Source organism: Rhodanobacter umsongensis (assembly GCF_042654965.1).
Taxonomy (GTDB): domain Bacteria; phylum Pseudomonadota; class Gammaproteobacteria; order Xanthomonadales; family Rhodanobacteraceae; genus Rhodanobacter; species Rhodanobacter umsongensis.
This window is the reverse complement of sequence record NZ_JBHSMK010000008.1, coordinates 56522-168878: the sequence shown is the minus strand read 5'-3', so window position 1 is coordinate 168878 and position 112357 is coordinate 56522. Positions and strand designations below refer to the sequence as shown.

Annotated in this window: 102 protein-coding genes, 2 tRNA genes, 1 other RNA gene and 1 riboswitch (1 of these 106 only partly in view); of the genes, 58 read left to right on the top strand and 47 right to left on the bottom strand. The window is 66.5% G+C overall.

Features of this window, described 5'->3' with window-relative positions; translation table 11 throughout:
* Positions 1 to 503: right-handed parallel beta-helix repeat-containing protein (locus ACFPME_RS12680; RefSeq protein WP_377305843.1), on the top strand; the 503-nt coding region annotated here is incomplete at its 5' end.
* Between the two features lie 224 nt (positions 504 to 727).
* Here ACFPME_RS12680 and ACFPME_RS12675 read toward each other — a convergent pair.
* Positions 728 to 1882: an MraY family glycosyltransferase gene (locus tag ACFPME_RS12675; RefSeq protein ID WP_377305841.1), complete on the bottom strand. Its 1155-nt coding sequence runs from the start codon at positions 1880 to 1882 to the stop codon at positions 728 to 730.
* 676 nt (positions 1883 to 2558) lie between these two features.
* Between ACFPME_RS12675 and ACFPME_RS12670 the strand changes: the two genes are divergently transcribed.
* The 4 genes from ACFPME_RS12670 (at position 2559) to ACFPME_RS12655 (ending at position 5816) form a co-directional block, all read left to right on the top strand.
* Positions 2559 to 3155, top strand: a complete 597-nt coding sequence (locus ACFPME_RS12670; RefSeq protein WP_377305855.1) for an anthranilate synthase component II — start codon at positions 2559 to 2561, stop codon at positions 3153 to 3155.
* Positions 3152 to 4225, top strand: coding sequence for an anthranilate phosphoribosyltransferase (gene trpD / locus ACFPME_RS12665; protein ID WP_377305839.1), 1074 nt, complete (start codon positions 3152 to 3154; stop codon positions 4223 to 4225). Before ACFPME_RS12670 ends, trpD begins: the two co-directional genes overlap by 4 nt.
* A gap of 86 nt (positions 4226 to 4311) precedes the next feature.
* On the top strand, positions 4312 to 5106 hold the full coding sequence (gene trpC / locus ACFPME_RS12660) for an indole-3-glycerol phosphate synthase TrpC (protein ID WP_377305837.1): 795 nt from the start codon (positions 4312 to 4314) through the stop codon (positions 5104 to 5106).
* 2 nt (positions 5107 to 5108) lie between these two features.
* Positions 5109 to 5816: an HAD family hydrolase gene (locus ACFPME_RS12655; protein WP_377305853.1), complete on the top strand. Its 708-nt coding sequence runs from the start codon at positions 5109 to 5111 to the stop codon at positions 5814 to 5816.
* Between the two features lie 68 nt (positions 5817 to 5884).
* On the opposite strand, the gene ACFPME_RS12650 is transcribed toward ACFPME_RS12655, so the two are convergent.
* Both ACFPME_RS12650 and crp read right to left on the bottom strand, forming a co-directional pair.
* Positions 5885 to 6628, bottom strand: coding sequence for a sulfite exporter TauE/SafE family protein (locus tag ACFPME_RS12650; RefSeq protein WP_377305835.1), 744 nt, complete (start codon positions 6626 to 6628; stop codon positions 5885 to 5887).
* 112 nt (positions 6629 to 6740) lie between these two features.
* Positions 6741 to 7355, bottom strand: coding sequence for a cAMP-activated global transcriptional regulator CRP (gene crp / locus ACFPME_RS12645; protein ID WP_377305832.1), 615 nt, complete (start codon positions 7353 to 7355; stop codon positions 6741 to 6743).
* Between the two features lie 371 nt (positions 7356 to 7726).
* Between crp and speD the strand changes: the two genes are divergently transcribed.
* Positions 7727 to 8512 carry an adenosylmethionine decarboxylase gene (gene speD, locus ACFPME_RS12640; RefSeq protein WP_113723501.1) on the top strand — a complete coding sequence of 262 codons (786 nt, stop codon included), beginning with the start codon at positions 7727 to 7729 and terminating at the stop codon, positions 8510 to 8512.
* A gap of 51 nt (positions 8513 to 8563) precedes the next feature.
* Here speD and coq7 read toward each other — a convergent pair whose 3' ends face one another.
* Both coq7 and ACFPME_RS12630 read right to left on the bottom strand, forming a co-directional pair.
* Positions 8564 to 9205, bottom strand: coding sequence for a 2-polyprenyl-3-methyl-6-methoxy-1,4-benzoquinone monooxygenase (gene coq7 / locus ACFPME_RS12635; protein WP_377305829.1), 642 nt, complete (start codon positions 9203 to 9205; stop codon positions 8564 to 8566).
* Between the two features lie 13 nt (positions 9206 to 9218).
* The gene (locus tag ACFPME_RS12630) at positions 9219 to 10409 is read right to left on the bottom strand and encodes a (Fe-S)-binding protein (RefSeq protein WP_377305827.1); all 1191 of its coding nucleotides are present in this window, start codon (positions 10407 to 10409) and stop codon (positions 9219 to 9221) included.
* 160 nt (positions 10410 to 10569) lie between these two features.
* Between ACFPME_RS12630 and rplM the strand changes: the two genes are divergently transcribed.
* The 4 genes from rplM (at position 10570) to ACFPME_RS12610 (ending at position 13823) form a co-directional block, all read left to right on the top strand.
* The gene (rplM, locus tag ACFPME_RS12625; protein WP_149364958.1) at positions 10570 to 10998 is read left to right on the top strand and encodes a 50S ribosomal protein L13; all 429 of its coding nucleotides are present in this window, start codon (positions 10570 to 10572) and stop codon (positions 10996 to 10998) included.
* Between the two features lie 9 nt (positions 10999 to 11007).
* Positions 11008 to 11400 carry a 30S ribosomal protein S9 gene (gene rpsI / locus ACFPME_RS12620; protein WP_113723497.1) on the top strand — a complete coding sequence of 131 codons (393 nt, stop codon included), beginning with the start codon at positions 11008 to 11010 and terminating at the stop codon, positions 11398 to 11400.
* A gap of 68 nt (positions 11401 to 11468) precedes the next feature.
* Positions 11469 to 11542: transfer RNA gene (locus tag ACFPME_RS12615), tRNA-Gln, on the top strand.
* A gap of 373 nt (positions 11543 to 11915) precedes the next feature.
* Entirely contained in the window at positions 11916 to 13823 is a 1908-nt protein-coding gene (locus ACFPME_RS12610; protein WP_377305823.1) for a chloride channel protein, read from the top strand.
* 18 nt (positions 13824 to 13841) lie between these two features.
* Here ACFPME_RS12610 and rpiA read toward each other — a convergent pair whose 3' ends face one another.
* The 6 genes from rpiA to ACFPME_RS12580 all read right to left on the bottom strand — a co-directional run bounded on the left by rpiA (position 13842) and on the right by ACFPME_RS12580 (position 16606).
* Positions 13842 to 14483 (bottom strand): ribose-5-phosphate isomerase RpiA, encoded by a 642-nt coding sequence (gene rpiA / locus ACFPME_RS12605; RefSeq protein ID WP_377305821.1) that lies wholly within the window; start codon positions 14481 to 14483, stop codon positions 13842 to 13844.
* Between the two features lie 74 nt (positions 14484 to 14557).
* Positions 14558 to 15025, bottom strand: a complete 468-nt coding sequence (locus ACFPME_RS12600) for an EVE domain-containing protein (protein ID WP_377305819.1) — start codon at positions 15023 to 15025, stop codon at positions 14558 to 14560.
* On the bottom strand, positions 15022 to 15627 hold the full coding sequence (locus ACFPME_RS12595; protein WP_377305817.1) for a 5-formyltetrahydrofolate cyclo-ligase: 606 nt from the start codon (positions 15625 to 15627) through the stop codon (positions 15022 to 15024). The genes ACFPME_RS12600 and ACFPME_RS12595 overlap by 4 nt, the downstream gene beginning before the upstream one ends.
* A gap of 133 nt (positions 15628 to 15760) precedes the next feature.
* Positions 15761 to 15948: non-coding RNA, 6S RNA (gene ssrS, locus ACFPME_RS12590), on the bottom strand.
* A 101-nt stretch (positions 15949 to 16049) separates the two neighbouring features.
* Positions 16050 to 16358 carry a cell division protein ZapA gene (locus ACFPME_RS12585; RefSeq protein WP_377305815.1) on the bottom strand — a complete coding sequence of 103 codons (309 nt, stop codon included), beginning with the start codon at positions 16356 to 16358 and terminating at the stop codon, positions 16050 to 16052.
* 8 nt (positions 16359 to 16366) lie between these two features.
* Entirely contained in the window at positions 16367 to 16606 is a 240-nt protein-coding gene (locus tag ACFPME_RS12580) for a TIGR02449 family protein (RefSeq protein ID WP_377305813.1), read from the bottom strand.
* Positions 16607 to 16718: 112 nt separating this feature from the next.
* On the opposite strand from ACFPME_RS12580, the gene ACFPME_RS12575 reads away from it, so the two are divergent.
* The gene (locus tag ACFPME_RS12575; RefSeq protein WP_377305811.1) at positions 16719 to 17282 is read left to right on the top strand and encodes a UPF0149 family protein; all 564 of its coding nucleotides are present in this window, start codon (positions 16719 to 16721) and stop codon (positions 17280 to 17282) included.
* Complete coding sequence (locus tag ACFPME_RS12570) at positions 17282 to 18631, top strand: aminopeptidase P N-terminal domain-containing protein (protein WP_377305851.1); 1350 nt, start codon at positions 17282 to 17284, stop codon at positions 18629 to 18631. Before ACFPME_RS12575 ends, ACFPME_RS12570 begins: the two co-directional genes overlap by 1 nt.
* Here ACFPME_RS12570 and cydX read toward each other — a convergent pair.
* The 10 genes from cydX to rph form a co-directional block, all read right to left on the bottom strand.
* Entirely contained in the window at positions 18628 to 18768 is a 141-nt protein-coding gene (cydX, locus tag ACFPME_RS12565) for a cytochrome bd-I oxidase subunit CydX (RefSeq protein ID WP_377305808.1), read from the bottom strand. The genes ACFPME_RS12570 and cydX overlap by 4 nt on opposite strands.
* Before the next feature lie 15 nt (positions 18769 to 18783).
* Positions 18784 to 19914 carry a cytochrome d ubiquinol oxidase subunit II gene (cydB, locus tag ACFPME_RS12560; protein WP_377305805.1) on the bottom strand — a complete coding sequence of 377 codons (1131 nt, stop codon included), beginning with the start codon at positions 19912 to 19914 and terminating at the stop codon, positions 18784 to 18786.
* 10 nt (positions 19915 to 19924) lie between these two features.
* Positions 19925 to 21496: a cytochrome ubiquinol oxidase subunit I gene (locus tag ACFPME_RS12555; protein ID WP_377305803.1), complete on the bottom strand. Its 1572-nt coding sequence runs from the start codon at positions 21494 to 21496 to the stop codon at positions 19925 to 19927.
* Positions 21493 to 21723, bottom strand: coding sequence for a cytochrome oxidase putative small subunit CydP (cydP, locus tag ACFPME_RS12550; protein ID WP_377305801.1), 231 nt, complete (start codon positions 21721 to 21723; stop codon positions 21493 to 21495). The genes ACFPME_RS12555 and cydP overlap by 4 nt, the downstream gene beginning before the upstream one ends.
* 93 nt (positions 21724 to 21816) lie before the next feature.
* Positions 21817 to 23133 (bottom strand): Xaa-Pro dipeptidase, encoded by a 1317-nt coding sequence (pepQ, locus tag ACFPME_RS12545; protein ID WP_377305799.1) that lies wholly within the window; start codon positions 23131 to 23133, stop codon positions 21817 to 21819.
* A gap of 164 nt (positions 23134 to 23297) precedes the next feature.
* On the bottom strand, positions 23298 to 23645 hold the full coding sequence (locus ACFPME_RS12540; RefSeq protein ID WP_377305797.1) for a PilZ domain-containing protein: 348 nt from the start codon (positions 23643 to 23645) through the stop codon (positions 23298 to 23300).
* Positions 23642 to 25924 carry a DUF1631 family protein gene (locus ACFPME_RS12535; protein WP_377305795.1) on the bottom strand — a complete coding sequence of 761 codons (2283 nt, stop codon included), beginning with the start codon at positions 25922 to 25924 and terminating at the stop codon, positions 23642 to 23644. The genes ACFPME_RS12540 and ACFPME_RS12535 overlap by 4 nt, the downstream gene beginning before the upstream one ends.
* 89 nt (positions 25925 to 26013) lie before the next feature.
* Positions 26014 to 27180 (bottom strand): radical SAM family heme chaperone HemW, encoded by a 1167-nt coding sequence (hemW, locus tag ACFPME_RS12530; RefSeq protein ID WP_377305793.1) that lies wholly within the window; start codon positions 27178 to 27180, stop codon positions 26014 to 26016.
* Positions 27177 to 27779 (bottom strand): RdgB/HAM1 family non-canonical purine NTP pyrophosphatase, encoded by a 603-nt coding sequence (rdgB, locus tag ACFPME_RS12525; protein ID WP_377305791.1) that lies wholly within the window; start codon positions 27777 to 27779, stop codon positions 27177 to 27179. Before rdgB ends, hemW begins: the two co-directional genes overlap by 4 nt.
* Positions 27780 to 27783: 4 nt before the next feature.
* Positions 27784 to 28515 (bottom strand): ribonuclease PH, encoded by a 732-nt coding sequence (rph, locus tag ACFPME_RS12520; protein WP_377305789.1) that lies wholly within the window; start codon positions 28513 to 28515, stop codon positions 27784 to 27786.
* Positions 28516 to 28591: 76 nt separating this feature from the next.
* Here rph and ACFPME_RS12515 point away from each other — a divergent pair, with 76 nt between their 5' ends.
* The 7 genes from ACFPME_RS12515 to ACFPME_RS12485 all read left to right on the top strand — a co-directional run bounded on the left by ACFPME_RS12515 (position 28592) and on the right by ACFPME_RS12485 (position 33820).
* Positions 28592 to 29455 carry a YicC/YloC family endoribonuclease gene (locus ACFPME_RS12515; RefSeq protein WP_377305786.1) on the top strand — a complete coding sequence of 288 codons (864 nt, stop codon included), beginning with the start codon at positions 28592 to 28594 and terminating at the stop codon, positions 29453 to 29455.
* Between the two features lie 114 nt (positions 29456 to 29569).
* Entirely contained in the window at positions 29570 to 30193 is a 624-nt protein-coding gene (gene gmk, locus ACFPME_RS12510) for a guanylate kinase (RefSeq protein ID WP_377305784.1), read from the top strand.
* Between the two features lie 81 nt (positions 30194 to 30274).
* Complete coding sequence (locus ACFPME_RS12505) at positions 30275 to 31111, top strand: ABC transporter ATP-binding protein (protein WP_377305782.1); 837 nt, start codon at positions 30275 to 30277, stop codon at positions 31109 to 31111.
* Positions 31108 to 31884 (top strand): lipid asymmetry maintenance ABC transporter permease subunit MlaE, encoded by a 777-nt coding sequence (mlaE, locus tag ACFPME_RS12500; protein WP_377305780.1) that lies wholly within the window; start codon positions 31108 to 31110, stop codon positions 31882 to 31884. Before ACFPME_RS12505 ends, mlaE begins: the two co-directional genes overlap by 4 nt.
* Before the next feature lie 55 nt (positions 31885 to 31939).
* The gene (gene mlaD / locus ACFPME_RS12495; protein WP_377305778.1) at positions 31940 to 32812 is read left to right on the top strand and encodes an outer membrane lipid asymmetry maintenance protein MlaD; all 873 of its coding nucleotides are present in this window, start codon (positions 31940 to 31942) and stop codon (positions 32810 to 32812) included.
* Positions 32813 to 32837: 25 nt separating this feature from the next.
* Positions 32838 to 33515, top strand: coding sequence for an MlaC/ttg2D family ABC transporter substrate-binding protein (locus ACFPME_RS12490; RefSeq protein ID WP_377305776.1), 678 nt, complete (start codon positions 32838 to 32840; stop codon positions 33513 to 33515).
* Between the two features lie 5 nt (positions 33516 to 33520).
* Entirely contained in the window at positions 33521 to 33820 is a 300-nt protein-coding gene (locus ACFPME_RS12485) for an STAS domain-containing protein (RefSeq protein WP_377305774.1), read from the top strand.
* Between the two features lie 76 nt (positions 33821 to 33896).
* Here ACFPME_RS12485 and ACFPME_RS12480 read toward each other — a convergent pair whose 3' ends face one another.
* Complete coding sequence (locus tag ACFPME_RS12480; protein WP_377305772.1) at positions 33897 to 34727, bottom strand: MlaA family lipoprotein; 831 nt, start codon at positions 34725 to 34727, stop codon at positions 33897 to 33899.
* 197 nt (positions 34728 to 34924) lie between these two features.
* Here ACFPME_RS12480 and rpoZ point away from each other — a divergent pair, with 197 nt between their 5' ends.
* From rpoZ to ACFPME_RS12445, 7 genes are all read left to right on the top strand, one after another.
* Positions 34925 to 35215: a DNA-directed RNA polymerase subunit omega gene (gene rpoZ / locus ACFPME_RS12475; RefSeq protein WP_007509529.1), complete on the top strand. Its 291-nt coding sequence runs from the start codon at positions 34925 to 34927 to the stop codon at positions 35213 to 35215.
* A gap of 126 nt (positions 35216 to 35341) precedes the next feature.
* Positions 35342 to 37510 (top strand): RelA/SpoT family protein, encoded by a 2169-nt coding sequence (locus ACFPME_RS12470; RefSeq protein ID WP_377305769.1) that lies wholly within the window; start codon positions 35342 to 35344, stop codon positions 37508 to 37510.
* Between the two features lie 126 nt (positions 37511 to 37636).
* Positions 37637 to 38020: a RidA family protein gene (locus ACFPME_RS12465; RefSeq protein WP_377305767.1), complete on the top strand. Its 384-nt coding sequence runs from the start codon at positions 37637 to 37639 to the stop codon at positions 38018 to 38020.
* A gap of 96 nt (positions 38021 to 38116) precedes the next feature.
* A complete protein-coding gene (gene recG / locus ACFPME_RS12460; RefSeq protein WP_377305764.1) occupies positions 38117 to 40231 on the top strand; it encodes an ATP-dependent DNA helicase RecG in 2115 nt (704 codons plus the stop codon).
* Positions 40232 to 40351: 120 nt separating this feature from the next.
* Complete coding sequence (locus tag ACFPME_RS12455; protein ID WP_377305762.1) at positions 40352 to 41287, top strand: nucleoside hydrolase; 936 nt, start codon at positions 40352 to 40354, stop codon at positions 41285 to 41287.
* Between the two features lie 104 nt (positions 41288 to 41391).
* Positions 41392 to 41646 (top strand): type B 50S ribosomal protein L31, encoded by a 255-nt coding sequence (locus ACFPME_RS12450; protein WP_377305760.1) that lies wholly within the window; start codon positions 41392 to 41394, stop codon positions 41644 to 41646.
* 266 nt (positions 41647 to 41912) lie between these two features.
* On the top strand, positions 41913 to 43208 hold the full coding sequence (locus ACFPME_RS12445) for a citrate synthase (protein ID WP_377305758.1): 1296 nt from the start codon (positions 41913 to 41915) through the stop codon (positions 43206 to 43208).
* A gap of 70 nt (positions 43209 to 43278) precedes the next feature.
* Here ACFPME_RS12445 and ACFPME_RS12440 read toward each other — a convergent pair whose 3' ends face one another.
* Both ACFPME_RS12440 and ACFPME_RS12435 read right to left on the bottom strand, forming a co-directional pair.
* Positions 43279 to 43950 (bottom strand): hypothetical protein, encoded by a 672-nt coding sequence (locus ACFPME_RS12440; RefSeq protein ID WP_377305756.1) that lies wholly within the window; start codon positions 43948 to 43950, stop codon positions 43279 to 43281.
* A gap of 65 nt (positions 43951 to 44015) precedes the next feature.
* The gene (locus ACFPME_RS12435) at positions 44016 to 46541 is read right to left on the bottom strand and encodes a penicillin-binding protein 1A (RefSeq protein ID WP_377305754.1); all 2526 of its coding nucleotides are present in this window, start codon (positions 46539 to 46541) and stop codon (positions 44016 to 44018) included.
* Positions 46542 to 46793: 252 nt separating this feature from the next.
* Here ACFPME_RS12435 and ACFPME_RS12430 point away from each other — a divergent pair, with 252 nt between their 5' ends.
* The 11 genes from ACFPME_RS12430 (at position 46794) to ACFPME_RS12380 (ending at position 59651) form a co-directional block, all read left to right on the top strand.
* A complete protein-coding gene (locus tag ACFPME_RS12430) occupies positions 46794 to 47852 on the top strand; it encodes a pilus assembly protein PilM (protein ID WP_377305752.1) in 1059 nt (352 codons plus the stop codon).
* Positions 47852 to 48592 (top strand): PilN domain-containing protein, encoded by a 741-nt coding sequence (locus ACFPME_RS12425; protein ID WP_377305750.1) that lies wholly within the window; start codon positions 47852 to 47854, stop codon positions 48590 to 48592. The genes ACFPME_RS12430 and ACFPME_RS12425 overlap by 1 nt, the downstream gene beginning before the upstream one ends.
* Complete coding sequence (locus tag ACFPME_RS12420; RefSeq protein WP_377305748.1) at positions 48589 to 49233, top strand: type IV pilus inner membrane component PilO; 645 nt, start codon at positions 48589 to 48591, stop codon at positions 49231 to 49233. Before ACFPME_RS12425 ends, ACFPME_RS12420 begins: the two co-directional genes overlap by 4 nt.
* Positions 49230 to 49772, top strand: a complete 543-nt coding sequence (locus tag ACFPME_RS12415; protein WP_377305746.1) for a pilus assembly protein PilP — start codon at positions 49230 to 49232, stop codon at positions 49770 to 49772. The genes ACFPME_RS12420 and ACFPME_RS12415 overlap by 4 nt, the downstream gene beginning before the upstream one ends.
* Before the next feature lie 55 nt (positions 49773 to 49827).
* The gene (gene pilQ, locus ACFPME_RS12410) at positions 49828 to 51969 is read left to right on the top strand and encodes a type IV pilus secretin PilQ (RefSeq protein ID WP_377305744.1); all 2142 of its coding nucleotides are present in this window, start codon (positions 49828 to 49830) and stop codon (positions 51967 to 51969) included.
* Between the two features lie 689 nt (positions 51970 to 52658).
* On the top strand, positions 52659 to 53654 hold the full coding sequence (locus ACFPME_RS12405) for an AAA family ATPase (RefSeq protein ID WP_377305742.1): 996 nt from the start codon (positions 52659 to 52661) through the stop codon (positions 53652 to 53654).
* Positions 53651 to 54586, top strand: a complete 936-nt coding sequence (locus ACFPME_RS12400) for a DUF58 domain-containing protein (protein ID WP_377305740.1) — start codon at positions 53651 to 53653, stop codon at positions 54584 to 54586. Before ACFPME_RS12405 ends, ACFPME_RS12400 begins: the two co-directional genes overlap by 4 nt.
* Positions 54583 to 55113, top strand: coding sequence for a DUF4381 family protein (locus tag ACFPME_RS12395; RefSeq protein ID WP_377305738.1), 531 nt, complete (start codon positions 54583 to 54585; stop codon positions 55111 to 55113). Before ACFPME_RS12400 ends, ACFPME_RS12395 begins: the two co-directional genes overlap by 4 nt.
* Entirely contained in the window at positions 55106 to 56092 is a 987-nt protein-coding gene (locus ACFPME_RS12390) for a VWA domain-containing protein (RefSeq protein WP_377305736.1), read from the top strand. Before ACFPME_RS12395 ends, ACFPME_RS12390 begins: the two co-directional genes overlap by 8 nt.
* On the top strand, positions 56089 to 57969 hold the full coding sequence (locus tag ACFPME_RS12385; protein ID WP_377305734.1) for a tetratricopeptide repeat protein: 1881 nt from the start codon (positions 56089 to 56091) through the stop codon (positions 57967 to 57969). The genes ACFPME_RS12390 and ACFPME_RS12385 overlap by 4 nt, the downstream gene beginning before the upstream one ends.
* Complete coding sequence (locus ACFPME_RS12380; protein WP_377305732.1) at positions 57966 to 59651, top strand: BatD family protein; 1686 nt, start codon at positions 57966 to 57968, stop codon at positions 59649 to 59651. Before ACFPME_RS12385 ends, ACFPME_RS12380 begins: the two co-directional genes overlap by 4 nt.
* 80 nt (positions 59652 to 59731) lie before the next feature.
* On the opposite strand, the gene ACFPME_RS12375 is transcribed toward ACFPME_RS12380, so the two are convergent.
* Entirely contained in the window at positions 59732 to 60259 is a 528-nt protein-coding gene (locus ACFPME_RS12375; protein ID WP_377305730.1) for an O-acetyl-ADP-ribose deacetylase, read from the bottom strand.
* Between the two features lie 64 nt (positions 60260 to 60323).
* Between ACFPME_RS12375 and ACFPME_RS12370 the strand changes: the two genes are divergently transcribed.
* A complete protein-coding gene (locus tag ACFPME_RS12370; RefSeq protein WP_377305727.1) occupies positions 60324 to 60776 on the top strand; it encodes a MarR family winged helix-turn-helix transcriptional regulator in 453 nt (150 codons plus the stop codon).
* Positions 60777 to 61040: 264 nt separating this feature from the next.
* Positions 61041 to 61445 carry a hypothetical protein gene (locus ACFPME_RS12365; RefSeq protein ID WP_377305725.1) on the top strand — a complete coding sequence of 135 codons (405 nt, stop codon included), beginning with the start codon at positions 61041 to 61043 and terminating at the stop codon, positions 61443 to 61445.
* A 65-nt stretch (positions 61446 to 61510) separates the two neighbouring features.
* Here ACFPME_RS12365 and ACFPME_RS12360 read toward each other — a convergent pair whose 3' ends face one another.
* The 3 genes from ACFPME_RS12360 to ACFPME_RS12350 all read right to left on the bottom strand — a co-directional run bounded on the left by ACFPME_RS12360 (position 61511) and on the right by ACFPME_RS12350 (position 64279).
* Positions 61511 to 62947 (bottom strand): M20/M25/M40 family metallo-hydrolase, encoded by a 1437-nt coding sequence (locus tag ACFPME_RS12360; protein WP_377305723.1) that lies wholly within the window; start codon positions 62945 to 62947, stop codon positions 61511 to 61513.
* Positions 62948 to 63083: 136 nt separating this feature from the next.
* Positions 63084 to 63497 carry a large-conductance mechanosensitive channel protein MscL gene (gene mscL, locus ACFPME_RS12355; protein WP_377305721.1) on the bottom strand — a complete coding sequence of 138 codons (414 nt, stop codon included), beginning with the start codon at positions 63495 to 63497 and terminating at the stop codon, positions 63084 to 63086.
* Positions 63498 to 63592: 95 nt separating this feature from the next.
* Complete coding sequence (locus ACFPME_RS12350) at positions 63593 to 64279, bottom strand: fumarylacetoacetate hydrolase family protein (RefSeq protein WP_377305719.1); 687 nt, start codon at positions 64277 to 64279, stop codon at positions 63593 to 63595.
* 221 nt (positions 64280 to 64500) lie between these two features.
* On the opposite strand from ACFPME_RS12350, the gene ACFPME_RS12345 reads away from it, so the two are divergent.
* From ACFPME_RS12345 to ACFPME_RS12330, 4 genes are all read left to right on the top strand, one after another.
* A complete protein-coding gene (locus ACFPME_RS12345; RefSeq protein WP_377305717.1) occupies positions 64501 to 65736 on the top strand; it encodes an efflux RND transporter periplasmic adaptor subunit in 1236 nt (411 codons plus the stop codon).
* A 75-nt stretch (positions 65737 to 65811) separates the two neighbouring features.
* Entirely contained in the window at positions 65812 to 66498 is a 687-nt protein-coding gene (locus ACFPME_RS12340) for an ABC transporter ATP-binding protein (RefSeq protein WP_377305715.1), read from the top strand.
* Between the two features lie 10 nt (positions 66499 to 66508).
* Positions 66509 to 67675 carry an ABC transporter permease gene (locus tag ACFPME_RS12335; protein ID WP_377305712.1) on the top strand — a complete coding sequence of 389 codons (1167 nt, stop codon included), beginning with the start codon at positions 66509 to 66511 and terminating at the stop codon, positions 67673 to 67675.
* A gap of 11 nt (positions 67676 to 67686) precedes the next feature.
* Positions 67687 to 68961 carry an ABC transporter permease gene (locus ACFPME_RS12330; RefSeq protein ID WP_377305710.1) on the top strand — a complete coding sequence of 425 codons (1275 nt, stop codon included), beginning with the start codon at positions 67687 to 67689 and terminating at the stop codon, positions 68959 to 68961.
* Positions 68962 to 69003: 42 nt separating this feature from the next.
* On the opposite strand, the gene ACFPME_RS12325 is transcribed toward ACFPME_RS12330, so the two are convergent.
* The 3 genes from ACFPME_RS12325 to ACFPME_RS12315 all read right to left on the bottom strand — a co-directional run bounded on the left by ACFPME_RS12325 (position 69004) and on the right by ACFPME_RS12315 (position 71861).
* Positions 69004 to 70416: a short-chain fatty acid transporter gene (locus tag ACFPME_RS12325; RefSeq protein ID WP_377305708.1), complete on the bottom strand. Its 1413-nt coding sequence runs from the start codon at positions 70414 to 70416 to the stop codon at positions 69004 to 69006.
* A gap of 167 nt (positions 70417 to 70583) precedes the next feature.
* Positions 70584 to 71516 (bottom strand): drug/metabolite exporter YedA, encoded by a 933-nt coding sequence (gene yedA / locus ACFPME_RS12320; protein ID WP_377305706.1) that lies wholly within the window; start codon positions 71514 to 71516, stop codon positions 70584 to 70586.
* A 69-nt stretch (positions 71517 to 71585) separates the two neighbouring features.
* The gene (locus ACFPME_RS12315; RefSeq protein ID WP_377305704.1) at positions 71586 to 71861 is read right to left on the bottom strand and encodes a hypothetical protein; all 276 of its coding nucleotides are present in this window, start codon (positions 71859 to 71861) and stop codon (positions 71586 to 71588) included.
* Positions 71862 to 71938: 77 nt separating this feature from the next.
* Here ACFPME_RS12315 and ACFPME_RS12310 point away from each other — a divergent pair, with 77 nt between their 5' ends.
* Entirely contained in the window at positions 71939 to 72301 is a 363-nt protein-coding gene (locus tag ACFPME_RS12310; RefSeq protein ID WP_377305702.1) for a Rieske (2Fe-2S) protein, read from the top strand.
* Positions 72302 to 72307: 6 nt separating this feature from the next.
* On the opposite strand, the gene tviB is transcribed toward ACFPME_RS12310, so the two are convergent.
* The 4 genes from tviB to ACFPME_RS12290 all read right to left on the bottom strand — a co-directional run bounded on the left by tviB (position 72308) and on the right by ACFPME_RS12290 (position 78976).
* A complete protein-coding gene (gene tviB, locus ACFPME_RS12305; protein WP_377305700.1) occupies positions 72308 to 73591 on the bottom strand; it encodes a Vi polysaccharide biosynthesis UDP-N-acetylglucosamine C-6 dehydrogenase TviB in 1284 nt (427 codons plus the stop codon).
* A 91-nt stretch (positions 73592 to 73682) separates the two neighbouring features.
* Positions 73683 to 75500: an SLC13 family permease gene (locus ACFPME_RS12300; protein WP_377305849.1), complete on the bottom strand. Its 1818-nt coding sequence runs from the start codon at positions 75498 to 75500 to the stop codon at positions 73683 to 73685.
* A gap of 432 nt (positions 75501 to 75932) precedes the next feature.
* Positions 75933 to 76649, bottom strand: a complete 717-nt coding sequence (trmB, locus tag ACFPME_RS12295) for a tRNA (guanosine(46)-N7)-methyltransferase TrmB (protein ID WP_377305698.1) — start codon at positions 76647 to 76649, stop codon at positions 75933 to 75935.
* Positions 76650 to 76723: 74 nt separating this feature from the next.
* Positions 76724 to 78976, bottom strand: a complete 2253-nt coding sequence (locus tag ACFPME_RS12290; protein ID WP_377305696.1) for a DUF6600 domain-containing protein — start codon at positions 78974 to 78976, stop codon at positions 76724 to 76726.
* Positions 78977 to 79240: 264 nt separating this feature from the next.
* On the opposite strand from ACFPME_RS12290, the gene ACFPME_RS12285 reads away from it, so the two are divergent.
* The 5 genes from ACFPME_RS12285 (at position 79241) to ACFPME_RS12265 (ending at position 83012) form a co-directional block, all read left to right on the top strand.
* Positions 79241 to 79314, top strand: a tRNA-Gly gene (locus tag ACFPME_RS12285).
* A 33-nt stretch (positions 79315 to 79347) separates the two neighbouring features.
* Positions 79348 to 79815, top strand: a complete 468-nt coding sequence (locus ACFPME_RS12280) for an ATP-dependent zinc protease family protein (protein ID WP_377305694.1) — start codon at positions 79348 to 79350, stop codon at positions 79813 to 79815.
* 10 nt (positions 79816 to 79825) lie between these two features.
* Positions 79826 to 80746, top strand: coding sequence for a 30S ribosomal protein S6--L-glutamate ligase (gene rimK, locus ACFPME_RS12275; RefSeq protein WP_377305691.1), 921 nt, complete (start codon positions 79826 to 79828; stop codon positions 80744 to 80746).
* Between the two features lie 312 nt (positions 80747 to 81058).
* Positions 81059 to 81745 (top strand): response regulator transcription factor, encoded by a 687-nt coding sequence (locus ACFPME_RS12270; RefSeq protein WP_007509416.1) that lies wholly within the window; start codon positions 81059 to 81061, stop codon positions 81743 to 81745.
* Complete coding sequence (locus ACFPME_RS12265; protein ID WP_377305688.1) at positions 81729 to 83012, top strand: sensor histidine kinase; 1284 nt, start codon at positions 81729 to 81731, stop codon at positions 83010 to 83012. Before ACFPME_RS12270 ends, ACFPME_RS12265 begins: the two co-directional genes overlap by 17 nt.
* 111 nt (positions 83013 to 83123) lie before the next feature.
* On the opposite strand, the gene ACFPME_RS12260 is transcribed toward ACFPME_RS12265, so the two are convergent.
* The 3 genes from ACFPME_RS12260 to metF form a co-directional block, all read right to left on the bottom strand.
* Positions 83124 to 84041 carry a branched-chain amino acid transaminase gene (locus ACFPME_RS12260; protein ID WP_377305686.1) on the bottom strand — a complete coding sequence of 306 codons (918 nt, stop codon included), beginning with the start codon at positions 84039 to 84041 and terminating at the stop codon, positions 83124 to 83126.
* Positions 84042 to 84120: 79 nt separating this feature from the next.
* Positions 84121 to 84690, bottom strand: coding sequence for a DUF4124 domain-containing protein (locus ACFPME_RS12255; protein WP_377305684.1), 570 nt, complete (start codon positions 84688 to 84690; stop codon positions 84121 to 84123).
* 25 nt (positions 84691 to 84715) lie between these two features.
* On the bottom strand, positions 84716 to 85540 hold the full coding sequence (gene metF / locus ACFPME_RS12250) for a methylenetetrahydrofolate reductase [NAD(P)H] (RefSeq protein ID WP_377305682.1): 825 nt from the start codon (positions 85538 to 85540) through the stop codon (positions 84716 to 84718).
* A 209-nt stretch (positions 85541 to 85749) separates the two neighbouring features.
* Between metF and ACFPME_RS12245 the strand changes: the two genes are divergently transcribed.
* Positions 85750 to 86304 (top strand): DUF3228 family protein, encoded by a 555-nt coding sequence (locus ACFPME_RS12245; protein WP_377305680.1) that lies wholly within the window; start codon positions 85750 to 85752, stop codon positions 86302 to 86304.
* A 74-nt stretch (positions 86305 to 86378) separates the two neighbouring features.
* Here the strand turns inward: ACFPME_RS12245 and ahcY are convergent, their stop codons facing one another.
* Positions 86379 to 87821 carry an adenosylhomocysteinase gene (gene ahcY / locus ACFPME_RS12240; protein WP_377305678.1) on the bottom strand — a complete coding sequence of 481 codons (1443 nt, stop codon included), beginning with the start codon at positions 87819 to 87821 and terminating at the stop codon, positions 86379 to 86381.
* 37 nt (positions 87822 to 87858) lie between these two features.
* Positions 87859 to 87957, bottom strand: a riboswitch (S-adenosyl-L-homocysteine riboswitch).
* 96 nt (positions 87958 to 88053) lie between these two features.
* Between ahcY and ppc the strand changes: the two genes are divergently transcribed.
* The 7 genes from ppc to ACFPME_RS12205 all read left to right on the top strand — a co-directional run bounded on the left by ppc (position 88054) and on the right by ACFPME_RS12205 (position 101014).
* Positions 88054 to 90759 carry a phosphoenolpyruvate carboxylase gene (gene ppc / locus ACFPME_RS12235; RefSeq protein WP_377305676.1) on the top strand — a complete coding sequence of 902 codons (2706 nt, stop codon included), beginning with the start codon at positions 88054 to 88056 and terminating at the stop codon, positions 90757 to 90759.
* 222 nt (positions 90760 to 90981) lie between these two features.
* Positions 90982 to 92235, top strand: a complete 1254-nt coding sequence (locus ACFPME_RS12230; RefSeq protein ID WP_377305674.1) for an efflux RND transporter periplasmic adaptor subunit — start codon at positions 90982 to 90984, stop codon at positions 92233 to 92235.
* A 198-nt stretch (positions 92236 to 92433) separates the two neighbouring features.
* On the top strand, positions 92434 to 93198 hold the full coding sequence (locus ACFPME_RS12225) for an ABC transporter ATP-binding protein (protein WP_377305672.1): 765 nt from the start codon (positions 92434 to 92436) through the stop codon (positions 93196 to 93198).
* On the top strand, positions 93195 to 95675 hold the full coding sequence (locus ACFPME_RS12220; RefSeq protein ID WP_377305670.1) for an ABC transporter permease: 2481 nt from the start codon (positions 93195 to 93197) through the stop codon (positions 95673 to 95675). Before ACFPME_RS12225 ends, ACFPME_RS12220 begins: the two co-directional genes overlap by 4 nt.
* A 68-nt stretch (positions 95676 to 95743) precedes the next feature.
* A complete protein-coding gene (locus ACFPME_RS12215) occupies positions 95744 to 98188 on the top strand; it encodes an ADOP family duplicated permease (protein ID WP_377305668.1) in 2445 nt (814 codons plus the stop codon).
* Positions 98189 to 98292: 104 nt separating this feature from the next.
* Positions 98293 to 99690 (top strand): sigma-54-dependent transcriptional regulator, encoded by a 1398-nt coding sequence (locus ACFPME_RS12210; protein ID WP_377305666.1) that lies wholly within the window; start codon positions 98293 to 98295, stop codon positions 99688 to 99690.
* On the top strand, positions 99680 to 101014 hold the full coding sequence (locus ACFPME_RS12205; protein ID WP_377305664.1) for a sensor histidine kinase: 1335 nt from the start codon (positions 99680 to 99682) through the stop codon (positions 101012 to 101014). The genes ACFPME_RS12210 and ACFPME_RS12205 overlap by 11 nt, the downstream gene beginning before the upstream one ends.
* On the opposite strand, the gene ACFPME_RS12200 is transcribed toward ACFPME_RS12205, so the two are convergent.
* From ACFPME_RS12200 to dusB, 5 genes are all read right to left on the bottom strand, one after another.
* Positions 100980 to 101279: a GIY-YIG nuclease family protein gene (locus ACFPME_RS12200; protein ID WP_377305662.1), complete on the bottom strand. Its 300-nt coding sequence runs from the start codon at positions 101277 to 101279 to the stop codon at positions 100980 to 100982. The two genes, ACFPME_RS12205 and ACFPME_RS12200, sit on opposite strands and share 35 nt — an antisense overlap.
* A gap of 4 nt (positions 101280 to 101283) precedes the next feature.
* Positions 101284 to 101913, bottom strand: coding sequence for a glutathione S-transferase family protein (locus ACFPME_RS12195; RefSeq protein ID WP_377305659.1), 630 nt, complete (start codon positions 101911 to 101913; stop codon positions 101284 to 101286).
* Positions 101914 to 101966: 53 nt separating this feature from the next.
* Positions 101967 to 103841: an ATP-binding cassette domain-containing protein gene (locus ACFPME_RS12190; RefSeq protein WP_377305657.1), complete on the bottom strand. Its 1875-nt coding sequence runs from the start codon at positions 103839 to 103841 to the stop codon at positions 101967 to 101969.
* 508 nt (positions 103842 to 104349) lie between these two features.
* Positions 104350 to 105549 carry a methionine adenosyltransferase gene (gene metK / locus ACFPME_RS12185; RefSeq protein ID WP_377305655.1) on the bottom strand — a complete coding sequence of 400 codons (1200 nt, stop codon included), beginning with the start codon at positions 105547 to 105549 and terminating at the stop codon, positions 104350 to 104352.
* Positions 105550 to 105717: 168 nt separating this feature from the next.
* Positions 105718 to 106704, bottom strand: a complete 987-nt coding sequence (gene dusB / locus ACFPME_RS12180) for a tRNA dihydrouridine synthase DusB (RefSeq protein WP_377305653.1) — start codon at positions 106702 to 106704, stop codon at positions 105718 to 105720.
* 126 nt (positions 106705 to 106830) lie between these two features.
* On the opposite strand from dusB, the gene ACFPME_RS12175 reads away from it, so the two are divergent.
* Positions 106831 to 108603 (top strand): tetratricopeptide repeat-containing diguanylate cyclase, encoded by a 1773-nt coding sequence (locus ACFPME_RS12175; RefSeq protein WP_377305651.1) that lies wholly within the window; start codon positions 106831 to 106833, stop codon positions 108601 to 108603.
* Between the two features lie 60 nt (positions 108604 to 108663).
* Here the strand turns inward: ACFPME_RS12175 and ACFPME_RS12170 are convergent, their stop codons facing one another.
* From ACFPME_RS12170 to ACFPME_RS12160, 3 genes are all read right to left on the bottom strand, one after another.
* Positions 108664 to 109779: a PepSY-associated TM helix domain-containing protein gene (locus ACFPME_RS12170; RefSeq protein WP_377305649.1), complete on the bottom strand. Its 1116-nt coding sequence runs from the start codon at positions 109777 to 109779 to the stop codon at positions 108664 to 108666.
* Entirely contained in the window at positions 109776 to 111896 is a 2121-nt protein-coding gene (locus ACFPME_RS12165) for a TonB-dependent receptor (protein ID WP_377305647.1), read from the bottom strand. The genes ACFPME_RS12170 and ACFPME_RS12165 overlap by 4 nt, the downstream gene beginning before the upstream one ends.
* A gap of 84 nt (positions 111897 to 111980) precedes the next feature.
* Positions 111981 to 112357, bottom strand: the 3' end of a protein-coding gene (locus ACFPME_RS12160) for a nucleoside permease (protein WP_377305645.1). The gene runs 895 nt beyond the window's last position; the window shows 377 of its 1272 coding nt (coding positions 896–1272); its start codon lies beyond the right edge, outside the window; it ends in the stop codon at positions 111981 to 111983.

Genomic DNA, 112357 nt, shown 5'->3' with positions numbered 1-112357 from the left:
AGGGCCTGTCGTTCGGCCCGGTGGACCGCGTCTATGTGTACAACAGCACATTCAGCAATACGCACGGCACCAAACCGGAGCACGGCATCGACATCGAACCCCAGAGCCAGGGTCTGAGCCGGAACATCCGCATCGAAGCCAGCCGCATGATCGGCAACAACGGCAATGGACTGGAGATGAGCGCCAACGTGAGTGGGGTGGTGGTCAAATGGAGCACGCTCAAAGGCAACCATGGGTATGGCGCGTACATCCGGGCCACCGCCAGCAACGCCTGGATTGCAGGCAACCTGATCACGGAAAATGATTTCGACGGGATTTACCTGACGTCGCCCGCGCATGATGTGAAAATCACCAACAACAAGATCACCTACAACAGCACGCGCTGGTTCGTAACCAACAACAAGTCGATCTACACCCTGACCCGGAGCCCTCGCGATCTGGATATCGACCCACTCGCCCAGAACATCACGTTGTCCGGCAATACGCTTTCCCCGCAACCGTAACCGCCTCGGCGAGCGCGCTCGCCACAATGCTGCGATTGCTTCGCAGCGGCCTTGGGGAGGGTGTGAGACCAATCTAGCCGTCCCGAGCCAACGATCCGCCCCCATGCAGCATTCCCTCGGGATGCTGCATTTTTTTTCCATCGCGCGCGCAGATTCGCGTCGGGCGACTCTCCGTGGACTTGCACGCACGGGCATGGCGGGGCCTCTCTGGCGGCTCGTCTGAACTACGCGTCAGCGACGCGTCGCATATCGCTTCGGCGCCGCTGGTAGTTGCTGTTCTGTGATGCCGATCGGTTGGCGACCCGGCGTTCGATGAAGGTGTACTGCACCGATACGGGTGCGCCGCTCGCGGCACGACCGGATTGCTGCCTCAACCAGACACGCCTGTGCGCAGTTATGTAGATGAGTGTCAGCGCACTGAACGCGAGCAGATTGCTGCCCGCATTGAACATCCGGGTGAACGTGCCCAGATACGCCAGCGCGACGGCCAGCAAGACCAGGGCGGCGAGGGTGGTGCGCGGTGTGAGCCCCGCATTCAGCAAAAGATGGTGGATATGGCCACGGTCCGGCTTGAACGGCGATTTGCCCTCGCGCAGGCGGCGCACCATCACCGCAAGCGTGTCCAGCACCGGCAGCGCCACGCACCACAGCACATCGATGGTCGACAGGTGGGCGGGGTTGTCCTGGCTCAGTTTGATGAGTGTCCACGCCAGCACATAACCCACCATTACGCTGCCGGCATCGCCCAGGAAGATTTTCCTGCCGATCAATCCCAGATTCACGGCCAGATACGGCAGGAGCGCCGAAGCCATCAACAGCGGCAGCGTGATGCTGTGCCAACGCGAAGGGCCTTCGTAGGCGGCGATGGTTGCCACGCTCACCATGGTCAGCGCGCCGGCCAGTCCGTCGATGCCATCCATCATGTTGAACGCATTCAGCAGGCCGATGACCGCGATCAGGGTAAGCGGCACGCCAAAGACGCCCAGTTCCATTTCCACGCCAAACAGATGGCCGAGCGTGTGTATATGCACGCCGGTACATGCCACTACGGTGAGCACCGCGGCGGTCTGAACGAGCAGGCGGGGAAGCACGTCCAGCTCCCGGCGGTCGTCGATGGCGCCGACCAGAACCAGTACCGCCGCCGTCGCCAGGACATAACTGGCGAACGGATGCTCCTGACCTGCGACGAGCACGCCTGCCAGCACGCCGAAGAACGCGCATAGACCACCGATGACAGGAATGTTTCCCACATGCTTCTTGCGTTCGTTGGGCCGGTCGACCAGCCCGAGAACTTCCGCATAGCGGTACAGGAAAGCGATGGCAAATGCCGACGACGCAGCGGCGCTCGCAAGCGAGAGAAGTATTCGGTAAGGCAGCATGGGCAACATTCCTGATCGCTGAAGCAGCCATGGCCCGGGACCGGCACCACGCAGCCAGAGGACCTCACGCACGACAATCCGAGAGGTGATGGATCCCTGTTCCCGCAGCCCCAGCGATCGAGGCTGCGGAGAGACTAGGAAGGCGTCCGTCGATGCAGGGTCAAAAAAGCGTGATCGCGGTGCAGGCAGTCCGGCGCGGCACGAACTCCCGGGTCTGGCGTCCGATGTTTGTTACAGATGAGCGATCGGCGACGGGGGCGAATTGTTCGCCGCGCTGCGACGGCGGGATGACGGAACCAGGCGATGCGCAGGCCACCGCGCTTTCCGGTCACGGCATGCCCGGATCGAAGTCCGCTGGACGGCGCGCCGAAGATTCGAGGTTCGCGCAAGCATGGGATCGACTGGCGTTTAGGCACGCCGCATGGGCGATCAGTTGGAACTGCTACCGCTGTCCGGCACAATGTTGGGGTCGAAAGCGACTGGCTCTGGGGAAACCCTGGCCATCTCCGCTACCGTGGCAGCGGCGCTGGGCAGCCGTCGCTGGTCAGCCGTATTGGCTTGTACTGATCGGATGGTTTCCCGCCAGCGCGCGAATGACGGCGGGCGTTTGAATCCGCTTCAGTGTCGACGACAGCTGTTTTCAGAATTTCCGGTCTCCACCACAGGTCGCGCCGCCATGCTTTTGATGATCGACAACTACGATAGTTTCACCTTCAACCTCGTGCAGTACCTTGGCGAGTTGGGTCAAACGGTGAAGGTTGTGCGCAACGATGCGCTGGACATCGCCGGCATCCGTGCGCTGCGGCCATCGCACATCATGATTTCGCCGGGGCCAGGCACGCCGGATGATTCGGGCATGTCGCTGGATGTGCTGCGCGAACTGGCTGGCGACATTCCGGTGTTCGGTGTATGCCTGGGCCACCAGGCGATCGGCCAGGTGTTTGGCGGCAAGGTGATCCGCGCCAAACAGATCATGCATGGCAAGACCTCAGCTGTGCGGCATCACGGGCAGGGCGTATTCGCCGGTTTGCCGGATCCATTCGAGGCAACCCGCTACCACTCGCTCGTGGTGGAGCAATCGTCGTTGCCGGACTGCCTGGAAGTCACCGCATGGACGGAACACCCGGACGGTTCGATCGACGAGATCATGGGCCTGCGCCACAAGACGCTGGCCGTGGAAGGGGTGCAGTTTCATCCCGAATCGATCCTGACCCAGCACGGCCATGATCTGTTGCGCAACTTCCTCGGCTTGCCGTTGCGGCTGGCGGCATGAGCGCGGGCGTGATCGACAAGGCCGAGCGCGAGATCACGATCACACCGCAGGAAGCCCTGCAGCGCACGATCGAGCATCGCGAGATCTTCCACGACGAGATGATCGCGTTGATGCGCCAGATCATGAACGGCGAGGTGAGCCCGCTGATGACGGCGGCGATCATCACCGGCCTGCGCGTGAAGAAGGAAACCGTGGGCGAGATAACCGGTGCGGCGCGCGTGATGCGCGAGCTGTCGGCCAAGGTCGAGGCACCGCTGCACCCTCACTTTCTCGATATCGTCGGCACCGGTGGCGATGGGGCATCCAGCTTCAATATCTCCACCGCTGCCATGTTCGTGGCGGCGGCGGCCGGAGCGCGCGTGGCCAAGCACGGCGGTCGTAGCGTATCGTCGAAATCCGGCAGCGCCGATGTGCTGGAGGCGCTGGGCGCGTCCATCGATCTTGCACCGGCGCAGGTGGCGCGGTGCATGGTCGAAACCGACATCGGCTTCATGTTCGCGCCGAACCACCATCCGGCGATGAAGGTCGTGGCACCCGTGCGCAAGGAGATGGGCGTACGCACGCTGTTCAACATTCTCGGCCCGCTGACCAATCCGGCCGGTGCGCCGAACATCCTGATGGGCGTGTTCCATCCGGATCTGGTCGGCATCCAGGTGCGCGCGCTGCAGGCGCTCGGTGCGGACCACGCGATGGTGGTGTGGGGGCGCGACGGCATGGACGAAATTTCGTTGGGCGCGGCCACCTTGGTCGGCGAGTTGCGCCATGGCGTGGTGCGTGAGTACGAGATCGAGCCGGAGGATTACGGACTGGCGATGGCGTCAAGCCGCAACCTGCGCGTGGAAAATGCGGAGGAGTCCAAGGCGATGCTGCTGGATGCGTTGCGGGGCCACCGTGGCGTTCCGCATGACATCGTCTGCCTGAACGCCGGTGCGGCGCTGTACGCGGCAGATGTAGCCGATACCATCGCCGATGGCATCGAGCTCGCCCGCGTCACGATTGCCAGCGGTGCCGCGCATGCGAAAATGCAGGCCTTCGTGACAGCCACGCAGCGGCTTGCTGCGCGGGGCTAGATGTGCGGAAAGGTGCGCGCGCCTCGGCGAAGTGGCAGCATCGAAGCCTGGCGCGCGCAAAATGTTCTACAGACCCACGAGACGCCATGACCGACATCCTCAATCGCATTCTTGCCCGCAAGGCGGAAGAGATTGCCGAACGCCAGATCAAGCTGCCGCAGGGCGAGTTGATGGCACGCATCGCGCAGCTGCCGGCGACCCGGGGCTTCGCCGCGGCGATCGAAGCGAAGATCGCCGCCGGCTTGCCTGCGGTGATCGCCGAGGTGAAGAAGGCCAGCCCCAGCAAGGGCGTGATCCGCGCCAACTTCGACCCGGCGGCAATCGCGCGCAGCTACGAGGCGGCCGGCGCGGCTTGTCTGTCGGTGTTGACCGACAGTGATTTCTTTCAGGGCAGCGAGGCCTTTCTGCAGCAAGCCCGGGCGGCCTGTTCGCTGCCGCTGCTGCGCAAGGATTTCATCATCGACCCGTATCAGGTCTATGAAGCCCGCGCGATCGGCGCCGACTGCATCCTGCTGATCGTCGCTGCGCTGGATGACGATGTGCTACGGCAGTTGTCGCTGCTCGCCGCCGAGCTCGGCCTGGACGTGCTGTGCGAAGTGCATGACGAGGAGGAGCTGGAGCGTGCGCTGGCACTGCCGGTGCCCTTGATCGGCGTCAATAACCGCAACCTGCGCAGCTTCGAGACCTCACTGGAAACTTCGCTGGCCCTGCAGGAACTGATCGAGTACGACCGTGTGTTGGTGGCCGAGTCGGGCATTCACACGCCGGAGGATGTGGCACGTCTGCGCGAGGGCGGCATCCAGGCCTTTCTGGTCGGCGAGGCTTTCATGCGCGCCGACGACCCGGGCAGTGAGCTGCGACGGTTGTTCGGCACGCCGTGACCATCGGATGGAAGGAAGCCCCGTCCGCAGTGCCGGTGGCCACCGCGGAGGCGGACGCGTCATCGCCGCGGGTGGTGCTGTTCGATTTCGACGGTGTGCTGATCCAGGGCGATTCGTTCCATCTGTTCATGCGGGAGCGCTACCGGCGTTCGTTCTGGCGCCCCCTGCTGGCCTTGCTGGCCGCGCCGCTGCTGCTGGCGCAGTGGCCATTCTCGCGACAATTGCCGACGCTCTTGCTGGTGCGTATTGCCCTGCTCGGGCTGGGTGAGCGGCGCTACCAGGCGGCTGCGGGCGCGTTCGCCGATGTGCTGGCGCGGCGTCCCCGGCAGTTCTGCCGGGATGGCCTGCAGATGCTGCGCCGACATCAGGCGCAGGGTGATCGGGTGATCGTGGTGACCGGCTGCGAGCACGTCCTGGTCAGCGGCATCCTGGCGCAACTCGGCCTGACCCGACTTGAAATCGTCGCTTCGCAATTGCAGCCCGGTTGGCTGGGGATGCGTCTGCTGCGGCACAACGTCGGCCGTCGCAAGGTGCAGTCACTGGCTGAACTCGGTGTCACTGCCTGGCAGGTGGCCTACGGTGACTCGATGCATGACGTGGCGATGTTGAAGCAGGCGGGTGAGGCGGTGCTGGTGAACGGCACGCCCACGTTGTGCAAGAAGGTCGAGAAGGCGCTGGGTCGCGCGGTCACCCGGGTCGAGTGGTTCTAGCAGGCGCATCCTGCGCGCGAATGTTGTTTTCCACGTGACGGAAAGGCGTTCGCGAACGCGGTGCGTTCCTACCTCAGCATGTGCGCCAGCTGACCCAGGCTGATCAGCACGATCAGGCTGCCGACAGCCGCCATCACGGCGCGCTCGGGCAGATGCCGCACCAGCCACGCGGCGAACGGCGCGGCGATCACGCCACCGGTGAGCAGGCCCAGCACGATCGACCAGTGGCCGATGCCCACATGCCAGGCCAGGGTCGCCGACACGCATGCCGTCACCACGAATTCGGCGGCGTTGACCGAACCGATCGTGCTGCGCACGGCGCCGCCACGGGCGATCAGCGTGCTGGTGGTCAGCGGCCCCCAGCCGCCACCGCCGATCGCATCAAGCAGTCCGGCGAAGAAACCCAGCATGCCGCTGTGCTGCACCTGATGGCGTGTCATCCGCTTGCCGAACGCGCGCAGCAGCACCATGACGCCGAGAATCAGCAGATAGATGTTCACGAACGGCCGGATCGTTTCGCCCGGCACGCTGGCCAGGAAATACGCCCCCAGCACGCCGCCGATCGCACCGGGTATCGCCAGTTGCCAGAACAGTTTCCAGCGGACATTGCCGAACCACGCGTGGGAGGCGCCGGACACGCCGGTGGTGAACACTTCGGCGGTATGCACGGTGGCACTGGCCAGCGCCGGCGGCAGGCCCAGCGCCAGCAGGATCGAATTGGAGATCAGGCCATAGGCCATGCCGAGGGCGCCATCGACGATCTGGGCCAGCAGCCCCACGCCAGCAAAAGTCAGAAACTGCCCGTAGTCCAAGCGCTGCCTCGCAACCGATGGCGAGGAACCATCCTCCGCCGGGGGGCGTAAAAAACCGGTTCAATCGACGCCCGCGACGCCCGCGCGAGGGCGTCATTTCCCGGCGGATGCCTCAGCGGGTGCCGCGCACCACGATGGTCTTGCCGGCAACGTCGATCATCCGCTGTTCCTCCAGCTGCTTCAGGACGCGCCCGACCATCTCGCGCGAGCAGCCAACGATGCGGCTCACTTCCTGGCGCGAAATGCGGATCTGCGTGCCATCCGGATGAGTCATCGAATCCGGCTCCTGGCACAGGTCGAGCAAGGTTCGCGAGATGCGGTTGGTAACGTCCATGAAGGCCATCCGGCTGACCTGGCGCGAAGTGCGCAGCAGACGATTGGTAAGCTGCGAGCCGATCGCGAACAGGATCTTCGGGCACTCTTCGCGCAGCGGGCCTTCCATCAGCTGGAACAACCGCTCGTAGCTGATCTCGGCCATCTCGCACGGGGTGCGCGTGCGCACCATCGACTCGCGTTGCGCCTGTTCGACGAAAAGGCCCATCTCGCCGATGAACTGTCCCCGGCTGATGTAGGCCAGGATTAGCTCGCGGCCTTGTTCGTCCTCGGTGCACACCGCCAGTGAGCCGTCGATCACGTAGTAAAGCGTGTTGGCCGGATCGCCGGGGCGGATGATCGCGGTCTTGCCCGGATAGCGCCGGCGATGACACATCCCCAGGAATCGCTCCATGGCGGCCGGGTCGGGCGCAAAATTGAGCGGCGCCTGCGAGCGTTCAAAAGCTTGTTGGAGCTGATACTTGAGTTGCGCCACGATTACCCCCGACAGATGGCTGGCTGCGACGACTGTCGCCGCAAATGCAGCATGCCCATCCCTAGCCATCCTCGCAATCTTGGCATTATGGCAAACCTTGGCGGCTTGCCGCAGGTTCAATTTCTTTTCTTTTTGCCGCATACTTCGCGGTCTGCCGGATTCGGCGAGTCTGCCGCATGCCGTTCACAAGGGTCGTGCAGGCCTTGCCTGTACTTCACACCATACCGCGGGGACCCTTGTCGCTAACCCGCCTCTACTGCTGACCGAAGCACGGTCATGGAGAGCCGCCCGTGGTCAAACCACTTCCCCGTCTGCGCCTGCAGGGTTTCAACAACCTGACCAAGGCCTTGAGCTTCAACATCTACGACATCTGCTACGCGGTGTCCGAAGAGCAGCGCCGCCGCTACATCGAATATATCGATGAGCAGTATGACGCCGACCGTCTGACCCAGATTCTTACCGACGTGGCCGAGATCATCGGCGCCAACATCCTCAACATCGCACGCCAGGATTACGACCCGCAGGGCGCCTCGGTGACCATGCTGATCTCCGAGGAGCCGGTGGTCGAGAAGCTCGGCCGCGACACCATTTCCGGTGCCGTCGTCGCGCACATGGACAAGAGCCACATCACCGTCCACACCTATCCGGAAACGCATCCGCACAACGGTATCGCCACCTTTCGAGCGGACATCGACGTGGCCACCTGCGGCGTGATCTCGCCGCTGAAGGCGTTGAACTACCTGATCGACAGTTTCGAGTCGGACATCGTCATCGCCGATTACCGCGTGCGCGGCTTCACCCGCGACATCAAGGGCAAGAAGCACTTCATCGACCACAAGATCAACTCGGTGCAGGACTACCTGGCCAAGCACATCCGCCAGAAGTACGAGATGTTCGACGTCAACGTGTATCAGGAAAACATGTTCCACACGAAGATGCACATCAAGGACTTCGACCTCGACACCTATCTGTTCGAAGCGCATGCCGACGACCTCTCGTTCAAGGAGCGCCAGCGCATCGAGCAGCTGTTGCGTCGCGAGATCGAGGAACTCTTCCACGGCCGCAACCTGATGTGACGAAAACCCGCCGAAAGGCGGTTTTTTGCAGGAGCGCGCCCTTGTGCGCTCCTACACGCGGTACGCCACGGTCTTCATGACCATCGAGCCGAGATGCATCAGTTGCGGCAGCGGGAACGGCAGTTCGATGCCGCCGCGTTGCTCAGCCGCCTGCGCGTGACGGATCTCGTCGATCTGCATCTGCATCAGGACTGCGCGCGAGCGTTCATCCTGCACCGGCAGTTTCTCCAGATGCTCGGCCAGATGCGCTTCCACCTGGCGTTCGGTCTCGACCACGAAGCCGAGGCTGACCGGATCGCCGGCCATTGCGGCGACTGCGCCGATCGCATAACTGGCCGCATACCACAATGGGTTGAGCAGGCTGGGGCGGCTGTCCAGCTGTTGCAGTCGTTGCGCGCACCAGGCCAGGTGATCGGTTTCCTCGACGGCGGCATGCAGCAAGTGCTGGCGGTTGTCGAGGTTGCGCGCCAGCGCGGCCTGGCCGAAATACAGCGCCTGCGCGCAGACCTCGCCGGTATGGTTGACCCGCATCAGGCCGGCGGCGTGGCGCCGCTCGGAATCGTCCAGTTCCGCTTCGGACATGCCGGCGGCAGGCGAGGAGCGCTGCGCCTGCGGCGCACCGGCGATCGCCTCCAGCGCGCGTTCGCAGCCGATCAGCAGGCGGTCAAGCGGGCTCAGCGTGCGGATGGTCATGGGTAGTCCTGGCTCAGGGGTGTTGTTCCAGTTGTTGGGCCAGCAGGGTCAGCGGGTGCTGGCTGGGCCAGCGCAGGCCTTGCTGTTCGATACCGGCGTCCAGATGCAGGCGACAGCCGATATTGGACGACAACAGCCGCTGCGGTTCCAGCTCGGCGACTCGTCCCAGCGTCTCGTCACGAAGTTGCGCTGCGCGTCGCGGAAATTCCAGCAGATGGCTGCCGGCTGCGCCACAACAATATGGCGGCCGCGGCAGAGCCAGCACATCAAGCCTTGGTACCCGGCGCAGCAACCGCAGCAGGGCGGCATCGGTGCGCGCCACATTCATCTGCGTGCACGGCAGATGCAGTGCCACTCGTTCCGCCAGCGGACGAAAGCGGAGCTTGGCGGCGTGTTCGGCCAGCAGCTCCACCGGATCGACGACGCTTGCACCGGGCAACGCACGACGCAGGGCGCCGAGACAACCGGGCGTCACCGTAAGCAGATGGGTCGCACCACTCGCGACCCAGCTGCGACGCACCCTGGCCGCCGCCTGTTCTGCAGCGTCGGTGGCGCCGCCATGGAGATCCATCGCTCCGCAACAGAATGTCGGCAGCACGCTGACGTGGAAGCCCACGGCCTGCAACAGGGTAATTGCCGCCTGTTGCGCTTGCGCATCGTCGATACTGGCGACGCAGCCGGGGAACAGGGCGAGTCGCCGCCCGCCATCCGCTGGCTGCTGCCCGGCCCTGGCGCGGGAGGACGGCGTGCCTGCGGGAAGGTTGAGCAGGGCTGCCCGCCATGGCGAATGGTCGGGGAGCCGCCGCGCCAGCGCATTTTTCCAGTGCGACAGGGCAGTCCAGCGACCGATCCGGCGCAGCGCGCGCAGCAGCGCCGGCCGCCTTATCAGCATCAGCAACAAGCGTGGGCGTTGCGGAGAGGTGCCCAGTACGGCACGCGTTTCGATCAGCAGCTCACCGTACTTCACATGGGCAGGGCACACCGTCTCGCAGTTCAGGCAGCCCAGGCAGTGATCCAGGTGCTCGCGCAGAGCTGCCGTGGGTTCGGCGAGCCCGCGCGCCAGCGCCGAGGCGATCGCGATGCGACCTCGCGGCGACTCCGCCTCGTTCCGATCCAGTGCGTAGGTAGGGCACACCGGCAGGCACAACCCGCATTGCACGCAGTGGTCGGCCAGTTCGGCGATGCGCCCGGCAGGCGTGCGCATGGGGGACTTTTCAAGCGGCATGGTCATCATGCTATCATTGCCAGCTCACAGCCCGCCGGTCGGTGGGCTTGCGCCAAGAATGACGGCTCCGCTATCATCTCGCGCCTTTGATCCACCGATTACGCGTACCGCCTCACGGCGGCAGAACAGGTATTCTGAAATGAAAACGTTTAGCGCCAATGCAGACAACGTCAAGCGCGACTGGTTCGTGGTTGACGCCGCGGGCAAGACGCTCGGTCGCCTGTCGACCGAAATCGCCCGCCGCCTGCGCGGCAAGCACAAGCCGGAATACACCCCGCATTGCGATACCGGCGATTATATCGTCGTGATCAACGCGCAGAAGGTGCATGTCACCGGTGCCAAGCTGGACGACAAGAAGTACCACCGCTTCACGGGCTACATCGGCAACCTGAAGACCACCAGCTTGAAAGATCTGCTGGCAACCTACCCGGAGCGCGTCATCGAGATCGCCGTCAAGGGCATGCTGCCGAAGAACCCGCTGGGCCGCGAGATGTATCGCAAGCTCAAGGTCTATGGCGGCGCCGAGCATCCGCATACCGCACAGCAGCCGCAGGCGCTGGAAATCTAAGGAATCATCATGACGATCCAGCAGAACTACGGCACTGGCCGCCGCAAAACCTCCGCCGCCCGCGTGTTCCTGCGCAAGGGCAAGGGCGAGATCGTGGTGAACGGCAAGTCGCTTGAGGCATTTTTCGGCCGCGAGACCTCGTGCATGATCGTGCGCCAGCCGCTCGAACTGACCCAGAACACCGAGAAGTTCGACATCATGGTCACGGTCGCCGGCGGCGGCATCACCGGCCAGGCCGGTGCGATCCGCCTGGGCATCGCCCGCGCACTGATCGAGTACGATGAAACGCTGAAGTCGCCGCTGCGCAAGGCCGGTTTCGTGACCCGCGATGCGCGCGAAGTCGAGCGCAAGAAGGTCGGTCTGCACAAGGCACGTCGCGCCACACAGTTCTCCAAGCGCTGATTTCCCTGCCGGAATCGCGTTTGTCGGTTCGATGCATCCAAGTCAGAGCGCATCGATCCAGCTGTTTTTGGGAGATCGTCTAACGGTAGGACGACAGCCTCTGACGCTGTCTATCTAGGTTCGAATCCTAGTCTCCCAGCCAAACAAAAGAGCCCGCCTTCATGGCGGGCTCTTTTTGTTCGGCCGGGGAGATAAGGGGGCGGAGCAGGTTCGAAAATCGTCTGGAACGATTCTGGACAGCCGAAGCCCGGCCCCGCGCAGTGGGGTTTGGCCATGGATGGGCCAGACAATCCAAGTCTCCCAGCGCCCCGAACTGCGCTACGGCAACAACCCCTGTTCTATCGGGCGACGCGCGACCCTTCGGCATGGCTTCTCGCCGCGCTGAGGGTGAGCGGTTGACGCGACGTTTTTGTGCTCGGCAATTTGCGACGCGGCAACCGCCCTCGCGAGGACTTGCCTCTTCGGTTCCCGGACCCGGCAGCGTAAAATTCCCGCTTTCATTCCGCGATAAACCGATGACCTCCGAAACTCACAAACCGGCGGCGCCGTCGGGTGTGCGCCTGGAAGGCAGCACCGACGCGTTGCCCCTGTCGCCATCGCTCGGCGTGACGCTGGACGCCACCCGCATGCCGCGGCGTTCCACGCTCGTGGATCGCCGTGTACTGCGCATCACCGCCGTGGCGGTGGTGCTGGGCGTGGCCGCGGCGTTCATTGCGCGCATCCTCACTGCGTTGATCGGGTTGGTGACCAACCTGGCGTTCTACGGCCGGATCTCGACGGCATTTTCCTCGCCGGCTGATCATCATCTCGGCGCATGGGTGATCGCGGTGCCGGTGATCGGCGGACTGATCGTGGGGGTGATGGCGCGCTGGGGTTCGCGCGCGATCCGTGGTCACGGTATTCCCGAGGCGATGGAGCAGGTGCTGCTGAACGAGTCGAAGATACCGCCACGAATCACTTTTCTGAAGCCGATATCCTCGGCGATCGCGATCGGCACCGGCGGACCGTTCGGCGCGGAAGGCCCGATCATCGCCACTGGCGGCGCGCTGGGTTCGTTCATCGGCCAGTTGCTGCACGTGACCGGCGCGGAGCGCAAGGTGCTGCTGGCGGCCGGTGCGGCGGCAGGCATGGCCGCGGTATTCGGCTCCCCCGTCGCGGCGGTGGTGCTGGCGATCGAACTGCTGCTGTTCGAACTGCGTCCGCGCTCGTTGATTCCGGTAGCGCTGGCCACCGTGGCGGCCACCGGCGTGCGGTACGCGATGGTGGGGTCGGCGCCAGTGTTCGCGATGCCGACGCTGGCCGCGCCGGGCTTGCTGGCACTGCTCTCCTACGTCGGTATCGGCGCTGTGCTGGGCCTGATCAGCGTGGGCGTGACGCGGCTGGTCTACGGTATCGAGGATGTGTTCGAGAAGCTGCCGATCCACTGGATGTGGTGGCCGGCGATTGGCGGCGTGGCGGTGGGCGTAGTCGGCTATTTCGCCCCGCTGACGTTGGGCGTGGGCTACAGCAACATCGAAGACATCGTGTCCGGCCGGTTGACCTTGCAGGCGCTGGCGTTCCTGTGCGTGATGAAATTCCTGTCGTGGTCGATCGCGTTGGGCAGCGGCACTTCGGGCGGTACGCTGGCACCCTTGTTCACTATTGGCGGCGCACTGGGCGCCCTGCTCGGCCTGGCTATCGCGGCGCTCGCGCCGCAGTTCGGCATCGATCCGCGGATCGCCGCACTGGTGGGCATGGCGGCGATCTTTGCCGGTTCGGCGCGCGCTCTGCTGACGGCCGTGGTGTTTGCCTTCGAGACCACCGGCCAGCCAGCCGGCCTGTTGCCGCTGCTTGGTGGCTGCACGGCGGCCTACCTGATCTCCGCACTGATGATGCGCAACACCATCATGACCGAGAAGATCGCCCGCCGCGGCGTGCGCGTGCCGGCCGAATACGCGGCCGACTATCTTGATCAGGTGGTGGTGCGCGACGCGTGCACGCACGATGTGGTGACCCTGCGCACCACGCAGACGCTGGCCGAGGTGCGCCGCTGGTTCAACGAAGGGCTGCCTGACATGCAGCACCAGGGCTACCCGGTGATCGACGAAGCCGGACACGTGCGTGGTGTGCTGACCCGCCGTACCCTGCTTGACCCGCAGTGGCACTACACGCTGTCGCTGGGTGAGCTGGTGCTGCGCGAGCCGATCGTGGTGAAGGAGAGCCATTCGTTGCGCGAGGCGGCCGACCACATGGTGGCGCAGAACGTCGGCCGCCTGATCGTGGTGGGTGACGAATCCCCGCACGCACTGGTCGGCATCCTTACCCGCGGCGACATTCTCACCGCACATGGCCAGCGCCTGCAGGAGGCGCGTCAGTCAGGGCGCTACCTGCATTTTCGCAAGGGACGCGTGGTGAAGCGCCCGGTCAGGCCGGCTGGCGGCTGAGGCTGGCGGGCCGCGCCGTCACATCTCGCGATCGCCGATCAGCACCACGTCGGCGGGTCGGCGCGCGAACAGGCCGACGGTGACGATGCCGGGCAGCTGGTTGAGCTCGCTTTCCAGCGCGGCCGGGTCAGCGATCTGCCAGCCGTGCACGTCGATGATCCAGTTGCCGTTGTCGGTGACCACGCCGTCGCGCCAGACCGGCTGGCCGCCGCGCTTGGCGATCTCGCGGCCGATCAGGCTGCGCGCCATCGGGATCACCTCGATCGGCACCGGAAATTTGCCGAGCAGCTCGACCCGCTTGCTGGAATCGATGATGCAGACGAACTTCTCGCTGGCTGCGGCGACGATCTTCTCGCGGGTCAGCGCAGCGCCGCCGCCCTTGATCAGACGCTTGTACGGGTCGCATTCGTCGGCGCCATCGACGTAGATCGCCAGCGGGCCGGCGGCGTTGAGATCGAGCACCGGGATGCCGAGTTTCTTCAGCTGTGCAGTGGACTGTTCGGAACTGGACACCGCGCCCTGGATGCGGTCCTTCAGGTCGGCCAGCGCGTCGATGAAGAACGCCACGGTGGAGCCGGTGCCGACGCCGACGATGGCACCATCCTCGACGTAGCGGACCGCGGCTTCGCCGGCGAGTTTCTTTTCGTTTGCTTGGCTCATGCGGCGCATTCCGTGGAGGTGGGTGGTTTCAGGTTTCCCCGCTCACGCGACGACTTCGCGGCAGCGGGCTTCAATCATTCCAGCGCGAGGATATATTTCCACTCGGCGGCCCCCACGGGCATCACCGACAACCGGTTGCCCTTGCGCAGCAGCGGCATGTCCTCCAGCGCACCGTGTCCTTTGAGCTCGTCCAGCGTGATCGTGCGCTTGAGCTTCTTGACGAACTTCACGTCGACCAGCATCCAGCGCGGTTCTTCGCGCTTGCTGGCGGGATCGAAGTACTTGCTCTTGGCGTCGAACTGACTGGGATCCGGATACGCGTCGGACGCGACCTCGGCGATACCGACAATGCCCGGCTCGGCGCAGTTCGAGTGATAGAAGAACACCTTGTCGCCAGGCCGCATGCCATCGCGCATGAAGTTGCGCGCCTGGTAGTTGCGCACGCCGTCCCAAGCTTCCACGCGCCTGCGCCTGAGATCGTCGATCGAGAACGCTTCAGGCTCGGATTTCATCAGCCAATGTCGGATGGGGCGTCCGGTCATGCAGTGGGCTCCCGGTGGCAATCGATCAGCTCGCGATCGGTGGCAATGAAATCAAGCGCAACATCCCAGGATTCCTCATTGACGATTTCCAGTTCCTGGAAATCGTAGGCGATACCGACCAGCAGCGGCTCGGTCGGGCGCACTTGTTCGTTGAGGAAGGCGAAGCTGCGGTCGTAGTAGCCGCCGCCTTGGCCAAGTCGATGGCCGCGACGGTCGAAGCCCAGCAACGGCACGAACACCAGGTCCAGCTGGAACGGCTCGAACAACTCGGCCGGTTCGACCGGTTCCGGGATGCCGTAACGGTTCGGCTCCACGGCATCGCCGGATTGCCACGGCGCGAATCGCAGGTGCTTGTGCTTGCCGAGTACGGGAAGCAGGAACTGCTGGCCGCGCGCAGCCAGCGGCGGAATCACCAGGTTCAGCGGCAGCTCGCCGTGGCTGGCCCAGTAGCCGGCCACGCGGGCGTCGGTCAGGTATTCGGGCAATTGTCCGAGGCTGCGACGCAGGCCTTGCGCGGCGCTCATGCGTTCGGGCGGGGAGAGTGCGCTGCGGCGTTCGGCCAGGTTGCGGCGCAGTTCGCGGCGTTGGGCGGTGGCGTCCACGTGTCGCGCGTCTCCCGTCAAAAGCGCGCCCGGCGGACGTCGCTGCGAGCGAATGGTTGCGGCGTGCCTCGACGCCGCTGAACATCGACGCCCGGTTGCCGCCAGTGAGGGCAGCCGGGCAGGGAATGAAGTGGCGTCAACCGCGATGCCGCTGCCCACCAAACGACCTTGATCCAAGATGGATCAGGTGGGAGGGCTACATTGGTCTCGAGGCTTTCCGCACATGGCGGACATGCACAACAACCGATGTGAAACCGACCCGGGGCCGTATTTAGGAACAAGGCAAATGTAAGAGTGTGCTGGCGCACATCGCAGAAAACGCCGAGACCGATTTTAGGCGCTTGGGCCGCAATGTGCCACTGGGGAGCGACAGTCCGGGTTCATCCGGCGGATGAACCATGGCCGGTACGGTGCCGTACCGTTCAACGCTTCGGCGGATCGCTCTCGAGCGCGGCATCCAGCTTGCTGCGCAGGGCGGCGAGGCCATCGCTGATGCGCTGCTCCTGGCCGTCATGTTGCTTGCGCAAAGTCAGGAACTCATGGGCGACGCTGATGGCGGTAAGCACCGCCAGTCGTTCGAAGCTCGGCGCCTTGGCATTGGCTCGCAGTTCGCGCATCTTGCGATCGAGAAAGCCGGCCGCCTCAAGCAGGCCATCGCGCTCTTCCGGCGCGCAGGCGATCAGGAATTCGCGGTCGATGAGTCGCAGCGCGACGGGTTCACTGCTGGACATGGGATCTGTCAACCGTTGCTTTCAAGCGATTTCAGCCGCTGGATCATCGCCTCGACGCGGCCACGTGCCTGCTCGTTGCGTGCCAGCAAACCCGCGCGCTCGCCGGACAACTGCTCCTGACTGTGGCGCAGGCTGCGGTTTTCTTCGGTGAGCCGACGCACGGTATCGAGCAGCCGATCCAGCTGCTGACCCAGGGCGACCAGTTCCTGGTGGACCGGGTCGGAATGAACGGGATTGGGCGTACTCATGCGCGAAACTATAACAGGCTGCTGGCGGAAATCAGCCGTCGCCGGCAGGGTTTGGTGGGGTGGCCCGATGCCTGCATTAAACTGGCGGTCATTCCTTTGAAGGAGCAGTGGCATGACCACTACCGGGCCCGTGGAACACGACGATATCGACGCGCTGATCATGCGCCTGCGGCTGGGCACCGAGGCGAGCGAACTGCACGGTTCGCTCTGCGGTTACCTGGCCGGCGGCGGCTCGTTGCGCGGCACCTCGGTGCTGGGCGCGCTGCAGCTGGAGGGCGATGGCGTCGACCCGTCACCGGATGATCAGGCGCTGTTGCAACGTCTGGCCGATCAGTGCGAAGCCGAGCTGGCCGATCCCGAACTGGGCTTCGAGCCCTCGCTGCCCGCCGACGATCGCCCGCTGAGCGAGCGCGCCGACGCGATGGTCGACTGGTGCCGCGGATTCCTCGGCGGCTTCGGCCTTGCCGGCACCGCCGCACACGCGCAGTTATCGGAAGAAGCGCAGGAAGTCCTGCGTGACCTCGGCACGGTCGCCGGATCGTCGTTCGATTTCGGCAACGAAACCGAGGATGAGGACGCCTTGATCGAGGTGCAGGAGTTCGTGCGGGTTGCCGCCATGCTGCTGCACACCGAAAGCGCTGCGCACGACCCGTCCGCCAGCGGCACCGTGCATTGATCCCCGACAACGTGTCCGCGCTGGCGGTGCTGGCGATCACTCCGGACGAGTTCGCGCGCCGTCGCCGCCAGCTGATGCAGATGGCCGGCGAAGACGCCGTGCTGCTGGTCGCCGCCGCGCCCGAGCGCATGCGCAACGCCGACGCGGCATGGCCTTACCGACAGGATTCGGATTTCCACTACCTCGCCGGTTTCGCCGAAGCCGACGCGGTGCTCGCGCTTCTGCCTGGCCGCAAGCATGGCGAGGTGGTGCTGTTCTGCCGCGAACACGATCCGGCACGCGCGCGCTGGCACGGTCCGTCGATCGGCACCGAGCGCGCCGTGACCGACTACGGCATGGACGACGCCTTTCCCATCGATGACATCGACGACATCCTGCCGGGCATGATCGAGGGACGCGGCCGCGTGTATTGCCATTTCGGCCGCGAGCCGGAATTCGATGCGCAACTGCTCGGCTGGATGCGCCGCCTGCGCCAGTTGCGCGGCGGCGGCGTGGTGCCCAAGGAGTTCGTGGCGCTCGGCCATCTGCTGCACGATCTGCGGCTGTACAAGTCGCGCGCCGAGCTGAAGCTGATGCGCGCCTCGGCCGCCATCGCGGTCGATGCGCATGTGGCCGCCATGCAGGTCGCCACGCCCGGCCGGCTGGAGTACGAAGTCGAGGCCGAGTTGCTGCGGGTGATGCGCAGCCGCGGTGCGGTGCCGGCCTTCGCGCCGATCATCGCCGGCGGAGCGAACGCGTGCGTGATGCACTACCAGAGCCACCGCGCGCCGCTGCGGGAAGGCGAACTGCTGTTGATCGACGCCGGCGCCGAACTGGACTGCTATGCGTCCGACATCACCCGCACGTTTCCGGTCAACGGTCGCTACAGCCGCGAGCAGCGCGCGCTGTACGAAGTGGTGCTGGCCGCGCAGCTGGCGGCGATCGACGAAGTGCAGCCGGGCCGGCCGTTCGGTGCCGCACACGCGGCAGCCGTGCGTGTGCTGGCCGAAGGCCTGTGCGAACTCGGTTTGCTCAAGGGCGATGCCGACACGGCGATCGCCGACGGCAGCTACCAGCGCTACTTTCCGGCCAAGACCGGCCACTGGCTGGGGCTGGACGTGCACGACGTCGGCGACTACCGGGTCGGCGGCGAATCGCGCCTGCTCGAACCGGACATGGTGCTGACGGTGGAGCCGGGCCTGTACGTGCCGCTGGATGACCGCTCGGTGGCCGAGCGCTGGCGCGGCATCGGCATCCGCATCGAGGACGACGTGGCGGTGACCCGCGACGGCAACGAAGTGCTCAGCGCCGGGGTGCCGCGCGAGCCGGATGTGATCGAGGCGCTGCTGGCCGGACGCTCGGCTGCCTAGATCACTTCGTCCGACAATTCCGAGTCATTGCGCAGCCGGTTCGCCTCGTCGGCAGCGTGCACCTCGTACCACATCGCATTGAGGATCGCGAAGGCACACGCCAGGCCCAGCCCGAGGATCCATGAGAAATACCACATCAGCCCATACTCCCTTCAATAGCCGCCGTGCGCCTTGCGCACCTGCTCCAGCGTGACCCGTCCGCGCATCACCCGATACACCCAGCCGGTGTAGAGGATGACAACCGGCAGCAGCACAAGGGTGACCAGCAGCATCAAGTGCAGCGTGCCGCGACTGGACGAAGCATCCCACACGGTGAGGCTGGAGCGCGGGTCGAGACGGGACGGCAGCAGGAACGGAAACAGCGCGAAGCCGGCCGAGGCGATCGTGCCGCCCACCATCAGGCTGCTGGCGATGAAACCGGCCACGCTGCGCCGGCCGACCAGCGCCTGCACTCCGACCGCCGCGGCCAGCGCCAGCAGCGGCGCCGCCCAGAACCACGGGTACTGCATGTAGCCGGCAAACCAGCTGCTGCCTTGGGCGACCTGCTTGTACAGCGGATTGGAAACGCCCGCAGTCACCACCGGGCCGATGATCGCGTAGCCGGGTATGCCGTAGGCCAGCCATACGCCGGCCAGCACGTACATCACGGCAAACACCAGGGTCGCCCAGCGCGCGATCACCACCGCGCGCGCGGCGATGGCGTGGTCGGCCTTCAGCGCGGCGAAGCAGGCGCCATGCGCCAGCAGCATGCCCAGCGAGACCAGCCCGCACAGCAGCGCGAAGGGATGCAGCAAGTCGATGAAGCCGCCATGCCAGCTCATGCGCAGGTCGTCGTCGAAGCGGAACGGCAGGCCGATGAACAGGTTGCCGAAGGCGATGCCGGCTACCAGCATCACCGCCAGCCCGGAGCCGGTGAGCACCCAGTCCCACAGCGAGGCCCAGCGCGGGTCGTGGACCTTGCCGCGGAAGTTGAAGCCGACCGGGCGCAGGATCAACGCCAGCAGCACCAGCGCGATGGCGAAGTACATGCCGGAAAACGACACCGCGTAAAGCATCGGCCACGCCGCGAACGTGGCGCCGCCGGCGAGGATGAACCAGACCTGGTTGCCTTCCCAGGTCGGCTCGATGCCTTCCAGCAGCACCTTGCGTTCCTCGTTGTCGCGGCCCAGCACCTTGAGCAGGCCGGCGACGCCGAAGTCGAAGCCGTCCATGATCGCGAAGCCGATCAGCAGCGTGCCGAGCAAGGCCCACCAGATCACCCGCAGCGTGGCGTAGTCGAACATGGCGATATCCTCAGTGCTGGCCGGATGGCGTGGCGGCTACCGCCGGGGGCCAGATGCCCAACCCGTCCGGCCCCTTGCGCACGAACTTCAGCATCAGGAACACGTCGATGATCGCCAGCGCGGTGTAGAAAAACACGAAGCCGCCGAGCGACGTCAGCACCTGGCCGGCGCTGACCGACGACACGCCCAGCGCCGTCGGCAGCACACCATCGATCGCCCACGGCTGGCGCCCGTATTCGGCCACGATCCAGCCCAGCTCGATCGCGATCCACGGCAGCGGCAGACTCCACAACGCCAGGCGCAGGTACCAGCGCCGGCTGTCCAGCGTGCGCGTGCTGGCCTTCCAGAACGAGAACGCGAACAGCGCAATGAAATAGAAACCGCAGCCGACCATGATGCGGAACGCCCAGAACAGCACAGGCACGTTCGGGATGGTGCTGTCGGCGGCCTTCTGGATGTCCGCCGGCGTGGCCTGGCGCGGGTCGTCGACGTATTTTTTCAGCAGCAAGGCATAGCCCAGATCCTGGTCGTGCGCGGCCAGCGTGGCCCTGGCCTGCGCATTGTCCTTGTCCTGGCGCAGCATCAGCATCGCGTCGTAGGCCTGGATGCCGTTGCCGATGCGGCCCTTGGCGGCATCCACCAGTTCGGCGATGCCGGGCATCGTTTCGTCGAGCGAACGGGTGCCGATCAGGCCCATCACCCACGGAATCTTCACCGCGAAGTGGGTGGTGCGCTGGCCCACGTCGGGAACGCCGAACAGGGTGAACGCGGCCGGCGCCGGCTCGGTGTGCCACATCGCCTCGATCGCCGCCATCTTCATCTTCTGATTGAGCGACACGGTGTAGCCGGAGGCATCACCCAGCACCACCACCGACAGCGCCGCCGCCAGCCCGAAGCTCGCCGCCACCGTCATCGAGCGCTTGGCGAAATCCACGTTGCGTCCGCGCAGCAGGTACCACGCGCTGATCGACAGCACGAACATCGCACCCAGCACATAGCCGGCGCTCACCGTGTGCACGAATTTTTCCTGCGCCACCGGATTGAAGAACACCTCGGAGAACGAAGTCACTTCCATGCGCATGGTCGCCGGGTTGAACTCCGAACCGACCGGATGCTGCATCCATGCATTCGCGATCAGGATCCACAGCGCCGACAGGCTGGTGCCCAGCGCCAGGAACCACGTCACCAGCAGGTGCTTGATGGGCGATATGCGCTCCCAGCCCATGAAGAACACGCCGACCAGGGTGGCTTCGAGGAAGAACGCCATCAGGCCCTCGATCGCCAGCGGTGCACCGAAGATGTCGCCGACGTAGTGCGAGTAGTACGCCCAGTTCATGCCGAACTGGAACTCCATCGTCACCCCGGTGGCCACGCCCATCGCGAAGTTGATGCCGAACAGCACGCCCCAGAACTGCACCATGCGCTTCCATACTTCACGCCCGGTCATCACGTAGACGCTCTCCATGATGGCCAGCATCCACACCAGCCCCAGCGTCAGCGGCACGAACAGGAAGTGGTACAGCGCGGTCAGCGCGAACTGCAGGCGCGACAGCGTGACGACGTCGGCGTCGATCAGGATCATGGCTGGGCTTCCGGCGGTGCGTGGGCGGTGGGGGCCAGCCGCTGTGCGATCGCATCCGGGCTGACGTCGGGTTTCGGCTGCGGCGCGAACACCACCCACCAGATCAACGCGAGCGCCGCGACCTTCAGCGCGACGATGCCGAACAGCTCAAGCGTCAGCCGCTGCAGCGGCCGTCGCGGTGCGCTGAAGCTTTCGGGTGGAGCGTTGGAGGCCGCGGAGCGGGACATGCGACGGATCCGTGCATTACCTGCCCATCAGCATACGCCGCTGCGGTGTGGTGACGATGTGGACGAATGTCGCAGCACACATCGTACGGCGGCTCAGCTCAGTGCGAACGCATCGCGGGTGAGGTTTTCCGGCGCGTCATCCGTGCACACCACGTCGTCCTCGATGCGGATGCCGCCGTATTGGCGGAATGTGTCGATCTTCGCCCAGTCGATGTCGGCGGCGAACGGCTTGTCGCGCAGTTCGGCCAGCAGCATGTCGATGAAGTACAGGCCGGGTTCGATCGTCACCACCATCCCCGGTTCCAGCACGCGGGTCATGCGCAGGTAGGGGTGGCCGTCCGGGCGCGCGATCGTGCCGCCGCGTTCGCTCTGCTGGAAGCCGGCGACGTCGTGCACCTGCAGGCCGATCGGGTGGCCGAGGCCGTGCGGGAAGAACGCGCTGCTGACGCCGGACTCGACGGCGCTGTCCGCACTCATGCGGATGAAGCCATGCTCGCGCAACACGCCGGCCAGCACGTGATGGGCGTGGATGTGCAGCTCGGGGTAGCTTTGGCCGGCGCGCACTCTCGCCACGAAACCCTGCTGGGCCGCGTCGACGCTGTCGATCAGTGCCTGGAATTCGGCGGCCTGCGGCGCGGCGTAGGTGCGCGTGATGTCGCTGGCGTAGCCGGCCGCGCTGGCGCCGGCGTCGATCAGGAACGAGCGGCTGTGCGCCGGCGGCGTGCGGTCGAAATTCGTGTAGTGCAGCACCGCGCCGTGTTCGTTGAGGCCGACGATGCTGGCGTACGGCAGTTCGGCGTCGATCTGGCGCGCGGCGGCGAGGTAGGCCAGGTGGATGCCGAACTCGCTTTCGCCGGCGCGGAACGCGGCCTCCGCGGCGCGGTGCGCGCGCGTGCCGATGCGGCTGGCCTCGCGCATCAGCGCCAGTTCGTACGGGGTCTTGTACGAGCGGTACCAGTGCAGGTAGTCGAGTACCTGTTGCGGGTTGTTGATTTCCACGCCGTCGATGCCGGGGCAGGCCGGCGCGATCACCGCGCGCTTGCCGGCCGGCAACTGCGCGACGGCTTCCGCTGCGCTGCGCACGATGACGATGTCGAAGTGCTCGACCCAGTAGCCGTGCGGCGCTTCCGGCACCACGTGCCAGTAGTCGTGCGGCTGCACGAACACCAGCTTCGGCTTCGTCCCCGGGGTGTACGCGATCCAGCTGCCCGGCGCGTCGGTCAGCGGCAGCCAGTACTTGAAGTGCGGGCTGACCACGAACGGGTAGTCCTGGTCGTCGAGGAATTTGCGCAGCGGCGCGCCCGCGGCGATCAGCAGGTGGTCGAAGCCGCCCAGCGCGAGAGCCTGGTCGGCGCGTTCGCGCACGGTGGCCAGATGCTGCGGATACGACGAAGCGAGTGAATCGTGCATGGAGACTCCTGTGCGGCGGGCTGCCTGCTGCCGGATGCTCAGCGCGTCGTGATGACGGGGCAGTGTTGCGGGCCGCTTGCGCAGAGCCGGAACAGCCGGTGAGGGTAGAGGAAGGAAGCGGGCCCCCATCATGCCGCGCGGGCGCCGCCGCGGCCAGCGAGGCGTCAGGCCTGGCTCAGCCAGCTGTCCAGCCGCGCGGCATCCGCGTCGGTGATCGCCACGATGCGATAGCCCGCCCAGATCTGCCCCGAGCTGGCGGCCGCTTCGTGCCATTGCTCCTGGATGCCGACTTCGATCGGCTGCGCCTGGGTCAGCAGCCGGCCCGAGCCGGGCAAGGTCATGCTGACCTGATAGATCGCTTCGCTGCGCGGCGCCTGAGCGATGATCAGCAGCATGCCGGTGCTGGAAAGGTTGCCCAGGTGGCCGATCGGTTCGCCGCTGATCGTATCGGTCACAACCGCGTTGATGGTGGCGCGCTTGCGTTCGGCGCGGCGCTGGTTGGGGGTGCTCATCGGCGTGCTGCCTCCGGAGAATGGGGGCGACGTGCCTCGGCCGACATTCGCAGGCTGCCGGTGAGGCTGCGCCAGGCGCGATCGAGCAGGCTCTCCGGTTCGGCCGGTACCTCGCACGCGCGACCGCTTGCCACTTCATGGGCCAGCTGGGCCAGGGTCATTTCCTCGCCGCGCTGGCCGCGCCGGCTGACCAGCAGGCAGCGGCCCGACATGGGCGAATACCAGGCCAGCTTGCGCCGCGCGATCTGCCCGGTGGCCGGCTCGATGAACTCGAACCAGCTGCCGAACGGCACGTGACGCAGGTGTTCCTCGATGCGCCGTTCGCGGGGACTCGGCTCCGGTGCCTGCACTGGCGCGGCATGCGCCGCCGGTTCGTGCTGGACGGACTGCTGTTCGCCCAGGCGCTGATGCTGTTTCAGGCGCAATGCCAGATCGGTGGCGCTGGGCAGTTCCACCGCCGGGTCAGGCTTGCCGGCGCCGAGCAGCCGCTGCGCGACCTGTACCGATTCCTCGGCGTGCATGCCGATCTGCTGCAGGCCGGACTCCACTTCCACCTGCAATTGCAGGCGGTCGTCCACCGGCAGGCGGCCGAGCAACTGGTCGGTGATCGCCAGCTGCGAGCGGAACGCGTCGCTGTCCTCGCCATGCCGCAACAGGGTCAGCGCCAGCACATCGGACCAGGCGCGATCGAGCAGGGCACGCAACAGGCCGCGCGGCGGCGATTGCGCGAACCGTTCGGCCATCAGCTCGCCGGCGCGGTGACGCGCCTGGTCCAGCCGTTCGCGCCCTTGCGCCGCTTCCACGTGACGCCGCTCGGCCGATTGCGCCTTGCGCGTGAGCAGCGCGAGATGATGTTCGATGTCAGCCAGCAAGGTGGTGTAGAGGCCGGCGCTGGGAGCCTCCTGGTTGGCGCGGCTGACCAGTTGTTCGAGCTTGGTCGCCAGCGGGCGGTTGCTCTCGTCGTCGCTGCCGTCGAGCCAGTCGTTCGCCGTGGCGGTCACTGTGTCCAGCAGACGGCGCGCCGGGTGTTCGCGCTTCTCGAAGAAGCCGTGATCGGCCACCGCCATGCGCAGCACCGGCAGTTGCAGGTCGCTGAGCAGGCCATGGGCATTGCCGCCATGCTGCAATTGCTGGCCGACCTGTTCGAACAGCCGGGCAACCAGTTCAACGGTGTCGCCTTGTTCGCCGCTCAGCTGGGTGCGCGGGGCGTCCGCCGGTTTGCCGATGTTGAGCTGGGTCAGCAGTTCCTCGCGCAGCCGCGCGGCGCTGCGCAGTTCGCGGCTGGCATGATCGGTGACCTGGGCCAGATGCTGCTGCAGTGCGCCCAGGGCGAATTGCAGTTCGTCCTCGCTGGCGGCGCGGCCGCTCGGCTGTCCGGTGATGCCGCCCTGGCTGGCGCGCTGTTGCGCCAGCAGGTCGCGCAGCGATTCCAGTACCGCGATCGAACCGCCGTTGCCCGTTGCGGCGCCGGCCGCCGGCTGTGCGGGCTCGACGGCTGCGGCGGCCCCAACGGCTGCAGCGGCCCCGGTGGCGACTTGCGGCGGGCGCTTGCTGAGGCGCCGCGGGATCGGAATGCTGCGCAACTGGGGCAGGATGCCATCGGCCTGCCAGTGCGCATTGATGGCGGCATACAGCGGCCCCAGCGACTGGATCACCGACTGGTCGAAATGCTGCAGCAACAGCAGCTGGTGCTTCAGCGGCAGCGCAAGTTCGGCACTTGCCTGGTGGCATGCCTGCCCCAGTGCATGTGGCCCCAGCGGTAATGCCGGGCCTTCCAGCGGCGGCGCGCCGATCAGTACGGCCATCCGGTAGCCGAGCTCGTACAGCACGCCGCTGTGGCGCACCTCGCCACGGGAGCCCAGTTGCTCCAGCGCCATCGACAGCTCCTGCTCGACCGTGTCCAGCAGCTCCAGCGATTGCCATGGTTTTACATCCGCCGCGCTGGCGGCGGGCTTGCCGGCATCGGTGTCGACCTCGTTGATGGCGGCACGCAAGCGGTCCGTGAAGCGCTGCTCGAACGTGGTGCGATCCTGCAGCACCCGTTGCCGGCTGGCGAAACACTCCTGTTGCTCGCTCGAACGACGGGCCTGTTCGGCCAGCACAAAAAGTTGCCGCTCGAACTCGTCCAGGCAACGCCGCAGCGGCTCGTGCAGTGCCTCCAGGCACAAGGTGCAAGTGGCTTCGAGCAGCCGTTGCGTGCGCGCAGGCCAGCGCGCGCCGCCGGGCCGGGAGCCCTTGAGTGGCGCGGGCGAACGACGTCGATCCTGTCCGACATCCATGCAGAAAACCTGTTGATCCCCCGGAACGGCAAGTCTATGCCGGATGCGAAGGCTATGCCATCGCCGGCTCGGGCGCGCGTTGCAGCGGTTCAATCCAGAAAGCTGGCGATCACGTCGTTGAGGAACCGCTGGCCCAGCGTGGTGGTATGCAGCCGCTGCGGGTCGTCGTGCAGCCAGCCGCGTCGGCGGCCATCAGCCAGGGCCCCGGCGATGCGTTCGGCGGGCAGGCCGGTACGTTCGGCGAACGCGGCCATGGGCACGCCATCGACCAGGCGCAGCGCGTTGAGCATGTATTCGAACGGAAGCTCGGCAGCGGACACCACGCTGTCGCCGCCCACCCGCGCCGTGCCGCCGGGCGTTTCCATGTAGGCGCGCGGATGGCGCGTTTTCCAGCGCCGGTGCACGGTGCCCGTGGCCGCATCGCTGAGCTTGCCGTGGGCGCCGGCACCGATGCCGAGGTAGTCGCCGAACTGCCAGTAGTTGAGGTTGTGCACGCAGCGCCGGCCGGGCTGCGCATAGGCGGAGATCTCGTACTGGCCGTAGCCGGCGGCGGCGAGGCGCGCCTCGCAGGCTTCCTGCATGGCCCAGGCGTGGTCGTCGTCCGGCAGCGGCGGCGGGTTGGCGGCGAACGCGGTGTTCGGCTCAAGCGTGAGCTGGTAGTGCGAGATGTGCGTGGGCGCCAGCGCGACCGCGCGTTCCACGTCGGCCAGCGCGCCATCCAGGGTTTGCTGCGGCAGCGCGTACATCAGGTCCAGGTTGATATTGGTGTAGCCGGCGTCCTGCGCCGACTTCACCGCTGCCTCGGCCTCGCCGGCCGAGTGGATGCGGCCTAGCCGCTTCAGCTTGTCGTCGTCGAAGCTCTGCACGCCGAACGAGATGCGATTGACCCCGGCGGCGAGGTAACCGTCGAAACGGCCGTGTTCAACCGTGCCGGGGTTGGTTTCCAGGGTGATCTCGGCGTCCGCGGCCAGCGGCAGGCGCGTGCGCACGCCGTCGAGCAGGCGCGCGATCAGGTCCGGCGCGAACAGGCTGGGCGTGCCGCCGCCGAAGAAGACGCTGATGACGGGGCGACCCTCGATCGCCCCGGCGAAATCGGCGCGGTCGGCGTCCAGGTCGGCCAGCAGGTGGTCGATGTAATCGGCATACGGCGGCGGCTCGCTGCGCAGCCCGTGCGAGTTGAAGTCGCAGTACGGGCACTTCTTCACGCACCAAGGCATGTGGATGTACAGCGACAGCGGTGGCGCGACGAGGCTCATGCGTGGCGCAGTTCGCGCAGCCGCTCATGCATCAGCGCCAGCGCCTGGCCGCGGTGGCTGAGGCGGTTCTTCAGCGCGTCGTCCATCTCGGCCACACTCTGTTCGTGGCCTTCGGGCAGGAACACCGGGTTGTAGCCGAAGCCGCCGCTGCCGCGGCCTTCGGTGAGGATGCGGCCGTGCCAGCGTGCCTCGGCGATCAGCGGGGCCGGGTCGTCGGCGTGCTGCAGCAGCACCAGCACGCAGATGAAGAATGCACCGCGCTGTGCCGTCGGTACGCCGTCGAGTGTGCGCAGCAGCTTGGCGTTGTTCGCCGCGGCGTCGCCGTGGCCGCCGCTGTAGCGGGCCGAATACAGCCCCGGCGCGCCGTCGAGGTGATCCACGCACAGGCCCGAGTCGTCCCCCAGCGCAGGCAGGCCGCTGGCTTGCGCGGCGTGGCGCGCCTTGAGCAGGGCGTTCTCGACGAAGGTGAGGCCGGTTTCCTCGGCGTCGGCGATGCCCAGGCTGGCCTGGGGCACCACTTCGAGGCCGCTGTCGGCGAGCAGCGCGCCGAATTCCTTCAGCTTGCCGGGATTGCTGCTGGCCAGCACGATGCGCGACACCGGCTCAGCCCTGCGCCAACGCCGCGCGCTGCGCCGCGACGAGTTCGCCGATGCCCTTTTCGGCCAGCGCCAGCAGCGCATCCATTTCGTTGCGGCGGAACGCGTGGCCTTCGGCGGTGCCTTGCACTTCGATGAAACCGCCGCCGTCGTTCATCACCACGTTCATGTCGGTATCGCAGCCGGAGTCCTCGGTGTAGTCCAGATCGAGCACCGGCACGCCTTGGTAGATGCCGACCGACACCGCGGCGACCGCACCGACGATCGGGTTGCGCTTGAGGTTCTCGCGCTTCATCAGCAGGTTCACCGCGTCGACCAGGGCCACGTAGGCGCCGGTGATCGCCGCGGTGCGGGTGCCGCCGTCGGCCTGCAGCACGTCGCAGTCCAGCGTGATCACGCGTTCGCCCAGCGCCTGGCGGTTGACGCAGGCGCGCAGGCTGCGGCCGATCAGCCGCTGGATTTCCATGGTGCGGCCGCCCTGGCCGCCGCGTGCCGCCTCGCGCTGCATGCGGGTGTTGGTGGCGCGCGGGAGCATGCCGTACTCGGCGGTGATCCAGCCCTCGCCCTTGCCGCGCAGCCAGGCCGGCGCGCGATCCTCGATGCTGGCCGTGCACAGCACGCGGGTGTCGCCGAAGCTCACCAGCACCGAACCCTCGGCGTGGCGGGTGTAATGGCGTTGGATGCTGACGGTGCGCAGCTGGTCGCTGGCGCGGCCACTGGGGCGGTTGACGGAATTCATGGGGAGTGGCCGGATTGGGCAAGGTTGGACCGGAGAGTTTACCATTGCGCTCTTTCCCCACGTCCGGAAGGCACTGATGATCCGCAGCATGACGGCTTATGCCAGTGCCGAAACCACCGGCCCCGCCGGCACGCTCAGTTGCGAGCTGCGCACGGTCAATCATCGTTATCTGGAGCTGAGCCCGCGGCTGCCGGACGAGTTGCGCGCTTTCGAATCGCAGCTGCGCGAACGCGTCGCGGCCAAGCTGTCGCGCGGGAAACTCGACCTGACCGTGCGTTTGCGCGGCGGCGAGGCACGCGGCGATTCGCTGCACGTCGACACCGCGCTGCTGTCGCGCCTGTCCGAACTGAACCTGGACCTGACCGCGCTGTTTCCCGGCCTGCAGGTGCAGCTCACCGAACTGCTGCGATTCCCCGGCGTGCTGCAGCAGGCCGAAGTCGATCCGGAAGCGCAGCAGGCCGCGTTGTTCGAGGTGCTCGACCGCGCGCTGGATGCACTCACCGCCACCCGCGAGCGCGAGGGCGAGAAGCTGGGCGGGATCCTGCGCGACAAGCTGGACGCGATCGAACGCGTGGTTGCCGACGTGCGCGGCTGGATGCCGGAGATCCGCGCCGCGCTGCGCACCCGGCTGGAAACACGGCTGGCCGATTTGAAGCAGCCGGTCGAGCCGGGTCGGCTGGAACAGGAACTGGTGCTGCAGATCACCCGCACCGACGTCGACGAGGAACTCGACCGGCTCAGCACGCACATCGGCGAGACGCGCCGCGTGCTGGGCCTGGCCGAGCCGGTCGGGCGCCGGCTGGATTTCCTGATGCAGGAGTTCAACCGCGAGGCGAACACGCTGGGCTCCAAGTCGGTCGACGCGCGCAGCACCAATGCGGCGGTCGAGCTGAAGGTGCTGATCGAACAGATGCGCGAGCAGGTGCAGAACATCGAATGAGCAAGGGCATGCCGATCCCTGCCGCGCGGCGGCCTTCAACGCTTTCCGGCGAGTACCCCCTCATCCCAGTCCTCTCCCCCGGGGGGCGAGGCGACCAACGGGCTGCGCATCTTTATGTCGATTGAAGCAGGCACCTTGTTCGTGGTTGCCGCACCCTCCGGTGCAGGCAAGTCCACCCTGGTCAACGCGCTGCTCGAGCGCGAGCGCGCGATTTCCCTGTCGGTGTCGCACACCACCCGGCCGCCACGGCCGGGCGAGCAGTACGGACGGCATTACTACTTCGTCGAGCGCACCGAATTCGAACGCGAGATCGCCGAGGGCGTCTTTCTCGAGCACGCCGAGGTGCATGGCAATCTGTACGGCACTTCACGGGCCACGGTGCAGGAATTGCTGGCGCAGGGGCGCGACGTGTTGCTGGAGATCGACTGGCAGGGTGCGCAGCAGATCCGCCGCAGCAAGCCCGATTGCGTCGGCATATTCATCCTGCCGCCGTCGCGGGCGGAACTCGAACGGCGCCTGCGCGGCCGCGGTTCGGACAGCGTCGAGGTGATCGAGCGGCGACTGCTCAACTCGCGGGGCGAGATAGCGCATGCCAGCCAGTTCGACTACATCCTGGTCAACGATGTATTCGACGATGCGCTGGCCGATCTGCAGGCGATCGTGCGGGCGGTCCGCCTGCGTAGTGCGCTGCAGTGGCAGCGGCACGAATCGCTGATCAACGAGTTGCTCGCCCCGTAGGGTCGTGCCGATGGGCGATGCTCGCGCATGGCGTTGCTGGCGTGGTTCCATTACCTTGGTTTCCTTTTGTGGTCGCCCTTCATGACTCAACCTGTCCGCCTGCCGCCTGACGATCCCATCCTGGTGCGGATCCGCGGCCTGACCACGGTGCTCAACGGCAAGGTCATCTTCGACGCGCTCGACCTGGATATTCCGCGCGGCAAGATCACCTCGATCATGGGTCCCAGCGGCACCGGCAAGACGACGCTGCTCAAGCACATCACCGGGCAGATGCATGCCGACGCCGGCAGCATCCTGGTCAACGGCGAGGACGTCGCCGGCTTGTCGCGCGAACAGCTCTACAAGATGCGCGAGGGGGTGGGCTACCTGTTTCAGAATTCCGCTCTGCTGACCGATTTCGACGTGTTCGAGAACGTGGCGTTCCCACTGCGCCAGCACACCCGCCTGCCCGAGGTGCTGATCCGCAACCTGGTGCTGATGAAGTTGCAGGCGGTGGGCCTGCGTGGCGCCGCCCGGCTGATGCCGAATGAGCTGTCCGGTGGCATGGCGCGGCGGGTCGCGCTGGCGCGCGCGATCGTGTTCGATCCGATGCTTATCCTCTACGACGAACCTTTCGTGGGGCTCGATCCGGTAGCGCTGAACCAGGTGCTGAAATTGATCCTCACGCTCAATCGCACGCTCGGCATCACCAGCGTGCTGGTGTCGCACGAGCTGGCCGCGGTGGAGCAGATCGCCGATCACGTGATACTGCTGTCCAACGGCAAGGTGGTGGCGCAGGGTGACCCGAAAACCATCGCCAGCGATGGTTCGGCATGGACCCGGCAGTTCTTCGGCGGCGAGGCGGACGGTCCGATTCCATTCCGCTATCCGGCGGGCGACTACGCAACCGAACTGGGTTTTCCCGGGGCCAGGCAATGAACCAGCACGCGTCGCAGGGCAACAACGTGGTCACCCAGTCGCTGACCCAGATCGGCAACTGCGGCCTGTTCCTTCTGACCCTGCTGGCGGCCATTCCGCGCAGCTTCCGCTATGTGCGCGAGACGATCCGCCAGTTGTGGTTCGTCGGCGCGATGAGCCTGACCATCATCATGGTCTGCGGCTTGTTCGTGGGCATGGTGCTGATGCTGCAGCTCTACCACGTGCTGTCGATCTTCGGCGGCACCTCGGCCAGCGGCATGGTGGTGGCGTTGTCGGTGTATCGGGAGCTGGGGCCGGTGGTCACGGCGCTGCTGTTTGCCGGGCGCGCCGGCACCGCGATCACCGCCGAGATCGGCCTGATGCGCGCCACCGACCAGATTTCCGCGATGGAGATGATGGCGGTCGATCCGATCGCCTACGTAGCCACCCCGCGCTTCCTGGCAGGCCTGATCGCGATGCCGTTGCTGTGCTGCGTGTTCTGCGCGTTGGCGGTGTTCGGCGGGCATCTGGTCGGGGTGACCTGGCTGGGCATCGACAACGGCACGTTCTGGTCGAACATGACCGCCCAGGTCGACGTGCACACGGACATCGTCAACGGCGTGCTGCTGAAGAGCCTGGCGTTCGGCGCGGTGGTGTCGCTGATCGCCGTGTTCCAGGGCTTCACCACGCCGCCGACCAGCGAGGGCGTGGCCTATGCCACCACCCGTACCGTGGTCGCTTCGTCGATCGCAATCCTGGCGCTGGACTTCGTACTGACCGCTTTCCTTATGTGACTGTGACTGCCATGAAATCCATTTTGAACATCCGTATTCCAACGAGGATCGTGCCGTGAGCCAACCCAGAAGTTCCTATGCCGTCGGCACCGGCCTGTTCATCGTGCTGGGCTTCGCCGCGCTGGCCTACCTGGCCACCCAGACCAGTTCGGTGGCGAACGTCCACCAGGGCGAAAGCTATTCGGTGGAGGCGCAGTTCACCAACATCGGCCAGCTGAAGGAGCGCGCACCGGTAAAGATTGCCGGTGTGCGGGTCGGCCAGGTGCAGTCGATCACGCTGAAGCCTGGCCACGACGTGGCCGATGTGAAGCTGTCGATCGACCAGAGCTACAATCATATTCCGCTGGATTCGGTGGCGACGATCTTCACCAGCGGCCTGCTCGGCGACCAGTACGTGGGCATCGAGTACGGCAGTGCCAAACAGGCGGTGGCCGCCGGCGGCACGCTGGCGCGAACCAGGTCGACCCAGCCGCTGGAGGAAATGCTGGGCAAGTTCTTCGGCGCCGGCGGCGTGGTCGACAATGTCGGTGGCAGTTACATGGTCAAGGCCGATTTCAGCAACGTCGGTTCGCTCTCGGCCGGCGCGCCGGTGAAGATGGCCGGCGTGGTGATCGGCAACGTGGAATCGGTGCGCGCCGACCCGGTCAAGTTGAATGCCCAGGTGCGGTTGGCGATCGACAAGCGCTACAACGCCATTCCCGACGATTCGTCCGCCGCGGTGTTCACCAGCGGTTTGATCGGCACTCAGTATGTTGCGATCCAGCCCGGCGGTTCGCCCGACGTGCTCAAGGATGGCGACGAGATGATCCTCACCCAATCGGCCATGCAGTTGGAGGATCTGATCGGCAAGTTCCTGGTCAATGGTTCGTCCAGCGACAAGAAGGCTGCTGGCGACAGCAAATCCGACGCCCCTGCCGGCAAACACTAAGCCGTTATCGTTCAAGGAGTTACCCATGTTGCGCAATCTGGCTTTTGCCACCGTCATCGCCTTCGGCATCGCCGCCGCGGCTCCGGTGTTCGCCCAGGGCGAACCTGCCGTCGCGACGGCTGCTGCCCAGCAGACGCCGGCGCAGGTCGTGCAAGGCATCGCCGATCAGCTGGCTACGGCGATCGAGGGGCATCGCGAGGAGCTCAAGCACAATCAGGAAAAGCTGATCAGCGTCATCGACGAGGTATTCCTGCCGCATTTCGATCTCGACTACGCCTCGATCCTGGTGCTTGGCCAGCATGCCCGCGAGGCCACGCCGGTGCAGCGCGAGCGTTTTGCCAGGGCGTTCTACAACTCGATCACCCATCGTTATGCCGAAGGCCTGCTCAACTACACGCGTGGCCGGGTCAAGGTGCTGCCGTTCAATGGCGATCTCAACGACAAGCGTACCGTGGTGCGCACGCAGGTGGTGCTGGACGATGGCAAGCTGGTGTCGATCGATTACGCGTTCCGCAAGGGTCGCAGCGAGGACTGGAAGGCCTACGACGTGATCATCGAGGGGATTTCCTACGTAACCAACTATCGCAACCAGGTGGATGCCGAGATCCGCAAGGTGGGTATCGAGCAGTTGATCACCAACCTTGAGACCCAGGGCGAAAAGGCGCTGGCGACGATGGCCAAGGACAACAAGGACAGGCAGTGATCCGCATGCCCGGACCTGATCTGCGGCTGGACGCCGACACGCCGGGTACGCTGGGCGTGAGTGGCGTGCTTACTTTCGATACGGCCGCTGCGGCGCTGCAGATGATCCAGGATGCACTGGCAGGCGGCACGGTGGGTCGGCTCGATCTGGCCGGCATCCGTCATAGCGACAGTGCCGGTCTGGCCTGCGTTCTCGCTGTCACGGCCGAGGCCGGCCGTGGCGGCCGGGCGCTGCAGGTCGTCAACATGCCCGCGGGGATGCGGGTGCTGGCACAGGTCTGCGAGGTCGATCGCCTGGTGGGGTGAACGGCCCTGCGGCAAGACTCCGGGAGAGACAGGAAGGGGCCACGCGGCCCCTTTTCTTCAGCGAGGCAAGCCGCCCCTACGGCTTCTGGGTAGCCTGGTTCGGATGCGCGCTTTCCCATTGGTGCTGCTGATCCAGCAACTGTTCCGGATCGAAGTTCTGCTCATCCAGGCCCTGCATCTGCTGGATGATGTCCAGCGGCGGATTGCCATCGTAGATCTTGTACAAGCGCTGCTGCCGGTACGCATCGCGGATGAACACATAGGGATCGTAAGCGGACTGCAGGAAGCTCTCCGCATCGATCGCGCGCGATCGGATGGTGACCAGGTACATGAACTGCGGTACGTACTGCAGGCCGTTGTAGTGGTGGTTGTTGGCGAACAGGGTCAGCGGATCGAAGAAATAGCTGTCGACCGGCCTCTGCCAGATGTCGCGAGCGGTGCTCGGCCCGAGCAGTGGCAGCACCAGATAGTCGCCTTCAGGTGCGCCCCAGCGCGCCAGGGTGATGCCGAAATCGTTGTCTTCCAGCGGCAGCCCCAGCTGGCTGGCCGGGTCGAAAAAACCGCCGATGCCCAGCGTCAGGTTGACCAGGAAGCGGCCGGTGCTCTGCAGCGCCTGCTTCGGGCGCGCCTGCAGCAGATCGTTGGCCACCGTGACCGGCATGCGGATATTGGTGAAGAAGTCGCTGAACGAGCGGCGCACCGGTGGATTGGTGACCTTGCGATAACCCAGCGCCACCGGACGGATCACGGCCTTGTCCAGGGCATCGTTGAATTTGTATGCGCCGCGGTTGTACTTCTCCAGGGGATCGTCGGTACGCGGCTTGGCGATCGTGCAGCCGGCCAGCAATGCGATCGCGAGCACGGGCAACCAGCGGTTCAATGAGGTGAATCGATGCGGAGAGGGCATTGGTGCGGGGGATTCGCGTCGGGGACAGCATAAGTGTACTGTCTGGTTTTATATCATGCACGGACTTTGGCGCGCTTTCGCAGAGGCGTGCCATTCCGTGGCCAGCCCGCCATGATACGCGTCCCCGCATTGCCAGCAAAGCACCTGCTGGCTACACTGTCAGATCATATAAGTCATTTATTCTTTGAGGATTTCGCATGGCACGTATTACCGTTGAAGACTGCCTCGAGGTGGTCGACAACCGTTTCGAGCTGGTGTTGATGGCAACCAAGCGCGCACGCCAGCTGGAAAAGGGCGCCGAACCGGCCGTCAACCCCGACCACGACAAGCCGACCGTGCTGGCCCTGCGCGAGATCGCCGCCCGCCGCATCGACCAGGCCACGATCGATCAGATCGACAAGGCCGAGCGCGAGCGTGCCGAACGCGAAGCGCTGGAATGGGCGGCGGCCGAAGTCGACGACGACCTGTCCAAGGGCGGCGACGACTGATGGACGGCGGCTGCTGTAGAACGCCTGTCCGCCACGCCGGCAGATCCGGGGTGATGGACGGCGCGCGTCGGGCAGTCGTCGCTTCTTCCTTTCGCGAGACCTGCGCCTGAGCTGGCGCCAGTACCGATGACTGCGGCTGCCCCTCCCGCTTCGGTCGACCTGTCCGCGTTGCCGCCTTACGTGCTGGCATTGAAAGAGCGCATCGCCTATCTGGCGGATGCGCAGGTGGAGCGCGTGCTGCGCGCGTTCCAGATCGGCGCGCAGGCGCACGCCGGGCAGGAGCGCAAGAGCGGCGAGCCCTACATCACCCACCCGGTGGCTGTCGCTGGCATCCTGGCCGAGCTGGGGCTGGACGCCGAGACGATCATCGCGGCGATCCTGCACGACACGCTGGAAGACACCGAGCTTGGTCGCGAGGACATCGCTGCCGAATTCGGCGAAGTGGTGGCCGAACTGGTCGATGGCGTCACCAAGCTGGACAAGATGCGCTTCGGCAGCCGCCAGGAAGCCGATGCGGAGAGTTTCCGCAAGATGCTGCTGGCGATGGCGCGCGACATCCGAGTCATTCTGATCAAGCTGGCCGATCGCCTGCACAACATGCGCACGCTGGGTGCCAAGGACTCCGACTCGCGTCGCCGCATAGCGCGCGAAACGCTGGAAATCTTCGCCCCGATCGCGCAGCGCCTGGGCATGAACAAGTTCAAGGCAGAGTTGCAGGACCTGGGTTTCCGCGCGCTTTATCCGGATCGCTACCGCGTGATCAGCGAACGCATCCGTGCCGCCATCGGCAACCGTCGCGAGGCAATGGGCAAGATCGAGGCAGCCTTGTCGGCGCGGCTCAGCGCCGACCATCTGCAGAGTCACGTGGTGGGCCGGATCAAGTCACCGTGGAGCATCTATTCGAAGATGCGCGGCGAGCACAAGAGTTTTGCCCAGCTGATGGACGTCTACGGCTTCCGGGTGGTCGTCGACAGCGCGATGAGCTGCTACATGGCGCTGGGCGTGGTGCATGCGCTGTACAAGCCGGTGGACAAGCGCTTCAAGGATTTCATCGCGATCCCCAAGGCGAACGGCTACCAGTCGCTGCATACCGTGCTGCTGGGGCCGTTTGGCGCGCCGATCGAGGTACAGATCCGCACCGCCGAGATGGAGTCAGTGGCCGAGAGCGGCGTTGCCGCGCACTGGGCCTACAAGACGGAAAGTGGTCCGGCCAACAGTGCGCAGGCACGCGCACGGGAGTGGCTGTCGTCGCTGGCGGACAGCTCGGCGCGCACCGTGTCGTCCGCTGAGTTCATCGAAAACGTCAAGATCGACCTGTTCCCCGACGAGGTCTACCTTTTCACGCCGCGCGGCCACATTCTTTCGTTGCCACGCAATGCGACCGCACTGGACTTCGCCTACGCGGTGCATACCGATGTGGGCGATCACGCGGTGGCTGCCCGGGTCGACAAGAAGCTGCTGCCACTGCGCACCCGGCTGGAGTCGGGGCAGCTGGTGGAGATCATCACCGCGCCATCGGCCGTGCCGAATCCGGCCTGGCTCGAGGTGGTGGTCACCGGCAAGGCCCGCACCGCGATTCGGCAATACCTGAAACATCTGCAACATGAGGATGCCGTCGACTTCGGTCACCGCATGCTCGATCGCGCACTCGACGCGCAGGGCAGCAGCCTGGATGCCATTCCGGCGGCGGTGCTGGACCGCTTTCTCGAGGCATCCAAACTCAAGCGGCTGGAAGAGCTGCTGTCGGACATTGCCCTGGGCAACCGCATGCCGGACATGGTTGCCAGCCAGCTGCTGGCCTCACGCGGCAAGCGCGGCGGCAAGGTTCCGCAGGCCCCGCCGCAGGCCCCCGAGAAGATCCGCATCACAGGTGCCGAGCGCGGCGTGCTCAGCTTCGCCAACTGCTGCCATCCGCTGCCGGGTGACGACATCATCGGCTACCTGTCCTCGGGCAAGGGCATCGTGGTGCATCGCGAGGAGTGCCCGAACGTGGTCGAGCTTCGCAAGTCGCCCGAGCGTTGCGTGGCGATCGAATGGGATCGCGACGTGCAGGGCGACTACCGCGCCGAGCTGCGCATCGAGGTGATCAACCGCCCCGGCGTGCTGGCCACGGTGGCCGCCGCGATCGCCGCCGCCGACTCCAATATCGAGAACGTGGAGTACGTGGAACGCGATGCCGCCGCCGCGACCCTGCTGTTCGCGATGGAAGTGAAGAACCGCAAGCACCTGGCGGACGTGATCCGTCGCGTGCGCCGCACCGGGGTGGTCAGCGGCGCGTATCGGTATCCGCTGTAGGGCAGGGGCGAGCATCGCGCAGCGGGAGCGCGAACGCGGGAATGTGCCGCGGCGCGATCGCCCACGTTCGTCGTTCCGCGCTTCACGTCATACACTCGCTTTTTTCGATCACGCGAGGTTTCGCCGATGTCCCTCTCCATCATCTCCACCGATCAGGCTCCGGCCGCGATCGGTCCGTACTCGCAGGCTGTACGCGCGGGCAGCACCGTGTATTTCTCCGGCCAGATACCACTGGATCCGGCCACCGGCACGCTGGTCGACGGTGACATTGCCGCGCAAACGCGGCGTGTGTTCGACAACCTCACCGCGGTGGCGCAGGCGGCCGGTGGTTCGCTGGCGCAGATCGTCCGCGTGGGCATCTACGTCACCGATCTGGCGAACTTTGCCGCGGTCAACGCCGTGATGGCCGAGTATTTCCAGCAGCCGTATCCAGCGCGCTCCACTATCGAAGTGTCCGCCTTGCCGAGGGCCGTGCAGGTCGAGATTGATGCGGTGATGGTGCTGGCGTGATGAGGATGGCCTGATTCCAGGCCGCGGCCCGCGCCGACAACTCTCGTCGGCGGGTGGCTTACGGCAGCAGGCGATGCTCGGTTAGGCTTGCAGGTCATGGTTACCCGCATCGCCCGCCACGCTCCCGTCATCGGCGCCGACCCAGGCATCACGCCGGTCGGTGTGCTGGCTGGAGTTGGCCCAGCGCTGGCCGCGTCGCTGGCCCGGCTCGGGCTGGAGCGGGTGCAGGATCTCTGGTTCCACTTGCCGCTGCGCTATGAGGACAAGACCCGGGTCACTGCGATCTCCGACCTGCGCGTGGGCGCGCGCGCGCAGGTCGAAGGCGTGGTCGAAGCGGTCGAGCGCGGTTTTCGCTATCGGCCGCAGTTGAAAGTGGCGATCGGCGACGTCAGCCGACAGACCCTTGTGCTGCGCTTTTTCCATTTCAATCGCGCGCAGGCCGAGCAATTGCTGCCGGGCACGCGGCTGCTCTGCTACGGCGAAGTGCGCTACGGTGCACAGGGGCTGGAGATGGTGCATCCGAACTACCAGCGCCTGAGCGGACACGAGGCCGCCGCGGTCGATGAATTGCTGAGTCCGGTGTACCCGACTACCGAAGGCCTGGGCTCGAAGCGGCTCGCCAGCGTGATCGGCAAGGCGCTGGCGCTGTTGCCGCCGGCGGAACAACTGGAGCTGATCCCGCCCGAGCTATGCGCCGAACACGGGCTTACCTCTTTGCGTGAGGCCCTGCTGTACGTGCATCGACCACCGCCCGACGCTCACCTCGGGCAGTTGACGCTGGGCCAGCATCCGGCGCAGCAGCGGCTGGCATTCGAGGAACTGCTGACCCAGCATCTGAGCCTGAAGCGCATGCGTGCCGCCGTGCGCAGCCGGCGCGCACTCGAGCTCGGTGGCGACGGCGCGTTGCGCCGGCAGTTGCTTGCCGGGCTGCCGTTCCAGCTCACCGCAGCCCAGCATCGGGTCAGCGCCGAGATTGCCAGGGATTTGGCCCGACCTCGGCCGATGTTGCGGCTGGTGCAGGGCGACGTCGGCAGCGGCAAGACCGTGGTCGCCGCACTGGCGGCATTGATGGCGGTGGAATCGGGCCAGCAGGTTGCGCTGATGGCGCCCACCGAGCTGCTGGCCGAGCAGCATCTGCGCAATTTCCAGCATTGGTTGCAGCCACTCGGCATTCAGGTTGAGTGGCTGGCCGGCAAGGTGACCGGCAAGCCGCGCAAGCTGGCGCTTGAGCGTGTCGCTGCCGGCGCGCCCGTAGTGATCGGCACCCATGCGCTGATGCAGGAAGGGGTGGCTTTCGCGCGGCTTGGGCTGGTGATCGTCGACGAACAGCACCGTTTCGGCGTGCAGCAGCGCTTGGCGCTGCGCGACAAGGGCAAGGAGGGCGAGCTGGTGCCGCATCAACTGGTGCTGACAGCCACGCCCATTCCCCGCACTCTGGCGATGAGCGCCTATGCCGATCTCGATGTTTCGTCGATCGATGAGCTGCCACCCGGGCGAACGCCCGTGCAGACCATCGCGATATCGAATGCGCGTCGGATCGACGTGATCGAGCGCATCCACGCCGCCTGTGCCGAGGGCCGGCAGGTGTACTGGGTGTGCACGCTGATCGAGGAATCCGAACAGTTGCGCGCGCAAGCTGCGGAGGTGGCGCACGGCGAACTGTCCGCCGCGCTGGCCGGTTTCAAGATCGGCCTGATCCATGGCCGCATGAAGCCAAAGGAAAAGCAGGCCGTGATGGACGCGTTCAAGTCCGGCGAGCTGGCGGTGCTGGTCGCGACCACCGTGATCGAAGTCGGCGTGGATGTGCCGAATGCGAGCCTGATGGTAGTCGAGAACAGCGAGCGTCTGGGCCTGGCCCAACTGCATCAGTTGCGCGGCCGGGTCGGGCGTGGTGCGGTGGCTTCCAATTGCGTGCTGCTGTATCAGCCGCCGCTGGGGCAGCTGGCGCGCGAACGGCTGCAGGTGATGCGCGACACCAGCGACGGCTTCCGCATCGCCGAGAAGGATCTGGAGCTGCGTGGACCGGGCGAAGTGCTGGGCACCCGCCAGACCGGGCAGCTCAGCTTCCGCATCGCCGACCTGACCCGCGACGCGCACCTCTTGCCGGCGGTGCATCAGGTGGGAGAACACATGCTGGCGGAGTATCCACGGCAGACCGGGCAATTGATCGAGCGCTGGATCGGCGGTGCCGCACGCTTCGTACATGCGTGACTGCCGGCAGTCGGGAACGGGAAGCGGCGCGAAAAGCCCCGGCCCGCTTTGGCGATCCGTCATGGCCGACTCGCCGGCTCCCATCGAATACACTGGGCGATTGCACCACGACGACGCGCCATGATCCGACCGCAATTGCTGATTGATACCGACCCTGGCGTCGACGATGCGCTGGCGATACTGATGGCGCATGCCCACGCCGACATCGCCGGGCTCAGCATCGCAGCCGGCAACGTCGGCCTCGGCCACACCGTGCGCAACGCGCGTACTCTGGTCGACCTGCTCGGCGTCGATACGCCGGTATTTGCCGGTTGCGCCACGGCATTGGTACGCACGCCGGAGGAGGACGCCGCCTTCGTGCACGGACAGGACGGTTTCGGTGACATCGGTTTTCCCGAGCCGGTGGCACCGCTATCGGGCGAACCGGCCGCGCTGGCCCTGCTGCGCCTCACCCGCGAGCGGCCCGGGGCATTGACCCTCGTGGCGCTTGGTCCGCTGACCAATCTGGCCCTGGCGTTGCGGCTGGACCCGACGTTGCCGCAACGGGTGGCGCGGCTGGTAGTGATGGGCGGCGCCGTCACCGGGCATGGCAACACCGGCAAGGTACCTGCCGAGTTCAACGTCGGCTTCGATCCCGAGGCAGCGCACATCGTGTTCGGGGCGTTCGCATCGTTCGACCTGATCGACTGGGAGGCCACCCTGCGGCATGCCTTCAGTGATGCCGAGTTCGATGCCTGGCTTGCGGCCGGCGACAGGCGCGCCGATTTCTTCGGGCAGATCGTGGGCGCCGCGCGGGGTTACAACGCCAAGCACGATCGCAGCGGGGTGATCGCTGCCGATGCGTTGGCGATGGCCGTGGCGCTCGATCCGGGCATCGTCACCCGCAGCGAGACCCGCGCCGTCGCGGTGGAGCTGGATGGTCGCCTGACTCGCGGCGCTACCGTGGTCGATTGGGCCGCGCGGCTGGGCCAGCCGGCCCAGGCGAATATCGTTCTGGAGGTGGATCAGGTGCGCTTCGCAGCGATGGTGCGGCTTGCCCTGGGCGTGGACGGCTGAGCCCGCGGCTTGGCGTGACCTGCCGTTCCGGCACCGCCGACTTGCAGGGGTGGCCGGTTCCTCGTTACAATACCGCTCTTTTCACCACCGCTTTAGAGCCTGTCATGAAGCCTGATATCCATCCGAACTACAATGCGGTGGTGTTCCAGGACCTGTCGTCCGACTTCGCGTTCCTGACCAAGTCGACCATGTCCAGCAAGGAAACCATCAAGTGGGAAGACGGCAGTGAGTACCCGCTGATCAAGGTGGATATCTCCAGCCATTCGCACCCGTTCTACACCGGCAAGCAGAAGTCGCTGGACGTCGGTGGCCGCGTCGACAAGTTCCGTCGCCGCTACGCGGGCTCCGTCAAGGAGTAAAGACGGAAGCGGCCATCGCCTCGCGATGGACGCACCGATCCGAAAACACACGGGGCGAGCGCATGCTCGCCCCGTGTGTTTTCGTGTCCGGCCGTCGACCATTCGCCATCGAATGCTGGCTGGGCCTTGTGCGATAATGGCTGGTGAACTGGCGCGATGGCGTCCGTCGCGCCGCATGCTTTCCCCCGGCATGCCAGCATTCCCTCGCCAGACGGCGCCGTCATTCGCGGTTGCCGCCGGTGGTGACCCACATGAAGGAGGTTCCCGTGTCCGATCCCAAGATCGTCAAGCTGCTGGATGAATCGAGCAACCGCAGCAGTGAGTTGCCACTGATCAGCGGCACGCTCGGCCCGGCCTGCATCGACATCGGCACGCTGTACAAGGACACCGGCCACTTCACGTACGATCCCGGCTACGGCAGCACCGCCAGCACCAAGAGCGCAATCACCTACATCGATGGCGACCAGGGCGTGCTGCTCTATCGCGGCTATCCGATCGAGCAACTGGCAGCGAACTCGAGCTTTCTCGAAGTGGCTTATCTGCTGCTCAACGGCGAGTTGCCGAAAGCGGAGGAATTCAAGACCTTCGAGCACGACGTCTCGCATCACACGATGATGCACGAGTCGCTGAAGAACTTTTTCCAGGGCTTCCATCACGACGCGCATCCGATGGCGATGCTGGCCGCGGCGGTCGCCTCGTTGTCGGCGTTCTACCACGACGACCTGAGCGTGGACGACCCGGCCGACCGCAAACTCGCCGCAATCCGCCTGATCGCCAAGATGCCGACGATTGCCGCTGCCTGCTACCGCTATTCGGTGGGCTGGCCGCTGCGCTATCCGCGCAACAACCTGGAGTACGTCGATCGCTTCCTGCACATGATGTTCGAGGTGCCGAGCGAGCCGTTGCAGATGAATCCGGTGGCGGCCAAGGCGCTGGATCTGCTGTTCATCCTGCATGCCGATCACGAGCAGAATGCTTCCACCTCCACGGTGCGTCTGGTTGGTTCGACCGGCGCCAATCCGTATGCGTCGATCGCCGCGGGCATCACCGCGTTGTGGGGGCCGGCTCACGGCGGCGCCAACGAGGCGGTGCTCAAGCAGCTGGAAGAGATCGGCACCCCGGACAACGTCGAGTCGGCGATTCTGCGCGCCAAGGACAAGAACGACAGCTTCCGCCTGATGGGCTTCGGCCATCGCGTGTACAAGAACTTCGACCCTCGCGCCAAGATAATCCGCGAGATGTGCCACAAGGTATTGGCCGAGCTGGGCGTCAACGACCCGCTGCTGGAAGTGGCGATGAAGCTGGAAGAGGCTGCGCTGAAGGACGAGTACTTCGTCGAGCGCAAACTGTATCCGAACGTGGATTTCTACTCCGGCATCATCTACAAGGCGCTGGGCATTCCCACCGAGATGTTCACCGTGATGTTCGCCATCGCGCGCACCGCAGGCTGGATCGCGCACTGGATCGAGCAGCACGAAACACCCGGATCGAGGATCGGACGTCCACGGCAGATCTATACGGGCTCCAACGTGCGTGACTACATGCCGGCCGCGAAGCGCTGATCGAGATACTCGTTGCAGTACAAAACCCCCGGCCACCCAAGGCCGGGTTTTTTTTCGATGACGATATGGCTCAACGCAGGGTGGCGCCAAGCCGCTGGCGGAGTATCCCGTCCGATTCCTCGTCCAGCAACATTTCCACCTGGGCGAGCGTGGCGCGCCGCATCGGACGGTCGTCGGTTCGATCCAGCGGTGCCTGGCGCAGCGCGTCGCGCGGCAGCACGGTGAGGTCGAACGGCAGCTCGTCGGCGGCGAACAGAAGCACCGGGTATTCGGGCTGCTCATCGCGCGTGTTCCGCAACCTGCGCGCCTGCGTCTCGATCGGCACGCCGTGATCGCGCAGATACAAGCCGACCGCTTCCGGGTCGTCGCTGAATACGTGCAGGCATACCGCCGAGTGCGCATCGGCGGTGCCCTCCAGCACAGCGCCAACCAGGCGCGGCTCGAACGCGGCTAGAAAGCGCATCGCTTCGACCGCAGCCTCGCGCCGTTGCCGCAGCAGCTGCGGCTGGCTGTCGGCCAGGAACAGCCGCTGATGCTCGCGCAAGGCCTGCTCGATCTCCAGATTGCGCGGCAGCGCCTGTGTTTCGACAATGCCGAGCCGTTCGGCCGCCTTCAGTTTGGCGTGATGGAAATCGCGGATGCCGTGTTCGCTCATCAGGCGGGCTGCCTCCTGGGCAATGCGCAGACGATTGCGCTGCAGCCGGTCATGTGCGTGGATGCGGTGGTGTTCGCCTCGGGACATGGCGCGCTCCTCGTCAAACGGCAGTGCAGCGAGGGGGAAAACCATCGCTGCGACGGCCTGGTGGTTCAGAAGATGTCGTAGGCGTGCTGCTGATCCTGATCCTTCTGCTGGGCGGCCTGGTTGCGCAACCGGTCGATGTCTTCCACCTTGAACATCTCGTTCATTCCGTTCGGATCATCCGCGGAGGTAGGAAGCCCGTTCTGGCGGTTGATCGTTACCGTACTGATTCCCGGCGGCATCGGCAACGTGCTCAATGGCTGATCCTTCAGCGCGCTACCCATGAAATCCATCCAGATCGGCAGCGCCGCCTTGGCGCCGAACTCGCCGTGACCCAGCGATGAATAGTCGTCGAAGCCAACCCATACCGAGGTGGACAGGTCGCCGTTGAAACCGACGAACCAGGCGTCGCGATGATCATTGGTGGAGCCGGTCTTGCCGGCCAGATCGGCCCGGTCCAGCGCACGGGCGGCCGAGCCGGTGCCGCGGAGGATCACGTCCTTCATCAACGACGTGATGAGGAAATCGTTGCGCACCTCGATGACCTGGGGGGCCAGCACCGGCGGATGCGCGCTTTCGCCATGCACGTCGGCAGGCAGCACCGCTTCGCCGACGCCGTCGACACTGCTCGATTCCGCCGGCGCGCCATCGGTGTTGACCAGGTTGTTGGCTGGAGTGGGGGTCATGTCGGCCGGCGGCGGTCCGGGCGGACCACTGTCGAGCAGGCGTTCCTGGCAGTTGCGGCAGGCGCGCGCGGGGTTCGCCACATACACCGGCTTGCCGTTGCGGTCGTCGATTTCGTGGATGAAGTACGGCGTGACCAGATAGCCGCCATTGGCGAATACCGCGTAACCGCGGGCCATGCTCATCGGCGAGACCGAGGCGGTGCCCAGCGCCATCGACAGGTTGGCCGGGATTGCATCGAGCGAGAAGCCGAAGCGGGTGGCGTACTCGCGCATGTAGCGCACGCCGATCGCATCGAGCAGGCGCACCGAAACCAGATTCTTCGACTGCACCAGCGCTTCCCGCAGACGCATCGGACCGGCGAACTTGTCGTCGTCGTTGGATGGCGTCCAGATGCCGTTCGGCTTCGAGGGGTCGGGCAGCGCCAGCGGCGCATCGTTGATGATCGATGACGGGGTGAAGCCGCGATCGAACGCGCCGGAATACAGATAGGGCTTGAAGCTGGAGCCCGGCTGGCGCGCCGCCATCACCGCACGGTTGAACTTGCTGCGCACGAAATTGAAACCGCCGACCAGCGCCTGGATCGAGCCGTCCTCAGGATTGATCGAGGTCAACGCGGCCTGCGCGGCGGGGATCTGCGCCAGCTGCCAGTCGCCCTTGTCGTCGCGCGCCAGCCGGATGATGTCGCCGCGCTTGAGCACGCTGTCGACACGGGTCGGCGCGGCGCCGACGCGGTCGTCATTGATGTGCGGACGCGCCCAGCTCATGGCGGCAAGATCGAGAATCGCGCTCTCGTGGCTGGACAGATAGACCGTCGCCTGCTTCGCGTCGCTGGCTGTCACCAGCCCTGGCTGCAGGCCCGATACGCCGGTATAGCTGGAAAGCAGGGCGTCGTATTCGGTCTGGCCGGCGCTGGCCGGCAGGTCCTGGTGGGCTTCCGGCCCGCGCCAGCCATGCCGGTGGTCGTACTCGATCAGGCCATCGCGCAAGGCCTCCACGGCCTTCTGCTGGCGGCCGCTCTGCACCGTGGTCCTGACCACGTAGCCGCTGGTGAGCGCATCGTTGCCGAACCGGTCCAGCACCTGCCGGCGCACCATCTCCGCCAGATAAGGCGCGTCCACCTCGATCGCCTGTTCGTGCGGGTAGGCATGGTTCGGCTCGGCAATCGACTGCTGATAAACCGGCTTGGTGATGTAATCGTGCCGCAGCATCTCGCCCAGCACCCAGTTGCGCCGGGCGATTGCGCGCTTGGGGTTGTTGATCGGGTTGACCGCCGAGGGCAACTGGAAAGTCGAGGCGATCAGTGCGCATTCGGCCACGGTCAGCTGATCGAGCGTCTTGCCGTAGTAATACTCCGCCGCCGCGGCCACGCCGTACGAGCGATGGCCCAGAAACATCTTGTTGAGATACAGCTCGAGGATCTGATCCTTGCTCAGCTCATGTTCGATGCGCAGGGCGATGAAGATCTCGGTGAGCTTGCGCGAGTAGAGTTTTTCCGGGCTCAGGAAGAAGTTGCGGGCGACCTGCTGGGTAATCGTCGAACCGCCAGAGCCCTTGTCGCCCCCCGTCACGATGACGTGCCAGCCCGCTCGGGCGATGCCGTGCCAGTCCACCCCGGGGTGGTGATAGAAGTCGGCATCTTCAGCGGACAGCACCGCATGCTTGAGTCGGTCAGGCACGTTTTCGATGTCGACCGGGATACGCCGGGTCTCGCCGAAGGTCGCCATCAGCTTGCCGTCCGCGCTGAGCACGCGCAACGGCACCTGCATGCGGTAGTCCTTGAGTTCCGCCACCGAGGGCAACCTGGGTGCGATCAGCCAGTACGCCACGCCAACCGCGATAACTGCCAGGAGCAAGCCGGAAAACGCCAGGAGCAAAGCCCAGCGCAGCAAACGTTTCAAAATGGGCATGGTGTGGGGATAGCGAGACCTGAGTCAAAACATGACAGAGTATAGATGTAGCAGTATTTGGGGCATGACGCTTGGTCCGCCAAAGCAAGAGTTGGGCCAGCAAAGGTAATCCTGCAAATGTGGCGGGCATCACGTGGATCACTTGAGAAAGTTCGCGTAGACCGTTGCCATTGCGTTAATTTTTCGATTTAATGCCAGTGCGCACCCCGCCAGGATTCTGGCTACGGGCGTCAGCGGCAAGGGGGAAACACCGTGGGGCTCTTTACACCCAAGAAGCCGGCGCTGATTGGTGTCGACATCAGTTCGACTGCCGTCAAGCTGCTGCAGCTAAGTCAAGTGGGCGGTCGCTATCGCGTGGAGCACTACGCGGTCGAGCCATTGCCGCCCAATGCCGTGGTCGAGAAGAACATCGTCGAGATCGAGGCGGTAGGCGACGCAATCCGTCGAGCCCTGGCCCGTTCGGGTTCCAAGCTCAAGCACGCGGCGGCAGCGGTGGCCGGGTCGGCGGTGATCACCCGCATCATCCCGATGACCAGCGACCTGTCCGACGATGACCTGGAAGGCCAGATACAAGTCGAGGCCAACCAGTACATCCCTTATCCGATCGATGAAGTCAGCCTCGATTACGAGGTCATCGGCCCGGTACGCGACAACCCCGACATGAACAACGTCCTGTTGGCCGCATCGCGCACCGAGAACGTCGACATGCGTGTGGCCGCTCTCGATCTGGGCGGGCTCACCGCCGGCGTGATCGATGTCGAGGCCTTCGCGATGGAAAACGCCTTCGCAATGGTCGCCGATCAGCTCAACGTGAGCCGCGACGCCTTGGTGGCGGTGGTCGATATCGGCGCCACGATGACCACGCTGTCGGTGCTGCGCAACCAGCGCACCATCTACTCGCGCGAGCAGGTCTTCGGCGGCAAGCAGCTGACCGACGAGATCATGCGCCGCTTCGGGCTCTCCTATGAAGAGGCCGGGCGTGCCAAGCGCAAGGGCGGTTTGCCCGAATCGTACGAGACCGAGGCGCTGGAGCCATTCAAGGAGTCGCTGATCCAGCAGATCAGCCGCCTGCTGCAGTTCTTCTTCGCGGGCAGTGAATACAGCAAGGTGGATCAGGTGGTCCTGGCCGGTGGCTGCGCGTCGATCGAAGGGCTCGGCCCGATGCTGGAAGAGCAGCTGGGTGTTCCCTGCATCGTCGCCAATCCGCTGGCGCGCATGTCGCTGTCGCCCCGCGTGCAGGCCCAGTCGCTGGCGCAGGACGCTCCCGCGCTGATGATCGCGGTCGGCCTCGCCCTGAGGAGCTTCGACTGATGGCACACGTCAATCTACTTCCGTGGCGCGCCGAGCGACGCAAGCAACGCGAGCGCGAGTTCTATATGCAGCTCGTCGTTGCCTTCGTGGTGGCGCTGGGCGTGTTGTTGCTGTGGATATTCTGGATGGACCAGCGCATCGACAACCAGAACGAGCGCAACACCTATCTGCAAACCGAGATCAAGCAACTCGACGTGCGCATCGCCAAGATCAAGGATCTGGAAAAGGTGCGCGAGCATCTGCTGGCGCGCAAGCAGATCATCGAACAGCTTCAGGCGGATCGTTCGCAGATGGTGCATCTGTTCGACGAGCTGGTGAAGACGATTCCTTCCAGCGCGCGCCTGACCGGGTTGAAACAGGGCGGTCAATCCATGACGCTCGATGGCGTGGCGCAGTCCAACGCCAGCGTCGCCGAGTACATGCGCAACGTCGAGAGTTCACCGTGGATGGGTCATGCCGATCTGCGCAAGACCGAAAACACCCATGACGCCACCCGCATGCCGTACGTGTTTGGCCTGGATGTGACGCTGAGCCGGCCCAAGACAGACGAAACGCAGGCCGGCAAGAGCCCCGCCCAGCCGGCGAACGCCAGCTCCACCGCCGTCCCTGTGGCTGTTCCCCCGGCGCTCGGAGCGGTAGCGAAGGCGGTTACCTCGACCCCGGCCAAGCCCGCCACGGCCGCCGCAGCGACGCCCAAGCCGGCGGATGCCGCAGCTGTCACGGGAGGGGCAACGCCATGAAGTTCCTCGACGATATCCGTAATCTCGACCGCAACAACGTCGGCGGCTGGCCGCAATCGGTCAAGCTGTTCTTCACCGGCCTGCTGTGCGCTTTCGTTCTGTTGATCGGCTGGTATTTCTTCGTTGGCGACCAGCAGGACAGCCTGCAGACGCTGGCAGGCAAGGAGGACCAGCTCAAGCAGGAGTTCGCGACCAAGCAGGCCAAATCGGTCAATCTGGAAGCACTGCAGCAGCAGCTCGACGAGATGCAGGACATGCTGCGCCAGTTGCTGCGCCAGTTGCCCAGCAAGACCGAGATGCCCGAACTGCTGATCGATATTTCGCAGACCGCGCAGTCTGCGGGCTTGGAGAGCGACCTTTTCCAGCCCGGGCCGGAAACCCCGAAGGACTTCTATGCGGAGAAACCGATCACTCTGCGCTTGACCGGTACCTACCACCAGTTCGGCACGTTCATCAGCGGCGTGGCTTCACTGCCGCGGGTAGTGATCCTTACCCTGCATGATGTCTCGCTGACCCCGAAAACGCCGGGCAAGGAGGGCGCCTCGGGCGGCCAGCTCGTTCTTCAGGGCACGGTCAAGACCTACCGCTATCTGGATGACGAAGAGACCGCCGCCGCAAGCAAGGCCGGGGGTGCGAAATGAGCAACAAATTCGCCATCGGATCCGCCCGGACGGCGCGGCTCCTGTTGATGCTCGGTGCGGTGCTGGTACTCGGTGGCTGCACGCGCGGCATGTCCGACCTGCGCGGTTGGGTAGCGCAGGAGAAAGCCAAGAAGGGTGCGCCGATCCAGCCGTTGCCGGTGATCAAGACGTTCGAGACGTTCAAGTACGACGACCAGGATCAGCGCGATCCGTTCAGCCCGAGTACGGCCGAACTGCAGACCAACGCCGCCACCAGCGGCCCGCGTCCGGATGCCAACCGCGCCAAGCAGCCGCTGGAGATGTTCGCGCTGGACAGCCTCAAGATGGTCGGCACGGTCGGCGTCGGGGCGGGCATGGAAGTGTTGATCAAGGATCCCGGTGGTGTGATCCATCGCGTCCATGTCAACGAATACATGGGTCAGAACTACGGACATATCACCGCGATCAGCGAGGACCATCTTGACCTGGTCGAGCTGGTATCCAACGGTAATGGTGGCTGGATGGAACGTCCGGCCAGCATCGCGCTTGACGCGAAATAGGTAGACAGGGGCTGATGCAATGACCAACCAAATCCAATCCTTCCGGGGCCGTGTCATGCGCCATGCGAGCCGTTACATCTTGATGGGCCTGCTGATCGCCGGCACCACCTGGGCCAGCTCGGCGATGGCTGCCGACACCACGCTGAAGAACATCAGCTACGACGCGCTGCCCGGCGGCAGCGTCGAGCTGCACATGGACTTCGGTGGCGGCCCGGTACCACAGCCCAAGATATTCACCACCGGCAATCCGCCGCGCATTGCGGTCGATTTTGCCGACACCGACAATGCAGCCCCGCGCCATCTGGACATCGGCAAAGGTTCGACTTCCGGAGTATCCGCAGTGGCGGCCGGCGGCCGTACCCGTGTCGTCGTCGAGCTGATGCGCGAGTCGAGCTATCGCACGCGGGTCGAGGGTCACAGCCTGGTGCTCACGATCAACAACGGCAGCGCGGACCAGTCCGTGACCACCGCTTCGACCATCGATCCCACCAAGGCGCTGCCGTCGTCATCCAATGGCCCGGCGATCTCGAACATCGATTTTCGCCGCGGCCCCAACGGTGAGGGGCGTGTGCTGATCAGCTTCAGCGGCAGTGGCGCGAACGCGGAGATGACCCGTCAGGGCGACAAGGTGCTGGTCACCATCGATCATGCCAACCTGCCGGCCAACCTCGCGCAGCGACTGGACACCCTGGACTTCGCCACGCCGGTGCAGTCCATCGTCACCCGCTCCGGCGTCGGCGGTGGCGCCCGCATGGAAATCGTCGTCAAGGGCAGTGTCGATACCTCGGCTTACCAGACGGCAGACCAGTACGTGGTGGAAGTGGCGCCGAAGAAAGCCGGCGCCAAGGATGACAAGCTGGCCAAGCTGGGCAAGGAGCCGAGCTACAACGGCAAGCGCGTCACCTTCAACTTCCAGGACATCCCGGTACGCTCGGCACTGCAATTGATCGCGGACATCTCCGGCCTCAATCTGGTCGCCTCGGACAGCGTCGGCGGCAGTGTCACGCTGCGGCTGGTCAACGTGCCGTGGGATCAGGCGCTGGACGTGATCCTGCGCGCCAAAAGCCTTGACATGCGTCGCAATGGCAACGTGGTATGGGTCGCGCCGCAGTCGGAGCTGGCCAAGTACGAACAGGACCTGGCCGATGCCAAGCTGAAGGCACTGGACACCGCCGAACTGGTCACCGACTACGTGCCGATCAGTTACGGCAAGGCCGCGGACATCGCCAAGCTGCTGACCAGCGGCAGCATGCAGGGTGGCGGTGGCGGTGGCGGCGCCAACACCCAGCGTGGATTCCTGTCGCCGCGTGGCAGCGTGTCGTTCGACGAGCGGACCAACACGCTTCTTCTCAACGACACGCCGGAGAAGATCAAGCAACTGCGTGACCTGATCGCGGTACTGGACAAGCCGGTACAGCAGGTGCTGATCGAATCGCGCATCGTGGTCGCGACGGATGACTTCACCCGCGAGCTGGGGGCCAAGTTTGGTGTTAGCGGCCGGGTCAACAACACTGAGTTCCAGAATGCCGCCACGGCTACACCGGCCTTGACTGCCGGTCTCGGTGGCGGCAACGTGACCTCGGGTGGCCTCAACGTGAACCTGCCGGTCGGCGCCGCCACCAGCAACTTTGGTCTGGCCATTCTCGGCGCCAACTACGCGATCGATCTCGAACTCTCCGCGGCACAAACCGAAGGCCGTGGCGAAGTGATCTCCAGCCCACGCGTCATCACCGCCAATCAGCAGGAAGCGGTGATCCGCCAGGGCCAGGAAATCGGCTACGTGACGTTCCAGAACAGCGCCGGCAGCGGTGCCGGTAGCGGCACCGCCACGGTGCAGTTCAAGGACGCCGTGCTGGAACTGAAGGTGACCCCGACGATCACTGCCGACAACCGCGTCTACCTGATGATCAACGTCAAGAAGGATGCGCTGGCTGGTTACGTGGATGCCCCGGGTAGCGGCAAGATTCCCACCATCGACACCCGCGAGATCAACACCTCGGTGCTGGTCGACAATGGTCAGACGGTGGTGCTGGGCGGCATCTACGAAGTCAACAAGTCCAACACGATATCCAAGGTGCCCGGCCTGGGCGACATTCCCGGTATCGGCGCGCTGTTCCGCAATACCTCGCGAACCAACACCAAGGCCGAGCTGCTGATTTTCGTGACGCCGCGCATCCTCAGCGACACGCTGCAGTAGGGTTTGCAACACAGCAAGATGGAGAGAGGCGGCTTCGGCCGCCTTTTTCTTGGTGGTGAAAGTCCGCTATCCATCCGGCAAGGGGAAGGATTGGCGAAAGGCAGGCTTGTCGGCTGACTGGGTGTCTGGAGGAAGCTGGAAGCAGAGCACTGGCATGACGAACAGGAAGCGGATACGAGGCGACATGTTGGAGTGGGGCAGCCGAGAGGGCCAAAGCCCAGTATGCGCATGGGACGACGTGGCGTAGATCCGACAGGCATGAGCGGAAGGGCAGGTGCGTCACACCTGGGGAGATCTCGCCTCATGCCTGAAAGGGCGACGCTGGAAGGCGGAGCGAGAAGGCAGAAGAATGCTCTTTCACTTTCTGCATTCACGCCATCCATGGCGTTTTCAGCAGCAGCGGTGTCAGCCCTATGAATCGGGCTCTCCCGAAAGTGTCCTTCGACCAGGTGAAATGCTCGACACCTGCGAACACCTCCAGCGTCACTCGTGAACCGCCGTATGCGAAACCGCACGTACGGTGGTGGGGGAGGGGCGGAGCATTCCGGCTCCCGGCCCGATCGGTGTTGCTTTGCACGCCGCATTAAACTTCTGGCGCCGTTGACGGTCTGTAGCTCGCTGCCTGATCCGCCGATGCTGCTTCGTGCGGCTGCTGTGCGGCTTGAGTCACGCCTAGAACGGAACCCATCATGGATATGCCAGAAGCCCCATCGCTGAGCCGCCTGCAGTGCTCCTTCGTGCAATTGCGCGACGACCTGCAACGCTGCATCATCGGCCAGCCTCATCTGATCGACTGTCTGCTGGTGGCGTTGCTGGCCGATGGCCACCTGCTGGTGGAGGGCGCGCCGGGGCTGGCGAAGACCACGGCGGTCAAGGCATTGGCGGCGCGCATCGAGGCCGATTTCCATCGGGTGCAGTTCACTCCCGACCTGTTGCCGGCGGACCTCACCGGTACCGATGTGTTCCGTCCCCAGTCCGGCAGCTTCGAATTCGAACGGGGGCCGCTATTTCACAACATCGTGCTGGCCGACGAGATCAATCGCGCACCGGCCAAGGTGCAGTCGGCCTTGCTGGAGGCGATGGCGGAGCGGCAGATCACGGTGGGTCGCAGTACGTGGCAGCTGCCCGAGTTGTTCATGGTGATGGCGACCCAGAATCCGATCGAGCAGGAAGGCACATTCACCCTGCCGGAGGCGCAGCTCGATCGCTTCCTGATGCACGTGACGATCGGCTATCCGGATGCAGTGGCGGAACTGGCGATCCTCAAGCTCGCCCGGGAGCAGGCTGGTCGCCGCGCACATCCGGCAGCCACCCCGCCAGCGCTATTGAGCCAGGCCGATGTGTTTGCAGCGCGCGACGCGGCGATGGCGGTGCACATGGCACCCGCACTCGAGGAATACCTGACCCAGCTGGTGCTGGCCACACGCGATGCCGGGCGCTATGGCGCGGAGCTCAAGCGCTGGATCGCATGGGGCGGCAGTCCGCGCGCCACCATTGCGCTGGATCGCTGCTCGCGCGCCAAGGCGTGGCTGGCCGGTCGTGATTACGTATTGCCCGAGGATGTGCATGGGATCGCCCATGAAGTGCTGCGCCATCGGGTGCTGCTCAGCTATGAAGCGGAAGCCGAAGGCATACGTCCCGACAAGGTGATCGATCGTCTGCTGGACCTCGTGCCGCTGCCGTGAATGTCGCTCTGCCACATCGAACGGATGGCGATGGTTGCAGCCGGGTTTCGCTGGCCGAACTGATCGCATTGCGGGAGCGGATTGGCCGCGTGCGCGTGGCGCCGCAGATGAGTCGCGCGGCGCGCGGCGGCCAGCAGTCCAGCCGTCTATACGGCCGCGGCATGGACTACGCCGAATCGCGCGTCTACCAGGCCGGCGACGACGTGCGCCGGCTCGACTGGCGGCTTACCGCGCGCAGCGGCAAGCTGCATACCAAGCTGTTCCAGGAAGACCGCGAAGGCTGCCTGCTGATCGTGCTGGATACCCACGCCAGCATGCGTTTTGGTACGCGGGTGCGGTTCAAGTCGGTGCAGGCAGCGCGCTCGGCGGCCGTAGCCGCATGGTATGCGGCGCGTGCCGGCGAGCGGGTCGGAGTGATGGCCTTCGGCCACGCCGAGCAGCTGTTGCGTCCGCAGGCAGGCGCGCGCGGGGCACTTGCGGTCTGCGGGGCCTTGGCCGCGTGGGACGCACAAGCCGCATCCGGCAAGGCCGAGCCGCTGTCGGATGCGTTGATGCGTGCCAGCCGTGTGCTGCACGGCGCCAGCCGCGTCTTGCTGATCAGTGACGGGTTCAGCTGCGACACGCAGGCCCGCCAGCGTCTGCTCGGTCTGACGCGTCACGCCGGAGTCAGCGTGCTGGTGGTCGCCGATACCCTGGAGCTGTCGCCGGCGCCGCCGGGGCGCTACCCGCTTGAATATGCCGGCGAGCGCTGCGAAGTGCAGCTGCAGTCCGAGCGCCAGCGCAGCGAATTCCAGCGCGCGCTGGGCGCCGGCCCGGCGCGGCTCGGCGAACTGACGAAATCGCTCGGATTACGCTGCGCCAGCATCGATACGGCTGCCGAGCCACTCGATGCGATCACCGCGTTGTTCGGCGCCGCGAGGGCCAGCCGATGATCGCCCCCGCCCCGCCCGCCACCCCTTCGCCGCTCGGCCCCAGCCTGCGCGACATTCACCTGCCGCCGGATCCGGCATGGTGGCCGCCCGCACCGGGCTGGTGGATGCTCGCGGCGGCAGCATTGCTTGCGCTTCTGCTCGGTGCATGGCTGTGGCGGCGGTACGGACGGGTGCGGCGTCAACGACAGCAAATCTTGCTCGAACTCGATCAGCTCGCGCTGCGGCATCGGCGGGACAACGACGCCGCGGCGCTGGCGAGCGGATTGCACCAGTTGCTGCGTCGAGTGGCGCGGCGAGTTGACACGCTGGCCACGACGCAGCGCGGCGATGCGTGGCGACAGACGCTGGCGCGTATGCCCGTCGATGCCGGCACACTGGATGTCCTGCTGGCCCTGGATCAGCAAATCTACCGCCCGCAGGCTTCGTTCAACGCCGTGGCCGCCGTCGCGGCCGTGCGGGAATGGCTGCGCTGGGCCGTGAAGCCGGCCGCGTGGAAGCGGACAGCCGTGGTGCGCGCCGATGCCTGAGTTCGCGTGGCCCTGGATGATCCTGGCACTGCCGCTGCCGTGGCTGCTGCGCCGCTGGTTGCGTCCGGCCGCACCCGGCCAGGCCTTATACCTGCCGCAGCCGGGTCTGCCCTTGACCTCAGCGAAAGGCGGCGCCACGCGCGGCATCGTGTCCTGGTTGTCGATCCTGGCCTGGTTGTGCCTGGTGACGGCGGCTGCGCGACCGCAATGGGTCGGACCCCCGCAAGCGCAGCAACGCAGCGGTCGCGCATTGATGCTGGCGGTGGATCTGTCCGGCAGCATGCGCACCGACGACATGCAGCTGGCTGGCCAGTCGGTCAGCCGTTTCGGCGCGGTGGAAGCGATTGCCGGTGATTTCATCGCGCGTCGCAACGGCGACGAAATGGGATTGATCCTGTTCGGCAGCCAGGCGTTCCTGGTGACGCCGCTGACCTACGATCTATCGGCGGTACGCGCGCAGTTGCAGGGCGCAGCAGTGGGCCTGGCTGGAACCGAAACGGCCATCGGCGATGCGATTGCGGTGGCGGTGAAGCGCCTGGCGGCCCTGCCCCAACAGGCGCGCGTGCTGGTTCTGCTTACCGACGGCGTCAACAACGCCGGCAACATTGCGCCGCGCGAGGCGGCTCGCGCCGCCAAGGCGGCCGGTGTGCGCATCTACACCATCGGCATCGGTGCCACGCGGATGCGCGTACCGGGATTTTTCGGCAGTCAGCTGGTCAACCCCTCGGCGGATCTGGATGCCGACATGCTGAGCAGCATCGCCACACAAACCGGCGGGCGCTTCTTCCGCGCCACCGACAGCGGCGAACTGGCCGATGCCTATCGCGCGATCGATGCGCTGGAACCGATGCCGCAAACTGGCCCGACCCTGCGCCCGCGACACGAGCTGTTCCGCTGGCCGTTGCTGGCGGCGGCCGCGTTGTTGTTGCTGGCGATCGCGCCGCGTCGCTTCGCCCGTGCCTCGGGGCGATCTGCATGAGCGACATGCTGCAGCAGTTTCATTTCCTGCGGCCATGGTGGTTGCTGGCGCTCGTGCCGATGCCATGGCTATACTGGCTGGGTACGCGCCGTACCGCGGCGATGCTGGAGTTGTCGCGGCTGGTCGATGCGCAGTTGCTGCCGCACCTGTTGCATGGCCGCGCCGGCAATCGCCAGTTGCCCGTATGGTTGTTCACGCTGGGCTGGACCCTGTGTGCGCTGGCATTGGCCGGACCGAGCTGGAGCCGGGTCAGCCAGCCGTTGTACGCGAGCCGCGCGGCGCAGGTGGTGGCGATTTCGCTGTCGCAGCACATGCTGGCGCGCGACGTGGCGCCCAGCCGGCTCGATCGTGTCCGCTACAAGGTACGCGATCTGCTGGTCTCCAATCGCGACGGGCTCAATGCACTGATCGCTTACGCCGGCGAAGCGTTCGTGGTGGCTCCGCTGACTTCCGATGCGGGCAGCCTCAACGACCTGCTTGACGCGCTCGCACCCGACACGATGCCGCTCGATGGCGACAACGCCGCGCTGGCGATCGATCGTGGCGTCGCTCTGATCCACGATGCCAAGGCCAGCGGCGGCTCGCTGGTACTGGTCACCGACCACGCCGACGCCACCGCCGTCGCCGCCGCACGCAAGGCCAACGCGGCTGGCGTACAGGTGTCGGTGCTCGGCGTGGGTACGCCGCAGGGTGGGCCGGTGCCGTTGCCCGATGGCGGCTTTCTGCGCGATGCGCAAGGTGACATCGCGCTGGCTCGGCGTGACGATGCCGCATTGGCTGCGCTGGCCGCGGCCGGCGGCGGTCGCTATGTGGCGATGACGGCGGATCACCGGGATATCGACGCGCTGCACTCGCAGCTTCGCATTGCGCCGGCAGCCGTGGCCAGCGGTCAGCTGGGTGACGAATGGCAGGATCGTGGCCCATGGTTGCTGCTGCCGCTGCTGCTGATCGTGGCACTGGCCTTCCGTCGCGGCTGGTTGTTGCTGCTGCCGCTGATCATGCTGCCGCTGTTGCCGGCCCCGGCCCAGGCGACGACGTGGCACGACCTGTGGCAACGGCCCGATCAGCAGGCGGCACGGGCCTTGCGCGAAGGGCGCGCGAAGCAGGCGCAACAGCTGGCGCGCGATCCGGCCTGGCGCGGCGCAGCCGCCTATCGCGCGGGCGACTATGCCGCCGCGAAGCAGGCGTTGCAGCAGGCGCCCGGCGCCGATGCGACGTACAACCTCGGCAACACGCTGGCCATGCAAGGCGAGTACCAGCAGGCGATCGCGGCCTACGACCGTGCACTGAAACTCGATCCGGCCAACGCCGACGCCAAGGCCAATCGCAAGGCGGTGGAAGACTGGTTGCGTCGGCAGCAGTCATCCGATCAGAAGAAGCATGAGGGCCACAACGGCGGTCAGGGGCCATCCTCTTCGGCCGGTGATCAGGGCAAAGGTGGCAAGTCGGACTCCAAGGATCAGCCATCCGCACAAGCGGGCGCCAAGCCAACCGAACAGCCGGGCCAGCATGGCAAACCGCAGGATCAGTCCGGGCAGCGTTCGTCGGAGCAGGATCGCTCCGGCAAGCACCAGGCCGGCGATCAGCCCCAGCCGCAGACCGCACAACAACAGGCCGAACAGCAGGCGAAGGCGGAACAGGCGCAGCAGGCGTTGAAGCAGCAGATGGACCAGGCGTTGTCCAAGGCAGCAGACAAACCGCAGACGCATCAGCTCGGCACGCTGGCGAAGGACGACCCGCAGGCGAAGTTGCCAGCGGACCTGCAGCACGCGCTGCAACGCGTGCCGGATGATCCCGGCGCCTTGTTGCGGCGCAAGTTCGAGCTGGAATATCAACAGCGCCACGGTGGCGCGCCGAGCGAGGACGAGCAACCGTGACGGTTCGACGACTGATCATCGGATGGTGGATGCTGTTGCTGTTGGCTCCAGCCCTGGCGCGGGCAACCGACGTACAGGCGACGCTGGACCGCAGCAGCGTGCAGCTGGGCGAAACGGTGACGCTCAACCTGCGCGTGGAAAACGCCAGCGGCGGAATGGCCATGCCGGATCTGAGCGCGTTGGACCAGGATTTCAGCATTCTCGGTACCTCGCAGAACAGCAGCCTCAGCGTCGTGAACGGCGCGGCCACGTCGAGCCTGACGTTCGGCGTGGCGCTGCGTCCGAAGCACGTCGGTGCGCTGCAAATTCCCTCGCTGCACATCGCCGGCGGCCAGACGCAACCGCTGCAGTTGCAGGTGATCGCACCGGACCCGAATGCGGCGACGGCGACCAACCGGGATGTTTTCATGGAGGCGCAGGTAGAACCGCAGCGCGGCTATGTGGGCCAGCAACTGAGCTACGTGACCAGGCTGTACTACGCCACCAGCATCAGTAACGGCGCCTTGAGTGCGCCCCAGCTCGATGGGGTGGAAGTGAGCCAGGTCGGCAATGACCTCAACTACGACGCCGAGCGTGGCGGGCGGACCTATCACGTGCTGGAGCGGCGCTATGCGTTGATCCCGCAGCACGCCGGACGCGTCGAGATTCCTGCCGTGGACTTCCAGGGCGAGGCCATCGATCCGAACGATCCCAACAGCTTCTTCGGTTCCAGCACGCCGGTGTCGGCCAGCGCGCCGGCGATATCGATCGACGTGCGGGCGACCCCTGCCGACTGGGGCAAGAGTGCGTGGCTGCCGGCGCGCCAGCTAAGCCTGACCATGGATGGCTGGCCGGGCGCGCAGGATCAGGTGCGGGTTGGGCAGCCGTTGAATCTCACCATGACGCTGCAGGCGACGGGCCTGGCGTATGAATCGCTGCCAGCGCTGAGCCTGCCGCCGCTGGATGGTGCCAAGGCGTACCCGGACAAGCCCGTTGTCGGCACGCGCCAGGATGGCCCGTGGCTGGCCGGCCGACGCCAGCAGACGTTTGCGGTGGTGCCCGAGCGCGCCGGCACGCTGACCATCCCGGCAACCACCCTGAAATGGTGGAATGTGCTGACCGATCGGATGGACGTGGCGCAGATTCCGGCGCATCAGGTGACCGTGCTGCCGGCGGTCGGCAGTGCGGCCGTCCAGACGTCCGTACCGGCTCCGACATCGAGCGGGGCCGCGATTGTACCGGCGGCCGCGGCGCCGTCCACGCCATGGCGTTGGATCGCGCTGGGCAGCATCGGCCTGTGGTTGTGCAGCATGCTCGCCTGGTGGTGGCGCCGACGTCGGCGCGCGCTGCCGCGGACGGTGCCGAAAGACGGTTCAACGACGTCGCGCCAAGGCCAGCTCGCCTTCGTCGCTGCAGCGCGCAGCGGCAACGCGGCGGCGCAGGCGCACAGCCTGCTGAACTGGGCGCGGACGGAACGGCCGGCGATCCAGCACTTGGGCGAATTGGCGGCGGCGCTGGACGATGCGGAGCAACGTGCCGCGATCGCCAGGCTGCAACAGCGCCATTACGCCGCTGCGCCGACCGCCGATGACGGCGCGAAATTGGCGGACGCATTCAAGCGCGGCTTCGTCTGGCGTACGGTCGATGGCGGACATGACCCTTCGGCCCTGCCGCCGCTGTATCCGTTCAAGCTGCACGAGTAGCGGGCAAACACATGCCTTCCAGCGTCGCGCTGAGCGCGGTTCGCGCAAGCGAACCAAGTCGGAGCGTGCCGTGCCTGTCGCTACGCCGCCGATGCGTCCAGTGCCCGCTGGAAAACCGCGCGCATGTCATCGCTGAAGCAGCACAAGATCACGTCCGATGAATCATCGCCGGCAAGCTCGACGCGCAACGTGGTCACGGCCAACTGGGCGGCTCTTGCCGGCGGGTAGCCGTAAATGCCGCAACTGATCGCGGGAAACGCGATCGTGCCCAGTCGCTGTTCGCGCAGCAGGCCCAGCGTGTTGCGATAGCAACTCGCAAGCAGCTGCGCTTCACCCGAAGTGCCGCCGTGCCAGACCGGTCCCACCGTATGGATGACATGGCGCGCGGGCAGCGCGAAACCTGGCGTGATGCGCGCCTCGCCGGTCGGACAACGCACGCCCGGCGATGATTCGGGAAGCGCCCGGCAGGCTTCCAGCAGGCGGGGACCGGCTGCGCGATGGATGGCGCCGTCCACGCCACCGCCGCCGAGCAGGCTCGGGTTGGCCGCGTTGACGATGGCGTCCACGCGCAGTCTGGTGATGTCGGCGGTGATGATCTTCAGGGGCATGGCTTCGCGAAGAGTGGCGTCCTATGCTTCGGACAGGCATCCAGTGGGGAGGTGGCAACGGGTCATGGCGAAAACGGAAGACATTTCCTTCGGCTACCTGCTCGGCGATGTGACCTTGCTGTTCCGCAAGCATTTCGATCGGCGCGCGGTGAAGTTCGGCCTGACCCGCGCGCAATGGCGCGCAACCAAGATGTTGTACCACCGCGAAGGCTTGCGGCAAACCGAGCTGGCAGAGTTTCTGGAGATGGAACCGATCGCGGTGGGCCGGGTAATCGACAGGTTGCAGGCGGCGGGGTTCGTCGAACGCCGGCCAGACCCGAAGGATCGTCGTGCGTGGCGGTTGTACACCACCGAGCAGGCGCAGGTGATCGTGGGCGACATGGAGCTGATCGCGCGCGATCTGCGCAAGGACGCCACGCGCGGCATCGATCACGATGAACTGCAGCAGGCCTTGGCGGTGATCAGCCGGATCAAGGACAACCTGCTCGCACTGGAACAGGACGACGGCACGCCCTGAGTTTCGCGCACGCGCGCCTGACCGGTGGCGCTGTCCGGGAACATCGGGGCCGGCACGCGCGGCAGGGCGTCGACCGCCACTGCAGGAAGGTCCGCCTGATGGCGTTGTGCGCATCGCAGGTGCTCAAGCCGCGCCTGACGCGGGCGATCTGCATCTCCATGAGCCGTTGCAGCAATGCTTCGACCGTGTCGGCAAGGCTGTCGCGACTTGTGGTGCTCGGCGCGAGGCGGCTAGGCTGGCTCCTTCGTCACTGCAGGAGTGGACATGCGCCAGCCGACATCGATCATCAGTGTCTTCATGGCTGTCCTTGGTGTGGCCGTAGGCGCCACCGCCTGCGCCAACGCGCCCGCATCTGCACCTGCACAGATGGACGCCGCGGCGCTGCGCGCCTATGCCGCCAAGCCATGGGACAAGGTGGCGTTGATGAACACCACGGTCGAGCTGGGGCGCTACCGCGACGTACCGGTGGTGGCCGAGTTCCCCTGTTCGGACGTCTGCCCGAATTACACCGTGCGCATCATCCATTACCGCCTGCCGGCGGGCGCCAGTTGCGCCAGTGTCGGCGGCGTCGAGAAGCGCGTGCTGGTACCGGTGGCGATCACCGTGCTGCCGAAGATGTTCTGCATCCCTCAACCACTGGTGGCATCGGGGCAGTACTACGCGCGTTGAGGCTGCCTTGAAATGAAGAAGGCGGCCATTCGACCGCCTTCTTCATTTCAAGCGCGGAGAAGGCGCTACTCGCCGGCACCATCGTGCGCGAACGCGCCCGGCGCCGAACCGAAATCGCCATCGGCCTGGGCGGCCATGTACGAGAACGCGGCGTACACCGCCACGTTCTGGGCCAGTTCCTTCGGGTCGATCTTGTCCAGTGTGTCGTTGGCGGTGTGGTGCCAGTCGAAGTAGTGCGTGCCGTCCTGAGTCAGCGACAGCGCGGCCATGCCCTTGCCGTGCATCTGCGACAGATCCGAGCCGCCGCCGCCGGGCTTCTTCGCGTCGTACGCCACGCCGATCGGCCGCAGCACCCTGGCGATCTGTGCGATCGCGCCGCGCGCTTCAGGCTTGACGCTGGCGCTCATGCGCCAGACCGGGCCGGCGCCGAAATCCGATTCGGTGCCGAGCTGGAACTTCGCCACTTCACCAGCGTGCTTGTCGGCATATGCGCGACCGCCCCATAGGCCCATCTCTTCGTTGGCGAAGGCGATTACCCGGATCGTGCGGTCGGGCCGCTGCGGCAGATCGTGGATCAGCTTGCCGGCCGCCATCGCGATCGCCACGCCGGCGCCGTCATCGATCGCACCGGTGCCCGGGTCCCATGAATCCAGGTGACCGCCGATCGCCACCACCTGGTCGGGGTGCTTGCGGCCGGTGATCTCGCCGATCACGTTGGCGCCGGTGTATTCACCGACCACGCCGCAATCCAGGTCCAGCTTCAGGGTGACCGGCTTGCCATGGGCCAGCACGCGCTCAAGCTGGTCGGCATCGAGATTGGACAAGGCTGCGGCGGGGATCGCCTTGGCCTGGTCGCGGAAGCCGGTGACGCCGGTGTGGGCGATGCGGTCATGCGCATCGGTGCCGGCCGAGCGCAGCAGATAGCCGGCCGCGCCCTTGGCGGCGGCGATCGGCGGGCCGGCGGTGCGCACGGCCGAGCCCATGCCGTAGTAGTGGCCGTCTTTCGCGCGCTGCATGCGGTAACCGATGTAGACGATCTTGCCTTTCACGGTGGCCGGATCGGCTGCCTTGAGTGCGTCCAGGCTGTCGAACTTCACCACCTCGGCAGTGAGCCCGCCCTTCGGCGTACCCGGCGAATAACCCAGCGCGCTCAGCACCAGCGGCTGCGCGAACGGACCCACGATGGACGCGCGTTCGCTGCGGCGCTCCCACAACGGATAGGTCACCGCCTCCGTGTAGACCTTGTCGTAGCCGAGCGCCTTGAACTTCGCCACCGCCCAGTCGCGGGCGCGCTGGTCGGCATCGCTGCCGGCCATGCGCGGTCCGACCTCGGTGGTCAGGGATTCGACGATGCGATAGCCGGTATCGTCGTGCATCGCCTTGTCGCGCAACTGTGTAGCCGTCTTTACGGCCGTTGCAGGTATCGTGGTGTCGGCGGCGCTGGCGATGCCGCTGGCCAGCGCCAGGCTGGCGGCGAGCAGGGTGAGGGGAAGACGGCGCATCGGGAACTCCGCGGTGGAAACCCCGATTATGGCGTGGTTACCGGGTAACGCTTAGGCCAGAAGTCATGGATGCGACACGGGGAATGCGGGTCGGGGCAGGAAACCGGAGCAGCGGCGAGTTCCCCGCTTTCCGTGCCTACGGCTGCCTGTTCTTCAGCAGATCGCGGATTTCGGTGAGCAGGACCACGTCAGCCGGTGGTTCGGTGGGCGCTTGTTCCTGCTTGCGGCTGAGCCGGTTGATCCCCTTGACCACCATGAAGATGGCGAACGCGATGATGAGGAACTGGATCAACGTGTTGATGAAGGCGCCGTACTGGATCGCGACTTCGGCGATCTTGTGGGCCGGATTGGTGGCGTCGGCCGGCCGCAGCACCCACTTCAGGTCGCTGAAATCGATGCCGCCCGTCAGCCAGCCGATCGGCGGCATGATGATCTGGTCGACCAGCGAGGTGACGATCTTGCCGAACGCGCCACCGATGACGACGCCGACCGCCAGGTCGATGACGTTCCCGCGCATCGCGAAAGCCTTGAATTCGCTGAGCATGCTCATGCTGCTGTACTCCTTCAGTTGGACCGGATGGCGGCCCCCGACTGTACCGCGCGACCGCGTCATCGCACAGGGGGCGGCGCGTTGCCGCGTGCGGCTCAGACGATGCGGCCATCCAGTTCGGCAATGCCAACCAGCTCGGCGTGAAAGCGGTCTCCACGCTGCAACGCGGCCACGCCCGCCGGAGTGCCGGTGAAGATCAGGTCGCCGGCTTTCAGCTCGAACAGTTTCGACAGCTCCGCCAGGATCCGCGGCACGCCATGCACCATGTCGCCCAGGCGGGTTTGCTGGCGCAGCTCGCCGTTCACGCTCAACCGCAGCAGGCTGTCGGCATCCAGCGCTGCCGCTGCGGCCGGACGCAGCGCGGAGACTGGCGCGGAATGGTCGAACGCCTTGGCGACGTCCCAGGGGTGTCCCTTGGCCTTCGCCAGCGCCTGCAGATCGCGTCGCGTCAGGTCCAGCCCCACGCCGTAGCCCCAGACCAGTGCGGCACCCTGTTCGGGTGTGAGATCGCGGCCCCCGGCGCCCAGCGCCACCACCATCTCCACTTCGTGATGCAGGTCGCTGGTGGCCTGCGGGTACGGCACGTCGGCGCCATCGCTGACTACCGCGTCGGCCGGCTTGCAGAAAAACATCGGTGCGGCGGTGTCCACGCTGGCGCCCATCTCGCGCGCATGCTCCGCGTAGTTGCGGCCGATGCAGAACACCCGGCGGATCGGGAAACGCTGATCGCTGCCGATGATCGGCAGGCTGGGCTGGGCGGGTGGTGCGATGGCGTAGGTCATGCCGGCAAGCGTAGCAAAGTGGGGACGTCCGGGCGCGGGGTCGCGAGGTGGCCGCCGCGGTGCGCGGAAGGTTACTCTTTGCGCAGCGCCGTTGGCCGCGCGGAAATTGACCGGGTGACACCTGTCATCGACGATGGCTGATGCTGCGCCCTGATCGCGCCGCGGCCGATCCATCAATCTTGCATGTATCAAGAAGCCGGCATGCCGGACGGGGAAAACGAGTGGACAACGCCGAACTGTTGAAGGAACTGCGCATCGAGCGCCACCAGCGCGAGGATCATGACGGCGGCTCGGGACGCTGGCCGTGGATCGTCGGCGCAGTGGTGGTGCTGCTGGTATTGCTCGGTGGCGCGGGCTGGATGCTGCTCGGCCATCGGGCGGTGGCGGTGCAGACCGCGACCGCCATTGCGCCGTCGTCCAGCAGCGGAGCCGGCGCGGTGCTGCAGGCGACCGGTTATGTCACGGCGCGGCGGCAGGCGACGGTATCGGCGCAGATTACCGGCACGCTCACCGACGTCCTGATCGAAGAGGGCGATCACGTCAAGCAGGGACAGGTGCTGGCGCGGCTGGACGACAGCGGCTACAAGGCCAACCTCGCGGCGGCGAAGGCGCAGGCCGACGCGGCACATGCCTTGCTGGCGCAGAACCGGGTGCAGCTGGCGCAGAGCCTCCATGACGCCGCGCGACTGCAGTCGCTGGCGGCCCGCGGGCTGGTGTCGAAGCAGAGCGCCGAACAGGCGCAGACCCAGGTCAACAGCTTGCGCGCCCAGCTGGGTGCCCAGCAGCAGCAAGCCAAGTCGGCCGATGCCCAGGCCGAGGTGGCGAAGGTGAATTTCGACTATACCGTGGTGCGCGCGCCGTTCGGCGGCGTGGTCACCACCAAGGACGCCCAGGTGGGTGAGATCATTTCGCCGTTGTCTGCCGGCGGCGGTTTCACCCGCACCGGCGTGGGCACCATCGTCGACATGGATTCGCTCGAAATCGACGTTGACGTCAACGAGGCCTATATCGGCCGGGTGAAGCCGGGCATGTCGGCCGAGGCCGTACTGGACGCCTATCCCGACTGGAGGATCCCTGCCCACGTGGTCGCCATCGTGCCTACCGCCGACCGCGGCAAGGCCACCATCAAGGTGCGCGTGGCGTTGGAAAAAAAGGATGCGCGCGTGGTGCCCGACATGGGCGCGCGAGTATCGTTCCTGGAAGAGCAGCAGGGCGCCACGGCGCCGCCTCCGCAAGGCGTGCTGGTACCGGCCGCGGCAATCGCGCAGCGTGACGGCCGCAGCGTAGTCTTCGTGCTCGATGGCGGCGCAGTGCGGCAACGCACGGTGAGCCCGGCAGCGCAGGCCTATGGCGAGTTGCGTTTGCTGCCGACCTCGGTGAAGCCGGGTGACAGCGTGGTGGTATCGCCGCCGGCGGAGCTGCAGGACGGTTCGGCCGTCCAGATGAAGAAACCGTAGTTCGTTCGACAACCCCGTGCAGGAGCCCGTTCGCAGGGTCCCTGCAAGAAAATCCCTGTTCATTGGAGATCCACCATGGGCACGCTGATCGAGATCAATGACCTTGCCAAGACCTATACGCGCGGCAAGCAGAAAGTCGAAGTACTTCACCACGTCAACCTGGACATCGCCCAAGGCGATTTCCTCGCGCTGATGGGGCCCTCCGGTTCGGGCAAGACCACTCTGCTGAATCTGATCGGCGGGCTCGACACGCCCAGCGCCGGCAGCATCAGCGTGGGCGGTCAGCGCATCGACCAGCTCGGTGGCGGCGCGCTGGCCAAGTGGCGGGCGTCGAACGTGGGCTTCATCTTCCAGTTCTACAACCTGATGCCGATGCTGTCGGCCCAGCGCAATGTCGAACTGCCGCTGCTGCTGACGAAGCTGTCGGCGTCACAACGCAAGAAGAACGCGGCCATCGCGTTGCAACTGGTCGGCCTGTCCGATCGCGCCAGCCACAAGCCGAGCGAGTTGTCCGGCGGCCAGCAGCAGCGCGTGGCGATAGCGCGCGCCATCGTGTCCGACCCCGCCCTGCTGGTTTGCGACGAACCGACCGGCGATCTCGATCGACAGTCGGCCGAAGACGTGCTGGGCCTGCTGCAGCTGCTCAACCGCGATCACGGCAAGACCATCGTGATGGTCACCCACGATCCTAAGGCGGCCGAATACGCCAGCCACACGCTGCATCTGGACAAGGGCACCCTGGTCGAACAGGCAACGGCGTGAGGACACAACGATGAAATATCTTCATCTGATCTGGGCGGCGCTGTTCCGGCGCAAGACCCGCACGATACTCACGCTGGTGTCGATCATCGCTGCGTTCCTGCTGTTCGGCATGCTCGATGCGGTACGCACCGGCTTCGACCAGGCCGGCAACAGCGCCAATGGCGCCGAGCGGCTGCAGACCGGCTCCCGGCTTTCGTTCATCCAGACCCTGCCGCAATCGCTGGAGGCGCAGATTGCGCAGGTGCCCGGCGTGAAGATGGTCACCTACGCGAACTGGTTCGGCGGCGCCTACCAGGACCCGCACAACCAGGTCTTCAGCTTCGCGGTGGAACCGAATTACCTCGACCTCTACCCGGAGATGGAAGTGAGCCCGGCCGAGCGCAAGGCATTCGACACCACCCGCACCGGTGCGCTGGTCGGCGAGAAACTGGCCCAGCGGTTCCACTGGAAGGTCGGCGACAAGATCCCGATGCAGTCGACGATCTTCCCCAACCATGAAGGCAGCAAGAACTGGACGTTCGACATCGTCGGCATCCTGCACTCGAAGGACAAGAAGTCCGGCGGTTTCTACGACCAGATGTTCCTGCTGAACTGGAAGTACTTCGACGAGACCACGCCGTACAACCGCGGCCAGGTGGGTTGGTACGTCACGCGCGTCACCGATGTGAACCAGGCCGACCGGGTGGCCAAGGCGATCGATGCCATCTCGGCCAATTCGGATCACGAGACCCGCACGCAGACCGAGGCCGCGGCCACCGCCAGCTGGATGAAGCAGCTGGCGGATATCGGCCTTATCGTCACCTCGATCATGGGCGCGGTGTTCTTCACCCTGCTGCTGTTGTCGGGCAACACGATGATGCAGGCCGTGCGCGAACGCACCTCCGAGCTGGCGGTGCTGAAGACGATCGGCTTCTCCAGCCACAGCGTGCTGGCGATGGTGCTGGCCGAGTCGGTGCTGCTGTTGCTGCTCGGCGGTGTGCTGGGTCTCGCGCTGGCGATGCTGGTGGTTGGCGGCGTGCATTCGGCGATGGGTGGTGCGATCCCCATGGCGCCGGTGGATGCCGGTATCTGGTTGCATGGCTTGCTGTTGATGATCGCCGCCGGCCTGCTGGTCGGTGCTTTGCCTGCGGTGCGCGCGATGCGTCTGAACATCGTCGACGCACTGGCCGGGCGCTGAGGAGAACGACCATGTTCCTGCATTCCCTGATGTTGTTTTTCTCGGCGCTCACCGTGCTGTCGCTGGCGCTGCTCGCCGTGTGGATGCTGCTCGCCCGCCAGGGCCGGCAGGCCATCTCGGTCACCGCGGTCGGCATCAGCACGCTGCGGCAAAGGCTCGGCATGTCATCGGTGATCGTGATCGGCATTGCCGGCGTGGTGGCGGTGCTGGTGGCGTTGCTTGCGATGAGCGACGGCTACCGCGAGACGCTGAGCAAGACCGGCAGCGCCGACACCGCCATCGTGATGCGCGGCGCCTCTGCCTCCGAGGTGATGTCCGTGCTCGACCACGACAGCGTGACCTTGATCCCGCAGACCGCGGGCATCGCCAAGGACGCCAAGGGCCAGCCGATTGCCTCGCCCGAGCTGGTGGTGGCCGCGAACCTGCCGATCAAGGGCGGCCAGCCGGGCGACGAAGGCAGTGTCCAGTTGCGCGGCGTCAGCGATCAGGCCTGGGCGGTACGGCCGAACCTGAAGATCGTCGAAGGCCGCAAGTTCACTCCCGGCATGCGCGAGCTGATCGTCGGCAAGGGCGCGGCGCGGCAGTTCGCCGGGCTGGAACCGGGCCACGAGATCCGTCTCGGCAGCCAGCTGTGGACGGTCGTGGGTGTGTTCGCTTCCGGCGACTCCATGGATTCGGAAGTCTGGGGCGATGCCGGCGTGGTGGCCGACACCTACCGCCGCGGCAGCAGCCGCGCATCGGTCACCGTGAAGCTGGCCGATCCCGCCGCGTTCGATGCCTTCAAGGCCACGCTGGAATCCAATCCGCAGCTGAAGGTCGACGTCAGCACCACGCTCGACTATTTCAGCAAGCAGTCCGAAGGCATGAGCACCTTCCTCACCATCATCGGCATCGTGGTCGGCTCGATCATGGCGATCGGTGCGATCTTCGGCGCGCTCAACTGCATGTTCGCCGCGGTCGCGGCCCGCGCACGCGAGATCGCCACCTTGCGCGCGATCGGTTTCCGCGGGCTGCCTGTGGTAGTGGCGGTGATGCTGGAAACCATGCTGCTGGCCCTGGCCGGCGGCCTGATCGGCGGGCTGCTGGCGTGGCTGGTGTTCAATGGCTACAGCGCGTCCACGCTCGCCGCGGGGTCGGTCGGCAAGTTGAGCTTCGAGCTGCGGGTTTCCGCCCAGCTGCTGTGGGTCGGCCTGCTGTGGGCGCTCACGATCGGCTTCATCGGCGGGCTGTTCCCCGCCGTGCGCGCGGCACGGCTGCCGGTGACCACGGCGTTGCGCGAACTGTGATGGCGATCGGCGGGAGCGCATCGTGCGCTCCCGCCCAGGCATCTATGGCATCGCCGGCGGCACGTAGTCCAGGGTCATGCCGAGCAGCCACAGCAGGCCCAGCACCAGCGGCACGTGCACCAGCAGCTGCAGGAAGGTATAGCCGACCACGTCGCGCGCCTTCAGTCCCAGCACGCCCAGCAGCGGCAGCATCCAGAACGGGTTGATCAGGTTCGGCAGCGCCTCGGCCGCGTTGTACACCTGCACCGCCCAGCCCAGATGCACGTGCAGGTCATTCGCCGCCTGCATCACGTACGGCGCCTCGACCAGCCACTTGCCGCCGCCGGACGGCACGAAAAAGCCCAGCACTGCCGAGTACGCGCCCATCACCGCGGGGAAGCTGTCAGGGGTGGCAACATGCACGAACAGGTTCGACAGCCGGTGCGCCAGGGTCACGCCGCCGGCGCCGGGCACCTGGGTGAGCAGGGCGGCGATGCCGCCGTACAGCGGGAACTGGATCAGCACGCCGGACGTGCTCGGTACCGCGCGGCTCACCGCATCGAGGAAACTGCGCGGACGCCAGTGCAGCAGGATGCCCAGCGTGAGGAACAGGAAGTTGTAGGTGTTGAGGCTGGCGATCGCGCTGATCGCCGGCTTGCTGGCGAACTCGTGGCCGAGCCAGCCCAGCCCGAGCAGGCCGATGGCCAGCGACAGCAGCGGGCTGTATTCCAGCCACTCGCCAGGCCGCGTGCGCGGCGGCAGTACCGGCGTCGACGTCTCGCCTGCGTCGAAATCCTGCGCGGTGCGTGCGTTCGCGTCCGATGGTGCGGTGTACCAGCAGATCAGCAGCGAGGCCACGATCAGCACCACGGTCAGCACGATCGACTGCCACAGGAAGATCGTCTCGCTGAAGGGCAGTACGCCGGTGATCGCCAGCAGCCCCGGCGGCATGCTGGCCGGATTTGCCTGCAGTTGTGCCGCCGACGAGGAAAGACCCATCGCCCAGATCGCGCCGAGGCCGAGGTAGGCGGCGGCACCGGCCGCACGGTAATCCATGCGCAGGTCGGTGCGTTGTGCCAGCGCGCGCACCAGCAAGCCACCGAACACCAGCGAGAAGCCCCAGCTCAGCAGCGACGCCAGCATGCTGACCAGCGCCACGTAGACGATCGCGCCGCGGCCGGTGCGCGGTGCGCGCGCCAGCACGCCGATGAAGCGTGCAACCACCGGCGCAGTCGCCAGCACGTAGCCGCCGATCACCACGAACGCCATCTGCATGGTGAACGGGATCAGGCTCCAGAAGCCATCACCGAATGCATGCACCGCTGCCGTGGGCGTGGCCCCGAAAGCGAATGCCGCCAATGTCACCACCACCACGCCGAGCGCAGCGAATACCCAGGCATCGGGAAACCAGCGCTCGGCCCAATCTGCGCTGCGCAAGGCTGCGCGCGCCAACCATCCGTCTCGCGGTGCGTTCATGCATCCTCCATCAGTGCTCGGCACATCGTCGCGCGGCGATGGCGGCGCGGCAAGCCGACCATGGCGGCCGGATGCTGCGGCCTTTTCGCCCGCCTTCCCCGGTCCAGACCAGCTTACGGCGAGCGGAGCGCGTCCGTCGGCCGAACAGCCCGATGGCCGGGCGCCGATCAGGAGGCCGTGGAGGTCTTCCGCTTCTGCTGCTTGGCCAGCGTGATCACCGCCACGCCGAACAGGATGATGGCCATGCCGGTGAGATCGTACGGGCCGACATGTTCGCCGGCCAGCAGCACGCCGAACAGCACGGCCACCGGCGGGTTCACGTAGGCGTAGCTGGTGGCCAGCGCCGGTCGGGCGTGCTTGAGCACATACAGGTAAGCGCTGAAAGCGATGATCGATCCGAACACCGCCAGATAGGCCACGGCGACCGTGGCGCGCATCGTGGGATGCGAGGGCAGGTGCTCGCCCGTGGCGAAGCCGACCAGCAGCAAGGCCACGCTGGCGCACAGCATCTGGGCGGCGGTGTTCATTGGCCCCGGCGGCATTTCGCGGCGGCGGCTCCAGGCCGAACCGAACGCCCAGCACATCGCCGCGACCAGCAAGGCGAGCGCACCGAGGCGCGAACCGGACAGGCTGCTGCCAAGGTTCAGCACGATCACGCCCGCAAAGCCGATGGCGAGGCCGATGCTTTCGCGCCGGCTCGGCCACTCGCCGTACATCCCCGAAAACAGCGCGGCAAACAGCGGCATGCTGGCCACCGCCACGGCGGCAATGCCCGAGCTCACCCGCTCTTCGGCGAAACACACCAGGCCGTTGCCCAGGCCGAGCAAAAGCATGCCGGTGAACGCCGCATTGCGCCATTGCAGCGGGGTCGGCGGTGCCAGCCCGCGCCAGCGAAGGAACCCGTAAAACGCCGCGCCGGCGCACAGGAACCGCAGGCCCGCGAGCAGGAACGGCGGGTAGCTTTCCAGCGCGAAGCGAATACCCAGATAGGTCGAGCCCCAGATCACATACAACGCGAGGAGCGCCAGCGGAATCAGCAAGCGGTGATCGGTCAGGCTGCGCGGGGCTTCAGCCGCGATGCCGCCAGAGGAATCGGACATGAGGAGGGATCAGGAAAGGGGACGGGGCATTATCCGCGAGCCGGCGGGCCTTGTCCTCAGCAAGTGCGATCAGTGCGGAACCTGGCGGCCTTGCCGCACCACCACGAACTCGCCTTCGAGCACGGCCGGCTGATGCTGGGCGGCAGGTGCGGCGGACGTCACCGGCGTGCGGCTGTGTTTCCACTGGCGCAAGGCCAGCACGATGGCGCCGCCGACCAGCAACACGCCTGCTACTGCCAGTCCGAAGACCAGCAGCAGGCCGACCAACGCCACGCCAAGCAGCAGCGACAGGGCACGAGCCAGCGGATGACGGGAACGGCGCATGGAAGGCATGAAGAAGTACATGTGTTAAAAATCCGTATGGTAAAATCAACGACTTACGCGACAACCATGGGGCCGATCGGCCCGCGAGGCAAGTGCCGATGGATACAGCTCCACCGCCCGAATCCGCTCCGCCGGCGCTGTGCCGGCTGGACGAGATTCCCGACGGCGGCGCCACCGCGGTCGATGCCGTACTCGCCGACGGCGCGGAAAGCCTGATCCTGTTGCGCCACGGCGAGCAGGTGCACGCCTACCTCAACATCTGCCCGCACGCCGGCCGTCGACTCGACTACGCGCCGGGCAAGTTCCTGCTGAAGAACGGTACGCTGATCTGCGCCGTGCACGGCGCCACCTTCAACCAGGCCGACGGTCTGTGCATCGCCGGGCCGTGCCGCGGCGAGCATCTTCGTGCGGTCGAGGTACGGGTGCGGCACGGCGCGGTCCGGCTGCCGGACGACGCCTGAGTCGCCTTAAAGGCGACCGCCGGCGACGTCCCGCTGCAGCATGTTCTTGATGTCGAATACGGCGCAGGCTTCGCGCCCGAACTGCCGGATCGCCTCGCTGCCCAGGTCGGCAAAGCGCTGGTGGGCCACGGCGAGCACGATCGCGTCGTAGACGCCGTGGTCGACTTGCGCGATGGGCGTTATGCCGAGCTTGTGAGTGGCTTCATCGGCATCGGCCCAGGGATCGTGGACGTCGACCTGGGCGTGCGCGGCCTGCAGTTCCCGCACGATCTCCACCACCCGCGTATTGCGCAAGTCGGGGCAATCCTCCTTGAAGGTCAGGCCCAATACGAGGATGCGCGAACCGATCACATGAATGCGCTGGTTCGCCATCAGGCGGATCACCTGATGCGCCACATACAGGCCCATGCGGCTGTTGATGCGCCGAGCGGCAAGGATCAGCTCCGGGTGATAACCCAGCACGGTGGCCTTGTGCGTGAGGTAATACGGATCGACGCCGATGCAGTGGCCGCCGACCAGGCCCGGCTTGAACGGCAGGAAATTCCATTTGGTGCCGGCGGCGGCGAGCACGTCGTGGGTGTCGATGCCCATGGCGTTGAAGATCATCGCCAGTTCATTGACGAGCGCTATGTTGACGTCGCGCTGGGTGTTCTCGATGACCTTGGCTGCCTCGGCCACCTTGATGCTGGGTGCCTTGTGGGTGCCTGCCGTGATGATCCGCCGGTACAGCGCGTCGACGAAATCGGCGGTTGCGGGCGTGGAGCCGGAGGTGATCTTGGTGATCGTCGGCAGCCGGTGCTGGCGGTCGCCGGGATTGATGCGTTCCGGGCTGTAGCCGCAATAGAAATCCTGGTTGAAACGCAAGCCGGAAACCCGTTCCAGCACCGGCACGCAGATTTCCTCGGTGGTACCGGGATAGACCGTGGATTCGTAGATCACGATGTCGCCGCGCTTGAGTACCGTGCCGATGCTGGCGCTGGCGCTTTCCAGCGGGGTCAGATCAGGCCGGTTCGCCTCGTCAACGGGGGTCGGCACGGTGACGATGAAGACGTTGCAGCCGGCCAGTTCACCGATGTCGGTGCTGAAGCGCAGGTGGCCGGCGGCGGCGAGTTCTTCAGACGCGGTTTCACGGGTGTGGTCATGGCCGGCGCGCAATTCATCGACGCGGGCGCCGTGGATATCGAAACCCACCGTGTCGAAGTGCTTGCCGAATTCCACGGCCAACGGCAGGCCCACGTAACCGAGGCCGACGATTGCAATTCTGGTGGACGCCAACGAGGGGTTCTGCATGAGCCTGTGTGTACCTTGCCGCGAGCAGCGGCCAGTCTAGCGGGCTTGCGGGTTGCCTATAGGGTAAGCGGCTTCATGGCGGCTGCGCGGGTCAGCGGAACATCAGATTGATCGCGAGCAGGGTGACCACCAGCACCAAGGCGGTCAGTGGCAGGCCCACGCGCAGAAAATCCTTGCCTCTGTAACCGCCCGGACCGGTGATCATCATCAGTGCCGGGTGCCCCGAACTGAGCAGGAACGTATTGGACGAGGATACTGCGACGACCAGCGCGTAGGCCGATGGATTGCCGCCGGTGGCCACCGCCACGCTGATCGCGACCGGCACCATCATCACGGTGGCGCCGACGTTCGACATGACCTGCGAGAACAGCAGGGTGAGCACGGCCAGGCACACCTGCAACACCCACGGGGCGGCGCCGCCGAGATGCTGCAGCACCTCCTGGGCGATCCATGCGGCGGTGCCGGTGGCGTCCATGGACCAGCCCAGCGGAATCAGACAGGCGATCACGAAGACGGTCTTCCAGTTCACCGCCCGGTACGCCTCGTCCATGTTCAATACGCCGGACAACAGCATGGCGATGGCGCCGGCCATCATCGAGATCGACAGGTCCAGATTGGTGAACAGGGCCAGCCCCTGGGCCATCAGGAAAAAGCCCACCGCCTGCCAGATCTTGCCGGGGCGTTGCTCGTCCTTGGGGATGTCGGTGACGACGACCAGATCCTTGTCTTCCGCGGCCAGCGCCAGATCGCGCCAATTGCTGTGCAGCACCACCGTATCGCCCGCACGCAGGCTTACCCCGCGCACGTCATCGCGAAATACCTGGTCGCCGCGCGTCACCGCCAGCACGGAGATGCCGAAGCGCTTGCGCAGCCGAAGCTCCTTCACCGTCTGCTTGATGAAACGCGAGCTCGGCGGAATCACCACTTCGGAAATGCCGGCGCGGGTGGGATTGAACAGCTCGCCGAGCTGACGCATCCGCGGCGACAACCGGCACAGCTGATTGTTGGCAAACTGGTTCAACTGATCGCGCGGCCCCAGTACACCGAGGATGGAACCGACCCAGATCACGTGGTCCGCGGGCGGCGCCATGCGCGCGTCGTTGCCGCTCTTGATCGCCAGGATCAGCGGTGCCTCATGCAACTGTTCCACCTCGCCGATGCTCATGCCGACCAGCGGGCTTTCCGCCGTGACGGTGAGCTCGGCCGTCTCGCCGCCGATGCCGTAAGTCTCCGCGAAATAGCTTTCGGTGCGGCCCGGCGTCACCTTCAGTCGTTCGTCCTCGTGTCCGGGCAACAGCTTGCGACCGAAGAAGTAGAAGTACGCGATGCCGACGAGGGCCAGCGCCAGGCCCACCGGCGTCACGCTGAACAGCCCGAACTTCGGGATCGTGTGTGCGCCCGGCAACAGGTTGGCGTTCGCGCTGGCGATCAGGTCGTTCAGCACGATCAGCGACGAGTTCGCGATCAGGGTGGTGTTGGTGGCGGCCAGGATGCAGAACGCCATCGGCAGCAGCAGGCGGGAGAGCGGCACGCCGGTGCGTGCCGAGAGCCGGCTGCTGACCGGGATCATCAGCGCCGCCAGCGCCTGGCTGGGGATCACGGAACTGAACGCACTGGCAACCATGTTGATCACCAGGCTCAGACGCGATTCCGCGCCGCGCGACATGCGGACCACGAAGTGCGCGGTGAGGTTGAGCACGCCCGCCCGATCCAGCCCGGCGCCCATGATCATGATCGCGATGATGGCGATCACCGCGTTGCCGGCGAAGCCGTTGAACACGCGATCGGGCGGCAGCAACCCGGTCAGCCCGATCACCACCACCACCAGCAATGCGACCATGTCGGCGCGGATCCACTCCAGCACCAGCATCAGCATGGTGAAGCCCACCAGCCCGAGTACCAGGATCATTTCGGGAGTGAGCGAGAGACCCACTAGCCGATATCCCGCAAGGGCAGCTGGCGATGATGGCTACGGCGGGGCAGTGGAAGCTTCACGCTGCGACGATTCGTCCCTGTGTGCGGATGAGCGTGAGTATAAGCGGCGCAGCAGGGCTGCTGGTGAACCGGAAGCCAAGAGCGAGAGATCACCCCAATCCTTCCCGGCGCCGGGAGGGACCCAGGGACGCCGCGTTCCGCGTCCCCCTGCTGGCCGGGCAGGAGGGCGCGTCGACAATTGGACGGCCATCCATGCCGCGCCAGCTTCCGTTGGCCGGTTGCATGGCGGATTTCGTCTGCGCGGCTGACGGTCGGGTTGGATGGGGCCGCATGGCCGTGCTGCGGCTCCGGACCGATGTCGTGCTGTCGCGCACGGATCATGCGGCGGGGGAAATATCCGATGTCGTCAAACCTTCCGATACAACATGTCCCACACGCCATGCCCCAGCTTCAGCCCGCGACGCTCGAAGTGGGTCTCGATGCGCCATGCGGGTTTGTCGGCGTACTGGCCTGGGCCGAGTTGGTTGCGCCAGCCCGGTGCGGCATCCATCACGTCGAGCATGTGTTCGGCGTAGGCCTGCCAATCGGTGGCCAGGTGCAACAAACCGTCGGGCGCCATGCGCGAAGCCAGCAACGCAGCGAACGAGGGCTGGATCAGCCGGCGTTTGTTGTGGCGCTTCTTGTGCCATGGATCGGGAAACCAGATGCGCACTTCCGCCAGCGAGCCGGGGGCGATCTCGTGCTCGAGCACTTCCACGGCATCATGCTTGTACAAGCGCACGTTGCCGGCATCGCGCGCGGCGAGCGCGTTCATCAGGCGACCCACGCCCGGGCCATGCACTTCGACGCCAATGAAGTTGCGCGTCAGGTCGTGCTCGCTGGCCCAGGCCAGCGCTTCGCCATTGCCGAATCCGATCTCCAAGACCAGCGGAGCGTGCCGATCGAAGCTCGTGCTGAAGTCGCGCGGCGCACCGCGGTAGTCGAGCCCGAAGCGCGGCCACAATGTGTCGAATGCACGCTGCTGCGCCGGCGTCATGCGGCCTTCACGCAGCACGAAGCTGCGGATGCGGCGCAGGTAGGCCGGCGCGGTATCGTCGTGTTCGGAGTTGTCGGTATCGGGCATGCGCGCATTGTAGCGGCTGGCGCCAGCGTCCCGGCTTCTCCGCTGCGCGCAGGAGCCGGGGCACGGTCAGCGACTCAATGCTGCGGGGCGTCGTCCCTTGCCCGTGGCGCGGCTTTCTGCCCGGGCCGGGATTCGCTGCGCTGCGGTCGGGGTGCTTCCTCTCGCGGCTGTGGCCTCTGGTAACGCGGCTGCTGGAAACTCGGTCGAGCGGGCTCGTAGCGCGGCGGCGCCTGCATCGGCTGCGGCTGCGGCTGTTCGCGAACGTAGCTGCGTGGAGCGGGTTCGCTGCGCTGGAAGCGCGGCGCCGACGTGCGCACGGGTGGGCCGGATTCGGTCGGCATGGGACGCATGGCGGGGCTGCCGGCGTAGCGCTGGCCGGGTTCGTCGTTGGCGCGCCCGGGACGATTGCGGGGATCGGCGCGCAGGATCTGAGGCGCCTGCGGCAATGTCGTCGAGCTGCTGCGGAAAGCGGGGCGGGTGGGGCCGTGGCTGTCATCGGCGCCCGACATGTAGCTGACGCCTGGACGCGGCATCGCCGCACGCCGGTCGGCGTTGGCGGAATCGCGCGGACGGGCGAAGCGGGCCGAGGGCAGGGCGCCGCCAACCTGTGCATCGGCGCGGTTGTCGTGGCGCCCCTGCGCAGGCGTATCCGCGCCGATGCGGGTGCCGCCAGGACGTTGCTGCGGCCAGCCGCCGGGCCGGCGGACATCGTTGTCGCCAACACGGTCGCCGCCCGCGCGATCGGTCGCGCCACGACCGAGCCCGTCGCGTGGATTCAGCACGCGCACGCCGGGTGCGGGCAGGCCGGTGCCCGAGGCGCCGGCCTCGCGACCGTCGCGTCCGGCACCGCGCGCATCCCGTACCGCGGTCGGCGGCGCATGGCGTGCGACCACCTCGCGATCGAATCCGCCGCTGCGCAGGTTGCGCACGTGCGGGTTGCGCGATGGCTGCGCACCACCGGCAGGCGGCCGCAGCTCGTTGGCGTCGCGCGAGACCAGCGGTGCGGCGGCGAGCCGGCGCGGGTCGATCCGCGCCAGGTTGTGCTGCACATGACGGCCAGCGGTGAACGTGCTGCCTGGCACGGCGGTGAAGCCACGTGGCTTGTCGCGATTGGCGTAGTGGTCGCCGCGCGATGGCGTGCCGTTGCGGTAACGGTTGTAGTGATCGTCGATGTCGGCGCGGCGATCGTGCCCGCGGTGATCACGCATGTTGCGGATGTTGACGTCGGTGTAGCAACGACGGCCACAGCGATACCACGGGTCATAGATCTCGCCGGGGCCCAGCGGAAACCAGCCCACCGGGCCGCTGCCGACCGACCAACCGCCGCCGCCGACGAACGCGACCAGCGCCGGGGCGTAGATCGGGCGCACGCCGCGCGGCCCCGGCATCCAGCCCCAGCCGCGGTGCGTATAGGCCCAGCGGCCGTAGTGATACGGCGCAAAGCCCCATGGCGAATCGTCCACCCAGGTCCAGCCCCACGGGGCGATATATGCCCAATGGCCGTCGCGGTAGGGCGCCCAGTCGGCGGCCACGTGGGTGGGATACCACACCGCGCCGTAGTCGTCGGTGTCCTGCCAGTCGCCGTACTGATCCAGATCCTGGTAGCCAACCACATCGTCCGATACGTACCGGCCGCTGTTCGATGAGGCATAGCGACGGTCACGCCCGCTCGACCACGCGTCGAACGCATCGCCGCGGCCGATGTCGCTGATGGCCACTGCCGCGAGGCTGGAATCGACGAAGCGGTAGCTGCGACCGGGATGGATCGTGCGTTGCGCATTGTTGTCGCCATACACGGTGGCGCCGCCGTCTGACGCGGTGACCCGGGCGCTGCTGCCGTTGTCGTCGATGTCGACCCGGAACGTGCCGGGCTGATCGATCACCAGCGCCACGGTTGGCGTGTCGATTTCGTAAGTCTGGCCAGCATCGAGAGTGCGCACGGTGACGTTGAGCGTGCCCCGGGTCAGTTCGATCTGCGCCAGCTGGTCGTTCAGGTCGAGCAGGCCGAAATCGGTTTGGCCGTCCATACGCAAGCTGGCGCCGCCCAGTTCCAGTTCCGCCCGGGCATCGCGTCCGGTGGACAGGCGGTCGCCGCTGGTCAGAGGACGATTGACGCTGGCATCGCTCCACTCCTTTGCACCGGCCGGCAGCAAGCCGAGATCGCCGGAGATGTAGGAAAGTCGCGCCACACGGCTCGGCGGATCGGCGTTGTCGTCATCGCCGGCGGACTGCGCCTGAGCCAGGCTGGTCGCCGCGCACAGCAGCAGAAGCGCCAGCACGCGCCAGCCAGAGCGGTAGGGATTGAAAAACCGGGCGAGCTCACGCATGTGACGTTCCCTGATGAGCGCGAGGTCCTCCGCGCGTGGGTCTATCCAGTCCGCCAGCCGGCTTCGCGGCGTGATGGTGATTGACGCGGCGATTATGCGCACATCAAAAGTTAGTCCCGTCTTAGTTTGCTCGGCGGGGGTGCTGGGGATTCAGCTGGCCGCCAGCTGGGGTTCATGCGGCGTTGGGCCGGCGCGCGCTTGAACATCGGGGCGGCGGCCAGCTTTCCAACGACGCGCATCACGCGCTACCATCCGCCGGCCGATGCGGGTGTAGCTCAATGGTAGAGCTGTAGCTTCCCAAGCTACTGACGAGGGTTCGATTCCCTTCACCCGCTCCATTCCCCGCCCACGATCCGAGCTACCCGAACCCTATGGCGGATCTGATCACCGCGGGCCTGATGACGCTGGGTTGGCGCGAACGGCTGGCGTTGCCGCAACTGGGGATCGGCCTGCTCAAGGCCAAGCTCGATACCGGTGCGCGCAGCAGTGCGCTGCATGTCGACACGCTCGAGGAATTTCGCCGTGATGGCGCGGTCTGGCTGCGCTTCACCATGCATGTCGGCCGGCGCCAGCCGCGGGAAATCTGCTGCGAGGCGCAGGCGCTGGATCGACGCACGGTGACCGATACGGGTGGGCGCCGCACCGAGCGCTGGTTCATCCGCAGCGAAGTGCACCTGGCGGGGCGGCATTTCGACGTCGACATCAACTTGACCGATCGCCGGCATATGCTGTTTCCGATGTTGCTGGGCCGCACTGCCCTGAGCGGACGGTTTGCGGTGGACCCGGCGCGTTCCTATACCCAGTCACGGCCGCTGAACGTGGTCACGGACCCCTCATGACGACTACCGCATGAAGATTGCCATCCTGTCGCGCAACACCCGCCTCTATTCGACCAAGCGCCTGGTCGAGGCAGCACGCGAGCGTGGCCATGTGGTGCGCGTGCTCGACCCGCTGCGCTGCTACGTGCGCATCGCGCCGGACGCGGTGGCGATCCGCTACAAGGGCAAGGACGTTCGCGACATCGATGCGGTGATTCCGCGCATCGGCACGACCAGCACGTTCTATGGCACCGCCGTGCTGCGCCAGCTGGAGATGATGGGCGTGTACACGCCCAATCCGTCCGATGCGGTGCTGCGCGCACGCGACAAGCTGCGTTGCCTGCAGATCCTCGCCGCGCAGGGGATCGACATGCCGATCACGGTGTTCGGCGACAACCCCGATGACACCGCCGACGTGCTCGCCCTGCTCGGCGATCCGCCGCACGTGATCAAGCTCAACGAGGGCAGTCAGGGCACCGGCGTGGTGCTGGCCGAGAAGCGCAGCGCCTCGCAGAGCGTGATCGAGGCGTTCCGCGGCCTGTACGCCAACTTCCTGGTGCAGGAGTTCATCGCCGAGGCCAAGGGCAGCGACCTGCGCTGTTTCGTGGTCGGCAAGAAGGTGGTGGCGGCGATGCAGCGCGATGCCAGTCCTGGCGAATTCCGCGCCAACCTGCACCGCGGCGGCAGCGCGATGGCGGCAACCTTGAGCGCCGAGGAGAAGCGCATCGCCGTGCAGGCAGCCGGCGCACTCGGCCTGGGCATCGCCGGGGTGGATCTGCTGCGTTCCAATCGCGGGCCGTTGCTGCTTGAGGTAAATGCCTCGCCTGGCCTCGAAGGCATCGAGGCGGCCACCGGCGTCGATGTGGCAGGCGCGATCATGGATTTGTTGCAGGCCCAGGCGAACGATTCGTCCGCCGAGCCGCGAGTGCGCCGCAAGCCGACAAAGGCGTGAGCGCGGCGGCCCGCGCTCGCGTTAACCGCCCGATGAGAACGGGTTAACCCCACCGTAACCACGAAACCCCTATAAAGCACCCACTGTTATTTGCGTGGACAGCTGGCCGGTTGGCCCGGTGACGGCAAACGATGGTATCGGGGCAGTAGTTTGGGCCCAGGTGGGCGACGGGTACGTCGTACATCTGGGCCTTTTTATTGCCCGGGTGGCTCCCTGGTTCAGTTTCGCAGGAATCGTGCGCCTCCCCTCACAACAAGCTTGTTAAGCTTGCATCCTCAGCCGGCCTGTGCGCCGGCTGCGCAGGAGTGACATATGCGCGTACTGGTGATCGAAGACAACAGCGATATCGCGACCAACATCGGCGATTATCTGGAAGACCGCGGCAACGTGGTCGATTTCGCGGGCGACGGCGTGACCGGCCTGCACCTGGCGGTGGTGCACGACTTCGACGTCATCGTGCTGGATCTCACGTTGCCCGGCATGGACGGCCTGGAAGTGGCGCGCAAGTTGCGCCATGAGGCACACAAGCAGACGCCGATCCTGATGCTGACTGCGCGCGACGCGCTGGAGCAGAAACTGACCGGCTTCGAGTCCGGTGCCGACGACTACATGACCAAGCCGTTCGCGCTGCAGGAACTGGCCGCGCGGCTGGAAGTGCTGGCGCGGCGCGGCAAGGGCCCGCAGAGCCGCGTGCTGAAGGTGGCCGACCTCACCTTCAACCTCGACACGCTGACGGTGAATCGCGAGGGCAAGTCGATCCAGTTGAACCCGATCGGCCTGAAGCTGTTGCAGGCATTGATGGAAGCGAGTCCGTCGGTGGTCACCCGGCAGGATCTGGAGCAGCGCGTATGGGGCGAGGAACTGCCCGACAGCGACTCGTTGCGTGTGCATATCCATGGCCTGCGCGCCGCCATCGACAAACCGTTCGACAAGCCGCTGATCCACACGCGGCACGGCATTGGCTATCGGATGGTCGAGCCGGATGCAGTCCAGGCGTAAGCTTCGCTTTCGATTGATCGTCTCCTTCGCGTTGTTCGGCTTCGGCCTCAGCGCGCTGTTTGCCGTGGCTGCGTTGTACGTGCGGGCCAAGGTAGAGGACCAGCTGGTGGTGTCGGCGTTGCAGCACGATGTCGATCAGGCGGTCGAGAACAAGCACCTGCACCCCGACCTGCCCCTGAAATCCGACCTGATCGATGCATGGCTGTGGAGCGACCGCACGATCTACAAGGCGCCGCTGGCCTGGCAGAACCTGGCGACCGGCGTCTACGACATGAAGGACGCGGACGAATCGGGTCGCCCACGCCATTACAAGCTGGCGGTCAGCCGCAAGTACGGTCTGATCGCGTTCGTCATCTACGACATCAGCCGCGAGGACCTGGGCAAGCAGCAGTTGATCGTGTCGCTGGTCGGTGCCGTGCTGTTGTTCAGCCTGCTGTCGCTGGCGATCGGGCTGTGGTTATCGCGCAAGGTGCTCAAGCCGGTCAGCGAGCTGGCCAATCGTCTGCGCGAATTTCGCAAGATCGGCAAGGCCGAGCCGCTGGCGCCGCACTTCGCCGACGACGAGGTGGGTGAACTGGCGCATGCGCTGGACGAATACTCGGCGCGGCTGACCGCGATGGTCGAGCGCGACCGTGAATTCAACTCCGACGTCAGCCACGAGTTGCGCACGCCGCTGGCGGTGATCGCCAGTACCACCGAACTGCTGCAGGGTTCGCCCGATCTCACCGAGAAGCTGAGCGAGCGGCTGAAGCGCATCGAGCGGGCCTCGCGCCAGGCCACCGAACTGATCGAGGCGTTGCTGCTGCTGTCGCGCGCCGAACGCCGTGGCCCGACCCGCGGCGAGACCACCGAAGTCGGCAAGGTCGCCGCCGACGTCATCGAGAGCCAGCGACCACAGATGCGCGGCAAGCCGCTGACCATCGATCTGGCTGTCAACGAGCCCGTGAACGTCAACGCACCGGCGTCGGTGCTGTCGGTGGCGCTGACCAACCTGATCGGCAATGCGATCAAGTACACCCTGGAAGGCAACGTCCGGGTCGAAGTGGGATCCGGCCGCATCGAGGTGATCGACACCGGCCCCGGGATCAAGCCGGAAGACGCCGAGCGGCTGTTCCAGCGCGGCGTGCGCGGTGAGGGTGCCGGCGGCAGCGGTGCGGGCCTCGGTCTGGCGATCGTGCGCAGGTTATGCGAGTTGTATGGCTGGGATGTCTCGATGCGCCCACGCAGCGATGCGAATGGCGCGATCGCCAGCATCAAGTTCAGCTGAAGCAGGAATCGCGGTCGTCCCCCTGCAAGCAGTGGAAGATCGGGCGGGTCAGAAACAAAAACGCCCCGCGTCGCGAGGCGTTTTCATGCGTCAGGACGGCTTGTTGCGCGCTCAAACCTGCTCCAGCCAGCCCCACTTGTCGTGGGTGCGGCCTTCGAACAGGCCAAAGAACAGCTCCTGCAGACGCAGGGTCACGCGGCCGGCCTTGCCGGTGCCGACCGGCTTGCCGTCGACCGAGCGGATCGGGGTGATTTCGGCGGCGGTGCCGCACATCAGCAGTTCGTCGGCGAGGTAGAGGTACTCGCGCGGGATGTCGCGTTCGACCACCTCGATGCCGTCCTCGCGCGCCAGCGTCTTCAGCGTGTCGCGGGTGATGCCGGCCAGGATCGAGGCGCTGGCCGGCGTGGTGTGCAGCACGCCGTCGAACACCAGGAACAGGTTCTCGCCGGCGCCTTCGCTGAGCAGGCCGGTGGAAGCCAGCGCGATGCCTTCGCCAAAGCCGAGCCGGCGCGCTTCGCGCGCGATCAGCTGGCCGGACAGGTAGTTGCCGCCGGCCTTGGCGCCCGCCGGGATGGTGTTCGGCGCGAAGCGCTGCCAGCTCGACACGCAGGCATCGATGCCATTCTGCAATGCCTCCGGCCCGAGGTACGGGCCCATCGGCCACGCCGCCACCGCGACGTCGATCGGTGTTTCGGCGGACAAGCCGAAACCACCCAGACCGCGATACGCGACCGGTCGCAGATAGGCGGCCCCAAGCCCGTTCTTGCCGATCACCGCGCGGCATGCCGCAGCCAGCTCGTCGGCGGAATACGGCAGCACCATGTCGTAGATCTTGGCCGACTGGTACAGCCGGTTCAGGTGGTCGGTGAGGCGGAAGATGGCCGCGCCATCGGGTGTCGCATAGCTGCGGATACCCTCGAACACCGACGAGCCATAGTGCAGCGCGTGCGACATCACATGCGTGGTCGCTTCGGCCCATGGCTTGATGCTGCCGTTCTGCCAGATCCAGTCGGGGTACTGCTGCGCCATGTCTCTTCTCCAATGGGGACCGCCCATGATAGCTGCTCGGCGTCCGGGCGGCGTTTTCCGGGGGCCATCCCCGGTTCGGTCAATCGCGGTAACGCAACCACAGGCAACCGGCCTGGCGCGCGATGCCGAAGCGGATTTCGCGCGGATTCCCGCTGCCGGCGGTATGCAGCACCAGCTGATCGGCGGGCGGCGCGGATGGCGCGGGCCCAGCGACGAACGGATCGCTGCTGCCGGGCGTCGCCGCGGCCGGTTCGGCATCCTCGCCGGGTATATCGACGTCCAGCAACGGTTGCTTCATCAGCTCGCCGAGCGAGCGGATGTCGGCAATCGCCGCGCCACGAGCATAGCCATTCCACAGGATCAACCCCGCCAGCCGGTTGGCGTCGCGGCTGGCGAACGCGTCGACCACGCTTTCGCGCAAATGGTCCAGACTGGCCGCGCACAGCACCAGCGGCGGTGCCGTCGGCGCTGCATCGCCTTCGGGGGCGGCGCTCGGGTTGACCGGCGTTGCCTGCAATGCGGCGCAGGGCTGGTCGGTGAACACCGCGCCGCCATGGGGGCCGATGCAGCGATGGATCTCCGTCTGCGCCTGGGCCGGCATGGCCCGGACAAGCAGAGCGAGGCACAACAGGGCGGTCGACCGAGACATCAACGCAGCATACCCGCGCCCTGCCTCAGAAAAGTTGCTGCAGCACCATTTGCGTCGCGCGAGCGCGGTTGAGCGTGTAGAAATGCAGGCCCGGTGCACCGCCATCGAGCAGCCGTCGGCACAGCTGCGCCACCACCTCGGCGCCGAGCGCGCGAATCGATTCGGCATCGTCGCCATGCGCCTGCATGCGCTTGGCGATCCAGCGCGGGATCTCCGCGCCGCACATGTCCGAGAAGCGCTTCAGCTGGCCGTAGTTGGAAATCGGCATGATGCCGGGCACGATCGGCACGTTGACGCCCAGCTTCTGCACGTCGTCGACGAAGCGGAAATAAGCGTCGGGGTTGAAAAAATACTGGGTGATCGCGCCGTTCGCACCGGCGTCGATCTTCGCCTTGAAGTGCTGCAGGTCGCGCAGTGCGTCGTCCGCCTGCGGATGGGTTTCCGGATAGGCCGCGACCTCGATGTGGAAATGGTCGCCGCTGTGCGCCCGGATGAACTGCACCAGCTCGGCCGCGTAGCGAAAATCGCCGGCGGTGGCCATGCCCGAGGGCATGTCGCCGCGCAGCGCCACGATGCGCCGGTAGCCCGCCGTGCGATAGCCGTCGAGCAACTCGGCCAGCTCGGCGCGAGTGCCCCCCACGCACGACAGGTGCGGCGCCACATGCAGTCCGTGTTGGGTGTGCAGCCGGGCCACGGTGTCGCCGGTGTAGCTGAGCGTGGACCCGCCGGCGCCGAAGGTGACCGAGGCGTATTCCGGCCGGTGCGCCTTCAATACCTGGGCGGCGCGATCCAGTTGCGTGCGCTGTTCGTCGGTCTTGGGCGGGAAAAACTCAAAGCTGATGGCCGGCATCGCTGGGTTCCAGGTGGACGATGGCGGCAAGTATATATCTCCATGTCGCGATGAAGCGATATAAGAGAAGGGTCTCGGCGATCATCCCTCGGCCGTCACCTGGCGGCTCCTTGAATCGGCTCGCTGGCCACTATCGACCGAATCGTGGGGCCGCGGCCTGCGGAGAGTGCGAAGCGCTACCCTGTGCGGGTTTCCCGTCCAGGCCGTCCATGATCGTTCTCACGCCCTTCGCCCGTACCCGCCTGTTTCCCCGCGACCGGCGCGGCAACGCTATCCAGGATTGCACGGCGGAGGCGTTCGAGCTCCATCTGAACGATCACCAGCCGTTGAAGGTGCTCGATGGCTATGCGCCGTTCTGCAAACTGCATGTGCACGCCAACTGGACGTCCACCCGCTGCCATGCGGTGCCGATCACCGACGAAAATCGCCATCGGCTGCGTAGCGGCTACGAGGCGCGCTCATCCGAAGAGCTGCCGGTGCTGGTGCGTTGGTTCGAGGGTGTGGAGGCGCCGGTGGCGCGTTACATCATGCCCATCCTCTACAGCCGTGAACAGCTGGCGAAGGAAGGTGCGCCCGTCGACGGCGACTGGGGCGTGGTGGGCTGCCTGTACACGATGGAGCCGGAAGAGATCCCGATGGCGCCGATCACCATGATGCGCAATGCACTGGGCGTGGAAGAGGGCGGCTCGGGCGTGCCGCTGGACCGGAAAGCCTACCGGCGCAGCGTGGCGTTCTGGGAGAGCCACGCCAACTGGCGACCCTGACCGAAGCGGCATGCGCCAATGAAAAAACGGGCGCCTTTCGGCGCCCGTCTGATGCAGCACAAGCTTCGCGCGACTCAGTAGCGGTAATGTTCCGGCTTGTACGGGCCTTCCACCGGCACGCCGAGGTAGCCGGCCTGCTCCTTCGTCAGCGTGGTCAGCTTCACGCCGATCTTCTCCAGGTGCAGGCGCGCGACTTCCTCGTCGAGTTTCTTCGGCAGGATGTAGACCTTGTTTTCGTACTTGTCCTTGTTCGCCCACAGCTCGATCTGCGCCAGGGTCTGGTTGGCGAACGAGTTGGACATCACGAAACTCGGATGGCCGGTGGCGCAGCCAAGGTTGACCAGGCGGCCTTCGGCGAGCAGGAAGATCGCGCGGCCGTCGGCGAAGGTGTACTTGTCCACCTGCGGCTTGATGTTGAGTTTGGTGACGCCGGCCATCGTGTTCAGCGCATCGACCTGGATCTCGTTGTCGAAGTGGCCGATGTTGCAGACGATCGCCTGGTCCTTCATCGACTTCAGGTGCTCCAGCGTCAGCACGTCCTTGTTGCCGGTGGTGGTGACGTAGATGTCGCCGCGGCCCAAGGTCGATTCGACGGTGTTGACCTCGAAGCCTTCCATCGCCGCCTGCAGCGCGTTGATCGGGTCGATCTCGGTGACGACGACGCGCGAGCCGTAGGCACGCAGCGAATGGGCGCAGCCCTTGCCGACGTCGCCGTAGCCGCACACCACGGCGACCTTGCCGGCCAGCATCACGTCCATCGCGCGCTTCAGGCCATCGGCCAGCGATTCGCGGCAACCGTACAGGTTGTCGAACTTCGACTTGGTGACCGAATCGTTGACGTTGATCGCGGGGACCAGCAGCGACTTCGCCTCGGCCAGCTGGTACAGGCGGTGCACGCCGGTGGTGGTCTCCTCGGAGACGCCCTTCCAGCCCTTCACCACGGCGTGCCAGTAACCCGGACGCTCGCTGTGCACGCGCTTGAGCAGGTTCTTGATCACTTGTTCCTCGTGCGAGGAGGCCTTCTCGTCCACCCACTTCGAACCGTTCTCCAGCTCGTAGCCCTTGTGGATCAGCAGCGTCACGTCGCCGCCGTCGTCGACCACCAGCTGGGGCCCAAGGAAACCGCCCTTGCCGTCGGGGAAGGACAGCGCATCCAGCGTGCAGTCCCAATACTCTTCCAGCGTCTCGCCCTTCCAGGCGAACACCGGCGTGCCGGTGGCGGCGATCGCGGCGGCGGCGTGGTCCTGGGTCGAGAAGATGTTGCACGAGGCCCAGCGCACGTCGGCGCCGATGTCCTTCAGCGTCTCGATCAGCACCGCGGTCTGGATCGTCATGTGCAGCGAGCCGGTCACGCGCACGCCCTTCAGCGGCAACGTGGCGGCGTGCTTCTTGCGGATCGACATCAGGCCCGGCATCTCGTGCTCGGCGATGTCCAGTTCCTTGCGGCCAAAGTCGGCAAGCGACAGGTCGCGGATCTTGTAGTCGTGGATGGCAGCTTCTTTGGTGACGGCGTTCATGCGTATCTCCGGTTTATTGCGAATCGCTTCGCGTAAAAACAACCGGGCGCCGTTGTGGAACGTGCCGCGCCGAGCCTGGCCGGTTTCTGACCACGGAAGGATCCGCGGTCGAACGGTCGCAGCGCCCCTCGGCGGGCAGTACAAGCTGGTGATTGTAGCGGGAGACGGCGAGTGATGCCTCCCGCCGCGCAATTCGCTAGGCTGGCCATTCACCAAGCACCGGAGCGCCTGCATGGAAGAGAACCGCGAAGCCGAGTTCCTGCCGCCCGATGGCCCCCTGCGCGAGGACGTCAGCCGGCTCGGTGCAATGGTGGGGCGGATGCTGGCCGAGCAGGGCGGCGAGGCGTTCTTCGAGCGGGTCGAGCAGGTGCGTACCGCCGCGATCCGGCGCCGCCACGAAGGCGCCTCGGTGGACGAACTCGCCGGCTCGCTGGCCGGCCTCGACGCCGCGCACGCCGAGGCCCTGGCGCGGGCATTCGCCACCTATTTCCAGGCGGTGAATACGGCTGAGCAGGTGCATCGCATCCGTCGCCGCCGCGACTACCAGCGCGAGGGCAGCGCGCCACAACCGGAATCGCTGCTCGACGTGTTCAGCCGGCTCAAGGCCGAAGGCGTGGGCGCGGATGAACTGCTCCGCTGGCTCGACCGGCTGTGGGTCGAGCCGGTGTTCACCGCGCATCCGACCGAGGCGGTGCGCCGCTCGCTGCTGGAAAAGGAACAGGCGATCGTGCGCTCGCTGATCGACGGGTTCGACCCGCAGCGCACGCCGCAGGAGCGCAAGGAGGACGGCGACCGCATCTACATGGCGCTCTCCGCCGGCTGGCAGACCGCCGAAGCCTCGTCGGTGCGGCCCACCGTGCAGGACGAGCATCATCACGTCGGCTTCTATCTCGCCAACCCGATCTACCGCATCGTGCCCACACTGTTCGAGGCGCTGGCCGAGGCGCTTCAGGCGGTCTACGGGATCGCGGCGGAACTGCCGCAGCTGCTCGGCTTCGCCACCTGGGTCGGCGGCGACATGGATGGCAATCCCAACGTCGGTGCAGACACCATCGCCGCCAGCCTGGCAACCCAGCGGGCGCAGGTGATCGAGCATTACCAGGCGGACGTGGCCGTGCTGGCGCGCCTGCTCAGCCAGACCGAGGGCCGCGTCGAGGTCGCCGCCGGCCTCCAGCAACGGCTTGGCGACTACCGTGTCCGCTTTCCGGCCGCCGTCGCCAAGGTACGGCCACGACACGCGGACATGCCGTATCGCAGCCTGCTCACCGTGATCGGCGCGCGCCTTGAAGCGACCCTGGTCGACGATCATTCGGAAGGCTATACGGCCGCGGCCGAACTGCTGGACGATCTGCAGCTGATCGCCCGCAGCCTGGTCGATCATCGCGGCCTGCACGCCGGCGCGTACGCGGTGCAGCGACTGATTCGCCGCGTTCGCACCTTCGGCCTGCACCTGGCCCGACTGGACGTGCGGCAGGATTCACGCGTGCATGACGACGCGCTGGCCGCGCTGCTGGACAACCCGGCGTGGCCGCAGCTGGCGTCCGCCGAGCGCGTCCGGCAGCTTCGCGGCTATGCCAGCGGCAAGGCGCTGTTCCCGATCAGCCATGCCGAGGTGGTCACCTCGCTATACGACGTGTTCGCCACCCTGGGCGACGCCCGCCGTCGCTACGGCAGCGAAGCGGTCGGCCTGTACATCATCAGCATGGCGCGTTCGGCCGCCGACGTGCTGGCGGTACTGGCATTGGCACGCTACGGAGGCCTGGTCGAGAACGCCAGCGTGCCGCTCAATATCGCGCCGTTGTTCGAGACCGTCGACGATCTGAAGAACGCGCCCGCCACGCTGCGCGCGCTGCTGGACGACCCGGTCTACCGGCAGCATCTGGCCGCGCGCGGCAACCAGCAATGGGTGATGCTCGGCTATTCCGACAGCGGCAAGGATGGCGGCACGCTGGCGTCGCGTTGGGGCCTGCAGCGCGCCCAGGTGGAGTTGCTCGAAGTGGCGAATGCCGCAGGCATCCAGCTGGCGTTCTTCCACGGCCGCGGCGGCTCGGCCAGCCGCGGCGGCGCACGCATCACGCCGGCGCTGATGTCGTCGCCGCGCGGCGCGGTGGCCGGCGTGCTCCGGGTGACCGAGCAGGGCGAGGTGATCCATCGCAAATACGGCATCCGCGCGCTGGCGCTGCGCAACCTGGAGCAGACCGTCGGCGCCGTGCTGCGCGCCTCGCTGCGTCCGCGCGAGACCGAGCCGCGCGAGGAGCGCTGGCGCGAACAGATGAACGCGTTGTCCGCGAGCAGCCGCAACACCTATCGCGCCTTCGTCGAACACGAGCATTTCGTCGACTACTTCCGCACCGCCACGCCGATCGACGTGATCGAGAGAATGACCCTGGGCTCGCGCCCGGCCAGTCGTCGCAGCATGCGCGGGGTGCAGGACCTGCGGGCGATCCCGTGGGTGTTCGCGTGGACCCAGTGCCGCTCCATCCTGCCCGGCTGGTACGGCCTCGGCAGCGCATTGGAACAAGGGGTCGGGCAGTTCGGCGAGGAAGCGCTGGTGGAGATGGCGCGTGATTGGCCATTCTTCAGCAACGTGCTGGATGACGTCGAGATGGTACTGGCCAAATGCGACCTGGACATCGCCGAAGCGTTTTCGAAACTGTCCGGCCCGCTGCATGGCGAGTTCTTCGGCCTGATCCGCGACGAATTCCGGCGCACCCATCACTGGCTGCTGCGCCTCAAGCGCAGCGATGCGTTGTTGCAAGGCGATCCGCGCCTTGCCGCGTCGATCCGCCTGCGCAACCCGTATGTCGATCCGATGAGCCTGTTGCAAGTCGATCTGTTGCAACGCTGGCGCGAAGGCAAGGGCAGCGACGAGGCCTTGCTGCAGGCATTGGTCGCCTGCGTCAACGGCGTCGCGCAAGGCCTGCAGAATACCGGCTGACACCGGGTTGTCGATTCCATCCCGCGCGCGCCGGTCGGGGCCGCCCGGGGATGCTGTTCCGAATCCCGCATGCAGGAGCATCGCGAGCGAGCTCCTGCATGCGGCGGTACGACTCCGGACGCTGCTGTCCGCAGTCGAACGGCGCCGCCGCGTTGTTGCCTGCTCGATCCGTTGCGCCACAACCACTTGCGCGCGTGGCACGGGCCTTGCTCCATCTGGCCCATGGATATCGCCAACCCCCTCGCCGCCCGGCGCAGACGCCGCCGCAGGCAGATCGCCATCGGTGCCCTCGTGCTGTTGCTCGCCGGCCTCGCTGTCGGCGCGGCCAGCCTTGGGCCGGCCTTGCCGGTGGCGGAGCGTTCGAGCCTGTGGATCGACACCGTGCAGCGCGGCGACATGCTGCGCGAGGTGCGTGCGCCGGGCACCCTGGTGCCGCGCGACATCCACTGGCTGGCGGCGCAGACCAGCGCGCAGGTGGCGAAAATCGAAGCGTGGCCCGGAACCCATGTCGAACCCGATACGGTACTGCTGCGTCTGGTCAGTCCCCAGGTGGAGAACGACGTACGCAATGCGCAGGCCCAGGTCGCCGCCGCCGAGGCGCGGGTCGCGGCCAAGCACGCGGAGCTGCAATCGCAGTTGCTGGACGAACGCTCCTCGCTGGCGCAGGCACAGGCGGATTACGCCTCGGCCAAGGTGAAGAGCGCAGCCGATGCCAAGGCGATGGCGAAGAACCTGATTCCGCGCGTGCAGTACGAGCAGGAACAGATCGCCCTCGACCAGCTGCGCCATCGCGCCGAGATCGAGCAGCAGCGCGTGCAGACGTTCGGTGCCGGCATCATGGCGCAAATGGCCGCCGTGCAGGCCGAGCTGCAACTGCAGCGCAGCAACCTGACCCTGCGCCAGCGTCAGTCCGATGCGCTCGACGTACGCGCCGGCATCGCCGGCGTGCTTCAGCAGATGGCAGTGCAGGAAGGCCAGCAGATCGCCGCCGGCGGCAATCTGGCTCGGGTGGCCCGCGGCGACGTGCTGATCGCGCGGCTGCGCGTGCCCGAGGTGCAGGCCAAGGACGTCGCGCTGGGCATGTCCGCCCAGGTCAACACGTATAACGGCATGATCGACGGCAGCGTCACGCGGATCGATCCGGCGGTGGTCGATGGCAGCGTACAGGTGGACGTGACTCCGATCGGTGCGCTGCCGGCCGGTGCGCGGCCGGACCTGTCGGTGGACGGCCGCATCCGCATCGCGAAGCTCGACCAGGTACTGTCATTGGGCCGACCCGCCCAGGTGGAGGCGAACAGCGAAGTGGCCCTGTTCCGCCTGGATGCCGCCGGCAGTACCGCCACCCGTGTGAAGGTGCGCGTGGGCGCCGCCTCGGTCGACCGCGTGCAACTGCTGCAGGGCCTGCAGCCGGGCGACCGGGTGATCCTTTCCGATACCAGCCAATGGGACAAATATGATCGCCTGCGCGTGCGCTGACTGCGCGGGGTTTCCTGCGCCTTGGGAACGGTTCTTCCATGCCGTCGTTCCCGCGAACGCGGGAGGCGACTTTTCAACAGCGGAACTGGACATCCATCTTGCCCGTCCACGACGCCCGACCATGAATTCCCGCGTTGGCCGGAACGATGGCGAAACGGTCAGGGCCATTCCGGATTTTTTCTTCAACAGGACAACCGCATGAACGAACCGACATCCGTGATCGCCCTCGATGGCATCCGCAAGGTGTTCCAGGCCGATGAGGTGGAAACCCACGCGCTGAGCGACGTGCATCTGGACATCGGCCGCGGCGAGTACGTCTCCATCTCCGGCCCTTCCGGCTGCGGCAAGACCACGCTGCTGTCGATCCTCGGCCTGCTCGATACCGCCAGCGCCGGCAGCTACGTGCTCAACGGCCACGACGTGGCTGCGCTCAACGCGGCCGAGCGCGCACGCATCCGCAACGCCGAGATCGGCTTCATCTTCCAGGCGTTCAACCTGATCGGCGACCTCAGCGTGCAGGAGAACGTCGAGCTGCCGCTGACCTATCGCAACGGCATCGGTGCTGCCGAACGGCGCGAGCGGGTGCAGGAAGCACTCGAGCGCGTCGGCATGGCGCACCGCATGCGGCATTACCCCGCGCAACTTTCCGGTGGCCAGCAGCAGCGCGTGGCGGTGGCCCGCGCGCTCGTCGGCAAGCCGGCGATCCTGCTCGCCGACGAGCCCACCGGCAACCTCGACTCGCGCAACGGCGAGGCCGTGATGGCGCTGCTCGACGAACTGCACAAGGGCGGCGCCACCATCTGCATGGTCACCCATGACGCCCGCTACGCCGAACTGGCCCGGCGCAAGATCCGCCTGTTCGACGGCCGCGTGGTCGACGAGGAAACCTACGACCGCCTGCGCCGCGAGGACGAGCGGCGGCTGGACACGCTGATCGGCGGCCGCGTGGAGGTCGATGCATGAACATCTGGCTGGCCGAGATCTGGCGTGCGTGGCGCGCGAGCCTGCGACGGCCAGGTTTCCTGCTGCTGGCGGCCGGCGTGCTGGCGCTGGGCATCGGCGCCAGCACGGCCGTGTTTGTGCTGATCGACGACGTGCTGCTGCAGCCCTTGCCTTATGCCGCACCCGAACGCCTGGTCGTGCTGGGGCCGCAACGCGATGGGCAACTGCTGGGCATCCTGTCACCCCGGGAGTACCAGCATGTGCAGTCCATCCGCGGTATTACTGCCATCGGCCTGATCAAGGGTGACCTGCAGGCGGTGAATGTGGCCGGCGACGGTGCGCCGGAGCAGATAAGCGCGTTCCTGGCCGATCGGGGCCTGCTCCCCGTGCTCGGTGTGCGGATGCGGCTGGGTCGCGGCTTCTCGGCGCAGGAAGATAGCCCGGGTGGACCGAAGGCGGTGATCCTCGCCGAAGGCTTCTGGCGCCGTCGTTACGGCGCGCAGCCCGTACTCGGCCGCACCCTGCGGGTCGAAGGCGTTGCGCGCACGATCGTGGGCGTGTTGCCGGCCAGTTTCGACCAGTTCGGCGCGGGCGACATCATGCTGCCGTTGGCGCTGGCGCCACATACCTACGACGACGGTGGCGACTTTTTCGCGATCGCGCGACTCGCCTCGGCAAGCGCGGCCGCAGTGGTGGACGCACAGGTAGATGCGGCCATGCGCGCGCTCTATGCCGATGCTTCCGGTCCGCAACGGGACTACCTCGACAAGGTGCGCTTCGGCAGCGTGCCGCTGAGGGCCGCGCTGCATCAGCAGCAGCGCCCCGCGATGATGCTGTTCCTGGCCAGCGCCCTGTGCGTGCTGCTGATCGCGCTGGTCAATCTGGGCAACCTGATGCTGTTGCGCACACTGTCGCGCCGGCACGACGCGATCGTGCGCCATGCGCTGGGCGCGCCGGCATGGCGCCTGGCGTTGCCGGCGTGCGCGGAAGGTATGCTGATTGGCGCGGGCGGTGCCATCGCCGGCCTGGGTCTGGCTGCGATCGGCCTGTCGTTGTTCAGCGGTTACGTGCCGGCCGAGTGGACCCTCGGCCAGTCGCTGCACAAGCCTTGGGCCGTGGCGCTGCTGGCGCTGGCGATCGCCGTGCCGGGTGCGCTCGCCGCCGCCGCGTTCGGTGCCTGGCGCGGGCTGGCCACGGCCTCGGTGCAGGAGGCGTTGCATGAAGGCGGCCGCAGTGCCAGTCGCCGCAGCGGACGCCTGGGCCGGGGGCTGGTGATCGCGCAGATGGTCCTGGCGACCTGCCTGATGTGCGGAGCGGGCCTGTTCCTGCATGCGCTCTACGACGCGGCGCGTACGCCGTTGGGTTTTGCCAGCGATCACATCCTCACCTTCGATCTGGCGCCGGTTCATGGCGACAACCCCCATGCTTCCGCCCGCGACCTGGTGCAACGACTGTTGCAAAGTCTCCACGCCCTACCGGGCGTGGACCGCGTCGCCGTCACCAATGGTCTGCCCGCGGGCGGGTTCGAGCAGCAGTTCAACATGGGCGGCATCCACCTCCCGGGACGCGGTTACCTGCATCCCAGCCCGCAGCTCCGGGGTGTCAGCAGCGAGTTCTTCTCCGTGTTCCACATGCCCGTGCGCGAGGGGCGTTCCTTCGATGCGACTGATGTGGCCGGTGCCGAGCCGGTCGCGATCGTGAACCAGACGCTGGCCGATCAGCAGTACGACGGCCATGCCGTAGGCAGGGAGATCGTCGTCAACGACTACAGCGGATACCCGGGCGGCAAGGCCATGGCCGACGATCCGACCATGCATCCGGTCACCGCACGCATCATCGGCGTGGTCGGCGACACGCGGCAGTTCGGTCCGCTGGACAGCTTGAAGCGCGGGTTTCTCTATCTCCCCCTGGCGCAGATGCCCGAGCACATCGTGCAGGTGTTCCGTTCCTTCCAGCCGCTGCGTTTCGCGCTGCGCGTGCACGGCGACCCCAACCGTTATCGCCAGGCCGTTCATGCGGCTGTCGCCGCCGTAGCGCCGGAACAACCGATTGCCACCGTGTCGACGATGGACGACATCGTGCGCGCCACAACCAGCGATACGCGCCGCGACCTGTTCCTGATCGGCCTGTTCGCCGTGGTGGCGCTGGGGCTCGCCGCGGCCGGCATGTATGCGGTGATGACCGTCGCCGTGGCCGCGCGTGCGCGCGAATTCGGCGTGCGCATGGCCTTGGGCGCACCACCGCTGGGCATGGTTCGCCTGGTGCTGCGCGGGGCCATCGCGCAGATCGCGATGGGCATGCTGCTGGGTGTGGGCCTCACGCTCGCACTGTCGCGGGTGCTCGGCGCGGCGATCGAGGAAATCGGCCGCAGCGTCTTCGACCCCTTAGCGCTGGCGGGCGTATGCGCGGTGCTCGCCCTGGCGGGCCTGCTCGCGTGCCTGATCCCTGCGGCGCGCGCGGCGCGCGTACCGCCGATGCGTGCCTTGCGCGGGGAGTAGGCAATGAATGCCACATCGGAAAGCCGGACTCATCGAGGCTTGCACATCGCTTTCGCTGGACATCACGCATGAACATCTGGCTTTCCGAAATCGGGCGCGCCTGGCGCGCCAGCCTGCGCCGCCCTGGCTTCCTTCTGCTGGCGGCTGGCGTGCTGGCGCTGGGCATCGGCGCCAGCGTGGCGGTGGTCACACTGATCGGCAACACCTTGTGGCGGCCGCTGCCGGTGCCGCAGCCGGAGCAACTGGCGGTGTTGGGCCAGTTGCACGACAACGGCCATCCCGGCGGCATCTCGCCGCACGAATACCAGTACCTGGACAAGCTCGGCGGCGTGACGTCGCTGGGCCTCGAACGGCCCGGTTCGACGGTGAACGTCGCCGGGGAAGGCGCGCCGGCGCAGGTGCCGGTGATCTATATCGACCGCGGCATGCTGCCCACGCTGGACCTGCAGCCGGTGCTGGGACGCAACTTCGACGCGCAGGAGGATCGTCCGGGCGGCCCGCCCGCCGTCATCCTCGGGCATGGTTTCTGGCAGCGCAGCTATGCCGGCGATACCCATGTCATCGGTCGCAGCCTGCGCGTGGAAGGCGTGCCGCGCACCATCGTCGGCGTGCTGCCGGCCGGCTTCAACACCGTGCTCGGCGCCGGCGACGTGGTGCTGCCGATGGCGCTGCCGCAAGCAAGCCGCGACTACAACCACAATGGCACCGTCGCGATCGCGCGGCTGGCGCGCGGCGCCGACCTCGCCGCGGTATCGGCACAGGTCGATGCGCGCGAGCGCGCGATGTATCGCGACATGGGCATGGGCGGCAACTGGCAGAAGCCGCGCTTCGGCGCGGAAGGACTGGCCTCGACCGTGCAGCAGGATGCGCGGCCGATGCTGCTGTTGTTCCTGGCCAGCGCGCTGCTGGTGCTGTTGATCGCGCTGGTCAACCTGACCAACCTGATGCTGCTGCGTGCGTTGTCGCGCAACCACGACGCCGCGGTGCGCAGCGCGTTGGGCGCATCGTGGCCGCGCCTTATGCTGCCGGCGCTGGGCGAAGGCTTGCTGGTGGGCGGCGTCGGCGCCCTGCTGGGCATGGCGCTTGCCGTGGTGGGCCTGGCCTTCCTGCAAGGCTTCATCCCTGCCGAATGGTTGTGGGGCGGCCAGCTGCGCATCGGCGCGGCGGCATGGGCGTCGGCGTTCGGCGTGGGCCTGCTGGGCGCGCTGTTGGCGGCGGTATTGGCGCTGTGGCGCAGCCGCAGTGCGACCACGGTGGACGAATTGCGCGAGGGCGGCCGCAGCGGTGCGGGCCTGCGCAGCGGTCGGCTGGGCCGCCTGCTGGTAGTGGCGCAGGTGGCGCTTGCGGCGGTGCTGTTGTGCGCGGCCGGCGTGTTCATGCACGGGCTCTACGATGCCTCGCAACTGCGGCTGGGTTTTTCCGCCGACCATGTGCTCACCTTCGAGTTGGCGCCGGTGCGCGCCGTCTATCCGGACGTGGCCGCGATAAATGTCCTGGCGCAGCGGCTGGTGCAGCGGCTGCAGGCGATACCCGGCGTCACCGATGCTGCGGTGACCACCAACTTGCCCGCCAGCAACGACTTGTACGGGCAACTCCAGACAAACCCGCGGACGCCGGACGGCAAGGAGTTCGTGGCGCAGTACCACGGCATCGGGCCGGGTTTCCTCAAGCTGTTCTTCATCCCCTTGCGTGACGGGCGCGACTTCAGGCGCGCCGACGCGGCCGGCAGCGAACGGGTCGTCATTGTCAGTCAGGATCTGGCCGACACGTATTACGGTGGTCGCGCGGTGGGCAAGATGATCGACGTGCCGCGTGAGGGTGACGGCGTATGGCCGCTGCGCATCGTCGGCGTGGTGGGTGCCACCTATCAGCGCGGGCCGCTGCAGCCACTGCAGCCGGTGCTGTACATACCGCTGGCGCAGATGCCCGATCCGTCGATGACGATCATCCGCGACATGGAGCCGCTGCGCTTCGCCTTGCGCGGACACGGCAACCCGATGGACGACTGGCAGGCCGGCGTGCGCGAGGCGCTGGCGCAGGTCGCGCCCGGGCAGCCCATCGCGAACGTACGCGCCATGCAAAGCATCGTGCGCCAGACCACGCAGAATGCCCGGCTCAGCCTGTGGCTGATCGGCTTGTTCGCCGCGCTGGCGCTGCTTCTGGCGGTGGCGGGCCTGTACGCCGTGATGGCGGTGGCGGTCGCCGCGCGCGAGCGCGAGTTCGGCGTGCGCATGGCCTTGGGCGCCGCGCCGCGGCGCTTGCTGGGCCTGGTATTGCGCGGCGGCTTGACCCAGATCGCGACGGGGCTGGCGATTGGCATGGCGATAGCGCTGGGCGCATCGCACGCCGTGGCTGTGCTGCTGATGACGCTGCTCGGCCGCAGCAACGCCTTCGATCCGGTGGTGGTGCTGGGCGTCTGCGCGGTGCTCGCCGCCGCCGGCCTGCTGGCCTGCCTGTTGCCGGCTTTGCGGGCAGGCCGGGTCCATCCGATGCGCGCGTTGCGCGGGGAATGAAAAATGCCTCCGTCGCGGCGCATCGTGTCGAAGGGCATCGCGGCTGAAGCCGCGGCCACAGGTATGCTTGAACGGACAAGGCTGGAACCATCGAACGGAACGACATGACGCGCGAATCGAACCCCACCGTGCTGCTCGCCGACGACCAGGCCGACGTGCGCGAGGCGCTGCGCCTTCTGCTGAAGTCCGAGGGCCTCGCCAGCGTCGGTGTGAACGGCCCGACCGCGGTGCTGGAGGCGGTACGCCAGCGCGATTTCCATTGCGCACTGATCGACCTCAACTACACCCGCGACACCACTTCGGGTGAAGAGGGTCTGGCGCTTCTCGACCAGCTGCGCCAGCACGCGCCGGAGTTGCCGGTGGTGGTGATGACGGCATGGGGCAACGTGCCGCTGGTGGTGGATGCGTTGCGCCGTGGCGCCGGTGATTTCATCGAGAAGCCGTGGGACAACGCGCGCCTGCTCAGCATCGTGCGCACCCAGATTGCGCTGGGCGAGGCTGCCCGCCGGCAGCGGCGGCTGGAGGCGGAGAACGCGCTGCTGCGCGGCGGCAGCGACGTGCTGATTGCCGAGTCGCCGGCAATGCGGCGGGTGATGGAGCTGGTGGCGCGGGTCGCGCCCAGCGACGCCAACGTGCTGGTGCTGGGCGAGAACGGCACCGGCAAGGGTGTCATCGCGCAGCAGCTGCATGCGCAGTCGCGCCGCGCGGCGAAGGCACTGGTCAAGGTCAACATGGGCGGCATCGCGGAAAACGTGTTCGAGTCGGAAATGTTCGGCCACGTGCGCGGCGCGTACACCGACGCGAAGAGCGAACGCATCGGCCGTTTCGAGCTGGCCGACGGCGGCACGCTGTTTCTCGATGAGGTCGGTAACGTGCCGCCGTCGCAGCAACCGAAATTGCTGCGCGTGCTGGAGGACGGCGAGTTCGAGCGGCTCGGTTCGTCGCGCACGCAGAACACCGACGTGCGGCTGGTCTCGGCGACCAATGCCGATCTCGCCGTCGAAGTGGAGGCGGGCCGCTTCCGCAAGGATCTGCTGTACCGGCTCAACACGCTGGAGATCCGCCTGCCGCCGCTGCGCGAGCGCAGCGCCGACATCCTGCCGTTGGCGCGCAGCTTCCTCGAACGCAGCGCCGCGCGCTATGGCCGCCACGATTTGCGGCTGGCGCCGTCGGCCGAGCGCGCGTTGCTGGCGTGGCGCTGGCCGGGCAACGTGCGCGAACTCGGTCACCTGATGGAGCGGGCTGCCTTGCTCGCCGAGCACGACCTGATCGGCGACTCGGCGCTGGCATTCGGTCCCGGTTCGACGGGAGCGGAATCCGCGCAGGACATCGACGGCATGACCATCGATCAGGCCGAGGCACACCTGGTGCGACGTGCGCTGGAACGTCATCACGGCAACCTGCAGCACGCCGCCGAGGCGCTTGGCATCACGCGGCAGACGTTGTACCGGCGTCTGGAAAAGCATTCACTGCGCGACCCCGCGGCCGACGATGCCGATTGATTCACGCCGTCGCGCCCGCATGCCGGCGTTCGAGCGCCGCGTGCTGATGGGTGCGTGGCTGGTGGCGTTGCCGGCGCTGGCCTGCGTGGCGGCGTTGCTGCTGCTGGGTGCTCCGGATCAGGCGCTGTGCTGGCTCCTGGCCATCGTCCTGATCGCAATCACCGCCCTGATCGCACGCTGGCAGCACCGCCGCGTGGTGTATCCGCTGTACACCCTGGCCGGCTTGCTGGAAGCGTTGCGCGAGGGCGACTACAGCATGCGCGGCGTGCAGGGCGGTGTGCTTGGCGACGCGATCTACGACGTCAACGCGCTGGCCGATCGGCTGCAGAAGGAGCGCCTGCAGTTCGAGGATTCCGCGCGCCTGCTCGGCAAGACGCTGGCCGCACTGGACAGCGCGGTGCTTGTCTTCGATCACGACGCGCGGCTGCGTCTGCTCAACCCGGCGGCGCAGCGTCTGCTGGCCGGTGACCCGCGCAACCTGATCGGGCAGCAGGCCAGCGAGCTTGCGCTCGACGCACTTCTGGCCGCACCGGGTGCGTGCGTCGTCAAGCACACGTTCCCCGGTCGCAGCGGCCGCTTCGATATCCGCCATGCTCCGCTGCGCAACGAGGGCCGCAGCGGCCAGTTGCTGGTGATCAATGACGTCGGCCGCGTGCTGCGCGAAGAAGAGCGTCAAGCCTGGCAGCGCCTGCTGCGCGTGCTCGGCCACGAGGTCAACAACTCGCTGGCTTCGATCCACTCGCTGGCCGGCACGCTGACCGCCGTGATCGCACGCGAGCCGTTGGCCGATGACTGGCGCGAGGATGCGCGCAGCGGCCTGCAGGTCATCGGCAATCGCGCCGAATCGCTGGCCCGCTTCCTTGCCGGCTACAGCCGGCTTGCCGCGCTGCCGACGCCGCAGAAGCGCGAGCTTGATCTGGCCGCACTGGTGCAGACGGTGGCGCGGCTGGAGCAGCGCATGGACGTGCACGTGGAGGCAAACGCGCCGCTGCCGGTGCAGGCTGATCCCGATCAGCTCGAACAGGCTCTGATCAACCTGTTGCGCAACGCCGTCGAAGCAAGCTCGATGACTGGCGGGCGGGTCGTGACGCGTTGGCGCGCCGAGGGCGAGCGGGCAGTGATCGAAATACTCGACGATGGCCCCGGCCTTCCCGGCAGCGACAATCTGTTCGTACCGTTCTTCACCACCAAGCCGGGCGGTTCAGGCATCGGCCTCGCGCTGGTTCGGCAGATCGCCGAAGCCCACGAAGGCGGCGTCAGCCTTTCCGCGCGCAGCGACGCACCCGGCGTCATCGCGCAACTGTGGCTGCCGATGGAGGTTTGAGGCCCGCATGCAGCGCGGCGATGCGCTGGTCGCGCGGCAACCGCTTCCATGCAATCTCCAGACGCAGTGCGTCCCCGTGGCCGGCAACCCATACCCAGCCCAGCAAGCGGCGCGGCGGATTGGAGCGGGTGAAGCGTGCCCCCTTGCCGGCCAGGTGCTTCGCGTAGCGTTGTTCGGGATCGCGGGCGATGCCGGTGTAGACGCGGCCATCGGCGCATTCCAGCAGATACACGGCCCAGGCATCGGCGCCGGGTGCGGCGCTCATCCGCTCAGGCCCATTCGACCAGACCCTCGGCGTCGCACAGTTGTTTCCATGAACGGCGCGATTTCAGCCGGGTGGCCAGTTCGGCGAGGTGCGGCCAGTTCGTTGCCGGGCGCGGCATGTTGCGCGACCAGCGCATCAGCATCAACGCGTACAGGTCGACCACGCTGAAGCTTTCGCCGAGCAGATACGGGCCATGCGTGGCGAGGTGCGCGTTCAGGCGCGACCAGCCCGCCTCGATGCCGATGCGGGCGGCTTCCTTGATGTTGTCGGCAGCGGCGGGGAGATGGTCGCCCGGATAGAACCACTGCCGGAACAGCGGCTGCTGCGAGTTGGCCAGGCACAACATCCACTGCAGGTAATCCGCCCGCCCCGGATCGCCCGGCGCCGGCGCCAACGCCGCATCCGGATGCCGCTCCAGCAGCAACATCGCCAGCGCGGCGGCTTCGCCGTGAGGCACGCCATCGATCACCAGGGTGGGCACCACACCGTTCGGATTCAACGCAAGATAGGCCGCGCTGCGCTGCTCGCCGGCGTCGAGGTCCACCCGTACGAGCGTGCAGGGCGCGCCGCATTCCAGCAGCACCAGATGCACCAGCATGTTGGCCGAACCGGGGCTGTAGTACAGCGTGTACATGGTGATCATCCGCGGGTTGATGCGCGGATCATACGCCGCGTCGCCGCGCGCTATCACACGTCCAGTTCGGACCAGCGTGCGTAGGCACTGTCGAGCTCGGCCTGCAAGGCCGCCAGCTCTTCGTTCGCCTTGACGAGGGCGGCGCTGCCCTGCTGGAAGAACGCCGGATCGTTCATTGCCGCGGTGCGGCTACCGATCTCGCCTTCCAGTTGCTCGATGCGCTTGGGCAGTTGCTCCAGTTCGTGCTGTTCCTTGAAGCTGAGCTTGCGCCTGGAGGCCACCGCTGCGGCCGCGACGGCGGGGGCGGATGCTGCAGGTTTGCCCGCGGTCGACGCACGCGCACCCGGCCGCTGGCGCAACCAGTCGGTATAGCCACCCACGTACTCGCCCACCTGGCCATCGCCCTCCAGCACCAGGGTGCTGGTGACCACGTTGTCGAGGAACGCGCGATCGTGCGAAACCAGCAGCAGCGTGCCCTGATAGTCGGTCAGCAGCTCTTCCAGCAGCTCCAGCGTTTCGACGTCCAGATCGTTGGTCGGCTCATCCATCACCAGCAGGTTGGACGGCTGCGCGAAGAGTTTGGCCAGCAGCAGGCGGTTGCGCTCGCCACCGGACAATCGGGTGATCGGCGCGCGCGCGCGTTCGGGCGAGAACAGGAAATCCTGCAGGTAGCCGATGATGTGCTTGCGCTGGCCGTTGAGCTCGATGAATTCGCGGCCCTCGGCCACGTTGTCCACCGCGCTGAGGCGGTTGTCGAGCTGCAGGCGATGCTGGTCGAAGTAGGCGATCTGGATGCCGGTGCCGATCTCCGCCGTGCCGCGTTGCGGTTTCAGTTCGCCCAGCATGATCTTCAACAGCGTGCTCTTGCCGGCGCCGTTCGGGCCGATGATGCCGATGCGGTCGCCGCGCATGATGGTGGTGGTCAGGTCATCGATCAGCACGCGCCCGCCATAGGCCTGGTGCACGTGCTGCAGGTCGATCACCTTCTTGCCCGACGCCTGCGCACTGGCCGCAGTCATCCTGACGTTGCCGCCAAGATTGCGCCGTTCGGCGCGCTCGTTGCGCAACGCCTTCAGCGCGCGCACGCGGCCTTCATTGCGGGTGCGCCGGGCCTTGATGCCCTGGCGGATCCACACTTCCTCCTGCGCCAGCTTCTTGTCGAACAGCGCGTTCGCCTGCGCCTCGGCGTGCAGGCGTTCCTCGCGCCGGCGCAGGTAGTTGTCATAGTCGCCCGGCCAGTCGGTGAGCGCGCCGCGATCGATCTCGACGATGCGCGTGGCCAGCGCGCGCAGGAAGCTGCGGTCATGGGTGACGAACAGGATGCTGCCGGGGAACTGCTTGAGGAAGCTTTCCAGCCAGCCGATCGCCTCGATGTCGAGATGGTTGGTCGGCTCGTCCAGCAGCAGCACGTCGGGCTTGCGCACCAGCGCCTGCGCCAGCAGCACGCGGCGCTTCATGCCGCCGGACAAGGCGGCGAAGTCGGTATCGCCGGGCAGCTCCAGCTGGGTCAGCACCTCGTCGACGCGCCGGTCCAGATCCCAGCCGTGCTGCGCTTCGATCTGATGCTGCACGTCGCCCAGCGCCTCGAAATCGGCCGGCGTGTGCAGCTCGTGCAGCAGATGGTGGTAGCGCGCCAGCAGCCGGCCAAGATCGCCCAATCCTTCGGCCACCACGTCGAACACGCTGCCGGCGGTGTCCTGCGGCACTTCCTGCGCCATCCGCGCGACCACGATGCCGTTCTGGATGCGCACCTCGCCATCGTCGGCATGCAGCTCGCCGGCGATCAACTTCATCAGGGTGGACTTGCCTTCGCCGTTGCGGCCGACGATGCAGACACGCTCGTTCGCCTCGATCGACAGATCGACATGTTCGAGCAGGAGTGGGCCGCCGATGCTGAAATCGACGTGTTGCAATTGGATAAGGGACATCCTCCTATTGTAGCTGGTGCCGCCTTGAAAGCCTGTTTTCGGACAGACGAGCGGTTTGAAAGAAAGAGAGCGCGGGGGAAAATCGGTCCAGATGCAGTTACGCCAGGCGATCGGCGCATGAAGGTCGCAAGGCCCCTGCGATGACCGTCTTGCGCTGCACGGCCAAACTTCTCAAGGCGATGAAAGCCAGACCGGTGGTCGAGCCTGCGCCGGGCGGCAAAGTCGAACAAGGACCCACGCCAGAGCGCGGCGCTGTTCGCGTATCACCAGCAGGGTTCCGACTGGGCGGCGCGTGAAGCGTGGAGCGATCTGCTGTCGCGCGGGCCGGGCTGGAAGACGCGCGCTTTGCGTGGGCTGACCGCTGTCGACAAGCTTGCGCCGGAACTCGCCGTGCGCGGTTGGCTTGAATCCGCCAACCAAAAGCAGGGCCGCTGAGCAAACCATTCGACGGCAACGAAAAACGGGCCGCACAAGGCGGCCCGTTTCGTTTGCAGCGTGCAATGCCGGCTTATTTCAGCTTCGCATCCTTGCGCAGTGCCTCGGCGCGGTCGGTCTTCTCCCACGAGAACGTGGTGTAGGACTTGCCGTTGGCATCCTTGACCAGCTGCGGGGTGCGCCCGAAGTGGCCGTAGCTGGCGGTCTGCTGGTACATCGGATGGATCAGGTCGAGCATCTGCAGGATGCCGTACGGGCGCAGGTCGAAGTGCTTGCGGATCAGCTTCTCGATCTTCTCGTCGCTGATCTTGCCGGTGCCGAACGTGGTGACCGAGATCGAGGTCGGATGGGCCACGCCGATCGCATAGCTCACCTGGACCTCGCAGCGGTCGGCGATGCCGGCAGCCACGATGTTCTTGGCCACGTAGCGCGCGGCGTAGGCGGCCGAGCGGTCGACTTTCGACGGGTCCTTGCCGGAGAACGCGCCGCCGCCGTGACGGGCCCAGCCGCCGTAGGTGTCCACGATGATCTTGCGGCCGGTCAGGCCGCAGTCGCCCACCGGTCCGCCGATCACGAACTTGCCGGTCGGGTTGATGTGGAACTTGGTGCCCTTGTGCAGCCACTTGGCCGGCAGCACCGGCTTGAGGATGTGCTCGCGCACGGCCTCGATCAGGTCTTTCTGCTTCACGCTCGGATCGTGCTGGGTCGACAGCACCACCGCGTCGATCGCGGTGGCCACGCCGTTCTCGTAGCGCAGGGTGACCTGGCTCTTGGCGTCCGGGCGCAGCCACGGCAGCGGCGAGTTCTTCTTCTTGCGCACCTTGGCCTGCTGCTCGACCAGGCGGTGCGAGTAGTAGATCGCCGCCGGCATCATGTCCTTCGTCTCGTTCGTCGCATAGCCGAACATCAGGCCCTGGTCGCCGGCACCCTGGTCTTCCGGGTTCTTGCGGTCCACGCCCTGGTTGATGTCCGGCGACTGCTTGCCGATCAGGTTGAGCACGCCGCAGGTCTCGCCGTCGAAGCCGACTTCGCTGGAGTTGTAGCCGATGTCGACGATCACCTTGCGGGTCAGCGCCTCCAGGTCGATCCACGCACTCGTGGTGACTTCGCCGGCGACGATCGCCACGCCGGTCTTGACCATCGTCTCGCAAGCGACACGGGCGCGCGGGTCCTGCACGAGGATCGCGTCGAGCACGGCATCGGAGATCTGGTCGGCGACCTTGTCCGGATGGCCTTCGGAGACCGATTCGGAGGTGAACAGGTAGTTGGACATCGCGGTTTATATCCCTTTGTGCGGATAGAAAGATAAATGAAGTCGGGCATGATACATGGCCGGGTCCGGTTTTGCAGCCTGGGGGTCGATCAGCCTGCCGGCGGGTTGCCGGGTGTTCAGCCGTTTGGATGGCTATTCAGTTTCGCCATCGCGCAGGCGACGGGTCGCTCAGGCGGCCAGTCGCCCGCCGGCGGCCAGCGCCGCGAAGTAGTCGCGGGTCAGCCGCAGCTGCATGTCGGCCGACTCGGCGCGGTTCACCACGTGGCGGAACGCCGCGTTTTCCGGGCGATCCTTGGCATACCAGCCCAGATGCTTGCGCGCGATGCGCACGCCGGCCAGTTCACCGTAGAACGCGTACAGATGTTCAAGGTGGCCGAGCAGGATGGCGCCTACCTCCTCGGCGGACGGCTCGGGCAGCAGCTCGCCGGTGGCGAGGTAGTGCGAGATCTCGCGGAAGATCCACGGCCGGCCCTGCGCGCCACGGCCCACCATCACCGCGTCGGCGCCGGTCAGCTCCAGCACGCGCCGGGCCTGCTGTGGCGTGTCGACGTCGCCGTTGGCCAACACCGGAATGCGTATGGACGTCTTTACGGCTGCAATGGTGGCGTATTCCGCTTCGCCTTCGTACTTGTCGGCGCGGGTGCGGCCATGCACGGCCAGCGCGGCGATGCCGTTGTCCTCGGCGATGCGCGCGATGTTCAGCGCGTTGCGGTTGTCGCGGTTCCAGCCGGTGCGGATCTTCAGCGTCACCGGCACCTCCACCGCGTCGACCACTGCCTTGACGATGCGCGCCACCAGCGGCTCGTCCTGCAGCAGGGCGGAGCCGGACCACACGTTGCACACCTTCTTGGCCGGGCAACCCATGTTGATGTCGATGATCTGCGCGCCGTTGGCCACGTTGAAACGGGCCGCCTCGGCCAGCATCGCCGGGTCGTAGCCGGCGATCTGCACGCTGACCGGCTCGGGCTCGCCGTCGTGGTCCATGCGCTGCAGCGACTTGCGCGTATGCCACAGCCGCGGGTCGGCGTTGGTCATTTCCGACACGGCCAGGCCCGCACCCAGCCGCTTGCACAGCAGGCGGAACGGCTTGTCGGTGACGCCGGCCATCGGCGCGAGCACCACGGGCGGGTCGATCAGGTAGGGGCCGATGCGCATCCGGCCATTGTAGCGGCAGCACCCGGGCGGCGATGTGGTGCGCGGCGGCGGGTCTTTGCTTGCCCCGCGGCATGCCGCAGAATGGAAGGTGTTCGTGCACGCCAGGGGATGGCCGCCATGCGGGGCATGCTGCTTATCTGTTTGTGCCTGCTGGCGCTGCCAGGGCATGCACGCGTTGTCGTACCCGAGCGCGATGCGCTGCGCTATCGCACCGAGTCCGATCCGCATGGCCTGATTACGGACATGCGCCAGCAGCTCGACCACCTGGGCGATGGCGCCTCGCCCGCGCGAGAACGCGACCTGCTGTGGCTGATGGGTACCGCTGCGGTCAACGTCAACGACGACACCGCGCTGACCGAGGCCGTGCTGCGGCTGGACAGCCTGGCAAGCGCGCAGAACTTCTCCCTGGCCGCCGCATCGGCCGGCTTCCTGCGTTCGCGCCAGCTGATCGCCACCGGCATCGGCGACGGCATCAGCGAGGCGCTGCGCGCGGCCGCGAAAGTGCAGAACGACAGCAATCCCGTCGTCCGCGCCTGGGCCAGTTACAACCTGTGCGACGCCTATGCCATGAGCGACAAGGCGCGCAGCGCGCTGTCGCTGTGCGAGAAGGCGCAGGACGCCTATCGCGAACTGGGCGACACCTGGGGCCTGGCCCAGGCCGAAAACGACCAGGGCATCAACTTCGCCAACCTGGATCAGGCGGATAACGCGATCGAGCTTTACCAGCGTTCGCGCCAGCACTTCGCCAGCATCGGCATGGACCAGCTGGTGGTGATGGTCGGCGACAACATGGCGCGCATGTACCTGAAAACCGGCCGCGTCCGCGAGGCGCTCGCGCTGTCGCAGGCCTCGCTGGCGCAGGAGCTGGCCACCGGCCGGGTCAGCGACGCGCTGGTCTCGCGCGCCAACATCGCCACCGACTACGCCGCCCTCGGCCAGCCGGCGCTGGCGCTGTCCACCATCAGCATCGCCGTCACCGACGCCCGCGCCGCCGGCATGGACGGCCTGCTGCCGGACCTGCTGGCGCGGCGCAGCCAGATGAACGAGCGGGCCGGTCATTCCGCGCAGGCGCTGGTCGACGCGCGCGAAGCGATCCGCCTGCTGACCGAGCACAATGCCAAGGCGCTGCGTGCGGACGAGGCGGCGCTGGAAACCCGCTATGCCGGCCGCGAGAGGGAGCTGCGCATCCAGACCCTGGAGCACCAGAACCGGCTGCAGGACCTCGCGCTCAAGACCGCCCGTGCACAAGCCGCCGAGCGCACCGAAGCGCAACAGCACCAGGCCCTGATCGGCATGGTGGTCAAGGGCGTGAGCGTGGCGCTGATCCTGATCACCGGGCTGCTGTATCTGCTGCTGCGCGCCCAGCGCCGCCATGCGGCGGAACTGCGCATCCAGACCCTGCGCGATCCGCTGACCGGCATCGAAAACCGGCGCGCCTTCATGCAGCGCGCCATGGCCCTGCTGGGTGTCGGCCATGCACCGCGTCAACCGCACGTACTGATGCTGATCGACTTCGATCACTTCAAGCAGGTCAACGACAGCGCCGGCCATCCGCAAGGCGATCGGGTGCTGTCGCTGGTCACCGGATACCTGAATCATGCCGTGGCCGCGACGGGTCACGTGGCGCGCATCGGCGGCGAGGAGTTCGCGGTGCTGTGCCCCAGGCTTGGCGCCGAGGCCGGTCTGCGCCTGGCCGAAACCTTGCGCGTGGGCGTGGCCGCGCTGCCCCTGCCGGCCACGGTGCCGCTGGACCACATCACGGTGAGCATCGGCATGGCCGTGTTCGACGGCAGCCAGTGCCATGACCTCAGCAGCTGGATGAAGGCCGCCGACGCGGCGCTGTACTCGGCCAAATCGTTTGGCCGAAACCGCGTGGTGGCCAGCACGGTGCTGCACTGAGCCACGGGCCGCCACGCACGCACGGTTGCCCTGCCGGCGGTGCGCGGCGCGCGCTCGTGATCAGTTGCGCCGGCGCGTGCGTGCGCGCCAGAACAAGAACCCGGTCATCACGAAGAACAGCGGCAACAGCCCGGCAAACGCCACCGCCAGCTGCCATGCCCGCCCGCCGACGCGGCCGGCGTGCAGCGGATAGATCGCATCGTTGATGCGCGTGCCGGTGCCGCCGCGGGTGGCGTCGTCGCTGGCCAGCACGCTCGCCGTGTACGGATTCAGCCAGATCGTGCTGCGCCCCACCGGATGCCATTCGCCGCGCGCCTGCGCGCGGATCACCACCTGCGCATTGCGCGCGTCCGGCAGCGTCACCCGGTGCAGCGCCGCGCCCGGCATGGCGCGTTGCGCGGCCATCAGCACGGCGTTCCAGTCGATCGGCACGGCGCGTGTCGCCAGCGCGGTCGGCGCCGGTGTCTTTGCCGGGTCGCCAAACGCATTGCGCAGCACCTGTGCAGTGCCGGCACCGTAGATCATCAAGGTGCCGGTCAGGCTCGCCAGCACCAGCAGCGGCAGGCTGAGGATGCCGGCGCCACGATGCCAGCTGGCCCAGCGCCGGGTCGGCGGCTGCGCGTGCGGACGCAGGCTGGCCAGCAGATGGCGCCGCCCCGGCCACCACAGCAACGGGCCGGATACCAGCAGGAACAGCGCCAGCCCGCCGACCACGCCCAGCACCTGCTCGCCGCGTTTGCCGGCCAGCAGGTGGGTATGCCAGTAGTGCAGGAACTGCAAGGTGTCGCCGTTGCGCGAGCGCGTCAGCAGCAGGCTGCCATCGGCCGGATCCAGGTAGCGCCGCGTGCCGTCCCTGAAATACAGCTGCCACACCGGCAGCTCGGCCAGCGGCAGGTCCGCCGCGCGCAGGCCGCGCGGCTGCCACTCGGCGGCGATGCGCGTCAGCACCGCCGCGCGTTGCGCGGCGTCGGGCAGGGCATGCGCGGCGAGTTGCGGATAGGCCGCACGCAGCCACGGCTGCTGGAACGCAAGCACGCTGCCGCTCAACGCGATCAGCGCATACACCAGGCCGACGCTCAGCCCCAGCCACAGGTGCAGGCGCTGCATCCATTGCCGCACGCGTCCGCGCAGTCGCCACGGTGGCTGTGCCAGCAAGGATGTGGCGGGCGTGCTCAAAACACTTGCTGCCAGGTCAGCGAGAGCACGCGGCCACGGCCGGCGAAGTACGAGTCGTTGTCGCCGATGGTCTGCGAGATGTAGTTGATGAACTGCGTATTGGCCAGATTCTGCGCGCCGAGCGTCCAGTCGCCGGTGGCATCGGTGTGCCACTTCACGTAGGCGTCGGCGGTGCTGTAGCCGTCGAAGTGCGCGCTGCGCCGGCCCAGCGTGGCGAAGTCGCGGCTGTAGGCATGGCTCAGCTGCAGATAGCTCGACAGCGCGTCGTTCCAGCGCTGCGTCCACGACAGGTTGAGCCGGTTCGGCGCGATGTTCGCGCCGTCGAGATCGGAGTCGACCTGGCCGTCGCCGTTGCGGTCGGAGCGGCCACGATTGATCGCGAACGACGCGTTGAGCAGGGCGCCGTCGACCGGCTGCCAGTTCGCGCGTGCCTCCCAGCCGCTGATCGCCACGCGTTGGCGCATCACGTTGTAGACCTGGTTGGGCGCGTCGAACACCAGCACCGAGCCGAGCTTGGAGCGCGAGGTGTAGTAGCTCACCCGCGCGCCGTAACGGTCGCCGCTGTAATCGACACCCAGTTCGCGGTTGTCCGACACCACCGGCTTCAGGCCGAGGAAGCCGGCCACGTCCTGGCCGGGCTTGTTGATGCCCCGAAGCACGCGACCCACGTCGGGCAGGGTGTAGCCCTCGGCGTAGCTGGCGAACAGGTTGAGCTGGCTGGTGAGATACCAGACCGCGCCAAAGTTCGGCAGCGTCTTCCTGAAACCGGTCGAGCCGCCCTGCACGGTGACCCCGTTGTACGCCGCCAGCGTCTGGAAGGTCGGTACCTCGAGCGTGCCGTGCTCCTGGCGCAATCCACCGGACAGCGACACCGATTGCAGCGGCCAGTATTCGCCCTGCAGGAACGGCGCCCAGCCGGTGTAGGTGCTGTCGGGAACCCAGTGGCGGCCGGTATGGGTCAGTGCCTGATAGGTGGTGTCGCGATAGCCGTCGGCACCGGCCAGCACGGTCAGCTTGCCCTCGAGCAGGCCGCGTTTGGACCACGACAGCCGCGCGCCGTCCTTGGTCGACACGTTCTGCGACTGGTCGAACAGGTTCGGGCCGTAGGCGGGGTCCTGGAAAGTGGCGAAGCGGCCGCCGCCGAACAGTTCGCGGTTCTTCTGGTGGTAGAGCTGCGCGCGCAGCTCGCCGCCGGCCAGCGCGGGGTCGCGGTAGTCGAGGCTGCTGGTCAGCACGCGGTTGCGCGGCGCATCGCCGGGCTGTTTGCCGCGCGTCGAGGTGGTCGGCAGGTTGGCGTCCCGGTCGCCCGGCACCGCGGTGTAGTCGCCGTTGCCGTCGAGGTCGAAGCGATTGACGGTCAACTGCAGGTGCCGTGCGCCGGCGAACTCGTAGCCGAACTTGGCGAAGCCGTCGCTGCTTTTCGAATCCATCAGGTCGCCCTGGGTGCCGTCGACGCCGATCAGCCGCCCCTTCGCGTCCGAATACATGCCGCGCTGGCGCCACGACGCGCCCACGACCATGTCGAACGCGCCGCTGCGCGCGCCCAGCAGGTAAGCCGCGCCATAACCCAGGCCGTCGCCGCCGCGGGTCGGCGCGCTGGTGTCGACGGTGACTTCCTGGCGCACGCCGTCCTGCTTCGGCGCCTGCCTGGTGATGATGTTGATGATGCCGCCGGCCGCGCCCAGGCCCTGCATCGCGTTGGAGCCTTCCACGATCTCGATGCGCTCGATCATCGCCGGGTCGATCGTGTAGCCATCGCGCGAGCCGTTGCGCAGCGGGCTGGATTGCGGCACGCCGTCGATCATGTAGAGCGGGTTGCGTCCGCGCAGGGTCTGGCCGCGGGTGCTGAGCTTCTGCGTCGATGGCGAGAACGAGGGCACCAGGTTGCCGATGGCGTCGCCCAGGTCCGGCGTCAGCGCCAGCTGCTGGCGCAGGTCCTCATGCGTGATCACGGTGATCGTGGTGGGCAGGGCGCCCTGGCTCTGCGGCATGCGCAGCGTGCTGGCGGATACCTCGACCCGCTTCAGCGCAACAGCATCCTGCGGGTCCGCGGCGTGGGCGACACCGGCGAGCGCGAGCGCGCAGGCAAAAGCGAGTGGGCGAACGGAAAACGACATGCGGGGCCTCCTGTAGGGACCCGCATCTTAAATGATAATGATTCGCAATAACAATTGAGCGGTACCCGCCGCCGGACGCCGGCGTCAGCCGTGCAGCGCGCCTTCCGTGGGTAGCACCGCTGCCGCGCGCACGTGCCGGTGCTTGAAGAAAATCGCGAACAGCACGGCCACCACCAGCGAGTACGAGGCGAACGTCGTCCAGATCCCGGGCCAGTCCTTGCTGCCGTCGGCATGGGTGAACCAGAGGTCGATGATCACCCCGCTGATCGAGCTGCCCAGGACCGCGCCGATGCCGTTGGTCATCAGCATGAACAGGCCCTGCGCGCTGGCGCGGATCGCCGGGTCGCTCTGCTCCTCGACGAACAGCGAGCCGGAGATATTGAAGAAGTCGAACGCCATGCCGTACACGATGCACGACATCACGATCATCCACAGCCCCGGCCCGGGGTTGCCGTAGGCGA

Coding starts and splice junctions, on each gene's coding strand:
- ACFPME_RS12675 (WP_377305841.1), bottom strand. CDS start 1,882: ATGCTGCCTTACCGAATACTTCTCTCGCTTGCGAGCGCCGCTGCGTCG.
- ACFPME_RS12670 (WP_377305855.1), top strand. CDS start 2,559: ATGCTTTTGATGATCGACAACTACGATAGTTTCACCTTCAACCTCGTG.
- trpD (WP_377305839.1), top strand. CDS start 3,152: ATGAGCGCGGGCGTGATCGACAAGGCCGAGCGCGAGATCACGATCACA.
- trpC (WP_377305837.1), top strand. CDS start 4,312: ATGACCGACATCCTCAATCGCATTCTTGCCCGCAAGGCGGAAGAGATT.
- crp (WP_377305832.1), bottom strand. CDS start 7,355: ATGGAGCGATTCCTGGGGATGTGTCATCGCCGGCGCTATCCGGGCAAG.
- coq7 (WP_377305829.1), bottom strand. CDS start 9,205: ATGACCATCCGCACGCTGAGCCCGCTTGACCGCCTGCTGATCGGCTGC.
- ACFPME_RS12630 (WP_377305827.1), bottom strand. CDS start 10,409: ATGCGCACGCCTGCCGGGCGCATCGCCGAACTGGCCGACCACTGCGTG.
- rplM (WP_149364958.1), top strand. CDS start 10,570: ATGAAAACGTTTAGCGCCAATGCAGACAACGTCAAGCGCGACTGGTTC.
- rpsI (WP_113723497.1), top strand. CDS start 11,008: ATGACGATCCAGCAGAACTACGGCACTGGCCGCCGCAAAACCTCCGCC.
- ACFPME_RS12610 (WP_377305823.1), top strand. CDS start 11,916: ATGACCTCCGAAACTCACAAACCGGCGGCGCCGTCGGGTGTGCGCCTG.
- rpiA (WP_377305821.1), bottom strand. CDS start 14,483: ATGAGCCAAGCAAACGAAAAGAAACTCGCCGGCGAAGCCGCGGTCCGC.
- ACFPME_RS12600 (WP_377305819.1), bottom strand. CDS start 15,025: ATGACCGGACGCCCCATCCGACATTGGCTGATGAAATCCGAGCCTGAA.
- ACFPME_RS12585 (WP_377305815.1), bottom strand. CDS start 16,358: ATGTCCAGCAGTGAACCCGTCGCGCTGCGACTCATCGACCGCGAATTC.
- ACFPME_RS12580 (WP_377305813.1), bottom strand. CDS start 16,606: ATGAGTACGCCCAATCCCGTTCATTCCGACCCGGTCCACCAGGAACTG.
- ACFPME_RS12575 (WP_377305811.1), top strand. CDS start 16,719: ATGACCACTACCGGGCCCGTGGAACACGACGATATCGACGCGCTGATC.
- cydX (WP_377305808.1), bottom strand. CDS start 18,768: ATGTGGTATTTCTCATGGATCCTCGGGCTGGGCCTGGCGTGTGCCTTC.
- cydB (WP_377305805.1), bottom strand. CDS start 19,914: ATGTTCGACTACGCCACGCTGCGGGTGATCTGGTGGGCCTTGCTCGGC.
- ACFPME_RS12555 (WP_377305803.1), bottom strand. CDS start 21,496: ATGATCCTGATCGACGCCGACGTCGTCACGCTGTCGCGCCTGCAGTTC.
- cydP (WP_377305801.1), bottom strand. CDS start 21,723: ATGTCCCGCTCCGCGGCCTCCAACGCTCCACCCGAAAGCTTCAGCGCA.
- pepQ (WP_377305799.1), bottom strand. CDS start 23,133: ATGCACGATTCACTCGCTTCGTCGTATCCGCAGCATCTGGCCACCGTG.
- ACFPME_RS12540 (WP_377305797.1), bottom strand. CDS start 23,645: ATGAGCACCCCCAACCAGCGCCGCGCCGAACGCAAGCGCGCCACCATC.
- ACFPME_RS12535 (WP_377305795.1), bottom strand. CDS start 25,924: ATGGATGTCGGACAGGATCGACGTCGTTCGCCCGCGCCACTCAAGGGC.
- hemW (WP_377305793.1), bottom strand. CDS start 27,180: ATGAGCCTCGTCGCGCCACCGCTGTCGCTGTACATCCACATGCCTTGG.
- rph (WP_377305789.1), bottom strand. CDS start 28,515: ATGAATTCCGTCAACCGCCCCAGTGGCCGCGCCAGCGACCAGCTGCGC.
- ACFPME_RS12515 (WP_377305786.1), top strand. CDS start 28,592: ATGATCCGCAGCATGACGGCTTATGCCAGTGCCGAAACCACCGGCCCC.
- gmk (WP_377305784.1), top strand. CDS start 29,570: ATGTCGATTGAAGCAGGCACCTTGTTCGTGGTTGCCGCACCCTCCGGT.
- ACFPME_RS12505 (WP_377305782.1), top strand. CDS start 30,275: ATGACTCAACCTGTCCGCCTGCCGCCTGACGATCCCATCCTGGTGCGG.
- mlaE (WP_377305780.1), top strand. CDS start 31,108: ATGAACCAGCACGCGTCGCAGGGCAACAACGTGGTCACCCAGTCGCTG.
- ACFPME_RS12490 (WP_377305776.1), top strand. CDS start 32,838: ATGTTGCGCAATCTGGCTTTTGCCACCGTCATCGCCTTCGGCATCGCC.
- ACFPME_RS12485 (WP_377305774.1), top strand. CDS start 33,521: ATGCCCGGACCTGATCTGCGGCTGGACGCCGACACGCCGGGTACGCTG.
- ACFPME_RS12480 (WP_377305772.1), bottom strand. CDS start 34,727: ATGCCCTCTCCGCATCGATTCACCTCATTGAACCGCTGGTTGCCCGTG.
- rpoZ (WP_007509529.1), top strand. CDS start 34,925: ATGGCACGTATTACCGTTGAAGACTGCCTCGAGGTGGTCGACAACCGT.
- ACFPME_RS12470 (WP_377305769.1), top strand. CDS start 35,342: ATGACTGCGGCTGCCCCTCCCGCTTCGGTCGACCTGTCCGCGTTGCCG.
- ACFPME_RS12465 (WP_377305767.1), top strand. CDS start 37,637: ATGTCCCTCTCCATCATCTCCACCGATCAGGCTCCGGCCGCGATCGGT.
- recG (WP_377305764.1), top strand. CDS start 38,117: ATGGTTACCCGCATCGCCCGCCACGCTCCCGTCATCGGCGCCGACCCA.
- ACFPME_RS12455 (WP_377305762.1), top strand. CDS start 40,352: ATGATCCGACCGCAATTGCTGATTGATACCGACCCTGGCGTCGACGAT.
- ACFPME_RS12450 (WP_377305760.1), top strand. CDS start 41,392: ATGAAGCCTGATATCCATCCGAACTACAATGCGGTGGTGTTCCAGGAC.
- ACFPME_RS12440 (WP_377305756.1), bottom strand. CDS start 43,950: ATGTCCCGAGGCGAACACCACCGCATCCACGCACATGACCGGCTGCAG.
- ACFPME_RS12435 (WP_377305754.1), bottom strand. CDS start 46,541: ATGCCCATTTTGAAACGTTTGCTGCGCTGGGCTTTGCTCCTGGCGTTT.
- ACFPME_RS12425 (WP_377305750.1), top strand. CDS start 47,852: ATGGCACACGTCAATCTACTTCCGTGGCGCGCCGAGCGACGCAAGCAA.
- ACFPME_RS12420 (WP_377305748.1), top strand. CDS start 48,589: ATGAAGTTCCTCGACGATATCCGTAATCTCGACCGCAACAACGTCGGC.
- ACFPME_RS12415 (WP_377305746.1), top strand. CDS start 49,230: ATGAGCAACAAATTCGCCATCGGATCCGCCCGGACGGCGCGGCTCCTG.
- pilQ (WP_377305744.1), top strand. CDS start 49,828: ATGCGCCATGCGAGCCGTTACATCTTGATGGGCCTGCTGATCGCCGGC.
- ACFPME_RS12405 (WP_377305742.1), top strand. CDS start 52,659: ATGGATATGCCAGAAGCCCCATCGCTGAGCCGCCTGCAGTGCTCCTTC.
- ACFPME_RS12395 (WP_377305738.1), top strand. CDS start 54,583: ATGATCGCCCCCGCCCCGCCCGCCACCCCTTCGCCGCTCGGCCCCAGC.
- ACFPME_RS12390 (WP_377305736.1), top strand. CDS start 55,106: ATGCCTGAGTTCGCGTGGCCCTGGATGATCCTGGCACTGCCGCTGCCG.
- ACFPME_RS12385 (WP_377305734.1), top strand. CDS start 56,089: ATGAGCGACATGCTGCAGCAGTTTCATTTCCTGCGGCCATGGTGGTTG.
- ACFPME_RS12375 (WP_377305730.1), bottom strand. CDS start 60,259: ATGCCCCTGAAGATCATCACCGCCGACATCACCAGACTGCGCGTGGAC.
- ACFPME_RS12370 (WP_377305727.1), top strand. CDS start 60,324: ATGGCGAAAACGGAAGACATTTCCTTCGGCTACCTGCTCGGCGATGTG.
- ACFPME_RS12365 (WP_377305725.1), top strand. CDS start 61,041: ATGCGCCAGCCGACATCGATCATCAGTGTCTTCATGGCTGTCCTTGGT.
- ACFPME_RS12360 (WP_377305723.1), bottom strand. CDS start 62,947: ATGCGCCGTCTTCCCCTCACCCTGCTCGCCGCCAGCCTGGCGCTGGCC.
- mscL (WP_377305721.1), bottom strand. CDS start 63,497: ATGAGCATGCTCAGCGAATTCAAGGCTTTCGCGATGCGCGGGAACGTC.
- ACFPME_RS12350 (WP_377305719.1), bottom strand. CDS start 64,279: ATGACCTACGCCATCGCACCACCCGCCCAGCCCAGCCTGCCGATCATC.
- ACFPME_RS12340 (WP_377305715.1), top strand. CDS start 65,812: ATGGGCACGCTGATCGAGATCAATGACCTTGCCAAGACCTATACGCGC.
- ACFPME_RS12335 (WP_377305712.1), top strand. CDS start 66,509: ATGAAATATCTTCATCTGATCTGGGCGGCGCTGTTCCGGCGCAAGACC.
- ACFPME_RS12330 (WP_377305710.1), top strand. CDS start 67,687: ATGTTCCTGCATTCCCTGATGTTGTTTTTCTCGGCGCTCACCGTGCTG.
- ACFPME_RS12325 (WP_377305708.1), bottom strand. CDS start 70,416: ATGAACGCACCGCGAGACGGATGGTTGGCGCGCGCAGCCTTGCGCAGC.
- yedA (WP_377305706.1), bottom strand. CDS start 71,516: ATGTCCGATTCCTCTGGCGGCATCGCGGCTGAAGCCCCGCGCAGCCTG.
- ACFPME_RS12315 (WP_377305704.1), bottom strand. CDS start 71,861: ATGTACTTCTTCATGCCTTCCATGCGCCGTTCCCGTCATCCGCTGGCT.
- ACFPME_RS12310 (WP_377305702.1), top strand. CDS start 71,939: ATGGATACAGCTCCACCGCCCGAATCCGCTCCGCCGGCGCTGTGCCGG.
- tviB (WP_377305700.1), bottom strand. CDS start 73,591: ATGCAGAACCCCTCGTTGGCGTCCACCAGAATTGCAATCGTCGGCCTC.
- ACFPME_RS12300 (WP_377305849.1), bottom strand. CDS start 75,500: ATGATCCTGGTACTCGGGCTGGTGGGCTTCACCATGCTGATGCTGGTG.
- trmB (WP_377305698.1), bottom strand. CDS start 76,649: ATGCCCGATACCGACAACTCCGAACACGACGATACCGCGCCGGCCTAC.
- ACFPME_RS12290 (WP_377305696.1), bottom strand. CDS start 78,976: ATGCGTGAGCTCGCCCGGTTTTTCAATCCCTACCGCTCTGGCTGGCGC.
- ACFPME_RS12280 (WP_377305694.1), top strand. CDS start 79,348: ATGGCGGATCTGATCACCGCGGGCCTGATGACGCTGGGTTGGCGCGAA.
- rimK (WP_377305691.1), top strand. CDS start 79,826: ATGAAGATTGCCATCCTGTCGCGCAACACCCGCCTCTATTCGACCAAG.
- ACFPME_RS12270 (WP_007509416.1), top strand. CDS start 81,059: ATGCGCGTACTGGTGATCGAAGACAACAGCGATATCGCGACCAACATC.
- ACFPME_RS12265 (WP_377305688.1), top strand. CDS start 81,729: ATGCAGTCCAGGCGTAAGCTTCGCTTTCGATTGATCGTCTCCTTCGCG.
- ACFPME_RS12260 (WP_377305686.1), bottom strand. CDS start 84,041: ATGGCGCAGCAGTACCCCGACTGGATCTGGCAGAACGGCAGCATCAAG.
- ACFPME_RS12255 (WP_377305684.1), bottom strand. CDS start 84,690: ATGTCTCGGTCGACCGCCCTGTTGTGCCTCGCTCTGCTTGTCCGGGCC.
- metF (WP_377305682.1), bottom strand. CDS start 85,540: ATGCCGGCCATCAGCTTTGAGTTTTTCCCGCCCAAGACCGACGAACAG.
- ACFPME_RS12245 (WP_377305680.1), top strand. CDS start 85,750: ATGATCGTTCTCACGCCCTTCGCCCGTACCCGCCTGTTTCCCCGCGAC.
- ahcY (WP_377305678.1), bottom strand. CDS start 87,821: ATGAACGCCGTCACCAAAGAAGCTGCCATCCACGACTACAAGATCCGC.
- ppc (WP_377305676.1), top strand. CDS start 88,054: ATGGAAGAGAACCGCGAAGCCGAGTTCCTGCCGCCCGATGGCCCCCTG.
- ACFPME_RS12230 (WP_377305674.1), top strand. CDS start 90,982: ATGGATATCGCCAACCCCCTCGCCGCCCGGCGCAGACGCCGCCGCAGG.
- ACFPME_RS12225 (WP_377305672.1), top strand. CDS start 92,434: ATGAACGAACCGACATCCGTGATCGCCCTCGATGGCATCCGCAAGGTG.
- ACFPME_RS12220 (WP_377305670.1), top strand. CDS start 93,195: ATGAACATCTGGCTGGCCGAGATCTGGCGTGCGTGGCGCGCGAGCCTG.
- ACFPME_RS12215 (WP_377305668.1), top strand. CDS start 95,744: ATGAACATCTGGCTTTCCGAAATCGGGCGCGCCTGGCGCGCCAGCCTG.
- ACFPME_RS12210 (WP_377305666.1), top strand. CDS start 98,293: ATGACGCGCGAATCGAACCCCACCGTGCTGCTCGCCGACGACCAGGCC.
- ACFPME_RS12205 (WP_377305664.1), top strand. CDS start 99,680: ATGCCGATTGATTCACGCCGTCGCGCCCGCATGCCGGCGTTCGAGCGC.
- ACFPME_RS12200 (WP_377305662.1), bottom strand. CDS start 101,279: ATGAGCGCCGCACCCGGCGCCGATGCCTGGGCCGTGTATCTGCTGGAA.
- ACFPME_RS12195 (WP_377305659.1), bottom strand. CDS start 101,913: ATGTACACGCTGTACTACAGCCCCGGTTCGGCCAACATGCTGGTGCAT.
- ACFPME_RS12190 (WP_377305657.1), bottom strand. CDS start 103,841: ATGTCCCTTATCCAATTGCAACACGTCGATTTCAGCATCGGCGGCCCA.
- metK (WP_377305655.1), bottom strand. CDS start 105,549: ATGTCCAACTACCTGTTCACCTCCGAATCGGTCTCCGAAGGCCATCCG.
- dusB (WP_377305653.1), bottom strand. CDS start 106,704: ATGCGCATCGGCCCCTACCTGATCGACCCGCCCGTGGTGCTCGCGCCG.
- ACFPME_RS12175 (WP_377305651.1), top strand. CDS start 106,831: ATGCTGCTTATCTGTTTGTGCCTGCTGGCGCTGCCAGGGCATGCACGC.
- ACFPME_RS12165 (WP_377305647.1), bottom strand. CDS start 111,896: ATGTCGTTTTCCGTTCGCCCACTCGCTTTTGCCTGCGCGCTCGCGCTC.